Origin of the sequence: Duganella alba, from assembly GCF_009674495.1 — a bacterium.
In the GTDB taxonomy this organism is placed as follows: Bacteria; Pseudomonadota; Gammaproteobacteria; order Burkholderiales; family Burkholderiaceae_D; genus Rugamonas; species Rugamonas alba.
The window spans coordinates 57,672-170,414 of the sequence record NZ_WKJN01000003.1 but is presented as its reverse complement, the minus strand read 5'-3'; the positions used below and the strand labels follow the sequence as shown (position 1 = coordinate 170,414).

Annotated in this window: 103 protein-coding genes, 1 tRNA gene and 1 riboswitch (1 of these 105 cut by a window edge); of the genes, 68 read left to right on the top strand and 36 right to left on the bottom strand. The window is 64.5% G+C overall.

Annotated elements, in window-relative coordinates; genetic code table 11:
- Positions 1-1,080, top strand: the 3' portion of a protein-coding gene (locus GJ695_RS04055; protein WP_154362326.1) for a Zn-dependent hydrolase. It extends 147 nt beyond the left edge of the window; the window shows 1,080 of its 1,227 coding nt (coding positions 148-1,227); the start codon falls outside the window, past its left edge; the stop codon is at positions 1,078-1,080.
- 31 nt (positions 1,081-1,111) lie between these two features.
- Entirely contained in the window at positions 1,112-2,470 is a 1,359-nt protein-coding gene (locus GJ695_RS04050) for a tetratricopeptide repeat protein (RefSeq protein WP_154362325.1), read from the top strand.
- Here the strand turns inward: GJ695_RS04050 and GJ695_RS04045 are convergent.
- Positions 2,460-4,208 carry an allantoate amidohydrolase gene (locus tag GJ695_RS04045; RefSeq protein ID WP_154362456.1) on the bottom strand — a complete coding sequence of 583 codons (1,749 nt, stop codon included), beginning with the start codon at positions 4,206-4,208 and terminating at the stop codon, positions 2,460-2,462. The genes GJ695_RS04050 and GJ695_RS04045 overlap by 11 nt on opposite strands.
- 71 nt (positions 4,209-4,279) lie before the next feature.
- Positions 4,280-5,218: a LysR family transcriptional regulator gene (locus tag GJ695_RS04040; RefSeq protein ID WP_154362324.1), complete on the bottom strand. Its 939-nt coding sequence runs from the start codon at positions 5,216-5,218 to the stop codon at positions 4,280-4,282.
- Positions 5,219-5,345: 127 nt separating this feature from the next.
- Between GJ695_RS04040 and GJ695_RS04035 the strand changes: the two genes are divergently transcribed.
- From GJ695_RS04035 to GJ695_RS04025, 3 genes are read left to right on the top strand one after another with little or no spacing between them, the layout of a single operon-like run.
- Positions 5,346-6,554: a urate hydroxylase PuuD gene (locus GJ695_RS04035; RefSeq protein ID WP_154362323.1), complete on the top strand. Its 1,209-nt coding sequence runs from the start codon at positions 5,346-5,348 to the stop codon at positions 6,552-6,554.
- An 11-nt stretch (positions 6,555-6,565) separates the two neighbouring features.
- Positions 6,566-7,792, top strand: coding sequence for a M20/M25/M40 family metallo-hydrolase (locus GJ695_RS04030; RefSeq protein WP_154362322.1), 1,227 nt, complete (start codon positions 6,566-6,568; stop codon positions 7,790-7,792).
- Position 7,793: 1 nt separating this feature from the next.
- Positions 7,794-8,243, top strand: a complete 450-nt coding sequence (locus GJ695_RS04025) for a thioesterase family protein (protein WP_154356448.1) — start codon at positions 7,794-7,796, stop codon at positions 8,241-8,243.
- A gap of 2 nt (positions 8,244-8,245) precedes the next feature.
- Here GJ695_RS04025 and GJ695_RS04020 read toward each other — a convergent pair whose 3' ends face one another.
- Positions 8,246-8,977 carry a substrate-binding periplasmic protein gene (locus tag GJ695_RS04020; protein ID WP_166455078.1) on the bottom strand — a complete coding sequence of 244 codons (732 nt, stop codon included), beginning with the start codon at positions 8,975-8,977 and terminating at the stop codon, positions 8,246-8,248.
- A gap of 96 nt (positions 8,978-9,073) precedes the next feature.
- Between GJ695_RS04020 and GJ695_RS04015 the strand changes: the two genes are divergently transcribed.
- The 3 genes from GJ695_RS04015 to GJ695_RS04005 are packed head-to-tail and all read left to right on the top strand — an operon-like array spanning position 9,074 to position 12,535.
- Complete coding sequence (locus GJ695_RS04015) at positions 9,074-10,339, top strand: paraquat-inducible protein A (protein ID WP_166455077.1); 1,266 nt, start codon at positions 9,074-9,076, stop codon at positions 10,337-10,339.
- Positions 10,332-11,948: a PqiB family protein gene (locus tag GJ695_RS04010; protein ID WP_154362320.1), complete on the top strand. Its 1,617-nt coding sequence runs from the start codon at positions 10,332-10,334 to the stop codon at positions 11,946-11,948. Before GJ695_RS04015 ends, GJ695_RS04010 begins: the two co-directional genes overlap by 8 nt.
- A complete protein-coding gene (locus tag GJ695_RS04005) occupies positions 11,945-12,535 on the top strand; it encodes a PqiC family protein (RefSeq protein WP_154362319.1) in 591 nt (196 codons plus the stop codon). Before GJ695_RS04010 ends, GJ695_RS04005 begins: the two co-directional genes overlap by 4 nt.
- Here GJ695_RS04005 and GJ695_RS04000 read toward each other — a convergent pair.
- Positions 12,532-13,443 (bottom strand): LysR family transcriptional regulator, encoded by a 912-nt coding sequence (locus tag GJ695_RS04000; protein ID WP_154362318.1) that lies wholly within the window; start codon positions 13,441-13,443, stop codon positions 12,532-12,534. The two genes, GJ695_RS04005 and GJ695_RS04000, sit on opposite strands and share 4 nt — an antisense overlap.
- 94 nt (positions 13,444-13,537) lie before the next feature.
- On the opposite strand from GJ695_RS04000, the gene GJ695_RS03995 reads away from it, so the two are divergent.
- The 3 genes from GJ695_RS03995 to GJ695_RS29960 all read left to right on the top strand — a co-directional run bounded on the left by GJ695_RS03995 (position 13,538) and on the right by GJ695_RS29960 (position 15,457).
- A complete protein-coding gene (locus GJ695_RS03995; RefSeq protein ID WP_154362317.1) occupies positions 13,538-14,677 on the top strand; it encodes an MFS transporter in 1,140 nt (379 codons plus the stop codon).
- Between the two features lie 119 nt (positions 14,678-14,796).
- Positions 14,797-15,057, top strand: coding sequence for an AbrB/MazE/SpoVT family DNA-binding domain-containing protein (locus GJ695_RS03990; protein ID WP_154362316.1), 261 nt, complete (start codon positions 14,797-14,799; stop codon positions 15,055-15,057).
- A 187-nt stretch (positions 15,058-15,244) separates the two neighbouring features.
- Positions 15,245-15,457 (top strand): PIN domain-containing protein, encoded by a 213-nt coding sequence (locus GJ695_RS29960; RefSeq protein WP_229260389.1) that lies wholly within the window; start codon positions 15,245-15,247, stop codon positions 15,455-15,457.
- On the opposite strand, the gene GJ695_RS03980 is transcribed toward GJ695_RS29960, so the two are convergent.
- Positions 15,458-16,369, bottom strand: coding sequence for a LysR family transcriptional regulator (locus GJ695_RS03980; protein ID WP_154362315.1), 912 nt, complete (start codon positions 16,367-16,369; stop codon positions 15,458-15,460). It abuts the gene before it with no gap.
- A gap of 82 nt (positions 16,370-16,451) precedes the next feature.
- Here GJ695_RS03980 and GJ695_RS03975 point away from each other — a divergent pair, with 82 nt between their 5' ends.
- The 4 genes from GJ695_RS03975 to GJ695_RS03960 all read left to right on the top strand — a co-directional run bounded on the left by GJ695_RS03975 (position 16,452) and on the right by GJ695_RS03960 (position 21,625).
- The gene (locus tag GJ695_RS03975; RefSeq protein ID WP_154362314.1) at positions 16,452-17,156 is read left to right on the top strand and encodes a histidine phosphatase family protein; all 705 of its coding nucleotides are present in this window, start codon (positions 16,452-16,454) and stop codon (positions 17,154-17,156) included.
- A gap of 9 nt (positions 17,157-17,165) precedes the next feature.
- On the top strand, positions 17,166-18,380 hold the full coding sequence (locus tag GJ695_RS03970) for an acyl-CoA dehydrogenase family protein (protein ID WP_154362313.1): 1,215 nt from the start codon (positions 17,166-17,168) through the stop codon (positions 18,378-18,380).
- A gap of 152 nt (positions 18,381-18,532) precedes the next feature.
- On the top strand, positions 18,533-21,034 hold the full coding sequence (locus GJ695_RS03965; RefSeq protein ID WP_154362312.1) for a TonB-dependent receptor: 2,502 nt from the start codon (positions 18,533-18,535) through the stop codon (positions 21,032-21,034).
- A gap of 423 nt (positions 21,035-21,457) precedes the next feature.
- Positions 21,458-21,625, top strand: a complete 168-nt coding sequence (locus GJ695_RS03960; RefSeq protein ID WP_154356438.1) for a Flp family type IVb pilin — start codon at positions 21,458-21,460, stop codon at positions 21,623-21,625.
- Between the two features lie 42 nt (positions 21,626-21,667).
- On the opposite strand, the gene GJ695_RS03955 is transcribed toward GJ695_RS03960, so the two are convergent.
- The gene (locus GJ695_RS03955; protein WP_229260375.1) at positions 21,668-23,581 is read right to left on the bottom strand and encodes a sensor histidine kinase; all 1,914 of its coding nucleotides are present in this window, start codon (positions 23,579-23,581) and stop codon (positions 21,668-21,670) included.
- A gap of 20 nt (positions 23,582-23,601) precedes the next feature.
- Entirely contained in the window at positions 23,602-24,288 is a 687-nt protein-coding gene (locus tag GJ695_RS03950; RefSeq protein ID WP_154362310.1) for a response regulator transcription factor, read from the bottom strand.
- A 195-nt stretch (positions 24,289-24,483) separates the two neighbouring features.
- On the opposite strand from GJ695_RS03950, the gene GJ695_RS03945 reads away from it, so the two are divergent.
- The 3 genes from GJ695_RS03945 to GJ695_RS03935 all read left to right on the top strand — a co-directional run bounded on the left by GJ695_RS03945 (position 24,484) and on the right by GJ695_RS03935 (position 28,353).
- Positions 24,484-25,065, top strand: coding sequence for a hypothetical protein (locus GJ695_RS03945; RefSeq protein ID WP_154362309.1), 582 nt, complete (start codon positions 24,484-24,486; stop codon positions 25,063-25,065).
- Positions 25,066-25,184: 119 nt separating this feature from the next.
- Positions 25,185-27,554, top strand: a complete 2,370-nt coding sequence (locus GJ695_RS03940; protein WP_154362308.1) for a DNA polymerase II — start codon at positions 25,185-25,187, stop codon at positions 27,552-27,554.
- A 10-nt stretch (positions 27,555-27,564) separates the two neighbouring features.
- Positions 27,565-28,353 (top strand): isocitrate lyase/PEP mutase family protein, encoded by a 789-nt coding sequence (locus GJ695_RS03935; protein ID WP_154362307.1) that lies wholly within the window; start codon positions 27,565-27,567, stop codon positions 28,351-28,353.
- An 11-nt stretch (positions 28,354-28,364) separates the two neighbouring features.
- On the opposite strand, the gene GJ695_RS03930 is transcribed toward GJ695_RS03935, so the two are convergent.
- Both GJ695_RS03930 and GJ695_RS03925 read right to left on the bottom strand, forming a co-directional pair.
- Positions 28,365-28,733, bottom strand: a complete 369-nt coding sequence (locus tag GJ695_RS03930; protein WP_154362306.1) for a DoxX family protein — start codon at positions 28,731-28,733, stop codon at positions 28,365-28,367.
- Positions 28,734-28,754: 21 nt separating this feature from the next.
- A complete protein-coding gene (locus GJ695_RS03925; RefSeq protein ID WP_154362305.1) occupies positions 28,755-29,570 on the bottom strand; it encodes a pirin family protein in 816 nt (271 codons plus the stop codon).
- Positions 29,571-29,668: 98 nt separating this feature from the next.
- On the opposite strand from GJ695_RS03925, the gene GJ695_RS03920 reads away from it, so the two are divergent.
- The 3 genes from GJ695_RS03920 to GJ695_RS03910 all read left to right on the top strand — a co-directional run bounded on the left by GJ695_RS03920 (position 29,669) and on the right by GJ695_RS03910 (position 31,407).
- Complete coding sequence (locus GJ695_RS03920) at positions 29,669-30,559, top strand: LysR family transcriptional regulator (RefSeq protein WP_154362304.1); 891 nt, start codon at positions 29,669-29,671, stop codon at positions 30,557-30,559.
- 95 nt (positions 30,560-30,654) lie between these two features.
- Complete coding sequence (locus GJ695_RS03915; protein ID WP_154362303.1) at positions 30,655-30,987, top strand: hypothetical protein; 333 nt, start codon at positions 30,655-30,657, stop codon at positions 30,985-30,987.
- 12 nt (positions 30,988-30,999) lie between these two features.
- Positions 31,000-31,407, top strand: a complete 408-nt coding sequence (locus tag GJ695_RS03910) for a BPSL0067 family protein (RefSeq protein ID WP_154362302.1) — start codon at positions 31,000-31,002, stop codon at positions 31,405-31,407.
- Here the strand turns inward: GJ695_RS03910 and GJ695_RS03905 are convergent.
- Genes GJ695_RS03905 through GJ695_RS03895 form a run of 3 tightly spaced genes read right to left on the bottom strand, consistent with a single transcriptional unit; the run spans position 31,397 to position 33,085 of the window.
- On the bottom strand, positions 31,397-31,738 hold the full coding sequence (locus GJ695_RS03905) for a winged helix-turn-helix domain-containing protein (protein WP_154362301.1): 342 nt from the start codon (positions 31,736-31,738) through the stop codon (positions 31,397-31,399). The two genes, GJ695_RS03910 and GJ695_RS03905, sit on opposite strands and share 11 nt — an antisense overlap.
- Positions 31,739-31,774: 36 nt before the next feature.
- Entirely contained in the window at positions 31,775-32,551 is a 777-nt protein-coding gene (locus tag GJ695_RS03900; protein ID WP_154362300.1) for a glutamine amidotransferase, read from the bottom strand.
- Between the two features lie 3 nt (positions 32,552-32,554).
- Entirely contained in the window at positions 32,555-33,085 is a 531-nt protein-coding gene (locus GJ695_RS03895; RefSeq protein ID WP_154362299.1) for a molybdopterin-dependent oxidoreductase, read from the bottom strand.
- A gap of 110 nt (positions 33,086-33,195) precedes the next feature.
- Here GJ695_RS03895 and GJ695_RS03890 point away from each other — a divergent pair, with 110 nt between their 5' ends.
- The 7 genes from GJ695_RS03890 to GJ695_RS03860 all read left to right on the top strand — a co-directional run bounded on the left by GJ695_RS03890 (position 33,196) and on the right by GJ695_RS03860 (position 44,337).
- Positions 33,196-34,494: a DUF2325 domain-containing protein gene (locus GJ695_RS03890; RefSeq protein WP_154362298.1), complete on the top strand. Its 1,299-nt coding sequence runs from the start codon at positions 33,196-33,198 to the stop codon at positions 34,492-34,494.
- An 85-nt stretch (positions 34,495-34,579) separates the two neighbouring features.
- A complete protein-coding gene (locus tag GJ695_RS03885) occupies positions 34,580-34,804 on the top strand; it encodes a hypothetical protein (protein WP_154362297.1) in 225 nt (74 codons plus the stop codon).
- Positions 34,805-35,014: 210 nt separating this feature from the next.
- Entirely contained in the window at positions 35,015-35,719 is a 705-nt protein-coding gene (locus GJ695_RS03880; RefSeq protein WP_154362296.1) for a hypothetical protein, read from the top strand.
- A gap of 26 nt (positions 35,720-35,745) precedes the next feature.
- On the top strand, positions 35,746-37,857 hold the full coding sequence (locus GJ695_RS03875) for a TonB-dependent siderophore receptor (protein WP_154362295.1): 2,112 nt from the start codon (positions 35,746-35,748) through the stop codon (positions 37,855-37,857).
- 114 nt (positions 37,858-37,971) lie between these two features.
- Positions 37,972-39,681, top strand: coding sequence for a glycoside hydrolase family 9 protein (locus GJ695_RS03870; protein WP_371866480.1), 1,710 nt, complete (start codon positions 37,972-37,974; stop codon positions 39,679-39,681).
- 57 nt (positions 39,682-39,738) lie between these two features.
- Complete coding sequence (locus GJ695_RS03865) at positions 39,739-41,271, top strand: class I SAM-dependent methyltransferase (RefSeq protein ID WP_154362294.1); 1,533 nt, start codon at positions 39,739-39,741, stop codon at positions 41,269-41,271.
- A gap of 108 nt (positions 41,272-41,379) precedes the next feature.
- A complete protein-coding gene (locus tag GJ695_RS03860; protein WP_166455076.1) occupies positions 41,380-44,337 on the top strand; it encodes a sensor histidine kinase in 2,958 nt (985 codons plus the stop codon).
- Here the strand turns inward: GJ695_RS03860 and GJ695_RS03855 are convergent.
- A complete protein-coding gene (locus GJ695_RS03855) occupies positions 44,270-45,091 on the bottom strand; it encodes a HoxN/HupN/NixA family nickel/cobalt transporter (protein ID WP_154362292.1) in 822 nt (273 codons plus the stop codon). The genes GJ695_RS03860 and GJ695_RS03855 overlap by 68 nt on opposite strands.
- A gap of 97 nt (positions 45,092-45,188) precedes the next feature.
- Positions 45,189-45,407, top strand: a riboswitch (cobalamin riboswitch).
- A 138-nt stretch (positions 45,408-45,545) separates the two neighbouring features.
- Here GJ695_RS03855 and GJ695_RS03850 point away from each other — a divergent pair.
- From GJ695_RS03850 to GJ695_RS03835, 4 genes are all read left to right on the top strand, one after another.
- Complete coding sequence (locus GJ695_RS03850) at positions 45,546-47,648, top strand: TonB-dependent receptor (RefSeq protein WP_154362291.1); 2,103 nt, start codon at positions 45,546-45,548, stop codon at positions 47,646-47,648.
- Between the two features lie 2 nt (positions 47,649-47,650).
- Entirely contained in the window at positions 47,651-49,084 is a 1,434-nt protein-coding gene (locus GJ695_RS03845; protein WP_154362290.1) for a PepSY domain-containing protein, read from the top strand.
- Between the two features lie 111 nt (positions 49,085-49,195).
- Positions 49,196-50,815 (top strand): methyl-accepting chemotaxis protein, encoded by a 1,620-nt coding sequence (locus GJ695_RS03840; protein WP_154362289.1) that lies wholly within the window; start codon positions 49,196-49,198, stop codon positions 50,813-50,815.
- Positions 50,816-50,848: 33 nt separating this feature from the next.
- Positions 50,849-51,814 carry a LysR family transcriptional regulator gene (locus tag GJ695_RS03835; RefSeq protein WP_166455075.1) on the top strand — a complete coding sequence of 322 codons (966 nt, stop codon included), beginning with the start codon at positions 50,849-50,851 and terminating at the stop codon, positions 51,812-51,814.
- On the opposite strand, the gene GJ695_RS03830 is transcribed toward GJ695_RS03835, so the two are convergent.
- Positions 51,778-52,011 carry a type 2 periplasmic-binding domain-containing protein gene (locus tag GJ695_RS03830; RefSeq protein ID WP_154362287.1) on the bottom strand — a complete coding sequence of 78 codons (234 nt, stop codon included), beginning with the start codon at positions 52,009-52,011 and terminating at the stop codon, positions 51,778-51,780. The genes GJ695_RS03835 and GJ695_RS03830 overlap by 37 nt on opposite strands.
- 166 nt (positions 52,012-52,177) lie before the next feature.
- Between GJ695_RS03830 and GJ695_RS03825 the strand changes: the two genes are divergently transcribed.
- The 6 genes from GJ695_RS03825 (at position 52,178) to GJ695_RS03800 (ending at position 60,985) form a co-directional block, all read left to right on the top strand.
- A complete protein-coding gene (locus GJ695_RS03825) occupies positions 52,178-53,092 on the top strand; it encodes an extracellular solute-binding protein (protein ID WP_154362286.1) in 915 nt (304 codons plus the stop codon).
- Complete coding sequence (locus GJ695_RS03820) at positions 53,092-53,856, top strand: molybdate ABC transporter permease subunit (RefSeq protein ID WP_154362285.1); 765 nt, start codon at positions 53,092-53,094, stop codon at positions 53,854-53,856. Before GJ695_RS03825 ends, GJ695_RS03820 begins: the two co-directional genes overlap by 1 nt.
- 66 nt (positions 53,857-53,922) lie before the next feature.
- Complete coding sequence (locus GJ695_RS03815; RefSeq protein WP_154362284.1) at positions 53,923-55,686, top strand: DUF4214 domain-containing protein; 1,764 nt, start codon at positions 53,923-53,925, stop codon at positions 55,684-55,686.
- 186 nt (positions 55,687-55,872) lie between these two features.
- Positions 55,873-57,021, top strand: coding sequence for an alginate lyase family protein (locus GJ695_RS03810; protein WP_154362283.1), 1,149 nt, complete (start codon positions 55,873-55,875; stop codon positions 57,019-57,021).
- Positions 57,022-57,053: 32 nt separating this feature from the next.
- The gene (locus GJ695_RS03805) at positions 57,054-59,747 is read left to right on the top strand and encodes a TonB-dependent receptor plug domain-containing protein (protein WP_154362282.1); all 2,694 of its coding nucleotides are present in this window, start codon (positions 57,054-57,056) and stop codon (positions 59,745-59,747) included.
- An 8-nt stretch (positions 59,748-59,755) separates the two neighbouring features.
- Positions 59,756-60,985: an alginate lyase family protein gene (locus tag GJ695_RS03800; protein WP_208023378.1), complete on the top strand. Its 1,230-nt coding sequence runs from the start codon at positions 59,756-59,758 to the stop codon at positions 60,983-60,985.
- 61 nt (positions 60,986-61,046) lie between these two features.
- Here the strand turns inward: GJ695_RS03800 and GJ695_RS03795 are convergent, their stop codons facing one another.
- The 3 genes from GJ695_RS03795 to GJ695_RS03785 all read right to left on the bottom strand — a co-directional run bounded on the left by GJ695_RS03795 (position 61,047) and on the right by GJ695_RS03785 (position 62,761).
- Positions 61,047-61,691 (bottom strand): GIY-YIG nuclease family protein, encoded by a 645-nt coding sequence (locus GJ695_RS03795; protein WP_154362281.1) that lies wholly within the window; start codon positions 61,689-61,691, stop codon positions 61,047-61,049.
- A 69-nt stretch (positions 61,692-61,760) separates the two neighbouring features.
- Positions 61,761-61,837: transfer RNA gene (locus GJ695_RS03790), tRNA-Pro, on the bottom strand.
- 75 nt (positions 61,838-61,912) lie between these two features.
- Positions 61,913-62,761 carry a fumarylacetoacetate hydrolase family protein gene (locus GJ695_RS03785; protein ID WP_154362280.1) on the bottom strand — a complete coding sequence of 283 codons (849 nt, stop codon included), beginning with the start codon at positions 62,759-62,761 and terminating at the stop codon, positions 61,913-61,915.
- Positions 62,762-62,979: 218 nt separating this feature from the next.
- Between GJ695_RS03785 and GJ695_RS03780 the strand changes: the two genes are divergently transcribed.
- The 4 genes from GJ695_RS03780 to GJ695_RS03765 are packed head-to-tail and all read left to right on the top strand — an operon-like array spanning position 62,980 to position 68,092.
- Complete coding sequence (locus tag GJ695_RS03780; RefSeq protein WP_154362279.1) at positions 62,980-63,486, top strand: (2Fe-2S)-binding protein; 507 nt, start codon at positions 62,980-62,982, stop codon at positions 63,484-63,486.
- The gene (locus GJ695_RS03775; protein WP_154362278.1) at positions 63,483-65,663 is read left to right on the top strand and encodes a xanthine dehydrogenase family protein molybdopterin-binding subunit; all 2,181 of its coding nucleotides are present in this window, start codon (positions 63,483-63,485) and stop codon (positions 65,661-65,663) included. The genes GJ695_RS03780 and GJ695_RS03775 overlap by 4 nt, the downstream gene beginning before the upstream one ends.
- Positions 65,660-66,967, top strand: coding sequence for a c-type cytochrome (locus GJ695_RS03770; RefSeq protein ID WP_154362277.1), 1,308 nt, complete (start codon positions 65,660-65,662; stop codon positions 66,965-66,967). The genes GJ695_RS03775 and GJ695_RS03770 overlap by 4 nt, the downstream gene beginning before the upstream one ends.
- A 21-nt stretch (positions 66,968-66,988) precedes the next feature.
- Positions 66,989-68,092, top strand: coding sequence for an NADH:flavin oxidoreductase/NADH oxidase (locus GJ695_RS03765; RefSeq protein ID WP_154362276.1), 1,104 nt, complete (start codon positions 66,989-66,991; stop codon positions 68,090-68,092).
- Here the strand turns inward: GJ695_RS03765 and GJ695_RS03760 are convergent.
- A complete protein-coding gene (locus tag GJ695_RS03760; RefSeq protein WP_154362275.1) occupies positions 68,089-68,979 on the bottom strand; it encodes a LysR family transcriptional regulator in 891 nt (296 codons plus the stop codon). The genes GJ695_RS03765 and GJ695_RS03760 overlap by 4 nt on opposite strands.
- An 85-nt stretch (positions 68,980-69,064) precedes the next feature.
- Between GJ695_RS03760 and GJ695_RS03755 the strand changes: the two genes are divergently transcribed.
- The 3 genes from GJ695_RS03755 to GJ695_RS03745 all read left to right on the top strand — a co-directional run bounded on the left by GJ695_RS03755 (position 69,065) and on the right by GJ695_RS03745 (position 72,671).
- Positions 69,065-70,231 (top strand): mandelate racemase/muconate lactonizing enzyme family protein, encoded by a 1,167-nt coding sequence (locus GJ695_RS03755; protein ID WP_154362274.1) that lies wholly within the window; start codon positions 69,065-69,067, stop codon positions 70,229-70,231.
- Positions 70,232-70,386: 155 nt separating this feature from the next.
- On the top strand, positions 70,387-71,709 hold the full coding sequence (dctA, locus tag GJ695_RS03750) for a C4-dicarboxylate transporter DctA (protein ID WP_154362273.1): 1,323 nt from the start codon (positions 70,387-70,389) through the stop codon (positions 71,707-71,709).
- Positions 71,706-72,671, top strand: coding sequence for a 2-hydroxyacid dehydrogenase (locus GJ695_RS03745; RefSeq protein ID WP_154362272.1), 966 nt, complete (start codon positions 71,706-71,708; stop codon positions 72,669-72,671). Before dctA ends, GJ695_RS03745 begins: the two co-directional genes overlap by 4 nt.
- On the opposite strand, the gene GJ695_RS03740 is transcribed toward GJ695_RS03745, so the two are convergent.
- Positions 72,672-72,980 (bottom strand): FlxA-like family protein, encoded by a 309-nt coding sequence (locus GJ695_RS03740; RefSeq protein ID WP_154362271.1) that lies wholly within the window; start codon positions 72,978-72,980, stop codon positions 72,672-72,674.
- A 10-nt stretch (positions 72,981-72,990) separates the two neighbouring features.
- The gene (locus tag GJ695_RS03735) at positions 72,991-73,221 is read right to left on the bottom strand and encodes a pentapeptide MXKDX repeat protein (RefSeq protein ID WP_154362270.1); all 231 of its coding nucleotides are present in this window, start codon (positions 73,219-73,221) and stop codon (positions 72,991-72,993) included.
- A gap of 137 nt (positions 73,222-73,358) precedes the next feature.
- Here GJ695_RS03735 and GJ695_RS03730 point away from each other — a divergent pair, with 137 nt between their 5' ends.
- On the top strand, positions 73,359-73,943 hold the full coding sequence (locus tag GJ695_RS03730; RefSeq protein ID WP_154362269.1) for a sigma-70 family RNA polymerase sigma factor: 585 nt from the start codon (positions 73,359-73,361) through the stop codon (positions 73,941-73,943).
- Positions 73,944-73,963: 20 nt separating this feature from the next.
- A complete protein-coding gene (locus GJ695_RS03725) occupies positions 73,964-74,581 on the top strand; it encodes a DUF1109 domain-containing protein (RefSeq protein ID WP_229260387.1) in 618 nt (205 codons plus the stop codon).
- Between the two features lie 4 nt (positions 74,582-74,585).
- Here the strand turns inward: GJ695_RS03725 and GJ695_RS03720 are convergent, their stop codons facing one another.
- Positions 74,586-75,074, bottom strand: a complete 489-nt coding sequence (locus GJ695_RS03720; RefSeq protein ID WP_154362267.1) for a MarR family winged helix-turn-helix transcriptional regulator — start codon at positions 75,072-75,074, stop codon at positions 74,586-74,588.
- A gap of 73 nt (positions 75,075-75,147) precedes the next feature.
- Between GJ695_RS03720 and GJ695_RS03715 the strand changes: the two genes are divergently transcribed.
- Positions 75,148-76,470, top strand: a complete 1,323-nt coding sequence (locus GJ695_RS03715; RefSeq protein ID WP_154362266.1) for a chloride channel protein — start codon at positions 75,148-75,150, stop codon at positions 76,468-76,470.
- 7 nt (positions 76,471-76,477) lie between these two features.
- Complete coding sequence (locus GJ695_RS03710; RefSeq protein ID WP_166455074.1) at positions 76,478-77,278, top strand: substrate-binding periplasmic protein; 801 nt, start codon at positions 76,478-76,480, stop codon at positions 77,276-77,278.
- Here the strand turns inward: GJ695_RS03710 and GJ695_RS03705 are convergent.
- Positions 77,271-78,026 (bottom strand): FadR/GntR family transcriptional regulator, encoded by a 756-nt coding sequence (locus GJ695_RS03705; protein ID WP_154362264.1) that lies wholly within the window; start codon positions 78,024-78,026, stop codon positions 77,271-77,273. The two genes, GJ695_RS03710 and GJ695_RS03705, sit on opposite strands and share 8 nt — an antisense overlap.
- 185 nt (positions 78,027-78,211) lie before the next feature.
- Here GJ695_RS03705 and GJ695_RS03700 point away from each other — a divergent pair, with 185 nt between their 5' ends.
- The 4 genes from GJ695_RS03700 (at position 78,212) to GJ695_RS03685 (ending at position 83,210) form a co-directional block, all read left to right on the top strand.
- Entirely contained in the window at positions 78,212-78,901 is a 690-nt protein-coding gene (locus GJ695_RS03700) for a gluconate 2-dehydrogenase subunit 3 family protein (RefSeq protein WP_154362263.1), read from the top strand.
- Positions 78,902-78,909: 8 nt separating this feature from the next.
- A complete protein-coding gene (locus GJ695_RS03695; protein ID WP_154362262.1) occupies positions 78,910-80,688 on the top strand; it encodes a GMC family oxidoreductase in 1,779 nt (592 codons plus the stop codon).
- Positions 80,689-80,695: 7 nt separating this feature from the next.
- Positions 80,696-82,081 (top strand): cytochrome c, encoded by a 1,386-nt coding sequence (locus GJ695_RS03690; RefSeq protein ID WP_154362261.1) that lies wholly within the window; start codon positions 80,696-80,698, stop codon positions 82,079-82,081.
- 76 nt (positions 82,082-82,157) lie between these two features.
- Positions 82,158-83,210 carry a DMT family transporter gene (locus GJ695_RS03685; protein ID WP_154362260.1) on the top strand — a complete coding sequence of 351 codons (1,053 nt, stop codon included), beginning with the start codon at positions 82,158-82,160 and terminating at the stop codon, positions 83,208-83,210.
- On the opposite strand, the gene pyk is transcribed toward GJ695_RS03685, so the two are convergent.
- From pyk to GJ695_RS03665, 4 genes are all read right to left on the bottom strand, one after another.
- Positions 83,207-84,628 (bottom strand): pyruvate kinase, encoded by a 1,422-nt coding sequence (pyk, locus tag GJ695_RS03680; RefSeq protein WP_154362259.1) that lies wholly within the window; start codon positions 84,626-84,628, stop codon positions 83,207-83,209. The two genes, GJ695_RS03685 and pyk, sit on opposite strands and share 4 nt — an antisense overlap.
- 2 nt (positions 84,629-84,630) lie before the next feature.
- Positions 84,631-85,917, bottom strand: coding sequence for a glycerate kinase type-2 family protein (locus tag GJ695_RS03675; RefSeq protein WP_154362258.1), 1,287 nt, complete (start codon positions 85,915-85,917; stop codon positions 84,631-84,633).
- Positions 85,914-87,305: a dicarboxylate/amino acid:cation symporter gene (locus GJ695_RS03670; RefSeq protein WP_154362257.1), complete on the bottom strand. Its 1,392-nt coding sequence runs from the start codon at positions 87,303-87,305 to the stop codon at positions 85,914-85,916. The genes GJ695_RS03675 and GJ695_RS03670 overlap by 4 nt, the downstream gene beginning before the upstream one ends.
- 71 nt (positions 87,306-87,376) lie before the next feature.
- A complete protein-coding gene (locus tag GJ695_RS03665) occupies positions 87,377-88,465 on the bottom strand; it encodes a tartrate dehydrogenase (protein ID WP_154362256.1) in 1,089 nt (362 codons plus the stop codon).
- Positions 88,466-88,565: 100 nt separating this feature from the next.
- Between GJ695_RS03665 and GJ695_RS03660 the strand changes: the two genes are divergently transcribed.
- The 3 genes from GJ695_RS03660 to arsC all read left to right on the top strand — a co-directional run bounded on the left by GJ695_RS03660 (position 88,566) and on the right by arsC (position 92,298).
- A complete protein-coding gene (locus GJ695_RS03660) occupies positions 88,566-89,480 on the top strand; it encodes a LysR family transcriptional regulator (protein WP_154362255.1) in 915 nt (304 codons plus the stop codon).
- A gap of 107 nt (positions 89,481-89,587) precedes the next feature.
- Positions 89,588-91,909 carry a TonB-dependent receptor gene (locus tag GJ695_RS03655; protein WP_154362254.1) on the top strand — a complete coding sequence of 774 codons (2,322 nt, stop codon included), beginning with the start codon at positions 89,588-89,590 and terminating at the stop codon, positions 91,907-91,909.
- Between the two features lie 41 nt (positions 91,910-91,950).
- A complete protein-coding gene (arsC, locus tag GJ695_RS03650; RefSeq protein WP_154362253.1) occupies positions 91,951-92,298 on the top strand; it encodes an arsenate reductase (glutaredoxin) in 348 nt (115 codons plus the stop codon).
- 72 nt (positions 92,299-92,370) lie between these two features.
- Here arsC and GJ695_RS03645 read toward each other — a convergent pair whose 3' ends face one another.
- Positions 92,371-93,270, bottom strand: a complete 900-nt coding sequence (locus GJ695_RS03645; protein WP_154362252.1) for a TIGR03571 family LLM class oxidoreductase — start codon at positions 93,268-93,270, stop codon at positions 92,371-92,373.
- 199 nt (positions 93,271-93,469) lie between these two features.
- A complete protein-coding gene (ispB, locus tag GJ695_RS03640) occupies positions 93,470-94,459 on the bottom strand; it encodes an octaprenyl diphosphate synthase (protein WP_154362251.1) in 990 nt (329 codons plus the stop codon).
- A gap of 249 nt (positions 94,460-94,708) precedes the next feature.
- Here ispB and rplU point away from each other — a divergent pair, with 249 nt between their 5' ends.
- The 4 genes from rplU (at position 94,709) to proB (ending at position 97,821) form a co-directional block, all read left to right on the top strand.
- Positions 94,709-95,020: a 50S ribosomal protein L21 gene (gene rplU / locus GJ695_RS03635; protein WP_154362250.1), complete on the top strand. Its 312-nt coding sequence runs from the start codon at positions 94,709-94,711 to the stop codon at positions 95,018-95,020.
- A 39-nt stretch (positions 95,021-95,059) separates the two neighbouring features.
- Complete coding sequence (gene rpmA / locus GJ695_RS03630; protein WP_019921557.1) at positions 95,060-95,320, top strand: 50S ribosomal protein L27; 261 nt, start codon at positions 95,060-95,062, stop codon at positions 95,318-95,320.
- Between the two features lie 112 nt (positions 95,321-95,432).
- Complete coding sequence (gene obgE, locus GJ695_RS03625) at positions 95,433-96,542, top strand: GTPase ObgE (RefSeq protein WP_154362249.1); 1,110 nt, start codon at positions 95,433-95,435, stop codon at positions 96,540-96,542.
- Between the two features lie 160 nt (positions 96,543-96,702).
- Positions 96,703-97,821 (top strand): glutamate 5-kinase, encoded by a 1,119-nt coding sequence (proB, locus tag GJ695_RS03620; protein ID WP_154362248.1) that lies wholly within the window; start codon positions 96,703-96,705, stop codon positions 97,819-97,821.
- Between the two features lie 96 nt (positions 97,822-97,917).
- On the opposite strand, the gene nth is transcribed toward proB, so the two are convergent.
- The 5 genes from nth to fdxA all read right to left on the bottom strand — a co-directional run bounded on the left by nth (position 97,918) and on the right by fdxA (position 102,193).
- Positions 97,918-98,565: an endonuclease III gene (gene nth, locus GJ695_RS03615; RefSeq protein WP_154362247.1), complete on the bottom strand. Its 648-nt coding sequence runs from the start codon at positions 98,563-98,565 to the stop codon at positions 97,918-97,920.
- Positions 98,562-99,236 (bottom strand): electron transport complex subunit RsxB, encoded by a 675-nt coding sequence (rsxB, locus tag GJ695_RS03610; protein ID WP_166455313.1) that lies wholly within the window; start codon positions 99,234-99,236, stop codon positions 98,562-98,564. The genes nth and rsxB overlap by 4 nt, the downstream gene beginning before the upstream one ends.
- A gap of 70 nt (positions 99,237-99,306) precedes the next feature.
- Entirely contained in the window at positions 99,307-100,542 is a 1,236-nt protein-coding gene (locus GJ695_RS03605) for a polyhydroxyalkanoate depolymerase (RefSeq protein ID WP_154362246.1), read from the bottom strand.
- A gap of 223 nt (positions 100,543-100,765) precedes the next feature.
- Positions 100,766-101,833: an NAD(P)/FAD-dependent oxidoreductase gene (locus GJ695_RS03600; RefSeq protein WP_154362245.1), complete on the bottom strand. Its 1,068-nt coding sequence runs from the start codon at positions 101,831-101,833 to the stop codon at positions 100,766-100,768.
- A 36-nt stretch (positions 101,834-101,869) separates the two neighbouring features.
- Positions 101,870-102,193 carry a ferredoxin FdxA gene (fdxA, locus tag GJ695_RS03595; RefSeq protein WP_154361148.1) on the bottom strand — a complete coding sequence of 108 codons (324 nt, stop codon included), beginning with the start codon at positions 102,191-102,193 and terminating at the stop codon, positions 101,870-101,872.
- Positions 102,194-102,434: 241 nt separating this feature from the next.
- Between fdxA and GJ695_RS03590 the strand changes: the two genes are divergently transcribed.
- Complete coding sequence (locus tag GJ695_RS03590) at positions 102,435-102,713, top strand: polyhydroxyalkanoic acid system family protein (protein WP_154362244.1); 279 nt, start codon at positions 102,435-102,437, stop codon at positions 102,711-102,713.
- Positions 102,714-102,744: 31 nt separating this feature from the next.
- On the opposite strand, the gene GJ695_RS03585 is transcribed toward GJ695_RS03590, so the two are convergent.
- Together GJ695_RS03585 and GJ695_RS03580 are read right to left on the bottom strand one after the other, a co-directional pair.
- Positions 102,745-102,996, bottom strand: coding sequence for an acyl-CoA-binding protein (locus GJ695_RS03585; RefSeq protein WP_154362243.1), 252 nt, complete (start codon positions 102,994-102,996; stop codon positions 102,745-102,747).
- Positions 102,997-103,159: 163 nt separating this feature from the next.
- Positions 103,160-103,447: an HU family DNA-binding protein gene (locus GJ695_RS03580; RefSeq protein ID WP_110847097.1), complete on the bottom strand. Its 288-nt coding sequence runs from the start codon at positions 103,445-103,447 to the stop codon at positions 103,160-103,162.
- Positions 103,448-103,662: 215 nt separating this feature from the next.
- Here GJ695_RS03580 and GJ695_RS03575 point away from each other — a divergent pair, with 215 nt between their 5' ends.
- Complete coding sequence (locus GJ695_RS03575; protein WP_154362242.1) at positions 103,663-104,436, top strand: zf-HC2 domain-containing protein; 774 nt, start codon at positions 103,663-103,665, stop codon at positions 104,434-104,436.
- Between the two features lie 7 nt (positions 104,437-104,443).
- On the opposite strand, the gene GJ695_RS03570 is transcribed toward GJ695_RS03575, so the two are convergent.
- On the bottom strand, positions 104,444-104,800 hold the full coding sequence (locus tag GJ695_RS03570) for an FKBP-type peptidyl-prolyl cis-trans isomerase (protein WP_154362241.1): 357 nt from the start codon (positions 104,798-104,800) through the stop codon (positions 104,444-104,446).
- A gap of 144 nt (positions 104,801-104,944) precedes the next feature.
- Here GJ695_RS03570 and GJ695_RS03565 point away from each other — a divergent pair, with 144 nt between their 5' ends.
- From GJ695_RS03565 to GJ695_RS03540, 6 genes are all read left to right on the top strand, one after another.
- On the top strand, positions 104,945-105,907 hold the full coding sequence (locus tag GJ695_RS03565; protein WP_154362240.1) for a YVTN family beta-propeller repeat protein: 963 nt from the start codon (positions 104,945-104,947) through the stop codon (positions 105,905-105,907).
- The gene (locus tag GJ695_RS03560; protein WP_154362239.1) at positions 105,907-106,782 is read left to right on the top strand and encodes a polysaccharide deacetylase family protein; all 876 of its coding nucleotides are present in this window, start codon (positions 105,907-105,909) and stop codon (positions 106,780-106,782) included. Before GJ695_RS03565 ends, GJ695_RS03560 begins: the two co-directional genes overlap by 1 nt.
- On the top strand, positions 106,779-107,720 hold the full coding sequence (locus GJ695_RS03555) for a sterol desaturase family protein (protein ID WP_154362238.1): 942 nt from the start codon (positions 106,779-106,781) through the stop codon (positions 107,718-107,720). The genes GJ695_RS03560 and GJ695_RS03555 overlap by 4 nt, the downstream gene beginning before the upstream one ends.
- Entirely contained in the window at positions 107,720-108,532 is an 813-nt protein-coding gene (locus GJ695_RS03550) for an EI24 domain-containing protein (protein WP_154362237.1), read from the top strand. Before GJ695_RS03555 ends, GJ695_RS03550 begins: the two co-directional genes overlap by 1 nt.
- Before the next feature lie 3 nt (positions 108,533-108,535).
- Positions 108,536-109,321, top strand: a complete 786-nt coding sequence (locus GJ695_RS03545) for a competence/damage-inducible protein A (RefSeq protein WP_154362236.1) — start codon at positions 108,536-108,538, stop codon at positions 109,319-109,321.
- Positions 109,322-109,539: 218 nt separating this feature from the next.
- Positions 109,540-112,656 carry a transglycosylase domain-containing protein gene (locus GJ695_RS03540; protein ID WP_154362235.1) on the top strand — a complete coding sequence of 1,039 codons (3,117 nt, stop codon included), beginning with the start codon at positions 109,540-109,542 and terminating at the stop codon, positions 112,654-112,656.
- The last annotated feature ends 87 nt before the right edge of the window (positions 112,657-112,743 follow it).

Here is a 112,743-nt window from a genome sequence, read left to right as displayed (position 1 = left end):
GGCATGTCGATCACCATCGACCAGATAGGCAATGTCTTCATGCGCCGCGACGGCACCAACAACACGCTGCCGCCGGTGATGACCGGCAGCCATATCGACACGCAGCCGACCGGCGGCAAGTTCGATGGCAATTACGGCGTGCTGGCCGGCCTGGAAGTCGTGCGCACGCTGAACGACTTGAAGATCAAGACCGAGGCGCCGATCGAAGTCGCCTTCTGGACTAACGAAGAAGGCTCGCGCTTCGTGCCGGTGATGATGGGCTCCGGCGTGTTCTGCGGCGCGTTCTCGCTGGAGACGGCATATGCGGCGAAGGACGTCGATGGCAAGACTGTCGGCGACGAGCTGGAACGCATCGGCTACAAAGGTCCGCAAGTGCCGGGCGACCATCCTATCGGCGCCTACTTCGAAACGCATATCGAGCAAGGTCCGGTGCTGGAAGACGCCGACAAGGTGATCGGCGTGGTGCCGGCCGTGATGGGCCTGTCGTGGTACGACTGCGTGGTCACCGGTATGGAGGCTCACGCCGGGCCAACGCCGATGGGACTGCGCAAGGATGCGCTGCAAGTCTCCACCAGGATCATGCAGGAAGTCGTGGCCATCGCCAACCGCTATCCGCCGTATGGCCGTGGCACGGTCGGCATGGTGCAGGTGTTCCCGAACAGCCGCAACGTGATTCCCGGTGAAGTCAAATTCAGCATCGACCTGCGCAACGTGAACGACGAGCTGCTGAACACCATGCACGAGGAGATGCTGGCCTTTATCGACAAGACGCGCAGCGAGAGTGGCTTGAAGATTTCGATCGAGCGCGTGTCCTACTATCCGCCATGCCCGTTCCATCCGGAGTGCGTGGATGCGGTGCGCAGCGCCACCGCCAAATTGGGCTACTCGACCATGGACGTGGTCTCCGGCGCCGGCCACGACGCCATCTACGCCGCGCGCCTGGCGCCGGCCGGCATGATCTTCGTGCCGTGCAAGGACGGCATCAGCCACAACGAAATCGAAGACGCCAAGGCGGAACACCTGGAAGCCGGTTGCAACGTCCTGCTGCACGCCATGCTGGAACGCGCACGCGTGGTTTGACCGGCAACCGGTCGGCGTGCATACTTCTGCGATGCACACCGACCCTCAACAAGCCTATCTCGATGCTAACCATCTCCTGGCCGCCGGCGATTATGCCGGCGCCGAGGATCGCTATCAGCAGGCGCTGGCCTTGCAGCCGTGGCATGTGGCGGCGCGCGCGAATCTCGGGTATCTGAAGGAGCAGCAGGGGGCTGTGGCGGAGGCGGAGTTCCACTATCGGCAGGCGATTGCGCTGATGCCTGATCACCCGCAGCTGCATCAAAATCTTGGCGCGTTACTGTTCAAGGAGAAGCGCCTGGCGGAGTCGGAAGCGACGATGCGGACGGCGGTGGAGCTGGCGCCGGATTCGCCGACCGCGTGGAGCCAGCTTGGCGCGCTGCTGGTGTGTACGCATCGCGAGCCGGAGGGGGAGGCTTGCTATCGGCAGGCGCTGGCCTTGGACCCGGGGCATGCGCGGGCCCAGTTCAATCTCAGTTATCTGCTGCTGCGGCAGGCGCGCTTCGAGGAGGGCTGGCGCATGCTGGATGCGCGCTGGCAGTTCGATCGTTTTCCGCTGTCCTTCGATTGTTCGTTCTGGCAGGGCGAACCACTGGAAGGAAAGTCCATCGCGCTTGGGCTGGAAGCAGGGCACGGCGATATGATTCACTTCTGCCGCTATGCACCGATGCTCAAGGCGCGCGGTGCGCGGCGTGTGGACGTGGTTTGTCATCCGGCGTTGCGGCGCTTGTTCGCCGCGCTGCCGGGCGTGGACCATGTTTATGCATTGGGCGAGGCGTTGCCGGGCGGTTGGGATTACTGGACGCGGCCGATGCGCTTGCCGGGATTGTTCGGCACGGAGATGGCGACCATTCCGGCGGATGTACCGTATCTGCGCGCCGACGCGGCGCTGGTGCAGCAGTGGCGCTGCGAACTGCCGCAGCAAGGGCTGCGCGTTGGCCTGGCGTGGCGCGGTAATGCGAATTTCGAGAACGATGCGGATCGCTCGCTGCCGTCGCTGATGTCCCTGGCGCCGCTCGCTGCTGTCGATGCGCATTTCGTCAGTTTGCAGAAGGGCGCTGGCGAAGCGGAGGCGTTGACGCCGCCGGCGGGAATGTTTGTGCATCCGATTGCGGCGCGGCTGGGCGATTTTGCCGATACCGCCGCCGTCATCGCCAATCTGGATCTGGTGATCAGCGTGGATACGGCGGTGGCGCATCTGGCCGGCGCGCTGGGCAAGCCTTGCTGGCTGCTGCTGCCGGACTATCGCTGCGACTGGCGCTGGATGGCGGATCGCGGCGATACGCCGTGGTATCCGTCCATGCGCCTGTTCCGCCAGCCACGCGATGGCGGCTGGGCGCCGGTGGTCGCCGAGGTGGTGGCAGCGCTGGCTGCCCTTGCGGTCAGACCTTGAAGGCGCGCAGGAAGTCCAGCAGTACGCGGGCGGCGATGTCGGCGTCGTCGGCGGTCATGGTCTCCAGCGGATTGTGACTGATGCCGCCATTGCCGCAGCGTGTGAACAGCATGGCGACGTCGGTGATGGCGGCCATCGCCATGGCGTCGTGGCCGGCGCCGGACAGCAGGTCGAAGCGCGGGACGTCGGCGCGTTCGATGGCGTCGCCGAACTGCTCCATCAGGCGCGGTGCGCATGGCGCTGCGGAGGCGTCGACAATCTGCTGAAGATTGAATTCGATCTGACGGCGCGAGCAGATGGCGGCGATGCCGTCCAATACATCCTTGACGGCTGCCTGGCGCACGGCGTCATCGGCGGCGCGGATGTCCAGCGACAGCTTGCAGGCGCCGGGAATCACGTTGACCGAGCCACCGGGCACTTGCAATTGGCCGACCGTACCGACCAGCGACGCCGTATGCGCGCAGCGCTGCTCGACCAGCAGCACGATTTCGGCGGCGGCGGCGGCGGCATCCTTACGCATGTGCATCGGCGTGGTGCCGGCGTGGCTGGCCAGGCCGGTAAGCTCGACCAGATAGCGTGAGCTGCCGGCGATCGCGGTGACCACCCCCAGCGGCAGGTCGCGTTCCAGCAGCACCGGGCCTTGTTCGATATGGACTTCCACAAAGCCCAACAGGTCGGCAGGATTGCGGGCGATTGCGGGGATGCGGGCGACATCATGGCCGGCCGCCAGCAGCGCGTCGCGCATGCTGATACCGTCGGCGTCGGTCTGGTCCAGCAGCGACAGGTCGAAGTGGCCGGTGATGGCGGTGCTGCCGAGGAAAGTGCTCTTGAAACGCACGCCTTCTTCTTCCGCGAAGCCGACCACCTCCAGATTGAACGGCAGCTGTTCGCCGCGCTGGTGCAGGTGGCGGACGATGGCGATCGGCAGCAGGATGCCGAGGCGGCCGTCGTACTTGCCGCCGTTGCGGACGGTGTCGTAGTGCGAACCGGTCATCAGCGTTTTGGCGTCCGGCGCGGCGGAGCGGTAGACGCCGACCACATTGCCGACGGCGTCGATGTGGGCATCCATGCCGGCTTCGCGCATCCAGTCCAGCAGTTGGGCGGCGGTCTGGCGGTGGGCGGGCGTCATGTAGGCGCAGGTCAGGCCGTCCTCGTCGTCGCTCCATGCGGCCAGCGTTTCAGACCATTGCATGATGGCGGGACCGAATTCCAGCTGTACGGCCAGCAGGTCGTTGAGGCGGATCTCGGCGATGCGCTTGATCTGGCGGATGCATTCGGCGATTTCGTCGGCGCGGCGGTTTTTCAGGCGGCGCGAGAAGGCGGCGATGACGGCCTGGCGCGTCAGTCCCTGGCCGGTCGGGCCTTTGACGGCGAGGATGAAGGGAAAGCCGAATTTGGCGTTGTAGTCGGCATTCAGCTGGTGCAGCGCGGCGAATTCCTCGGCGCTGCACAGGTGCAAGCCGGACTTGGCCTGCTCGCTGGTCGATTCCGCCGTCAGCTGGCCGGCCACGGCGGCCTTGCCGGCCAGTTCCGGGTGGGCGCGGATCAGGCCCAGTTGTTCATCCAGCGTGGCGGCGCTGACCACGGCCTGCAAGGCCAGCTTCAGCGCGGTGACGCTGGCGAACGGGCGCTGGGCGGCGGCGCGTTCCGGTATCCATGGCGAGTGTTCGTAGATGCCGCGCAGGCGTTCGACGAAGGTGGCGCTGTCGCAGCTGTTCAGTTCAGGGAGTGTGGTCATCATGGCTCAATCATAACGCGTCAGCACCGCCGCAATATATGCGGTATGCGGTACGGTTTATATGGCTGCGCTTACTTCTGCGTCAGCGCCTTGGCCGCCGCCGACACCTGTTCGCGCAGCCACTTGTGTTCCGGCGCCTGGTGCACGCGCTCGTGCCACAGCTGGTAGAAGCGCATCGGCGGAAACTTCACCGGCACCGTGTAGCGCTTCAGCGACATCTGCTTTTCGTAGTAGTGCACGAACTGGCTGCCGGTGGTCAGCACCAGGTCGGTCTGCGCCAGCATACTGGGGATCAGGCCGAAGTAGGCCGACTCCACCACCACGTTGCGCTGCAGGCCCTGGCGTTCAAGATAATCGTCGATGACGCCCATGTAGCCGGGCAGGATCTGCGTCGGCGCCACATGCGGCAGCGTGAGGTAGTCGTCCATCGTCATCTGGTCGCTGTCGGTGCGCAGCGCATATGGGCAGTCGGCGCGCATGACGCAGATGATCGGGTCTTCGAACAGCTTGGACATGTGCAGATGCTCGGGCGGCTCGTCCCAGTTGGCGATGACCAGGTCCATGTCGCCGTCCGACAGCAGACGCACGTAGTCGACGCCCGCCCCCAGGCTGTGAATCTTGATGCGGCTGTTGGGTGAACCGCGCCGCAGCAGCGCCACCAGGTTGGGCAGGAACTGGCTGTCCAGATAATCCGGCGCGGCGACGTGGAAGGTGCGCGCTTCTTCCTGTGGCACGAAAGGTGCCTTCTTCAGGAACAGGTTCTCGGTTTCGTCCAGAATGCGCTTTGCTGGTGCAAGCAGGCTCTCGCCGTGCTGGGTCGGCACCATGCCGCGCGCGCCGCGCACCAAAAGCGGATCGCCGGTCAGCTCGCGCAGCTTGCGCAGCGAAGCGGAGATGGAGGGCTGCGGCTGATTCAGTTTCAGGGCGACGCGGGAGACGTTCTTCTCGACCAGCAGCAGGTACAGGATGCGGATCAGGTGAAGGTCCAGGTGTTGCGGCAAGGCGGACATGGGCAGGGTGTTTATGAAGCGGTTTATACGGGATTGGATATGTCTAATATACTCTAATGTTCATGTAGCAGGAATCAAATCCGTTTATCTTCTGTAAATTAGCCACATCTATAACCTGACAAAATACATGGAATATCTGATCCCGTACGGCCTTGAGTGGCTCAATCTCATTGTTCGCTGGCTGCATATCATTACGGGCATCGCCTGGATCGGCGCGTCGTTCTATTTTGTGTGGCTGGACAATTCGATTCGTCCGCCGGCGCCGGGATCGGACCTGGCGAAGAAGGGCGTGTCGGGCGAGCTGTGGGCGGTGCACGGTGGTGGCTTCTACAATCCGCAAAAATACCTGGTGGCGCCGGCCGAGCTGCCGAAGGATTTGCACTGGTTTAAATGGGAAGCGTATTCCACCTGGCTGTCCGGTATCGCGCTGCTGACCATCGCCTACTACTTCAATGCGCAGGCGATGATGATTGATAAGTCGGTGGCGGACATCAGCAGCCTGCAGGCGGTCGGCATCGGCATCGGCACGCTGGTGGTGGGCTGGACGGTGTACGACCTGCTGTGCCGTTCGCCGCTGGGCAAGCATGATTTGTGGTTTGGCGTGGTGGTGTTTGCGCTGATCGTCGGCGCGGCGTATGGGCTGACACATGTGCTGAGCGGCCGCGCGGCCTACATCCACGTCGGTGCGCTGATCGGCACCATCATGGTCGGCAATGTGCTGATGCTGATTATTCCCGGCCAGCGCAAGATGGTCGATGCGATGTCGCAGGGCCGCCTGCCAGATCCGATCCACGGCCAGAAGGCCAAGCAGCGCAGCGTCCACAATAACTACTTCACGCTGCCGGTGCTGTTCATCATGATCAGCAACCACTATGCGATGACCTACCGGAACGACCGCGCGTGGCTGGTGCTGGCGTTTATCATGGCGGCCGGCGTGTTCATTCGCCACTTCTTCAACCTGCGTCACAAGGGCCGCGTGGAGTGGCGCTATCCGGCCATCGGCGTGGCGCTGCTGGCCGGCGTGGCGGTGGCGATTGCGCCGCCCAAGCCGGTGGCGTCGGCGCCGGCGGCCGATCCGGCGGCGGCATTCGCCAAGGTGCAGGGCGTGATCGCGCAACGCTGCGTGTCGTGCCACTCGGCGCATCCGACGCAGCCCGGCTTTGCGACGGCGCCGCTGGGCGTGACGTTCGACAGCGTGGACCAGATCCACCAGAACGCGGAAAAAATCTACAAGCAGGTGGTGCAGACCAAGGCGATGCCGCTGGCTAACCTGACCAATATGACCGACGCGGAACGGACGCAGATCGCGGCCTGGTACGAGTCCGGTGCAAAATGAAGGAACAAGTAATGACCAAGCAAAAACTGGCTGAATGGATCGACGCGCACTTTGACGAGGAAGTCGGCGTGCTGCAACAGCTGCTGCGCGTGCCGACCGATACGCCGCCCGGCAACAACGCGCCGCACGCGGACATGGTGGCCGATCTGGTCAAGGCCTATGGCTGGACCGCCGAGAAGCATGCCGTGCCGCAGCAGGAAGTGCGCGACTACGGCATGGAGAGCATCACCAACCTGATCGTGCGTCGCCCGTATGCGGACGGCGGCCCGACCATTGCGCTGAATGCGCATGGCGACGTGGTGCCGCCGGGTGACAACTGGACCTATCCGCCGTATGGCGGCGTGGTCGACAACGGCTATATCTACGGCCGCGCGGCGGCGGTGTCCAAGTGCGACTTTGCCACCTACATCTTTGCCACGCGCGCGCTGGAGGCGCTGGGCGTGCCGCTGAAGGGCGGACTGGAACTGCACTTTACCTACGACGAGGAATTTGGCGGCCTGCTGGGGCCAGGCTGGTTGCTGGAGCAGAAGCTGACCAAGCCGGATTACGTGATCGCGGCGGGCTTCAGCTACAACATCGTCACCGCGCACAACGCCTGTTTGCAACTGGAGGTGACGGTGCACGGCAAGTCCGGCCACGGCGCGATGCCGGAGACGGGCCACGACGCCTTGCAGGCCGCCACGCGCATCCTGAATGCGATCTACGGCGAGCTGCCGGAACTGAAGAAGATCAAGTCGAAGATCGCCGGCATCGATTCGCCGACCATGCTGGTGGGCCGCATCGATGGCGGCACCAACACCAATGTGGTGCCGGGCAAGGTGACGCTGAAGATGGACCGCCGCATGATTCCGGAAGAAGATCCGGTGGCGGTGGAGGCGCACGTGCGCGCATTGATCGAAGAGGCGGTGCAGGGCGTTCCCGGCATCACGCTGGAGATCAAGCGCCTGCTGCTGTCGCATGCGCTGCGCGAGCGGCCGGGCACGGAGAAGCTGGTGGCCAGCATCCAGCAGAACGCCGAAACCTTCATCGGCGAGAAGATCCCGGCTCAAGGCACGCCGCTGTATGCGGATGCACGCCTGTACGGCGAACACGGCATTCCGGCGGTGCTGTACGGCGCCGGCCCACGTACCGTGCCGGAGTCGAACGCCAAGAAGGCCGACGAACGCCTCAACCTCGAAGACCTGCGCAAGGCGACCAAGGTGGTAGCATCCACCTTATTCGATTTCCTTGGAGCGTAAGATGTTTTCGAAAAAACTGATGGCCGGCTGGGGCGATATGGATTTCAACAGCCATATGCGCAACACGGCCTTCCTCGACAAGTCCGGCGATGTGCGCATGCTGTTCCTGTCGGAGCATGGCTTTCCGATGCGCGAGTTCATGCGGCTGAAGATAGGCCCGGTGGTGATGAAGGACGAAATCGCGTACTTCAAGGAAGTGCTGCTGCTGGAAGAGATCACCGTGACGCTGGAACTGGCGGGACTGGCCGAAGACGGCAGCCGCTGGATACTGCGCTCGGACATCATCCGTCCGGACGGCAAGCTGGCGGCGCGCGTCAACAGCACCGGCGGCTGGCTGGATCTGTCGGCGCGCAAGCTGATCGCGCCGCCGCCGGACTTGATGGCGACCTGGCAGGCGCTGGTCAAGACCGACGACTATCAGGATCTGGCGTCCAGCATCAAGGACAAATAAGCTTATTTGACGCCGAAGTATTTGCGGTGCAGTTCCGCGTTCAGGCCCTGCGCTTGCAGGCGCCTGGCGGCGGGGTTGAGGGCGCCCGCGAGCGCGCTGTGGTCGCGGCCCAGGTAGATGTAGAGGTTCAGGTCTTCCACCGGCTTGCCGGTGCGGCCCTGCGACAGCATGGCCGTGGAGACGGCACTCAAGCTGCCGTCGTCGTAGACGCAGGCGTGATCGCGCCGGTTGATCACCATGTTCAGGCAGGCCGGCACGGTTTGCACGTCGTGCGGCTGCACGCGCGGCTTGAGCGCATCGAGCTTGAGCTGGTAGGTCAGGATGCCGCGCTTGTAGCTGACAGTGCGCGCGCCGGCGGCCAGCGCTTCCCAGCTGTCGAGCACCGGCTGCCCGGCCGGCGTGAAGATATATGTGCGTGTCTGCACAAACGGCTCGTCGAGCCGCAGGTACTGTGGGTGCTTGCGGCCATATTCCTTGACCCGACCTATTTCACCAGCGAGGCTGCCGTCGGCCAGCATCGCTTCGCTGCGCCTGCCCGGCAGGCTTTGCAACTGGCAGCGCTGGCGGATTTCTCCGCACAGGCGTTGCAGATAGTCGCGCGCGTACTGGTAGACGATGGAGTCGGGTTCGTGGGTGGTGCCGAAGATAAGCGTGTCGGGGCCTTGCGCCACGGCGGGCGCGGATGCGATGACGGAAAGGGCGGCGGCCAGCGGCGCGGGCCAACGGCGGGACATGGACGATTTCTCGGTATTGTTATTGGATTGGTACGCTATGATAGCTGATACTGCTTTGTCGTATGATATGGTCATTATTGACCGAACGGCCACCCTGTGCATCGATACGATTTAATCAGTTGCCATGACTGCGGCGTGCTGCACCAGCGCCGCCCGGTACGCCCGCGCGAGAAGGCGCGCTGTGTGCGTTGCCGCTCGGTCCTGTATCGCGGCATCCATTCCAATGCCAACCGCATGGCGGCGATCACCATGGGTGCCGTGTTCACTTTTCTGATCGCGCAGTTTTTCCCGATCGTGCAGCTGGAAGTCGGCGGCTACAGCACCAGCGCCACGCTGCTGGGCGCCATCCACGTGTTGTGGACGGAGCAGATGCAGGCGGTGGCGGTGGTGGTGTTCCTGTTCACGATCCTGCTGCCGGCGGTGGAACTGGCTTCCCTGTTGTACGTGACGCTGTCGCTGCGCGCCGGCCGCCGGCCGCCGGGCTTCGACCACCTGCTGCGCGCGGTGGGCCTGGCGCGGCGCTGGGGCATGACGGAGGTGCTGATGATCGGCATCCTGATCACCATCGTCAAGATGACCAGTCTGGCCGAGGTGATCGTGCAGCCGGGCGTGTTCGCGTTCGGCGTGCTGACCATGATGCTGGCGATCGTGGTGTCGTTCGACCCTAAGATTTTGTGGAATATCGGCGAGCACCTGCCGGGACCGGGCCGCGTGGCGCAGAAGACGTTTTCGTACACGGCGCTGGCCAAGGCGCCGCTGCTGGCGTGCCATAGCTGCGGCCTGGTGGAGTCGGTCAAATACACGCTGCGGCACCAGTACTGCGCGCGCTGCGGCGCGCGGCTGCACCGGCGGCATCCGGACAGCGTGGGCCGCACCTGGGCTTTCCTGCTGGCGGCGGCCATCCTGTACATTCCCGCCAACCTGCTGCCGGTGATGTACACGCATTCGCTGTTCGGCCAGGAGGACGACACCATCATCAGCGGCGTGGTGTATTTCTGGACCAGCGGTTCGCCGGCGCTCGCGGTCATCATTTTCATTGCCAGCATCGTGGTGCCGGTGTTGAAGCTGGTGGCGCTGGCACTGCTGGCGTGGACCGCGCAGCGGCGCTCGCGCTGGCAGCCCTTGCAGCGAACGAAGTTGTACCGCATCGTGGAGTTTGTCGGCCGCTGGTCGATGCTCGATATTTTTGTCATTACGCTGACGGTGGCGCTGGTGCGTTTCCAGTCGCTGGCGGTGATTACGGCCGGTCCCGGCGCGCTGGCGTTTTGCGCGGTGGTGGTGCTGACCATGATCGCGTCCATGCAGTTCGATCCCCGCCTGATCTGGGATCCTATCGATACACACGGAGAGAAGCATGTCTGAAAACGAGAACGGCAATCCGCCGTTGCCAGAGCCGGAAGTGGAGAAGCCCAGCCGCATGCCGTCGCTGGTGTGGCTGATCCCCTTGCTGGCGGCGTTGATCGGCCTGACGCTGGTGGTCAAGATGGTGCTGGACCAGGGGCCGACGGTAACGGTGAGCTTCCGCAGCGCCGATGGCCTGGAGCCGGGCAAGACCAAGGTCAAATACAAGGACGTGGATATCGGCCTGGTGAAGACGATCACGCTGGGCAGCGATCTGTCCAAGGTGCTGGTGACCATCGACATGACCAAGGAGGCCAAGCGCTTCACGGCTACCGACACGCGCTTCTGGGTGGTGCGTCCGCGCATCGGCGCCAGCGGCGTGACGGGCCTGAACACCTTGCTGTCCGGCTCCTACATCGGCGTCGATGCAGGCAAGTCGGAGGAGACCACGCACGAATTCGTCGGGCTGGAGAAGCCGCCGCAGGTCACGCGCGACGAGAAGGGCACGTCCTACATGCTGCATGGCGAGTCGTTAGGCTCCGTTGATGTCGGCTCGCCGATTTTCTACCGCCGCATCCAGGTGGGGCAGGTGACCGGTTTTGATCTGGAGGAGAAGGGACGCGGCGTGAAGATGTCGGTGTTTATCAGTGCGCCTTACGATCAGTATGTCGGCAAGAATTCGCGCTGGTGGCATGCCAGCGGCGTCGATGTGAGGCTCGATTCTTCCGGCTTCAAGGTCAACACGCAGTCGCTGGCGGCGCTGCTGGTGGGCGGTATCGCGTTCGAGTCGGTCAGCGGACAGAAACCTTCGACGGCGGCGCCGGCCGGCAGCGACTTTGCGCTGGCGGCGGATCAGGCCAGCGCGTTGCGCGAACCGGACGGCGTGGCGGTGACCACGGTGCTGTACTTCGACCAGTCGCTGCGCGGCCTGTCGGCCGGCGCGCCGGTGGACTTCCGTGGCATCGTCATGGGCGAGGTGCGTTCGGTGGGCGTGGAGTTCGATCCGGTGAAGAAAACCTTCCGCATGCCGGTGACGGTGGATATGTATCCGGCGCGCCTGGGCCGCAACTTTGCGCAAACGGTGGCGGAGGATCAGCAGCGCAATGCCGGCACGCAGGTGCTGGAACGGCTGGTGGCGCGCGGCTTGCGCGGCCAGCTGCGCACCGGGAATCTGCTGACCGGCCAGCTGTATGTGGCGCTGGACTTCTTCCCGAATGCGCCGGCGGCCAGGATCGACACCACGCAGGAGCTGGTGGAAGTGCCGACCGTGCCTAACAGCCTGGATGAACTGCAGACGCAGATTTCCAGCATCGCGCGCAAGCTCGACAAGGTGCCGTTCGAGGACATCGGCAAGAACCTGCGCGATACGCTGAAGAGCGCCGATGTGCTGATGAAGCGCCTCGATGGCCAGGTGGTGCCGGAGATGAAGGATACGCTGGCGGCGGCACGCAAGACCTTTGCCGAAGCCGACCAGCTGCTGCAAAAGGATTCGCCGGTGCAGTCCGACCTGCGCGAGGCCTTGCAGCAGGTGACGCAGACGCTGCAATCGCTGAATGCGCTGACGGATTATCTGGAGCGGCATCCGGAGTCGCTGATACGCGGTAAGGACAAAAAAGGAGATCCGAAATGATGCGTGCATTTGCCATGGCCGCTGTGATGGTGCTGGCCGGTTGCGCCACGCCGCCACCCGAGCACTTCTACAGTCTGAGTAACGGCATGGGCGTGCCGGCTGCGCCGGCGGTGCGCGCCGCTTATTACATCGAGCTGCCGGCGGTGACGGTGCCGCAGCAGTTGACGCGCGCGCAGATGCTGGTGACCACCGGCGAAGGCCGTATGGATCTGCTGGAGCTGGAACGCTGGTCGTCGCTGCCGGCGGCGGAGATCGGCCAGGCGTTGTCGCTGGCGATTTCCGGCGAGCTGGGAACCATCGACGCGTTCCGCACGCCGGTGCCGGACAAGGCGCCGGTGTACCGCATCAGCACCAGCGTGCAGCGCTTTGAATCGGCGCCCGGCAAGTATGCGCTGATCGATGCGGTGTGGAGCGTGCGGCTGGTTGGCAGCACGCAGGTGCTGACCTGCCGCAGCGTGGCGCAGGAGACGGTGGGCGCCGGTTACGATGAACTGGTGGCCGGCCATCGCCGCGCGGTGGCGCGTGTTGGCGCCGACATTTCAAAAGCGGTGCGCGCGCTGGCTGCCGGCGGCACGCCGACCTGCTAGGGATTGATGCAGAGCGCCGCTTCAAAGTGCGCCAGCAGCGCCTGAACCTTTGGCGCGTGCTGTCGGCTGCGTTGCCACAGCAGGTGCAGCGGCAGTCCCTGCGTCGTCAGCTGCGGCAGGATGTTGACGAGTTTTCCTTCGCGGATTTTCTGGTCCACCAGCCAGGTGGGAAACTGCGCCAGGCCCAGTCCCGCTTCCACGGCGGCCACCTGCGATTCGGCCTGGCCGAACACCATGCGGCCGTTGATGTGCTGGCGCGCCAGGGGCGCCGTGCCGTCCTGGATGCGCCACGGCTGCGTGCTGCCGTCGGCGCGGCCGTACAGGATGGCGTCGTAGTTTGGCAGGTCGGACGCGCGCTCCGGCGCGCCATGCGTGGCGATGAAGGCCGGTGCGGCGCAAAAGATCAGTTCTTCATTTCCCAGATGGCGATAGCCCACGGCGGCCGGCCAGGCTTCGTCGCCGCCGATGCGCACCACCACGTCCATGCCGTCTTCGACCACGTCGACAAACCTGTCGGTGTAGGAGATGTGCGGCGTCACCTGCGGATGCTGTGCGGCGAAGGCCAGTAGTGGCGCCAGCACCTTCATGCGACCGAAGGTGGCCGGCAGGTTGATGCGCAGGCGGCCGGAGGGCGTGGCTTCTTCTGCCGACAGCGCGCGTTCCGCCACTTCCAGTTCGTCGAGGATGCGCGTGCAGACCTGGTAGAACGCCGCGCCGGCATCGGTCATTTCCAGCTTGCGCGTGCTGCGTTCGAACAGCTGTTTTTGCAGGCGTTCTTCCAGGCGCGCGATGGCCTTGCCGACGGCGGAGTTGGTCAGGTTCAGGCGCGCGGCGGCGGCGGTGAAGCTGCCGGCGTCGGCGACAGCGACGAAGGTTTCCAGGCCTTTCAGGCGTTCATTGGCACTCATGGAATTTAATTCTATAAAGAGGTGGAATTTATATCCAACACGGGAATTTAAGTCCTGACTATCATGCGGGCTGTTTTTTACCAGGTCAAGCTGCATGTTTACTTCTATTTTGTTGGCCGTCGCGGCATTTGTGATCGTGACGACCGAGTTTTTGATTGTCGGCCTGCTTCCGGCATTGGCGCGTGACCTGGGCATTGCGGTGGCCACGGCGGGCCAGTTGGTCACGCTGTTCGCGGTGGTGGTGATGGTGTGTGGACCATTCCTGACGGCGTGGCTGGCCAATGTGGAGCGCAAGCGCTTGTTCATCGCGATCCTGCTGCTCTTCGCGGCGGCGAATGCGCTGGCGGCGGTGGCGTCGACTATCTGGGTACTGGCGGTGGCGCGCCTGCTGCCGGCGCTGGCGCTGCCGGTGTTCTGGGGCACGGCCAGCGAAACGGCCGCGCAGATTGCCGGACCGGGGCAGGGCGGCCGCGCGGTATCGCGCGTGTATCTTGGGATTTCGGGCGCGATGCTGTTCGGTATTCCGCTTGGTACGCTGGCGTCGGATGCTGTCGGCTGGCGCGGCGCCTTTGCGCTGCTGGCGGCGCTGTCGCTGCTGATCGCGGTGCTGATCTGGGCGCGCATGCCGACCGTGCGCGCCAGCCATCCGGTGCCGATGAGGGCGCAGGCGCAAATCCTGAAGAGCCGGTTCTTCCTGGCGAACGTGGCTTTGTCGGTGCTGGTGTTTACCGCCATGTTCACCGGCTACACCTATCTGGCGGAGATGCTGGAGAAGTCGGCGCACATCGCCCCGGCGCTGGTGGGCTGGTGGCTGATGGGCTTTGGCGCGGTGGGCCTGGTCGGCAACTGGCTTGGCGGGCGCTGGGTCGACCGCAAACCGCTGGCCACCACGGCGGCGTTCTGTGTGATGCTGGCGCTGGGCATGGCGGCGACCATGGCGTTTGCCGGCGCATCGCTGCCGTTCGTGATCGCGCTGGCGGTGTGGGGCGTGGCGAATACCGCGCTGTATCCGGTGTGCCAGATCCGCGTGATGAAAGCGGCGTCGCAGGCGCAGGCGCTGGCCGGCACCATCAACGTCTCGGCGGCCAATGGTGGCATCGCGCTGGGCGCGGTGATCGGCGGCGTCAGCATCTCGGCCTGGGGCGCCGGTACGATCGGTTACGTGTCGGCCGCCATCGCGCTGCTGGCTGCGCTGGCCGCCGCACTTATCCGGCCGCCTGCATCGCCGCAGTAATCTGCGCGCGCAACTTCTGGCATTTCCCGCCGATTTGGTCCGGATCAGCAAATGCATTGACGATGATTCGTCCACCGACAATACGGCGTATATTAGACGTTCATATTTTCGCTGGAGGCATGATGATGAAGGCCCAACTGTACTTTGATGGCTCATCACAGGTGATCAGACTGCCTGAGGGCATGCGCTTGGAGCAACGCGAATTTTACGTTCGACATGACCAACGTAGCGGGGATTTGATATTGTCGAACCGCCTCATGTCGTGGGAAGAGTTTTTTCAGGAAGATGCGCGGGCGTATGTCCCGGCCGATTTCATGTCGGCTGATGATCGCGCACAAGGTATGCAGGCTCGCGATCCCTTTGCAGATGACGATATATGATCACGTATCTGCTCGATACCAGTACGGCAAGCCATATCATTCGCGGTAATCGACCACGGATTATGCAGCGCGTGCTTGGCGCGCCAGCCAGTAGTCTTGCCGTCTCCGTGCTGACTGAGGCGGAGCTTCGGTACGGCGTCGCCAAGCGAGGTCATCCTGTCAGGTTAATAGTCAAGTAGAGAAGTTTCTGTTACAAGTTGCTGTTCTTCCTTGGGAACGCAACTCTGCCTATGCTTATGCAGCTTTGCGTGTCATGCGCGAGGCGGCGGGTGCCCCGCTGGCGGCCATGGATTTATTGATCGCTGCACATGCAAAATCCATTGGCGCCACGCTGGTTACTTGCGATGGCGCGTTCGGTTTTCATCCTGCAGGCCTGAGCCTGGAAGATTGGAGCCTGTAATCAGCCTGCCGCCTGCATCGCTGCGGTGATCTGCGCGCGCAGCCAGGTGTTGGCGGGATCGTTGTCGACGTTGGCGTGCCAGTAGAGGTAGACGTCGAGCGACGGCATGGCCAGCGGCAGCGGCAGGATCTGGTTGTTGAACTGCTGGTTGACGATGCGCGCCAGGCGGTCCGGCATGGTCAGCGCCAGGTCGGTCTGGCTGACCACGCGGCAGGCGGCAAAGTAGTGCTGGCAGCGCAGGCGGATGCGGCGTTGCAGGCCTTGCCGGCTCAGTTCCACATCTTCCAGGCCGGGGCCGCGCCGGCGTGAGCTGGTCTGGATGTGTTCCAGCGCCAGGTAGGTCTCCAGGCTTAGCGCCTTTTTCTTCACCAGCGGATGGCCGCGCCGCACCAGCACCACAGTCTTGTCGCCGGCCAGTTGCGCGCGGCGGATGTCGTTTGGCAGCGGCAGCAGCACGTCGATGGCGGCGTCCAGGGTGCCGGCCGCCAGTTCGCTTTCCAGTTCGCGCCGGCTCACCTGCAAGGTGTTCAGCGTGGCCGATGGCGCTTCCCGCGCGATGCCGGCCATCAGCGGCGGCAGCACGCTCGCTTCCAGTACGTCGCGCACGGCCAGCGAGAAACTGCGTTCGCTGCTGGCGGCGTCGAAACGCGCGGCGCCGGTCAGCGTCACTTCAAAGCCGCGCAGCGCGCGCCGTACCGGGTCGATGATGGAGCGGGCCAGCGGCGTCGGCGTCATCACGTGGCCCTGGCGTTCGAACAGCGGGTCGTCGAACAGCTGGCGCAGGCGGTTCAGCGCATGGCTGATGGCCGGCTGCGTCAGGTTCATCTTCAGGCTGGCGCGCGTGATGCTGCCTTCCGTATAGATCGCTTCCAGCACGATGAACAGGTTCAGATCGACTTTTGATATATGCATGAGATTAATCCGATTCAATTAATTCTATTCATTTGATGAATTATAGGCCGCCCGGTAAGCTACAGGTCTCGGAGGAGGCGATATGGGACAAATTTTTCTGGTGCGGCACGGGCAGGCATCGTTCGGCAAGGCCAATTACGATCAGCTGTCGGAGCTGGGCTACGAGCAGGCGCGCCTGCTGGGGCAGTGGTACGCCAACACGCATCAGTCCTTCAACAAGGTGATCACCGGCGGCATGGCGCGCCACCGGCAGACGGCCGACACCTGCCTGGCGGAGCTGCCGAAAAAGCAGCTGCTCGATGCCGAGTGGATCACCGACGAGGATTTCGCCGAGTTCAATCATCACGAGGTGTTGCTGCGCCATTGCCCGGAGGTGGCCGACGCCGTCGCCTTCAAGGCGCTGCTGGCCAGCCACGTCGATCCGCCGCGCGCGCTGGAGCATCTGTTCCGCGCCGCCATGCAGCGCTGGATGAGTGGCTGGCATGACGGCGACTACGGAGAAACCTGGCCGGACTTCCGCCGCCGCTGCGTGCGCGCGCTGGAACGGCTGGATACCGACAGCAGCAAGCAGACCACCATCGTGTTCACTTCCGGCGGCGTGATCTCGGCGCTGATGCAGCACCTGCTGGGCTTGCAGGATTTCCAGGTGATGGAGCTGAACTGGACGCTGGCGAATGGCGCCGTCACCAAGCTGCTGCAGCGGCCCGGCCAGTTCACCTTGAGCTACCTGAATAACTACGCGCATCTGGAATGGCTCGGCCAGCCAGGCGCGATCACCTACCGCTAGGAGACAAACATGGATTTCGATTACAGCCCGAAAGTAAAGCAACTCCAGGCCAAACTGACGGCCTTCATGGACGAGCATATCTACCCGAACGAAGCGGCCTTCCACGCCGAGATCGACGCCAACCGCGCCGCCGGCAACGCCTGGGTACCGACGCAGCTCATGGAGCAGCTGAAGCTGAAAGCGCGCGCCGCCGGGCTGTGGAATCTGTTCCTGCCGGACTCGGACCAGGGCGCCGGCCTGACCAACCTGGAATACGCGCCGCTGTGCGAAATCATGGGGCGCGTGCACTGGGCACCGGAAGTGTTCAACTGCTCGGCGCCGGACACCGGCAACATGGAAGTGCTGGCGCGCTACGGCACGCCGGAGCAGCAGAAGCAGTGGCTGGAGCCGCTGCTCGACGGCCGTATCCGCTCGTGCTTCGGCATGACCGAGCCGGCGGTGGCGTCGTCGGACGCGACCAATATCGAAAGCTCCATCGTGCGCGACGGCGACGAGTATGTGATCAACGGCCGCAAGTGGTGGTCGTCCGGCGCCAACGATCCGCGCTGCGCGGTGTTCATCTTCATGGGCAAGAGCGATCCGGACAACGCCAGCCGCCACAAGCAGCAGTCCATGATACTGGTGCCGCGCGATACGCCGGGCGTCAACATCCTGCGCCACCTGCCGGTGTTCGGCTTTGACGACGCGCCGCACGGTCACGCCGAAATCGTGTTCGACAATGTGCGTGTGCCGGCCACCAACTTGCTGCTGGGCGAGGGACGCGGTTTCGAAATCGCCCAGGGCCGGCTGGGACCGGGCCGCATCCACCACTGCATGCGCCTGATCGGCCTGGCCGAACGGGCGTTGGCGCAGATGTGCAAGCGCAGCCTGTCGCGCGTGGCATTTGGCAAGCCGGTGGCGGAGCAGGGCGTGACGCTGGAACGCATCGCCGAGTCGCGCATTCTGATCGACCAGGCGCGCCTGCTGGTGCTCAACGCCGCGCACATGATGGACACGGTGGGCAACAAGGTGGCGGCCAAGGAAATCGCCATGATCAAGGTGGCGGCGCCGAACATGGCCTGCCAGGTGATCGACTGGGCGATCCAGATCCAGGGCGGCGGCGGCATGGCCGATCCCTTCCTGGCCCATGCCTACGCCAGCGCCCGCTCGCTGCGGCTGGCCGACGGGCCGGACGAGGTACACCGTTCGCAGATCGGCAAGATGGAACTGGGGCGCTATAAATAGTTATCTCCAAAGCAAGGTAATCGTTTTCCGTTGAACTGTTGCGTAGCAGGCTCATAGGTGTCGACTTGTCGTTGACATCTTGAGAAGCCTGCTTTAATCTTTGACACCACGCAAGTTAAACGATTAACTAAAACAAAAAGCTGGAGACGACGATGAAAAAACCTATCCTTCTGACGCCAATGGCGTCGGCCCTGGCGCTGGCCTTGCTGTCCATGAACGCCCACGCGCAACAAGAAGAATCGAGCAGCAAACCTGGCACGCTGGAGACTGTAGTGGTGACCGCAAATAAACGCGTCGAAAAATTGGAAAGCGTTCCAATGGCGATTTCGGTGATGAGCGAACAGGAAATCCAGCGCACCAATATCCGCGAAATCGAGGACGTGGTGGCGATGATGCCATCGCTGACGCTGAACTCGGGCACCACCGCCGCCAACAACGCCATCTTCATGCGCGGCATCGGCACCGTTTCGGTCGGCATCGGCGTCGAGTCGGACGTGGCGGTGATCATCGATGACATCCCGATCGCCACCCAGTTCCAGGCCTTCAAGGATCTGGCCGACGTGTCGCGCATCGAGGTGCTGAAAGGCCCGCAGAGCACGCTGTTCGGTAAATCCGCCGTGGCCGGCGCCGTCAACATCGTCACCAAGCCGATCTCCGGCCCGATGGTGTACCGCGCCAGCACCTACCTGACCAACGACCACGAATGGCGCGTCAACGCCTCGGCCGGCGGCCAGCTGGACGAACACTTCGGCCTGCGCATCTACGCCGGCAAGAGCCGCCTGCCGGGCACCTTCCACAACCTGACCGACGGCAAGGACGTCAACGGTTCGGGCGGCAAGACCTTCATGGCCAAGCTGCAATGGAATCCGATCGACACGGTGCAGGTGGACCTGACGCCACGCTATAACTTCCAGGACAACTCGCGCGGCGTCACCGCCGTCAACGGCTTCAACCTGCGCACCGGTTCGGCTGCGGCCGGCAATGTGGTGTCGACGCCGATCGGCCTGAACGGCGTGTACCTGAACGGCAATCCGCTGCTGCCGGCCACCTCGGTGCTGGCCGGCATCAACGTCAACGACCCGAACAACCGCAATGTGCGCCGCGATTTCCCGACCGGGCTGATTTCCAGCGACCGTGGCGTCGGCCTGAAGGTGTCGTGGACGCTGCCGAATGATGCGCAGCTGATGTCGATCACCTCGTGGAGCAAATACCTGGCCAACGATTTCCGCGACCAGGACTTCACCGACGTGCCGACCATCGCCGTCGCCGGCTCGACCATCCCGACCGTGGGCAACAACCAGTTCGGCACCTACGACATCCGCTCGAAGACACAGGAGTTCCGCTATGTGTCGCCGGACACCGGCAACTTCAAGTACGTGGCAGGCCTGTGGCTGGCGCACAACGAGATCTACCGCCACTTCATCCGCGGCTACTGCGTGGCGCCGACGGTGTGCAACGCCAATTCGCCGTCGAGCCCGACCAACTACTACACCGACATCTACAACACCAACAAGGCGGTGTTCGGCCAGGCGTCGTGGGAATTCATGCCGACCTGGACGCTGACCGGCGGCCTGCGCGTCAACGAAGAGATTTCGGGCTACCACTACAAGCGCAACTACTTCACCAACCAGCTGGATGAGGCGTCGTTCACGCCGGGCCCGGTGGGCGTCGACCAGTTCCAGAGCACCGGCAACACCGACCACGCCACCACCGGCAAGATCAGCCTGCAGAAGCAGATCACGCCGGAGTGGATGGTGTATTCGCAGGTGTCGACCGGCTACAAGGGCGAGGCGTATGACGTGACCTCGGGCCTGAAGGCGTCGGCGGCGTTCCCGGTACGTCCGGAAACCAGCCAGAGCTTCGAGCTGGGCACCAAGGCCAACCTGTTCAACAGCCGCCTGTCGATCGCGGCCACGTACTTCAAGTCGGACTTCTTCAATTACCAGCAGAACGTGACCTACGTGCTGCCGAACGATCCGACCATCTACAGCCAGCTCAATTCGATTCCGAACATCGCCACCCACGGCTTTGAACTGGATGTGAACGCGCTGGCGGCCAAGGATCTGACGATCAATGGGGCGCTGGCCTTCACGCTGCCGACCATCGAGAAGTGGGCCAACGGTCCGTGCTTCGCCGATTCGACCAACGTGGCGGTGGGCGGCACCAAGCTGGCGGCCAACGGTTCGATCGCCGGCCAGAACACCGCCTGCTTCCCGATTTCGCCGGGGTCGACCACCGGTGTGCAGAATCTGAACAACACCGTCTTCCCGGGTACGTCGAAGATCAGGCTGAACATCGGCGCCAACTACGAGTTCGGTATTCCAAAGATGCCGCTCAAGGGCTTTGTGAACGTGAACGTGCGTTATCAGAGCAAATACAACACCAACATCAACAACGATCCGAACTCGGTCAACGATCCGTACAGCATTACCGACCTGGGCTTCGGCGTGCGCGATCCGCAGGACAAGTACAAGGTGAGCTTCCGCGTCAACAATCTGTTCGATCGCTTCTATATTCCGAATGCGAACGCCAGTGGTCCGTCGTCGTTCCGCGCCGGTCCGACCGCGACGTCGCCGCAGGTTTCGGCCAGCAGCTGGGTGCCGCCGCGTGATGTGTTCCGCTACTTCAGCGTGAAGCTGGATGTGAAATTCTAAGCATTATGCGTCTGGTGAATCTCTGGCATCAGAAAGATAAATTGGATAAACAGGCCGCCGACCGGCATGATTGCACCTGTCTCCTCTATTCTCCTCCAAGGAAATAGATTTAGCCCGCTCTCGTAGCGGGCTTTTTTTTTGCCTGGTCAAACGCGACGTCTTCAAGGCGGAAGCGGTACCTGCGCCGGGCCTGGCGTCGCGCGGCCGGGGCCACGGGGAGCTGGAGCGGCTACCTGTGTCTATGCGTGACAAATGTCACGGCAGAAAGTGACGTTTGTCTGCTGTGCGGCGGCGGCGAGGTGCGTAGAATGACTTACATCAGCAGAACACATGCAACAAGCAACAACGCAGTACCTAAAACCTGAACCCCGTTTTAGTTGACGTAGTTTTTACTTTCCAATCAACTTTAACGAGGATTCAATCATGAACGCAATCACCAACTTCATCCGCAACGAAGACGGCATCACCGCTATCGAATACGCTCTGATGGCTGCCGCCATCGCCGCCGCGATCACCGCCGGCCTGACCATCCTGGGCCCGAAAATCACCGCTTCGCTGACCTACATCTCCGGCCTGATCAAATCGTCGTAATCTGATTCAGCCGAAAAAAACCGGACCTCGCGTCCGGTTTTTTTATGCCTTGCGCTCCAGCGGCAGCCACAGCGTGAACAGCGTGCCGGCCGGATTGGACTGCCAGTTGACCGTCCCTTCCACCGACGCCGCCCGCCGCCGCTGGTTCTGCAGCCCGCGTCCGCCAGCCTGATACAGGGTCTGGGCGACATCGAAGCCGCCGCCGTTGTCGGCGATGTGCACCTGCACGCCATCGGCGCCGGAGGTGGTGCCGACGCGGATCTCGGTGGCCCGCGTGTGGCGCAGGATGTTGGCAATGCTTTCCTGCACGATGCGCAGAATGTGCAGCGCGCTGGACGGGTTCAGCCACGGCAGGGCCGGCAGCTCGCGCACTTCCCACAGCAGCTTGACGCCGGTGCCCTCCAGGCGCGGCTCCAGGCGGAAGCGCAGCGTGGCCAGCAACAGCAGCAGGTCAGCTTCAACCGGCTCCATCGAATCGATGGTCAGCTTGAGGTCATCCAGACAATCTTTCAGGATCTGCGACACGCGCTCGTCGCTGATATTGCCGCGCTCCACCGAGCGGATCGCGCTGATCAGCGAAGAACCGAGGCCGTCGTGCATGTCCTGCATCAGCCGCTGGCGCTCGTCGCTGATGGTCTGGCGCAGTTCGATTTCGCGCAGGCGCTGGTGGCTGGCCTCCAGCTCCGCCTCGCGTTTTTTCAGCCGCTCGGCCAGGCTGGCGTTGACCAGCTCCACTTCGGCAATCGCATCGACATAGCGGCGGTACATCAGCGCGCCGAAGGTGATGAAGCACACGGCCGGCGCATAGGCGCCCAGATACCAGCCTTCCGCGCTGATGACGTTATTCTGCAACAGCCAGTCCGACATACCCATCAAGGTACAGGCCAGCAGGCCGTACACCACCATCCTGCCCTCCAGCGAATGGCGCCAGGCGCAGTAGCCGCCGACCACGCAGGCGACCAGGCTCATCACCGGCGCCACCAGGTAGATGATCGGCGTCACGGTCGGCATGTTCGGCAGCACCGCCAGCAGCGGCCATGTCAGCACGCCGATCAGCAGCGTGACGGCGACCAGGCCGCGCGTCAGCCACGCCAGCGGACGCTGATGCAACTGGCACAGGAAGAAATGCACCGCCAGCACCAGCCAGAACAGCGAATTGACCGTCAGCCAGGCAAACCAGTCGTTGGCGACCGGCAGGTCGACATAGAAGTGCAGGCCGCGCAGGAACGCCGTGGCCGCCAGGTTGAAGAACAGCAGATAGGCGATTTCACGCGGCCGGCGCAGCCAGACGAACACGGCGAACACACCCACCGCCATGAAGGCCGCGCTGAGCATGGCCGGCAACTGCTGTTGCAGCCACAGCCGCACCTGATACGACGGCCGCAGCACATCGGCCGGTCCCAGCCGCAGCGACGACAGCGCCGTCTGCGAGGCCGGGCTGTGTTCCAGCCGCAGCAGGATCTCGCGCACCGGCGGGCTGCCGGGCCCGTTGTCCAGCGTGAACCACAGCGGCGTGCGGGTGCTGTTCCACGACGGCCCGTTCTGCTGCGCCTGGTGCGCCAGCTTGCCGTTGATGTAGACGGCGATGGTGCCGTCGGTCTTGACGCGCACGCCGTACAGGGCCAGCCGCGACGTCACCGGCAGGCCGTCCACCGCCACCTTCAGCCAGCTGACGTGCACCGCGTGCGGCGGCGTGCCGCTGGCGCCGGACTCGGCCTGGCGCAGCAGCGCGATCGACGGGCTGAACGGCAGCGCCACCAGTTGCCAGGACGGCGGCAGGGTGGCGCTGTCGATCGTGGCGGGCGGCGCCGAGTAGCCGGGCGCGACGGTTTCCTGCCAGCTGGCCTGGGTCAGGCGCAGGGTGGCGGCCGGGCCGTGGTGGCCGTCGTTGTCGAGGTAGAGCGAGGCGGCCGCGATCAATACCGCCACCGAGAACAGCAGCAGGAGCGGCGCCATCAGGCGCGATGCCCGCACCATCAGGATAGCAATCCCTGGGTGCGCGCCTCGTAGATGGCCTCGGCCTTGGAAGAGACCTTGAGCTTGCTGTAGATGCGCCGCACAAAGGTGCGCACGGTGAAGTGCGACAGCTGCATCAGCCCGGCGATCTCGTGCACGGTGAAGCCCTTGGTGATGTAGTCCAGCACTTCCTTCTCGCGCTGCGACAGCAGCGACGTCTCGTCGGCGGCTTGGCTGGGGCTGGCCGGGGCGGTGGGCGTGTTGCGGAAGCGCGCCAGCACCTGGCGCGCGATGATCGGGCTGATTGGACTGCCGCCGTTGGCCAGGCTGCGGATTTCGTCGCACATCTTGGACGGCGAGCTGTCCTTCAGCAGGTAGCCGGCGGCGCCGGCCTCGATCGAGCGCATGACATGGGTCTCGTCGCCGAAATTGGTGCTGACCATGATGCTGCAGCTGGGCCATTGCAAGGCCGCCGCGCGGATCACGGCGATGCCCGAGCCGTCCGGCAGGCCGAGATCGACCAGCAGCACGTCGGCCGGCGGCCCGGACAGCAGGGCCAGGCCCTCGGCCTGGGTGGCGGCGCGGCCAACCAGTTGCATGTCGGCGCACTCCTGCACCACCACGCTGAGCGCGTTGCTGAAATCGGGATCGTCCTCGACGATGGCGACGTGGATCAGGCGGGTATCGTGTGGGTCAGCTTGGTTCATGCGGTCATTTTACGCTGGAAGAGGCCGGTCGAAAGGGCTGGCGCAGCCCTTGTAGCACTTTCGTGCTACATACAGGCCGCAGGTGGCAACCTACAATGAAGCTGGTTTTATCAGCACCGCACATTCATGCATGTTCAAGACAATTTGCCGCCGTCCGGCGTCCGTCCTCTACGCCGCCCGCTACTGGAACTCTCCTTGACCGGCCAGCCGCGCTCGTGGCAGGTGCGCGAGCACCGCTACCGCTGCACCGGCTACGGCCGCGCGCGCTGGGGCATGGAGCTGGCCGACGTGATGGCCGCCATCGCCGCCGAGCATCCGAAGGCGCAAGCCTCGCTGCAACACAATATCGACCGCCTCAGCGGCGAGCAGTGGCTGGAGCTGACGGTGCCGTCGCTGCGGCCCGGTCCGCCCGGCCCGGCGCGGCTGCGCTACCTGTTCGACGCCGACACCGTGCGCCTGTGCGAAGTGCACCTGCACTGGATCAGCAGCGGCGACCCGTCGCAGGAACAGCGGCTGCCGCTGGTGCAGGCGGCCAGCCGCCTGGCCGGCGAGCTGATGAGTTATCGCTGGTCGGGCCTGAGCACCCTGCGCGGCGCCGTGCGCGGTCCCGGCGCCTTGCTGCTGTTCTCCGGCCGCGACGAGCAGGGCGCCACCGTCGAAATCAGCCTCGACGGCGTCGCCTTCGACGTCGAACGCCCCGGCGCGCCGGGCCAGCCCGAACACCGCCCGGCCCCCCGCGGCCCGGCGGCCCTGCGCGTCTCCTATATCGCCGGCTAACTCCGGGGTCAGGTCCCCCATTTCTACACGAGCTGTGCCGTAGCGCTGCTACGGCACAGCTCGTGTAGAAATGGGGGACCTGACCCCGGATCTGTATGCGCATACAGTATAATTCCGGCATGACGCACTCCGCACAAACCGGCTTCATCCTGACCCGCCACTGGCGCGACACGCCCAGCGGCACGGAGATCGATTTCTGGCTGGCGACCGACGCCGGCCCCAGGAAAGTCCGCCTCACCGCCCAGACCTCGGTGGCTTTCGCCGAGGCGTCGCTGCGCGAGGCGATCGCGGCGCAGATCGCGCCCGACGCCGGCATCGAATTGCGCGACCTGCAACTGAAGACTTTCCAGCAGCAGCCGGTGATCGGCATCTACGCCTCGCGCTACAAGCAGCTGACGGCGCTGGAACGCGCGCTGCGCGACCACGGCATCAAACTGTTCGAGGCCGACATCCGCCCGCCCGAACGCTATCTGATGGAGCGCTTCATCACCGCCACCGTGCACACCGAGGGCGGTCACGCCACCGGCCACGTCCTCCACAACTGCAAGCTCAAGCCCGCGCCGGATTACCGGCCGACACTGAAGATGGTGTCGCTCGACATCGAAACCAGCGCCTTCGGCGACCTGTACTCGATCGCGCTGGAAGGCTGCGGCCAGCGCCAGGTCTATATGCTGGGCGAGACGCCGGCCGAGGCGCCCGCCGTCGACTTCGACCTCGAATACTGCGCCACGCCGCGCCAGCTGATCGAGCGCCTGAACGCCTGGATGGCGCGACACGATCCCGACGTGCTGATCGGCTGGAACGTGGTGCAGTTCGACCTGCACGTGCTGCAAAAGAACGCCGACAAGCACAAGGTGCCGCTGGCGCTGGGCCGCGAAGGCAAGGGCATCGAATGGCGCGAGCATCCGGGCAAGCAGGGCTATCTGTTCGCGCCGCTGCCGGGCCGCATCATCCTCGACGGCATCGACGCGCTGAAAGCCGCCTCCTGGATGTTCCCCTCGTTCAGCCTGGAAAACGTGGCCCAGTCCATGCTTGGCGAAGGCAAGGAAATCGGCACCGACTACGACAAGATGGCCGAAATCGAACGCCGCTTCCACCACGACAAGCCGGCGCTGGCCACCTACAACCTGAAGGACTGCGAACTGGTCACGCGCATCTTCGACAAGGCCAATCTGCTGGCCTTCATGATCGAACGCGCCACCGTGACCGGCCTGCAGGCCGACCACCTGGGCGGTTCCATCGCCGCCTTCTCGCATCACTACCTGCCGCGCATGCACCGCGAAGGCTATGTGGCGCCGAACGTGGGCGACGTCAGCGGCGGCGCCTCGCCGGGCGGCTTCGTCATGGATTCCAAGCCGGGCCTGTACGATTCGGTGGTGGTGCTCGACTACAAGAGCCTGTACCCGTCGATCATCCGCACCTTCCTGGTCGATCCGGTCGGGCTGGTCGAAGGCGAGGCGGCCACCGATCCGGCCACGGTGGTGGAGGGCGTCAACGGCACCGTGTTCTCGCGCGACAAGCACTGCCTGCCGGCCATCACCACCGACATCTGGAAGCAGCGCGACGCCGCCAAGCGCGCCAGGAACGAGCCGCTGTCGCAGGCGCTCAAGCTGCTGATGAATTCCTTCTGCGGCGTGCTGGGCGCGACCGAATGCCGCTTCTTCAATCCGCGCCTGGTGTCGTCGGTCACGCTGCGCGGCCACCAGATGATGAAGCAGACGCGTTCGCTGGTGGAGGCAGAGGGCTACGACGTCATCTACGGCGACACCGACTCCATCTTCATCTGGCTGAAAAAGGAATACCCGAACGCCGAAGCGCTGGCCATCGGCCAGGGCCTGGCCGACCAGATCAACCAGTGGTGGCGCACCATGCTGAAGACCAGGCACGGCCTCGACTGCCACCTCGAAATCGAATTCGACACGCACTACCGCAAGTTCTTCATGCCGACCATCCGCGGCACCGACATGGGCAGCAAGAAGCGCTACGCCGGCCTGACCTTCAACAGCAAGGGCGAGGACGAAGTCATCTATCGCGGCCTGGAAGTGGCGCGCAGCGACTGGACGCCGCTGGCGCAGCAGTTCCAGCAAGGCCTGTTCCTGCGCATCTTCAAGGACCAGCCCTACCAGGACTTCGTGCGCGAGTACGCCGAGAAAACCCTGTCCGGCGACTACGACGACCTGCTGGTCTACCGCAAGCGCCTGCGCCAGCCGCTGGACGAATACAAGGTCAACGTGCCGCCGCAAGTGCGCGCCGCGCGCATCGCGGATGAGTACAATCAGGCGCAACGCCGTCCGCTGCGCTACCAGAACGGAGGCTGGATCAGCTACGTGATGACCACCGGCGGCCCGGAGCCGCTCGAAGCGCTGCGCTCGAATATCGATTACGAGCACTACCTGACCAAGCAGCTGCAGCCGATCGCCGATTCGATCCTGCTGCCGATGCACGACAGTTTCACCAGCCTGACGACGGCGCAAGCCAGCCTTTTCTAACGGAGACTTTATGCACGAGTTCAAGAAGCTGCACGATGGCAGCCAGTTGCTGCACCTGCCCAACGCCTGGGACGCCGGCAGCGCGCGCCTGTTCGAAAGCCTGGGCGCCACCGCCATCGCCACCACCAGCGCCGGCGTGGCCTGGGCCCAGGGCTATGCCGACAACGACCACCTGCCGGTCGACAGCGCGGTGGCGGTGGCCGCCAACATCGCCCGCGTGCTGAAGGTGCCGCTGTCGGTGGATTTTGAAAACGGTTACTCGGCCGATCCCGACCAGGTTGCGCGCAACGTGCTGCGCCTGATCCAGGTCGGCGTGGCCGGCATCAACCTGGAAGACGGCAACGACGCGCCGTCGCTGCTGGCCGCCAAGATCGGCGCCATCAAGCAACTGGCCGCGCAGTCGGGCCGCGACATCTTCATCAACACCCGCACCGACGTCTACCTGCGCGGCCTGGCGCCGGAAGGCGAGCACGTGGCCGAGGTACTGAAGCGCGCCGTCATCTACAAGGCGGCCGGCGCCGATGGTCTGTTCGTGCCCGGCCTGTGCAAGGTCGACGAGATCAAGGCCGTGGTGGCCGGCGCCGGTCTGCCGGTGAACGTGATGGACTGGCCCGACCTGCCGCCGGCCGACCAGTTGCACCAGCTGGGCGTGGCGCGCCTGAGCGCCGGCAGCGGCATTCCGCAGGCCTTGTGGTCGGTCGCCGCCGGCATGGCCAAAAGCTTCCTCGACACCGGCAACGCCGGCCCGCTGATCGCCAGGGCCATGCCCTACGGCGACCTGCAGGCGCTGTTCCCGTAAGGCGCCGTGGTTTACGCCTTGGCTTTCGCGGTGCTGAACGCCACCAGTTGCAGCAGGCCGCCGGCCATGGCGAAGTTCTTCAGCAGGTTGATCAGCTGATTCTGGTCGGCGATGTTGTTGTGGAAGGCCAGCGCGGTCACGATCGAGAACGCGGCCAGGACGGCGGCCACGATGCGGGTCTTGAAGCCGAACGCCAGCGCCAGGCCGCCGCCCAGTTCCACCGCCAGCGCGATGGCAAAGCCCAGCGGCGCCAACGGCAGGCCGGACGAGGCGATGTAGCCGATGGTGGCGGCCGGCGCCATGATCTTGCCGATGCCGCTGAAGACGAAGATGGTGGCCATCAGCACGCGGCCGATGGTGGAAATGAGGTTGCTGTTCATGATGGTTTTCCCTGTTAAGTTTTAGATTAAATTTGCCGCGCGCAGCTGTTTGCCGATACGCTGGATTTCGTTTTCGCCCTGTGTCAGCGCCGCTGCGCTGGTGTGCACGGAGTAGTAGCCGGTGACCAGCTCGTGTGGATGCTTGACGGCCGAGCCGAGCACGAACTCGGTGTCGCCTTCCGCCACGAACTCGATCGCCGCATTGCCTTCCTCGAACACCGCCACTTCACGGCCGATGGTGGTGCGGCCGCTGCGCAGCGCGCCATGGGCCGGCGCGACCCAGGCCACGTCGTGGCCGGCGGGCGGCGTGTAGGTCCAGTGTTCGCCATCGGCCAGCTTCACGTGCAGATAGCTGATCGACGCGCGCGGTTGCACCGGGCTGGCGACATCGCCATAGCGGCCAAGGATTATGCGTGCTGGGCCGACATTCGGCACCTGATCCGAAGACAGGTAGCGGCTTTCGCAGGGACCGTTTTCATCTTCGGGCGGCAATGCCAGCCACAGCTGGAAACCGAGCGCGCTTTCGCCGTCGACCGGTCCGCCGTCATGCCAGACGCCGTTGCCGGCGCTCATCCACTCGACGCCGCCGGTGCGCAGCACGCCTTCGCTGCCGGTGGTTTCGCTGTAGGCGATGGCGCCGTCCAGCAGCACCGTCACGGTGGCGATGCCGGAATGCGGGTGCATGCCCATCTTGCCGCCGCCACCGGCGAGCAGGTGGAAACGGTCGAGGAAGACGAAAGGCTTGATCAGTTCGCCCGCATCGCCGGGGCTGACCAGGCGGGTGATGGCGCCGCGCGTATGGCCGGCGGTGCGGAAAGCGACTTTGCGTTGATTCATGACTTGCTCCTTGATTGCGTTGATGCGCCATCTTATGGCCGGGCAATCCATCTGAATAGCCTATATAATTGGATGGTTACCATTCAAGGAGTAGATGGATGCTGGATGCCATGTCGCTGGACCAGTTGCGCACCTTCATTGCCGCCGCCGATGAAGGCAGCTTTTCCGCCGCCGGCCGCAAGTTGCGGCGCGCGCAGTCGGTGGTCAGCACCACGCTGGCCAATCTGGAGCAGCAGGTCGGCTTTGCGCTGTTCGAGCGCACCGGCCGCTATCCGCGCCTGACCGAGGCCGGCGCGGCGCTGCTGGAACAGGCGCGCGCCGCGGTCGACGGCATGAACGCCTTCAAGGCCAAGGCGCGCACGCTGGCTGAAGGGCTGGAACCGGAACTGGCGGTGGCGGTGGACGTGATGTTCCCGATCGCCAAGTTGACGGCGGCGGTGCAGGCGTTCCAGCAGCAGTTTCCGGCCACGCCGATCCGGCTGTACGTGGAAGCGCTGGGCGCCGTGGTGCAGCCGCTGTTGGATGGCAACTGCCGGGTGGCCATCATCGGCTCGCTGCCGGAGATTCCGGCCGGCTGCGCCTCAGAATTCCTGCTCAGCGTGGCGGCTGTCGCGGTGGTGGCGCCATGCCATCCGCTGGCCGCGCTGACCGGACCGATTCCGCACCAGCAGGCGGGCCAGCACGTGCAACTGGTGCTGAGCGACCGTTCGACGCTGACGGCGGGCCGCAACTTCGGCGTGATGTCGACGCAGACCTGGCGCCTGGCCGACCTCGGCGCCAAGCACGCCTTCCTCAAGGCCGGCCTTGGCTGGGGCTACATGCCGCTGCACATGGTGGAGGACGACCTGGGCAGCGGCAAGCTGGTGCGCATCGACGTGGAGCTGCACGCGCGCCTCGGCCCCGGCTTCTCGATGCACGCAATCCACATGAAAGACCATCCGCCCGGCCCGGCGGGCCGCTGGTTCGTCAACCACCTGAAACAAGACTAAAGCCGCCCACGTTTGATATAGCTCTACCGTCCTGCCGCCCAAGCCGCTACGCTTCCAGCTTGCTTGACATCCGATTGGATCAGCCGGAGGATCACATGATGGCGACGAACAGCGACAACACGGCACTCGAAGACCTCACGCTGACGGTGAAGATCATCGAATCCAACTACGCGACGAAGGAAGATCTTGCCGTGCTGAACGGCAAGATCGATGCGTTGACAACGCGCATCGACGGAATGCCAGCACAGTTCGAGCTGGCCATGAGACTGGCGATGGACGAGGCGTTCCAGCGCCACACGGAAATGTTGTACAAAGTCTTTACCACCAAGGAAGAATTGGCCAACGCCATCTATCAGCAGACCTGGCGCATGGCGGCGTTTGGCGGCCTGCTGCTCAGTGCCGGATTCGCCTTCGCACGCTATCTCTGAAGCGCGTCAGCGATGGAATACCGCTACAAGGGCAGCCTGGCGGCGCTGGAGAATGCTGATCCGGTTGGGGACGGTGGCAGTGTCGCGCTGGTCTGTCACTATGCCGGCGCGCCGGCGACCGCTGTCTGGCGGCCCGGTCCGCGTGTGCTGGATGCCTTGCGCGTCTGGCCGGGTACGGCGATCGCCACCTTCGCCGCGCCCAGCGCCGGCTATACCTCCATGCAGGGGCAGTGCGCAGCGCTGTTCCTGGCCGCCGGCCCGCCGGACGCCGAAGGCCGGCCCAGCTATATCGTGATCCTGGAACAGGCGCCGCAACAGCGCATCCTGCCGCGCATCGTGCGCCGCTATACGCCGCAGCAGGCGAAGGGCTTGCGGCTGGCCGACTGCGACAACGCCGAAGCCTACTACCTCATTCGTTGAGCATGGCCGCGAACGCCGCCATATGCGGCTGCGCAGCCTGCAACGCGGCCGCTTCCATCAGGCGGAATTGCGCCAGCACGGCGGCGCCGGTATCGGTCAGCTGGGCGCCGCCGCCATGCGAGCCGCCCGCGGCGCTGTGCACCAGCGGTTCGCGGAAGCAGCGGTTCATCACATCGACCAGCAGCCACGCGCGCCGGTACGACATGCCCATGTTGCGCGCCGCCGCGCTGATCGAGCCGGCAGCGGCAATCGCCTCCAGCAGGTCGGCCTTGCCGGGACCAAAGGCGACATCATCATCGTGCAACAGGCGAAGTTTGAGATTGAGTTCCATGCAGTCGGAAGCACAACGGAAAGGCGCCAGTATGCCTTAAAAGTGACGCAGACAGTGAGGCGCGGTCTGCACCGGCGGTGGCGCGCTGCTGCGCTTGCATCGGCATGACGACAGCGTCGCCAGCCAGCTGTCGAAGAAGCGCGCGCCGGCCGCCTGGGCCTGCGGCGCATGCAGCGCCGTGGCGGTGCGCAGGCCGGCCAGCGTAACGCCCGGCGCGGCGGCGATTTCCAGGCAATGGCCGATCAGCCACTGCTCCAGCCGCTGCGCTTCAAACTCCGGATGGAACTGCAACGCCAGGCAGTGCGCGCCCCAGGCAAAGGCCTGGTTCTGGTACACCGCGCTGGACGCCAGGTGGCGCGCGCCGGACGGCAAGTCGAACGTATCGCCATGCCAGTGCAGCACCGCGCCAGCCTCGGCCAGATAATCGAGCAATCCCGGAAAATCATCGCCCTCGCGCCCGAGCGCCAGCGGCGCCCAGCCGATTTCCTTGACGCCGCCCGGATACACCTTGGCGTTCAACGCCGCCGCCATCAGTTGCGCGCCGAGGCAGATGCCCAGGGTAGGGCGGTCCGCCTGCAGACGCGGCCGCAGCCAGTTGATTTCCTCCGCCAGCCACGGATAGTCGGCGCTGTCATACACCGACACCGGCCCGCCCAGCACCACCAGCAGATCCGCCTCCAGCGGCGGATAATCGCCCAGCGCATCGACACCCGCCTCGATGTAGCGGATGCGATAGCCGGCCTGTTCCAGCAGCGGCCGCAGCAGGCCGAGATCTTCAAACGCCAGGTGGCGCAGCACCAGTGCCTGTTTCATCGCCTAGTCCACAATCTGTCGCACATCGACCGATTGCAGCCACTTGACGTGGCGCGGCCCGGTGCGCAAGTCCTTGCCGGAAATCAGCGCCAGTGGCCCCTCGGCCGGCGCCAGCGGCTTGCCATCGCGCTCGAACAGCACCAGCACCGAGTCGCCCAGTTCAGCGTTGAACAGCTCGCTCCACGAGAAAATCACCTTGTAGCCGTCGCTGGCGCTGGCGATCACCGCCAGTTTCTTCACCGTGTTGTGGTCGGCCGTCTTGATCTGCGCCCGCTCCAGCAGCGCGCGCAGGCGCACGCCTTTCAGCACGCTGGGCGGCGCCCCGGCATCGCGCCCCGGCAATTGCAGGGTGACGATCTGCTCCGCCGGGAAACGCCGCAACTCGTCGGCGCTGAACGATAAGGGCTGCTGCACCGCGCCGCTGACGGTCAATTGCGCAGCCGGCGCGGCCGGCGGCGCCGTCTCATGCGCCGCGGCGGACAAGCCCCAGGCCAGCGTGGCAATCAGCGCGGAGCGCAGCAACGTAGAAATCATGCGGAATTCCATTCAGGTGAGCGTTATATACTAAATTATACTGCGCTTGTGGCGTGCGCAGCCTTGATGCGCTATATTTCAGGGAATATAGCGAATTCCACGGTCCCGCCATGCCCTATCTTTCCAATGAACCTGCCGCGCCGGCCTTCCTGCACCGCATGCTGAACGCCCATCCCGACGGTTGCTGCACCCCGGCGCCCGCCATCAAGCCGGCCCCGGCCCCGGCGCCGCGCCGCGCCCGGCTGGCCGACCTGGACGCCTACCTGCACTGCTCCATCATCGGCACCTGCCTGACCACCGGCGAACTGCGCAAGCTGGTGCCGCGCTACGCCCCGCAACTGGACCGCAAGTCGGCCACCGACCTGGAAATCCATCACACGGCGGTGGAACTGTCGACCCAGGGCGAGGGCCCCGCCAAGGATTTGCACAAGGCGCTCGACACGCGCCATGCGCTGACCATCAAGCGCTTCAAGCCGGCCGCCGACGAGGCCGCGCTGGAAACCCTGTGGCGCGAGGCGCTGGCGCACGGCGACGTCCCCGGCGCCTACTGGGCGCTGCTGACCCATCCGCTGTGCAGCCATGACCTGATCCGGCTGGCCTTTGGCGACGTGCACATGCTGTCGCACCTGGTGGGCGCCTCCAACCGCGCCGATCTGCGCCGGTTGAGCGGCCTGGAAGACGAGTGCGCGCGGCTGCGCACGCAGAACGCCGCGCAACAGGCGCGCCTGCAACAGCTCGGCGCGCAGCACCATCAGGACATGGCAACGGCCGAACAGCAGGCCACGCAGCTGGCATTGCTGCGCGACCAGCATGCGGACCTGGCGTCGTCGGCGCTGGTGGACGAACTGGCGCAACTGCGCGCCGAACTGGACGCGCGCAACACCCAGCTGGCGCTGCAAAGCGGCCGCCGCGCCGAAGCCGAAGCGCTGCTGGAATCCAGCCAGCAACGCGTCGTCGCCCAGGAGCGTGAACTGCACCACCTGCGCACCGAAGCCGATTGCAGCCGCAACGAAGCGCAGGCGCTGGAACAGGCCCTGGAGCAGGCGCTGGCGCCGCAGACGGAAGCGCCGCTGCTGCCGCAACTGCATGGCCGCAGCGTGCTGTACGTCGGCGGCCGGCCGCAATCGACCACCGCGCTGACGCAACTGGTGGCCGCCGCCGGCGGCGAGCTGCTGTCGCACGACGGCGGCATCGAAGACCGCAAGGGCATGCTGTCGACGCTGCTGCCGCGCGCGCAACTGGTGGTGTTCCCGGTCGATTGCATCAGCCACAACGCCATGCATGTGACGCGCCAGCTGGCCGAGCGCGCCGGCATTCCGTGCCATCCGCTGCGCACCGCCAGCGTCGGCAGCTTCGTCGAACTGATGCGGCGCCTGGAGCGCGACCAGCGCTGGCAGCCTGCGGCGTAATCGGAGATTGCGTTAGGACGCTAACTTACCAAAGCGCGGCGCCGGCGCATCATTTTTCCATGCCCCTTATCTGCACGGAGGAATCATGCCACGCGGTGCCAGTCCCAAGCGGGAGCGCGAATACAAGAAGCTCGAACGCGAATTCAAACAGCAAGGCCGGTATGCGGGCCGGGAAGAAGAAGTAGCCGCCCGCATCGTCAACAAGCAGCGCGCCGAGAGCGGCGAGGCTGAACACACCCATCGTCCGACGCACCGCACGGCGTCGCGCCGCAAGAGCAGCAAGCGCCACAGCACGCGGCGCAGCCGCTGACCCCTACGCGCACCGATTACCGCCCCGGCCCCCATGGGCCGGCTGGCGGCGTGCGCGCATTCGTCCTGCTCAAAAACCGGCGCCGACTGCGTCCAGGTTCCCTTTTTTGATTCTGACGTGTCAAAGGACATATCGACGCACGCGGGAGCAACGCACAAATTCCAAACATGATATTACGTCAACTATTTAATGCAAATCATTCTAATTCTCATGAAACCATTCAAATTCCTCGTTTCTCTGCTGCTCATTCCCCTGTTACTGCTGACCAGTGCGTTTGCCGCTGACAGCCAGGCCGTCCCCAAGAAAGTGTTGCTGGTGGTGCGCATGGAAGGCAAGAGCCTGCCGATCGATCAGAAGATCCAGCAGCACCTCGCATCACGTGGCTATGTCGTCACCTTGCACAGCCAGTACGCCCCGGTCGATGCCGCACAGGACACCGACCTGGTCATCCTCTCGTCCACGGTGCGGTCGCGCGATCTGCTGGGCGCGTACCGCAACGTGACTGCGCCCATGCTCACCTGGGAGAGCGACCTGCTCGACGACATGGGGATGACCGCCAAGCGTGCCGATACCGATTTCGGCAAGGTGGAAAAAGAACGCTATGTATGGCTGGTCAATGCGCCGCATCCGCTGGCCGCCGGGCTGCCAGCCGGCGCGCTGAACGTCTACGAAAAGCCTGCCGCCATGAACTGGGGCAAGCCTGGCCTGGGCGCCGCCACCATCGCCACGGTGTATGGCCAGCCGGATAAAGCCGTCATTTTCGGCTACGAGAAAGGCGCCACGATGGACTACGAGTCGCTGGCGCCCGCGCGCCGTGTCATGTTCTTCCTCGATAACGAAACCTTCACCAATCTTTCCCCATCCGGACTCAAGCTGTTTGACGCCGCCGTCGACTGGGCGATGGGATCGCACTAACTCCACCACTTCAGATGAACTTCGCAATGACTACTAAATTATTCCAACGCAAGCAGCGAGTGCTGCTTGGCATCTCCTTGATTTCGACTGCGTTCCCGATGGCGGCCCGGGCGCAAGCCAGCGATCCGGCGGAACCGGTACTGCCGCGCATCCAGGTGGTGGGAGAGAAGCAACAGGACAACGAGCACAACTACACGGCGCGCAACGCCCCGAGCGTGCTGCGCTCGGCGGCATCCTTGTTCGAGACCGCGCAGTCGGTCACCGTGGTTACCGGACAGCAGATCGAGGAGCGACAGGCCAAGTCGGTCGCCGAGGCGCTGGATGGCGTGGCCGGCGTCACCAGCGGCGCCTATGGCCGGCGCGGCTGGGATGACTTCATGATCCGCGGACAGATTTCCTCGGCCCAGACCTATGTCGACGGGCTGCGCACGCAAAACTCCACCAACGTCCTGCGCGCCGAGGACATCTTTGGCGTCAGCTCCATCGAGGTCGTCAAGGGCCCGACCTCGGTCGGCTTCGGCATGGCGCTGCCGGGCGGCCTGGTCAACCTGACCACCAAACGTCCTCAGGCGGAGACGTCCTTCAACGCCGGCCTGAGCTACGGCAGCTATGCGCAGAAAGACGCCACCGTCGATCTGAACGTTGCGCCCAAGGGCAGCAGCCAGGGCGCGTTCCGCCTTGTGGCGCATGTGTCCGACCAGGACGACCCGACCGACCACGTGTACTTCAAGAGCCAGTACGTGGCCGGCTCCTACAACTTCGATCTGAACGCCCGCAATGAGCTGTCGGTCATCGCCAGCTACCAGCACCGCGAGTACATTCGCAACCAGGGCGTGCCCCTGAACTGGTCGGAGAAATACGGGCGCAGCATCTTTGTCGGCGAGCCGGACCGTCCTTACAAGGTCGACGTCTACCGCCTGGGCAGCAATTACACCCACTACTTCGGCGATGGCTGGACCTTCAAGCAGAACCTGACCGTCACCAGCGGCAGCAGCTGGACCAACTCGGTGTTTGCTGCCGGCGCGGCCAAGTTCCCCCTGGTCGCGCGTCAGATCAACAACCAGGACAAGCAGGATCTGAATGTCGCGATGGACAACTACTTCCAGCGCAGCTTCGATTTCGGCCGGATCAAGTACGACATCGTCACCGGTCTCGACACGATGCGCGAACGCAGCGACTACTACCAGCGCGTCGACAATGTGAATGCGCTCAACGCCGACACGCTGGTCTACGGCATCACCTCGACCAAGCTGGGAACGCCATCGCGCGACGTCACCTACACGCAGGATATCGGCCTGTACCTGCGCAATACGATCAAGATCGACGACCGCTGGATCGTCGGCTTGTCCGGCCGTCAGGACTGGGCGCGGGTGAAGGTGCAGCATCTGCTGGGCGGCGCCGATGCGACCAACTCGAATACGGCCTTCACCGGCAATGCCTCGCTGATGTACCGCATCAACGACGCGTTCGCGCCGTATGCCAGCTATGCGACGTCGTTCATGCCGGGAACCGACCTGGGCGCCAACGGCAGCTTGTTGAAACCTGAAACCGGCAAACAGACCGAAGCCGGCGTGAAGTTCCAGGGATATGACCAGCGCCTGCAGGGCTATGTCGCCGTCTATGACCTGGTGCGCCAGAACGTGACGGAAGCCGACGCCACGCTCGGCTACTCGGTCCAGACCGGCGAACAGGAGACCAAGGGTTTCGAGGCGGAAGTTGCGGCCGCGCTGACGCGGCAGTGGAATGTGTCCGCATCCTATAGCTACATTCCGTTCGCCAAGACCACCGAGAGCTTGACCACTACCGATATCGGCAAGCGTATCAATCTTGTTCCCAAGAGCGCGGTGGGACTGTTCACCCGCTATTATTTCAGCCCCAACAAAATGGGCTGGAACGCGGGCGCGAATGCGCGCTTCCAGAGTGCCCGCACGGCGCAACGCGGTGTCAACTATGTCGCGCTGGCGGAACACACGGTGTTTGACGTGAATGCCGGCTACGAGGCAGCTTCCTGGAGTGTGAACCTGAGCGTCAAGAACCTATTCGACAAGGAGTACATCCAGGGCACGACGCCGGCCGCGACCCTGATCACCTTCGGCAGCCCACGGACGGCGCTGCTGACGGCGAAGTTCAAGTTTTAATCTGGCCGGTGGCCCGCGTTGCGCAGTCGCGGGCCACCAACGAATCGATTGCTCTTCCGCACAAACTGCGCCATGATTGTGAAAACGATTTCAAAATAATTCACAGGGGACAATGTGCGGACAATTTCCACGATGGCGCTGCTGCTCGCCTGCGGCGGCGCGTCGGCCGCGCCTGCGGCTGATATCAAACTCAACCAGCTTGGCTTTCTGCCCGGCGCGGCCAAGGTGGCCGTTGTGCCCGATGGCGGCGCGCGCGCGTTCACGGTGGTCAAGGCCGGCAGCGATGCGGTGGTGCGGAGCGGCACGCTGGGCGCGGCCGCCGCTGCGCAGGATTCGGGCGAGACGGTGCGGCTGGCCGACTTCTCCGCGCTGACGGTGCCGGGGCGCTACCAGTTGCGCGTGGCCGGCCTGCCGGATTCGCTGCCGTTCGAGATTGGCGCTGCGGCCTATCAGGCGGTCAACGCCGCCGCCATCAAGGCTTACTACTTCAACCGCGCCGGCATCGCCCTCGATGCCAGGCAGGCCGGCGTCTACGCCCGCGCCGCCGGGCATCCGGACACGCAGGTGCTGATCCATGAATCGGCGGCCTCGCCATCGCGTCCGGCCGGCGCCGTCATCTCCAGCCCGAAAGGTTGGTACGACGCCGGCGACTACAACAAATACATCGTCAATTCCGGCATTGCCACCTACACCTTGCTGGCCGCCTACGAAGACTTCCCGGCCTTCTTCCGCGCGCAGAACCTGAACATTCCGGAAAGCGGCAACGGCGTGCCGGACCTCCTCAACGAAGCGCGCTGGAACCTGGACTGGATGCTGACCATGCAGGACCCGGCCGACGGCGGCGTCTACCACAAGCTGACCAACAAGAGCTTCGACGGCATGGTGATGCCGGCACAGGCCACGCAGCCGCGCTACGTGGTGCAGAAGTCGACCGCCGCCGCGCTCGACTTCGCCGCCGTCATGGCGACCGCCAGCCGCGTCTACGCGCCGCACGACAAGGCGCTGGCCGCGCGCATGCTGACGGCGGCGCAGGCGGCCTGGCGCTGGGCCCAGGCCCATCCGCGCGCGTATTACCGCCAGCCGCAGGACGTCAGCACCGGCGATTACGGCGACCACGACGTATCCGACGAATTCGCCTGGGCCGCCGCCGAACTGTTCATCACCACCGGCGACGCCGCCTATTACCGCGCCATGAACGCGCCGGCGTTGCAAGCTACCGTGCCGACCTGGAGCGACGTGCGCACGCTGGCCTGGCTGTCGCTGGCGCGTCATCGCAAAACGTTGAACGCCGCGGCCGACCAGGCGCTGATCGCCGCCAGGGTGGATGGGCTGGCGCAGCGCCTGGCCGCCGCCTGGCAGCAGTCGCCCTACGGCATCACGCTGCAAACCCGCGACTACGTCTGGGGCAGCAACGCGGTGGTGCTGAACCAGGCCATGGTGCTGCTGCACGCCTACCGCCTGAACGGTCGGCGCGCCTACCTCGACGCGGCGCAATCGGGCCTCGACTATGTGCTGGGCCGCAATGCCGTCGATATCTCCTTCGTTACCGGCTACGGCGCCCGTTCCACCATGCATCCGCACCACCGGCCGTCGGAAGCCGACGGCATCGCCGCGCCGGTGCCGGGCTTCCTGGCCGGCGGGCCGCAGCCGGGGCAGCAGGACAGGCAGGGCTGCGCCGCGCCATATCCGTCCGCGCTGCCGGCCACGTCCTACCTGGACAACGTCTGTTCCTACGCCAGCAACGAGATCGCCATCAACTGGAACGCGCCGCTGGTCTACGTTTCCGCCGCACTGGAGGCATTGACGCCGGCCGCCGCCAATTAATTGGTTATCATATACGCAGTCATTCTATGAGTAGTTTAACTATCGAAAGGATGCTGCATGGATTGGACCGCTGGCTATGTCTCCGACATTGAATACACCTCGGGCTTTTACCGCGAACAAAGTCCGGCCTGGCTGAACTTCGTGTGCCTGCTCAACGGCGTCGAGCCGGTGGCGCTGGATCAACCGTTCACGTATTTCGAGCTGGGCTTCGGGCGCGGCCTGACCGCGCAGCTGCTGGCCGGCGCCAATCCCATGGGGCAGTTCTATGCGGCCGACTTCAATCCCGCCCACGTGGCCGGCGCCCGCGCGCTGGCCAGGGAAGCGCAGCTGCCGAATCTGACGCTGCTGGAAAACAGTTTCGCGGAACTGGCCGAAGGGCAGGTGACGCTGCCGCAGTTCGATTACATCACCTTGCACGGCATCTACAGCTGGGTCACCGCCGAGAACCGCCGGCACATCGTCAACTTCATCGGCCGCTACCTGAAGCCGGGCGGCGTGGTCTACATCAGCTACAACGCCATGCCGGGCTGGGCGCCGGCCTTGCCGTTGCAGCGCCTGCTGGTCGAATATGCCGATGCCTTCCCCAACCGCAGCGATGTGCAGCTCAAGGGTGCGACCGAATTCATCGGCCAGCTGGAAGCGGCGCAGGCCGCCTACATGGCCGGCAATCCATCGCTGAAAATACGGCTCGACAGCTTGCGCACCGCCAATCCGCACTACCTGGTGCACGAGTATCTGCACAAGCACTGGCAACCCTTGTTCCACGCCGACGTGGCGCGCGACCTGGCGGCGGCGAAAATGAGCTTTGCCGGCTCGGCCGACCTGCCGTTCGCCTTTCCGACCCTGTACCTGAGCGAGGAGCGTCGCCAGCTGGTGGACAAGCTGCCGCATCCCGAGATGCGCGAAACGCTCAAGGATTACCTGCTCAATACCGCCTTCCGCAAGGACGTGTTTGTGCGCGGCGCGCAGCGCATCGGCACCCAGCGCCAGTCCGACCTGCTGGGGCAGGTGGGCCTGACGCTCACCGTGCCGCGCGCCGACGTGTCGCTCAAGCTGAAACTGCCGATGGGCGAGGCCGACGCCCGTCCCGACATCTACAACGTCGTACTCGACGCGCTGGCGCAGCGTCCGCATACGCTGGCCGAACTGGCCAGGCTGCCGGGGCAGGGCGTGTCCTCGGTCATCCAGATCGCCGCGCTGATGAGCGCATCGAGCCAGACCGCGTTCTACTTCCCGGCCAACGCGCGCGCGGCGGGCGACGCGGCGGCGCGGCTCAACGCCACGCTGTCGGCGCAGACGCGCTACAGCGACGAGCATCAGGCGCTGTGTTCGCCGCTGCTGGGCTGCGGCGTCTCTGCCAATTATGTGGAACGGCTGTTCTTCGCGGCGATGCGGCAGCAGCCGGCCGATCTGACGCCAGGACAACTGGCCCGCGTCGCCTGGGACATCATGGCGCCCAGTGGCCGGCGCCTGCAACGCGAGGGCGTCACGCTGGAAGCGGCGGAAGACAACCTGGCGCTGCTGACGCAGAACGCGCAGACCTTCCTGACCATCACGCTGCCGCTGTGGCAATCGTTGCGCGTGGCGTGACGCGCCATGCCAGGGTTCATGTTATTTCCTCATACAGCTCTGCCATAGCCTATATACTGCCTGCTTGTGTCCTGTACAAATGAGGAAAGTATGCGGTGGAGCCGGTTTGTGTGGGCGCTGGTATGGGGACTGTTCAGCCTGGCCGCACTGGCGGCCGCCCCGGCCGACGACCTGTCCTTCGAGCGCCGGCGCTGGACGCTGGTGGATGGCGCGCCGGGCCAGGCGTTCGGCATCCAGCAGACCATCGACGGCCTGATCTGGTTTGCGTCGCCGTCCGGCCTGTATAGTTTTGACGGCGTCAAGTTCAAAAAGGAAAACCAGGTCTACGGCCACAAGCTGCTGTCGATCAATACCACGACCATGAACGTCCACCGCAACGGCGAGGTCGCGGTGGGCTACAATTTTGGCGGCATCAGCATCATCTCGCCGCGCGGCGCGCGGCACTATGTCGCCGGCGTCGATTTTCCGCTCGGTTCGACCCGGACCCTCAGTGTCGATGCCGACGGCACCTGGTATGCCGGCACCACCAACAGCCTGGTGCGTCTGAAAGACGACAAGTGGATCGCCGTGGCGCACACCCCGCTGCCGGGGATGCTGGAAAGCATCTGGTTCGATCTGGATGGCGCCTTGTGGGCCCTCAACGGCGATGAGATTTATGTCTTGCCCAAAGGCGCCGAGGAGTTCAGGTTCGTCATGAAATACGGCGGCCGCGGCACCGCCAATCTGTTCAGGCGGCGGCTGCAAGTCAAGCTGGCCGACGGCAGTTTTGCCAGCCTGAGCGCCGACGGCAAGTCCACGCCGTTCAAGCTCGACAATGCGAAGGTGTACCAGACCATTGTGGCCGGCCCCAACGGCACGGTGGTGGCGACACGCGGCGAAGGCTTCTCCCGGCTGGTCCAGCGCGCCGACGGCACCTGGTACGAATCGGAATTCTATCCGCCGGTGTCCGGTTACGGCGCCGGCGCCGGCAGCGGCAGCGTCGGCGTCAGCATGTACCGTGACCGGGAGGATAATTTCTGGCAGACCACGCTGGAGGGCGTGGAGAAGTTCCGCCTGCAGCGCTTTCATCGCATCAAGAAAAACGACATCATCTGGCTGGTGCAGCCTGGCCTGGGCGATGAAATGTGGATGGGCGGTTACAACGATCCGATGCTGCGCGTGAGTCCTGACGGCAGCAGCCGGCCCACCAGCATGAAGGCGGCGACCGCCATGCTGCGCGCGGCGGCCGACCACATGTGGGTCGCTGTCCAGGGCGGCGTCTGGGAATTCCATGCCGGTGACGAGCACTTCTGGGAATTCCCCGCGCAGGTGGACAAGGCGTTCGATGTCCAGGCGCTGGCGCTGGACACGGACGGCAAGCTGCTGGTGTCGATCGCGCGCCACGGCCTGTGGACATTTGAACAGGGCGTGTGGCGCCAGGACCAGCGGCTGCAGGGCCTGAAGGACCCGACGCCGATCAGCATGCTGCGCGACAGCCGTGGCCAGGTATGGCTGGGCTTGACCAACAACCGCCTTGGCGCCTTGACGCCGCAGGCGCTGACGCTGCTGCCGGCCGGTCAGCTCCAGGTGGGCAATGTGCTGGCGATGGCCGACATCGGCGGCCATCTGCTGGTCGGCGGCGAGAATGGCGTGGCGTGGATCGACGGCGGCCGCGCGCTGGCCATGCGCTTTGAGCGGGACGGCCTGGTACAGCAGGTCAGCGGGATGGTGCGCGACCATCTCGGCCAGTTATGGATGCACAGTAACAGTGGCCTGGTGGTGGTCGCGTCCAAGGCGTTGCAGGCATTCTGGCGTTCGCCGGATGTGCCACTGGCCACCGAGTTATTTAACTTTGAGGATGGCGTCAGCGGCACCGCCGCCGCTGTGCGGCCGCTGCCGACGCTGAGCGTGGATAGCCGGGGTCGGGTCTATTACGCCACGACATCGCAGGCTGGCTGGATCGATCCGGCCGACATCCGCCGCAATCCGCGTCCGCCTGACGTCCTGATTCGGAACCTGCGCGCGGGGCAGGACGACTTCCATCCGGCCAACGGCATGCAGTTGCCGGAACATACCACCGCCATCGACCTGAGCTTCACCGCGACAGCGCTGTCGGTGCCGGAGCGGGTGCGCCTGAAGTACCGGCTGCAAGGCGTGGACGCCGACTGGCAGGAGGCCACGCGCGAGCGCAGCGCGCACTACACCAATCTGCGCCCCGGCCCGTACCATTTCCAGGTCGTCGCCGCCAATGAGGACGGCGTGTGGAATATGCAGGGCGCCGAGCTGCGCTTCGTCATCCAGCCGGCGTTCTGGCAGACCACCTGGTTCCAGCTGTTGTGCACGCTGCTGGTGATGCTCGGCGTGGCCTTGCTTTATCGCTGGCGGATCGCCGTCGTCAAGCAGCGCACCTTGGCACTGGCGGAAGCGCGCGCCGGCGCCAGGCTGGAAGCCACGCTGCAGGAGCGCGGCCGCATCGCCCGTTCCTTGCACGACAACCTGCTGCAGGCGGCGCAGACGCTGATTCTGCGCTTCCATACGCTGAACGACCGCATGCCGCAGGAACCGGACCTGCGAGCCAAGCTCGACAAAGTGCTGGACTATGCCGAACAGCTGGTCGAGAGCACCCGCGACGAAGTGGTGGCCTTGCGCCGCATGCCCACCTGCGACGAACTGTATGCCGAGCTGAAAGCGTCGGTGGCCGCCACCGCGGCCGGCGCCGAGGTGGCGATGAGCTTTGCCACCACGGGAGAAGTGCAGCAGCTGCAGGACGATACCGCCAGCGAAATCGCCTATGTGCTGCGCGAAGCCGTCTGCAACAGCGCCAGGCATGCGCACGCCAGCCGCATCGAGGTCACGCTGCACTTCGGCGCGCTGGCGCTGGAAGGCGCGGTCATCGATGACGGCGTCGGCCTGGGCAGGCAGCCGGCTGCCGCTGGCCACTGGGGCATCATCGGCATGCGCGAGCGCATCCAGCGGCTTGGCGGCGCCATCGACATCGGACCCGGCGTCCGGGGCGGCGTCAGCGTGCGCTTTTCGATTCCGGCCGTGCTGGCCTATCGGCCGGCCGCCAGCCTCGCCACCAGCTGAACGCATACAGCGCCAGCGTGGCCATCGCCATGCCCAGGCCCAGCCGGTTCATCCAGTCTTCCTCCGGCGCGCAGCTGGCGCACAGTTTCGATGTCAGCAGCTGCACGCCGCTGACGGCGCACAGGATAATGATCGGCCAGCCGATGCGGCGGCGGAAGCGCTGGATCGCCTGCGCCCCGGCGCTGGCGGCGATGCGCGCCGTGGCGTAGCCGTCCAGCGTGTCGGTCAGCGCCATGCCCAGCACGAACACACCGGCCGCCTGCAAGGCGCTCCCGGCGCCGCCCGCCAGACTGGTGGCGGCATAGCCCCAGGCGAAGGCCTGCAACATGCTTTCCACGCCCAGCGCGAACAGCATGCCGACACCCAGCGCGGCCAGCGGCCCCACCGCCGCCAGCGGCGCCAGCAGGCGAGCGGCAAGCGCGCTGCGGCCGCGACCCTGCTGCGGCCACATCAGGCTGCGCGCATTCAGCACGGCCAGCGTCAACAGCAGGATGCCGGGCAGCCACTCCAGCGCATCCAGCGCGCCGAGCAGGGCCGGGGCTGGTTGCAGCCAGGTTGACGCCATGCTGGTCAGCGCCACCATCAGCAGCACGACCACGCCGTGGCCCAGCGCGAACAGGGCGCCCATCCACGGCGCCACCGCCGGCCGCGCGCGCATGGTGAGGCCGTCGATGGCGGCCAGGTGATCGGGCGCCAGCCCATGCCGCAGCCCCAGCAGCAGGGCCAGTTCGAGAGTCGGAAGCGCTTCGCTCATAAAACATCCTTAATGCAAGTCAATTGCGTTATTATAGCGATAAACCGGCGGCGTGCACGCGCTGGCAGTGACAAGTTCGCTTTCTTGCCTGTAGAATTCGGCTTCATACGTGAATGGTGCCCCGCATGCTTGTCAGCTGCGGGGTGAAACGGGAAGCCGGTGACGCGCGCGATTTTCATTGCGCGCCAGTCCGGCGCAGCCCCCGCTGCTGTAAGCCTGACGACGTTGACCGAACGCCACTGTGCATCGCACGGGAAGGCAAGGTCAGCCAAGGATGAAGGCGAGCCAGAAGACCGGCCAGTCACGATTAATGCGCCAAGCCCGGGGTGTGGTTTGGCCTGTTAATTGTTCGTTGTCGTTTTCCGATCAGTCACTGTCATCGCGCGCTTTGCCGTGCGTGTGTCCGTTCGTCTGCGCGCCGAATTTCCCAACCCTTCACTGAAGAGAAGTCGTCATGAGCCATTCCCCGACCAGCAGTTCCACGTCCCTGCGTCCCATCGTTGCCGCCATCGCCCTGCTGGGCGCCGCCGGCGCCTGGGCCGAACAACCCGATGTCATGCCCACCGTGACCGTGCAGGGCGCCGCCGGCAACGATGGCCTGGGTCTGACGCGCCAGAACGCCACCGCCAGCCGCCTGAATCTGACCGCGCAGGAACTGCCGGCCAGCGTGGAATCGCTCAGTGCCGACACCATGCAGGCGCGCGGCGACCTGCTGGTGAAGGATGCGGTCACCCGCACCACCGGCCTGACCGACATCAGCTCGCCCGGCAACGGCGTGGCCTATTCGGCGCGCGGCTTCACCGGCAACGGCTCGATCGCCATGCTGGAAAACGGCCAGCGCCCGCAGGTGGGGTCGGGCACGGCGACCTATCCGTCCGATCCGTGGGGCTATGAATATATCGAAGTGCTGCGCGGCCCCGGTTCCGTGGTGTATGGCAGCGGCACCACCGGCGCCACCATCAACGCGGTGCGCAAGGCGCCAAGCCGCATCAGTTCGATGGAGGCAATGGCCGGCATCGGCGGCGGCGAAGCCTTGCGCGCCGGCGTCGGCGCCACCGGCGCGTTGGGCGAGCACGGCGCGTTCCGTGTCGACGCCTATGCCGACCACAGCGACGGCTTCATCGACCGCGGCGACGCGCGCCACGGTAAAGTGCTCACCAGCATGACCTACGCGCTGACGCCGGACCTGGACCTGGATCTGCAACTCGACCATCTGGAGCAGAAACCGCAGCGCTACTTCGGCACGCCGCTGGTCAACGGCGGCCTGTCGCGCGCGCTGCGCGACCAGAACTACGACGTCGGCGACGCCGACATCTCCTTCGCCGACGACAAGGCGGTGGCGCGCCTGACCTGGCGCTGGTCGCCGTCGCTCACCATCAGCAACGAGCTGGCCTACATGAAGGCGCGCCGCAACTGGCGCAACGCCGAGTACTACCACTACGACGCCGCCACCAATCTGGTCGAGCGCAGCGACTACATCGCCATCCACCACGACCAGGAGCAGACCGGCAACCGCCTGGAAGCGCGCTGGAACGCCGGCGCCAACCGTGTGGCGGCAGGCTGGGAAGCGTCCACGATCAACTTCCTGCACACCAATAACTCGCCATACGGCGGTTCGTCCACCGTGACGCCGACCGGCTTCGATCCGGGCGTGTTCGACAGCCCGGACCCGCTGCTGCCGAACTTCAAAACGCACACCATCACCAATGCCTTCTACGTTGAAGACGCCTACAGCCTCAACGAACAGCTGCTGTTGCTGGGCGGCCTGCGCCACGACCGCTACAAGGTCGACCGCGTCAGCCTGCTGGGCGCGGCCGGTTTCAACGCCACGCTGCAATCGAACACCGCGCGCCTTGGCCTGACGTGGAAGCTGGACCGCAACACTGCGCTGTACGGCCAGTTGAGCAGCGGCAGCGATCCGGTCACCAGCCTGCTGTCGCTGAACCTGGCCAACAGCAACTTCAAGCTGACCTCGTCGCGCCAGGAGGAGGTGGGCGTCAAGCAGTCGCTGGCCAACGGCAAGGTTGAGTGGACGGCGGCGCTGTACCGCATCACCAAGGACGACATTGTCATGCGCGATCCGGCCAATCCGGCGCTGTCGATCCAGGGCGGTTCGCAATCGTCGCGCGGCGCCGAGCTGACCGGCAGCGTGGCGCTGGCGCAGGCCTGGCGCCTGGAAGCGAACGCGGCCTACACCGACGCCAGGTTCGACCAGCTGATCGAAAGCGGCAGTCTGTCGCGCGCCGGCAACCGTCCGTCCGACGTGCCGAAGGTGTCGGCCAACCTGTGGCTCAACTACCGCGACAACGGCTGGCGCGCCGCCGCCGGCGCCCGTTATGTCGGCGAACGCTTCATCGACAACGCCAACAGCCAGTCGGTGCCGGCCTACACCACCTTCGACGCATCGCTGGGCTGGAATATCAGCCGCAACGTGCAGGTGCAGCTCAACCTGCGCAACCTGACCGACAAGCTGTACGCCGTCACCTCCTACAGCGACAGCCAGTACCTGCTGGGCGATCGCCGCCACGCCGAGCTGACCGTGCAGTGGCGTTACTGATCATGAGTTCCTGGAAGCGTCAGGCGCATTTGTGGCACCGCTGGCTGGGCATCGTGCTTGGCTTGCTGGTGCTGCTGTGGTTCGGCTCCGGCATCGTCATGATGTATGTGCCGTATCCGGCGCTGACCGAGCAGGAACGCATGGTCTGGCTGACGCCGCTGGAAGCGCGGCAGGTCCGCTTCAGCGCCTGGGATGCCTGGCAGGCCGCAGCCAGGCCCGGCGTGCCGGACGAGGTGCGGCTGACAGCGGTGGCCGGCCGCGCGGCCTACCACTTCAAGGCGGATGGCCATTGGCTGTCCGTGTGGGCCGACGACGGCGAAGCGGTGCAGGTGACGCCGGCGCTGGCCTCCGCCAGTGCCGTGAGCGCGGCGTCCGGCGCGACGGCGCTTGCCGCCGAGTTGATCGACATCGACCAGTGGAGTTTCGGCAGCCTGCAAGACCACCGGCCGCTGTACCGCGTCAGCGCCAACGATGCGGCCGGCAGCGTGCTGTATGTGTCGAGCCGCACCGGCGAACTGGTGCGCGACACCACGTGCAGCGAGCGCGCCTGGAACTGGGCCGGCTCGGTGATCCACTGGATCTACTTCACGCCGCTGCGCACGCATGGCCAGCCGTGGCGGCAGGTGGTGATGTGGATCTCCGGCGCGGCGCTGTTGCTGGTGATGCTGGGCATGGTGCTGGGCATCCAGCGGCTGCGGCTGCGGCGCCGCTATGCCGGCGGCCGGCGTTCGCCGTATCGCGACTGGCAGGCGTGGCATCACTGGCTGGGACTGGGCATGGGCACGCTGATGCTCACCTGGCTGTTCAGCGGCTGGCTGTCGGTGACGCCGTTCGACTGGCTGGCGTCGCCGGGCGTGACCGCGCGGGACCGGCTGGCGTTCGCCGGCGGCCCGCTGGACCACGCCGACCTGTCGCTGCCGGCCGCGCAGATCATCCGGCATCATCCCGGCACGCTGGAACTGACATGGCGGCGCGTGGACGGCCAGCTGTACCTGAGCGCCCTTGACCGCGCGCAGCGCCGGTTGCTGAACGCATCAGGCAATGTTGTGCCGTCGATCCCGGCCGCGCGCCTGCTGCACGCCATCCAGGCCACGCGGCCCGGCACGCCGTTGCAGACGGCGGACCTGCTCACCAGCGAAGACAATTATTACTACAGCCACCACCGCCAGGCGAGCTTGCCGGTGCTGCGCGTGCAATTCCGGCTGGCCGATGAAACCACCTTCTACATCGACGCCGCGCAAGGCTGCATCGCCGACTACGCCGACCGCAACAGCAAGTGGAACCGCTGGCTGTTCAACGGCCTGCACCAGCTGGACTTCGCCGCCGTGGTGCGCGCGCGGCCGCTGTGGGATGTGCTGGTGATCGTGCTGTGCGTGACCGGCACGCTGTCGGCGCTGACCGGCGCGGTGCTGGGCTGGCGCCGTCTGCGGAGGTAAACCAGAGGGCAGCAGTATTTCTTATCGATACGCGCGTGTGGAACTAATTGGCCGATATTGCCGTAAGTCCACATACTGGTCTGGTCGCTCATTCGCCAACCAAGGATAGATATGAAAACCCTCTCGTTCTCCCAAAAATTATGGATACCCTCGGTGCTTGCGCTGCTGTGCATGGCCGGCTTGTCGGCGTATGGCGCCTGGGAGCAACGCGCGCTGCGCATCGATGAACGGCGCGCCGACTTGAGCAATATTGTCGATGCGGCCATGAGCATCGTGGAAGACTATAGCGACATGGCCAGCAAGGGCCAGCTGACGCCGGAGCAGGCGCGCACCCAGGCCCTGCAGCGGCTGAAGAATTTCCGCTACGGCAAGGACGGCTACATGACCGTCACCGATTCCCGCGCCGTGGTGGTCATGCATCCCTTCCTGCAGCAGATGACCGGCAAGAACCTGAGCGACTACAAGGATGGCAACGGCGTGCACGTGTTCCAGGAAGTGGCCGACATCGGCCAGCACGGCGGCGCCGGTTACGTGCGCTATTCCTATCCGCGTCCGGGCAGCACCGCCGAGGAACCGAAGCTGATGCGCGTGCGCCATTTCGGTCCGTGGGACTGGAATTTGAGTTCGGGCGTGTACGTCGACGATATCGAGCATGCCTTTACCGGCGCACTGCTGCGCGCCCTGGTGCTGCTCGGCGCCTTGAGCGCGGCCCTGGCCACGCTGGTCATCATCATCAACCGCAATCTGCTCAAGGAACTGGGCGGCGAACCGGCCTACGCCGCGCAGATCGCCAACCGCATCGCCGCCGGCGACCTCAGCGCCGCCGTGACGACGCGTGACGGTGATAGCACCAGCATGCTGTTCGCCATGAAGCGCATGCAGACCATGCTGGCCCGCACCGTCGGCGCGATCCGTGGCGGTTCCGACACCATTGCCAGCGCCACCGGCGAGATCGCCAGCGGCAACCTGGACCTGTCGGCGCGCACCGAGGAACAAGCCAGTTCGCTGGAACAGACCGCCGCGTCGATGGAACAGCTGACCGCCACCGTGCGCCAGACCAGCGACAACGCGAGCCAGGCCAACCAGTACGCGGCGGCTGCGGCCGAAGTGGCGCGCAAGGGCGGCGACGTGGTGGCCAAGGTGATCGACACCATGGCCGCCATCGACGTTTCGGCCGGCAAGATCGCCGAGATCATCGGCGTCATCGACGGCATCGCGTTCCAGACCAACATCCTGGCCTTGAACGCGGCGGTCGAGGCGGCGCGGGCCGGCGAACAGGGGCGTGGCTTTGCCGTGGTGGCCACCGAGGTGCGCACGCTGGCGCATCGTTCCGCAGCGGCGGCCAAGCAGGTCAAGGAATTGATCGGCAATTCCAGCGCGCAGGTGCAGGCCGGCTCGGTGCTGGTGCGCGACGCCGGCAGCACCATGGGCGAAATCGTGGAGAGCATCGCCAGCGTGCGGCGCAAGATGCAGGAAATCGCCGACGCCAGCGCCGAGCAGACCGTCGGCATCGAACAGGTCAACCAGGCGGTCGGGCAGATGGACCAGGTGACCCAGCAGAATGCCGCGCTGGTGGAGGAGGCGGCAGCGGCGGCGGCGTCGTTGCAGGAGCAGGCGGCGCAGCTGACCGCCGCCGTGGCCGTGTTCCAGGTGGCGCCTGCCGCCGGCGGCGCGGCGCCGGTGCGCAACAGGCGCCCTGCCTTAAGTATGAGTCTTGTCTCTGCACATTGATTTCATATGCAACATGTGCAACGATCGCTTCCAATGGCCGCCGCTCCGGCGGTCATCCTGGACGAGGAAACGATGCGAGGTATCGAACTGCGCCAATTGCGGTATTTCGCCATCCTGGCGCAGGAGCTGCATTTCCGTAAGGCCGCCGAGCTGGCCTTCATCACGCAGCCCGCGCTCAGCCAGCAGATCAGCAAGCTGGAGGAAATCGTCGGCGTCACCCTGTTCCAGCGTGACGGCCGCACCGTGGCGCTGACGCCGGCCGGCGTCATGCTGCAACAGGAAACCGCCAAGATGTTCGACCAGCTGCAGCGCGCGCTGCGGCTGACGCGCGAGGCCGCCAGCGAGCGCGAGTTCCGGCTCTCGCTCGGCATGGTCGAATACACCAATCTGCCGTTCATCCCGCCGGCGCTGGTGCGCATGCAGGCGGCCTATCCCGGCCTGAAGGTACAGCGCCACGAAATGCATGCGGGACTGCAGTTCGACGCGCTGGCCAGGGATGTGATCGACGTCGGCATCGGCGTCCCCGTCAGCATGCCGGCCGGCGACAGCGGCATCGAAGCGCGGCCGGTGTTGAGCGGACCGTGGGTGGCGGTGATGCGCAGCGATCATCCGCTGGCGTCGCGGCAGAGCATCAAGGTGGCCGACCTGATGGACGAGCGCCTGATCTTCTTCGATCGTCCGCTGGTGCCGCACCTGTACGACATCCTGGTCAACGCCTGCAAGCGCGCCGGCTTCACGCCGCATTTCGTGTACGAGACGCAGCAGGCGCAGGTGGGCGTGTCGATGGCCAGCGAAGGCGCCGGCCTGATGCTGGGCGCCGCCTATATCTTCATGGCCTTGCCGGCCGGGATGACCATGCGGCCGATCGCCGATATCGAGCCGTTCAGGCTGCACCTGTTCACGCGCACCGGTGAACAGGACGCCTTGCTGCACGAGTTCGTCGAGATGGTGGCCGAGGAAGCCTACCGCACCCAGGTGCTGCTGGATGCCAAGTACTGAGTGAACGGCAGCAGAAGCGGATGCGCCGCATCGGGCGGGTGGGCAATGCCGATGATGGCGGCGTCGAGCCGCCCCTGCTGAAGCTCGCGCACGGATTGCACCGAAGTTTGCCGCTTGAAGTCGATGTCCCACTGCGGCAGCCGGGTGAATTTTTCCGTCTCCACCACGGTGGTGAGGCCGATGCGCAGGCGCTGCATGGGCTGGTCCGCAAATTGAGGGATGCAGTCAGTGTAGGTTCGCTTGCGGCGGCAGAGCCAATACCATTTCGGCGATACCTTTTTGGTATGACCTATACCTTGGTATGACAGATTTCCCGATTTCTCCGTCATATACTCGGGAATATAACGAACCCAAGGAGTCCGCATGAACCTGCATTTGAAACGCCGCGCCGTAGCTTGCGCGCTGCTGGCCATGGCCGCCGCCCAGTCTTACGCCGAAACGCCGGTGCGCATCACCTACGCCGGATCGATGGGCGTGGTGATGGACAAGTTCATCGGCCCGGCCTTCGCCGAACGCGAACATGTCGAGTATCAAGGGCAAGGGCAGGGCGCCTATGGCATGGCGCGGCTGCTGGCGTCGAAGAAAATCGTTGCCGACGTGTTTGTCTCCGTCAATCCGGGGCCGATGGATATTCTCAAGCAGGCCGGCCTGGTGGACGAGGCGGTGCCGGTGGCCAGCACGCGCATGGTGATTGCCTACAATCCCAAAAGTCCCTACGCCGCGCAGCTGAAGGCCGGCGAGGCCGATTGGTGGAAAATATTGCAGACGCCCGGCTTGCGCTTCGGACGCACCGATCCGGCGGTCGATCCGCAGGGCCAGAACATCATCTTCACCTTGCTGCTGGCCGAAAAATACTACAAGCAGCCGGGCATGGCCGCCGCCGTGCTGGGACCGATCGAGAACCCGCAACAGGTGTTTGGCGAAGGCAGCCTGCTGACCCGGCTCCAGGCCGGCCAGTTGGACGCCGCTTCCGGCTACGAGAGCGCCACCATCTCCGCCAGGCTGCCGTATGTGGCGCTGCCGGACCAGATCAACCTGAGCAATCCACAATATGCGAAGGATTGGTACGACACCGTCAGCTTCCCGATCCAGCACCGCGACGGCAAGAGCGAGACGGTGCGGCCGCAGGCGCTGGTGTTCTACGCCGCCGTGCTGAAGAACGCGACCTCGCCGGAAGCGGCAAAGCATTTCATCACCTTCCTGCAAAGCCCGGACGGCCAGGCGCTGTTCCATCAGAACGGCTACGGCCAGCCCAAGGGCGACGCCTTGTACCGCTGATGAAGCACCACGCCCGCTGGCTCGGCGCGCCTGCCTGCCTGCTGCTGGCGCTGCCTTTCGTCACGCTGGTACAGGAGACGCCGTGGCGCAGCTTCGCCATCGCGCCTGCCGACCTGGCGTCGGCCCGCGTCTCGCTCGGCCTCGGCCTGGTGGCGCTGGGCCTGATCGCCGTGCTGGGAACGCCGCTGGCGTTCTGGCTGGCGCGCACCAAAAGCCGGACGCGCGGCGTGGTGGACGTGCTGGTGCTGGCGTCGCTGCTGACACCGCCGCTGGCGATGGGCATTCTGCTGGTGTCCGCCTATGGACCCTATAGCGCGCTCGGCAAGCCGCTGGCCGCCGCCGGCTACCTCATCTCGAACAACATCGGCGCCTTCATCCTGGCGCAGCTTTACGGCGGCCTGGCCTATTACGTGATGTCGGCCCGCACCGCGTTTGAAGCGGTTTCGCGCAGCGTTGAAGAAGCGGCCGAAACGCTGGGCGCGACGCCGTGGCATGTGTTCTGGCTGGTGACGCTGCCCTTGTCCGCGCGCGGCTTGCTGGCCGGGCTGGCGCTGGCCTGGGTGCGGGTGATCGGCGAATTCGGCATCGTGATGATCTTCGCCTACTTCCCGCAGGGCATGCCGGTGCAGCTCTACATCAACCTGCAGAACGATGGCCTGGACAGCGTGTATGCGCTGGTATGGGTGTTGCTGCTGGCCGCGCTGCCGTTCCCGCTATGGATGCTGTCCCGGCGCACCATCACCTTCCGAGGAAGTTGCACGTAGGATATTTTTACGTTAAATTGTTCTAATATTTTTATCAATATGCAATTTAGAACAATTGAGTGAGAAATGAAATTCAATCCGCTGATGATGTGCGCCCTGTTTGCTGTCGCCCTGGCCGGTTGCGGCGGTGATTCCCGGAATCTGGATACCAGCACGGCGCCGCCGGTGGTGCAACGCATGGTTGCCGGCGGTGCGCCGCATACTGCGCAGGGCGATTCACCAGCTGCCACGGTATTCAGCATCGCGGGATATCGGGACAACTACACCGTCGTCAAGAACCAGGAGACGAACGTGGTGACCGTTACCAGCAGCATCGATCATTCGGTGACGACGTACCGGAACCCGGGCTTGATCAAATTCGCCGACAAGTGGACCTCCTTTGATATTGATGGCGCGACCGGGCAGGTGTACCGGCTGTATCAGGCCGCCTTCAACCGTCAGCCCGACTTGGCGGGCCTTGGCTTCTGGATTGCGGTCAATCAGGCGGGGCGCGACCTCAACGGCATCGCGACCGACTTTGTGGCGTCGGCGGAATTCAAGACCTTATATGGCGACAACCCCGCCAACGCAAAGCTGGTCAATGCGTTTTACAACAACGTGCTGCACCGCGACGGCGAGAAGGCCGGCGTGGATTGGTGGGTAGACCAGATGAACCATGGCGCGGCCGCCTTTGCCGTGCTGTACAGCTTCTCGGATTCGGGGGAAAACAAAACCAACCTGGCAGCCGCTGTGCAAAACGGCCTGGACTTTGTGCCGTATAACCAGGGTGGACCGATTGTGCCCAAGCGTAGCTCTTACGAGAACAAGGTTGCGGCAGCCAGCGTGTTGGGCGCCCAGCCGTTGCCGCCCGAGGTAGCGGCGGGCAATGCGGTGGCGTTTGCCGATTTCTTCCAGGACGGCTCGTACTCCATGGTCACCCATACGCTTGAATATATTCCTGACTGGTCGATGACCGAGTTTGGCCACATCCGCTTTTATCAGCGCGATAAAAGCGGACTCTGGATCGACCGTACCGCCGTGCTGCTCAAGGATACCCAGGGTTGCCTCCATCCGCGCAAGGCGGTGGTGGCGGATTTCAATGGCGACGGCAAGCCGGACGTGTTCTTTGCATGCCATGGTTTCGATCGCTCGCCGTTCCCCGGCGAGCAGCCGCATATTTTGTTGAGCCAGGCGGATGGCACGTATCAGAACAAGACGCTGCCAGTGACCTGCTTCTGCCATGCGGCGACTGCCATGGATGCCAGGGGAGACGGTTTCGCCGACATCGTGGTGACCGATAATATGGTGCACGCCACCCCGTTTTTCCTTGTGAATAACCGCGATGGCAGCTTTAGTGTTGATACGGCGCGGCTGCCGCCGGAGCTCAAGTACAAAGCCATTTTCTCCATTGAAGCGATCGATTTCGATCAGCGCGGCGCTTACGACATCTGGATCGGCGGCAATGAGCCGGGAGCAACGGCCGGCGAGACCACCACGGATTACGATACCGTGCCTCGCATCCTGAAGAATGACGGGAAAGGGAACTATCCAGTTGAACTGGCGCGCGACCTGACCCCCATCCCGGATTACGGACTGCCGCTGGATATCGTTTTTGCGTCTGGAAAAATCTATCTGCTCCGCACCAATATCGGCGGCGGCCCGAACAACTACGGCCTGTCGTTTTACACGACCACCGCGGTGCAGGTCATCGACTATCAGACGGGCGCTTCCACCATGCCTTACACGCACAAGGGTGCTTATGGCAACGGCATGTTCTGGGTGAACTGGCTGGTCCCGACCAACGGGAAAGTGGTGAGCATGGAGTCTGCCTACGGCATCACCTTGCCGTAATCGTCAGCCGCACGCAGTGCGGCTGAACGCCAACCATCGCATGTAGCCGTCGCGCATCAGAGTTGTTGACGCCGCATGGGTATCATCTATATACTAAGTTAAACGTTTTACTAAAAAAAGCAAAAATACTAAGAAATACCTGTAAATTGATGACATAAGAAGTGTTAAACGATTTCACGGTGAGACATGCTTCAAAAAATGCTTTGCACGCTGTTATTGCTGTTCTGTCTGCCGGTGGCCGGACAGCCGCTCGACGTCGCCAGCGTCGACCGCCAGCGCATTCTGCGCGAGGCCGCATCCAGCCTGGCGCAGGCGCCGCTGACCATCACCGCTTTCCCCAGCCCGCGCAGCAGCGGCGGCGTGCACGATTTTTACTCGGAAGGCGACTACTGGTGGCCCGATCCGGCGCAGCCGGGCGGTCCCTACATCCAGCGTGACGGCCTGACCAATCCCGACAACTTCGTCGCCCACCGCCGCGTGCTGGTGCGGTTTTCGGTGCAGGTGCCGGCGCTGGTCGCGGCCTGGAAGGTTTCCGGCGAGCGCCGCTATGCCGAGCATGCCGCCGCCCACTTGCGCGCCTGGTTCATCGATCCCGCCACGCGGCTCAATCCCAACCTGCAATATGCGCAGGCGATCTTCGGCCGCTGCAGCGGACGCGGCATCGGCATCATCGACACCGTGCATCTGGTCGAAGTGGCGCGCGCCATCGAAGTGCTGGAGGAGGGCGACGTGCTGTCCGCCGATGAGCGCCGCCAGATCCACCAATGGTTCACCGATTACCTGCAATGGCTGACCACCAGCAGGAACGGCCAGGACGAGCGCGACGCCAAAAACAACCACGGTTCCTGCTGGCTGTTGCAGGTTGCCGCCTTCGCCCACCTGACCGGCGACCAGCAGCTGCTGGCCTACGCCCGCGACCGCTTCAAGACCGTCCTGCTGCCGACCCAGCTCGCCGCCGATGGCAGCCTGCCGCTGGAACTGAAACGCACCAAGCCCTACGGCTACGCGCTGTTCGACCTGGAAGCGCTGGCCGCGCTGTGCCGGATTCTGTCGACGCCGTCGGATAATCTGTGGACCTACGCCACACCCGACGGCCGCGGCATGGCCCGGGCCATGGCCTGGATGGCGCCCTACATCCGCGACAAGCGCACATGGCCCTTGCCGCCGGACGTGATGTACGACAAGGAATGGCCGATGCGCCAGACCAGCTTGTTGTTTGCCGGGCGCGCGCTCGGCAAACCGGACTACCTGGCCCTGTGGGCCAGCCTGCCCGCAGACTCATCGGTTGAAGAAGTCATCCGCAATTTCTTCATCCGGCAACCCGCGCTTTGGTAACACCACACAATACGATAAACAAGGAGACACACTTGAAGCACAACAAACCTTCCCGCCTGTCGGCGGCGGTCACGCTGGCCTTGCTGGGCATGGGCAGCGCGGCACAGGCGCAGCAGGATAGCAGCATGCAAAAGGTCGAGATCACCGGTTCCAGCATCAAGCGCGCGGTCGCCGACCAGGCGCTTCCGGTCACCGTGGTCAAGGCGGAAGACTGGCTGGCGCAGGGCATGCAGACCATCGACGATATCCTGATGTCGATGTCGACCGCCTCCGACTTCGTGCCGAACACCACCTCCGGCAACGGCAACAGCGCCAATATGCGCGGCATCGGCACCTCGCGCACGCTGGTGCTGTTGGACGGCAAACGCCTGAACGATGTGGCGATCAATCCGAACAGCATCCCGGTCAGCGCGCTGGACCGCACCGAAGTGCTGCGCGACGGCGCCTCCTCCATCTACGGCAGTGACGCCATCGGCGGCGTGATCAACTTCGTCACCAAGAAATCGTACACCGGCGCCTCGCTGACGCTGAAAGGCAACGCGCCGAGCAAGAGCGGTGGCGGCGAATCGCGGGGCTTGAGCTTCACCGCCGGCAAGGGCAACCTGGGCAGCGACGGCTGGAACGTCTACATCACCGGCGACATCAACCAGCAGGACGCGCTGCCGCAATCGGCGCGCCCGAACATCACCTCGGACGAACGCCTGGCCAGCGCCGGCTTCCCGCCGCCCAAGCTGACCAAGGGCAGCAATTCCATCCCGGCCAACGTCACGCTGGCGAACGGCTCGACCAAGGTCGGCAACATCACCATCGGCGGCAACCCGTACTACGCCAGCGGCTGCCTGGCGCCGTACTCGACGCCGGGCCTGAACAACACCTGTACCGCCAGCTACACCGCCAACAGCCTGACGCTGACCAAGGAAAGCCAGGAAGCGTCGCTGTTTACCAAGGGCACGCTGATGCTGGGCGAGGACCACAAGCTGTCGGCCTCGCTGCTGTACTCGTCGATCTACAACCGTCCGGTGAAGAACCCGACCTTCGGCATCAACGCCTCGATCGCCAACTTCCCGGCGCTGACCATCGGCCCGAACAGCAAATACTATCCAGGCAAGGGCATCGTGCCGGCCATGCCGGGCATCACCAACCAGACGCTGACACTGGCCTGGTCGTTGTACGGCGACCTCGGCCCGACCGTGCTCGACTACAAGACCGACACCACCCGCCTGACGCTGGACGACGAAGGCCACCTGGGCGCCTGGGATTACAAGGCCAGCTTCTGGTCCGCGCTGTACAGCACCCGCACCAGCTTCCGCTCCGGCTTCGTCAACAGCTATGACCTGCTGGCCGGCGTCGCCAATGGTCAGCTGAATCCGTTCGGCCTGCAGGACCAGGTGGGCAAGGATTACCTGAGCAGCATCTCGACCAACGGCCAGACCGCCAACGCCGGCCTGACGCGCATGAATGGCGTCGACCTGAACGCCAGCCGCGAGCTGATGACGCTGCCGGGCGGCGCGGTCACGCTGGCGGTCGGCGCCAGCGCTTACCACGACTTCTCCTACAACTCGATTCCCGCCACGGTGGCGCTGTCCGGCGGCCAGACCGGCGCCACGGCCGCGACCAACCAGAGCGCTTCGCGCAACGTGACGGCCGCCTACGCCGAGATCGACTTCCCGATCACCAAGGCGCTGGACGTCGACCTCGCCGTGCGTACCGACCACTACAGCGACTTCGGTTCGACCACCAACCCGAAGGCCAGCTTCCGCTTCAAGCCGGCCGAATGGGTCATGCTGCGCGGTTCGGCCGGCACCGGCTTCCGCGCGCCGACGCTGGCCGAGCGCTACTTTGGCGCCACCAACGGCCCGACCGGCATCACCAGCACCAGCTACAACGACCCGGTACTGTGCCCTGGCGGCCTGCCTGGCGCGACCACCGGCGGCACCGCCTTGCCCGGCTATAACCCGAGCACCGTGTGTAACGCGCGTCAGCCGATCAACACCGGCGCCAATCCGCAGGTGGGACCGGAACGTTCCAAGACCTTCAACCTGGGCGTGGTGTTCACGCCGACCCGTTCGCTGCTGGTATCGGTCGACTACTTCAAGGTCCAGCTGCGTGACTCGATCGGCCAGCTGGCGCAGCCGTCGCTGTTCCAGAACCCGGCCTACGCCAACCTGTTCGTGCGCGACGCGAAGGGCAACCTGCTGTACATCGACGACCGCCTGACCAATATGGGCGGCGTGCGCACCGACGGCATCGACCTGACCACCACCTACAACTTCCCGAAAACCAAATGGGGCCAGGTGGGCGTGCAGCTGGACGGCACCTATATCCATGAGTTTGAAACGCAGGTCGACCGCAACGGCGCGTGGATTTCCAGCGTCAACAAATTCGGCCCGCTGGATGCCAACGTGATGAACTTCCGCTGGAAGTACGGCGCCTCGGCCAAGTGGATCAGTGCCAATGGCGACTGGACCTCGACCGTCAACCAGCAGTACAAGCAGAGCTTCGAGGACCGCAACAGCGGCACCGCCTACCACGTGATCGACCAGTACACGGTGTACAACTGGTCGATGCAGTACAACGGCTTCAAGCAATGGAGCCTGATGGTCGGCGTGAACAACGTGTTCGACCGCGATCCACCTGCGGCCAACTATCGCGGTGAAGGTTATTCGAGCGGCGAGGCCAGCCCGCTGGGCCGCGTCTACCGCGCGCGCGCCACCTACACCTTCTGATGCGAAGCATGATGATCAAACGCACTTTACTTTGCGCGGCCTTGCTGGCGGCGGGCCTGTCCGGGCCCGCCCAGGCGGCATCGCCGTCGCAGTTCTACACCTACGACCCGGCGGAGCTGGCGCTGGCCAAACAGAAGCTGGCGGCGCGCGACCCGCTCTACCAGCCATCCTACGACAAGCTGATCAAGGAAGCCGATACGGCGCTGACCCACAAGCGCTACAGCGTGGTCGACAAGACGCTGGCGCCGGCCAGCGGCAACAAGCACGACTTCTTCAGCTTCGGGCCGTACTGGTGGCCGGACCCGGCGAAGAAGGACGGCTTGCCCTACATCCGCAAGGATGGCCTGCACAACCCGGCGTCCTCCACCGACGCCACCGACAGCGTGCGCATGGGGAAGTTTTCGCATGACGTGACCGTGCTGGCGCTGGCCTGGTACTTCACCGGCGAGACGAAATATGCGGCCAAGGCCGGCGAACTGGCGCGCGCCTGGTTCCTCGCGCCCGAGACCCGCATGAATCCCAACCTGGACTACGGCCAGGCGCTTCCCGGCCGCGTGAACGGGCGCGGCATCGGCATCATCAGCAGCCGTTCGCTGATCGACGTGATGGACAGCCTGGCGCTGATCCAGCCGACCGACGCCCTGAGCGACGCCGAGAACGACGGCGTGCGCGCCTGGTATCGCGACTACCTGAACTGGCTGCTCACCAGCCGCAACGGCTTCGAGGAAAGCAACGCGCACAACAACCACGGCACCTTCTACTCGGCGCAGGTGACCGCGTATGCGTTGTACACGGGACAGCAGGACATCGCCAGGCGCGAGCTGGAAATCACGCAGATCCGCCGCATCGCCGGGCAGATCGACCGCGAGGGCAAGCTGATCGCGGAACTGGAGCGCACGCGGCCGTCCGGCTACGTCAACTTCGCGCTGGAGGCGTTCGGCTATCTCGGGCGCTATGGCGAGCTGACCGGGCAGAAAGTATGGGAGCACGGGGAGGATGCGCACAGCATCGCCCAGGGCTACCGTTTCGTCGCGCGCTATGTGAACGGCGAGAAGTGGCCGTATCCGGAAATCGATCCGAAGGAAGGCTCGCCGGATGGCGTCAACAAGCATGCGATGCACAACATGCTGGCGGCGGCGCGGGCGTATCCGAACGAACCGGTGTTTGCGGAAAAGGCGCGCTGGCTGCTCGAACATTATCCGGGGCAGGTGGATGCGCTGTTACTGCCGTTGAAGTAGCGGCAGCCTGCGCGACGCAAGGTCGCGCAGGCCGGTGCCGAACGCTGCGGTTTCAATCGATTCAGTGGGCGCTGGCACCCTCTGAATGAATGTCGTTGTGAATCGCAACAACCCTATCAACGAAAGGAAGGCATTTTTCAGTGAAGAACTCGCGCGACTTGTTGATGCGGTACGGGTCAAGCAGCTTGTGCAAGGACTGCTCCAGCTCGTAGTAGTTCTTGGTCTCTATATCCTTCATGACGCGGAAACGGAACGGTACGCCAGTCGTGTAAAGCTGACCAATACGGTTTTCCACAGTACCAGTCGTGATCCCTATCTTCACGATTTCCTCACCGGCTTTGGTGTAGAGCGAGGTGCCCAGGACGTACAGCCGTCCAATACCGGCTTCCAGCTTTTCCAGGCTTTCCGCTTCAATCTCTTCATCGGGAAGATTGACGTCCTGGGCCACGCCGGGAGCGAGCGACATGACAAACGGCCTGAATGACCTGTCCACATGGAACTGACCGCCACTGCGTGCGGTCACATAGATTTGAGCCAGCAAGGCATAGTCCAGGTCCTTGTAGTACCCTCTTTCTACATTGCGTTGGTGCGATTCGGTCCCGTAGTAGGTCGGGTGGTCCTGCTTGATGATGTCGCGGATCTGCTGAGGAGTCAGTCCTTGAGGATGCTTTTGTAAGATACCTTTGATCAGTTCGGAAAATGTCATGTCGGTCCTATAAGGAAAAATGCCTTACAGATACTTTAACCGATCCGGATGTTGATTGCGAAGTTTTCCTGGTCGGGGCGAGAGGATTCGAACCTCCGGTCTCTACGTCCCGAACGTAGCGCTTTACCGGACTAAGCTACACCCCGACAGTGATGTGAATTACATCATATTTTCGCGGCGTTTTCAATTCTCGCTCCGGTGGAATATCGCGACACGAACGGTCAAGTCCTGGCGACCAGCCGCTGGCGTTGCTCGCCCAGCCCGTCGATGCCCAGTGTCATCACGTCGCCGGTCTTCAGGTAACGCGGCGGCTTCATGCCCATGCCGACGCCGGGTGGCGTGCCGGTGATGATCAGGTCGCCCGGTTCGAGCGTCATCATCCTGCTGCAATAGCTGACCAGATGCGCGCAGCTGAAGATCATGTTCGCGGTGTCGCCGGTTTGCATGCGCTCGCCGTTGACGTCCAGCCACAAGGACAGCGCTTGCGGATCGGCGACTTCATCGCTGGTCACCAGATACGGGCCCACCGGGCCGAAGGTGTCGAACCCCTTGCCCTTGCTCCATTGGCCGCCGCTGCGCTCCATCTGGAACGCGCGGTCGGTGACGTCGTTGGCCAGGCAATAGCCGGCCACATACTCCAGCGCCTGCTGCTCGGTGACGTTGACGGCCCTGGCGCCGATCACAATCCCGAGTTCGACCTCCCAGTCCAGCTTGGAAGCTTCCAGCGGCGCGATCACATCGTCATGCGGTCCGTTCAGGCAACTGAGCCATTTGGTGAACATGACGGGTTCCTCGGGAATCGGCAGGTTCGCTTCCAGCGCATGGTCATGATAGTTCAGGCCGATGGCGACAATCTTGCTGATGCCGTTCCACGGCACGCCGAAGCGGGGATTGCCTTCCACCAGCGGCAGGCGGGAGACGTCTATCGCCTGCAGCACCTGGCGCGCGGCGGCGCCGAGCGTGCGGCCGGTGATGTCGTCGAGCAGGCCGGACAGGTCGCGCAGCTTGCCCTCGGCGTCCAGCATGCCTGGTTTTTCCTGGCCTTTGGGGCCGTAGCGAAGTAATTTCATGGGATGGCGGGAAGAGAAGGTAGGAACTTGAGACTAGCAGTTCATGGGCCGCGCTCGCCATGGGCTATTGGATGGAGGACGGGCGCAAAAAAACAGGGAGTTTTGCTTAACCCTAAAGGGTAATGACGAGCAGTCTCTCAAGACGCGTAGGCGGCGCATCCGGGCGCGGCTACTATCTTGCGATATACGTGCTGATAGCCTGAGAGGAAAACCGTACCATGTCTTACACCATCAACGTGAACGGCCGCCAGCAAGTGGCGGACGTGGAGGGCGACACGCCGCTGCTGTGGGTGCTGCGCGAAACCCTCGGCATGACGGGGACCAAGTTCGGCTGCGGCATCGCGCAGTGCGGCGCGTGCACCGTGCATCTCGACGGCAATCCGGTGCGCTCCTGCGTGCTGCCCATCGCCGCGGTCGGCGCGCGGCAGGTGACGACGATCGAAGCGGTCAACGCCACCGACAGCGGCAGGCGCATCCAGGCCGCCTGGCTGGGGGTGGACGTGGTGCAGTGCGGCTACTGCCAGTCCGGCCAGATCATGTCGGCGGCGGCACTGCTGGCGCGCAATCCGGCGCCGAGCGATGCCGACATCGATGCCGCGATGTCGGGCAATCTGTGCCGCTGTGCGACCTATATCCGCATCCGCGCCGCGATCAAGCAGGCCGCCACCGGCAAGATCGAGGTGACGCAGGCGCTACCGCATGACGCCGCCGGAGGTGGCCAATGATGCCCGCGCGCCGCCAGGTGCTGAAGGCCGGCGGGCTGGCGGTGGGCTTTGTCTGGCTGGGCCTGCCAAAGATGGCGCAGGCGCTGGTCAATCCGCATCGCCAGCCGGGCGACGCGGCGGCCGCCGCCGCCGATGGCGCGCCGCCGTTCGCCCCCAACGCCTTTGTCCGCATCGACGCCGATGGCGCGATCCGCCTGGTGATGCCGATGGTGGAGATGGGGCAGGCGATTTACACCGGCTCGTGCATGCTGCTGGCCGAAGAGCTGGATGTGGACCTGGACCAGATCCAGGTCGAGCACGCGCCGGTCAACGAGGCGCTGTACGGCATGCGGCTGCTGGCCGGCCAGATCACCGGCGGCTCCACCAGCACGCGCAGCACCTTCACGGAATTGCGCCAGGCCGGCGCGGTGGCGCGGACGCTGCTGGTGAGCGTCGCAGCGGCGCGCTGGAAAGTCGCGCCTGACGCCTGCACGGTCGAACGCGGCGTGATTCGCCACCGCGCCTCCGGCCGCAGCCTGAAGTATGCGGAGGTGGCGGCGGCGGCCGGCAAGCTGCCCGATCCCGGCGCCGTCAAGCTCAAGGACGCCAAAGATTTCCGCCTGATCGGCAAGCCGATGGCGCGCCTGGACGCCCGCGACAAGGTGTTCGGCCTGACCAAATTCGGCATCGATGTGAGCGTGCCCGGCATGCGCGTGGCGACGGTCAGGGCCTGCCCGACCTTTGGCGGCACGCTGGCGCGGTTCAACGACGCGGCGACGCGCAAGGTGCCCGGCGTGATCGAGGTCCTGCGCATCGGCAACGCGGTGGCCGTGGTGGCGACGCATTTCTGGGCCGCCAAGCGCGGCATGGAGCGGCTGGAGGTGGCGTGGAACCGCGGCGCGAACGCCACGCTGACGTCGAAACAGCTGCGCGACGAGCTGGCCGCCAGCCAGGCGCAGGGCAAGGCGGTTGTCGGCCGCGAGGTGGGACAGCGTCCCGCCGGCGAGCTGATACAGGCCACCTACAAGATGCCGATGCTGGCGCACGCCACCATGGAGCCGCTGAACGCCACCGTGCACGTCACGCCGGAGCGCTGCGAAATCTGGGCCGGCACCCAGGTGCCGATGCACGTGGTGGAAAACGCGGCAAAAATCACCGGCCTGCCGCAGGAAAAAATCCTGCTGCACACGCAGTACATCGGCGGCGGCTTCGGCCGTCGCCTGGAAACCGACTATGTCGACCAGGCGGTGGCGTTCGCCAGGCAGGTGTCCTATCCGCTCAAGATCATCTGGACGCGCGAGGAGGACATCGGCCACGACATCGTGCGGCCGATGTACCACGACGTCATTTCCGCCGTGATGGACAGCCAGGGCTATCCGGCGTGGTTTGGCGACCGCATCTGCAGCGGCACGGTGCTGGGGCGCTGGCGTCCCGGCGCCATGCGCGCCGACGGCATGGACAAGGATGCGATCGAATCGGCGGCGGACCTGCCGTATGCGGTGCCCAACCTGAAGGTGGAGTGGGTGCGCCACGACATGCCGCCGGGCTTGCTGGTCGGCTGGTGGCGCGGCGTCGGCGCGCTGCACAATCTGTTCGTGGTGGAGAGTTTCTTCGACGAGCTGGCGCACAAGGCCAAGGCCGATCCGGTCGCCTGGCGCAAGCCGATGCTGAAGCACCATCCGCGCCTGCTGGGCGTGCTGGAACTGGCCGCCAGCAAGATCGGCTGGGGCACGGCGCTGCCGCCGCGCGTGGGCCGCGGCGTGGCGCTGGGCGATCCGTTTGGCAGCAATGTGTGCGCCATCATCGAGGTCGAGGTGTCGCCGCAGGGCGACGTGCGCCTGCGGCGCGCCGTGGTGGCGGTCGATGTCGGCATCCCGGTCAACACCGGGTCGATCGAATCGCAGATCCAGGGCGGGCTGCTGTTCGGCATCAGCGCCGCGATGTTCAACGAGATCACCATCGAGCAGGGCGCCATCCAGCAAAGCAACTTCAACGACTACCGCATGATACGCATGAATGAAACCGCACCCATCGATGTGCAGATTGTGCACAGCATGGAAGGCCCGGGCGGCGTCGGCGAGCTCGGCACCGCGATTGCGGCGCCGGCCCTGTGCAACGCGATCTTCGCCGCCACCGGCGTGCGCATACGGGAATTGCCGATACGCCGCGAGCTGCTGGCGCAGGGAGCACGCGCATGAAGCCGCTCCGTATCCTGATGCCGGTGCTGCTGTGCGCCGTGGCCGGCGTGGCCGCCTATGCTTATCTGACGCGTTCCGATCCCGCCACCGGGACCGCGCCCGCCATCGCCGGCGCGCCGGCGACGGCGTCGCGGGTGGTGCGCGGCGAATACCTGGCGCGCGCGGCGGACTGCGTGGCTTGCCACACCACGCCGGGCGGCAAGCCGTTTGCCGGCGGCCTGGCGTTCAAGCTGCCGTTCGGCACGCTGTACTCGTCCAACATCACGGCGGACAAGACCACCGGCCTTGGCGACTGGAGCGACGACGACTTCGTGCGCGCGCTGCACGACGGCGTGCGCCACGACGGCCAGCGCCTGTATCCGGCGTTCCCCTACACCTCGTACTCGCTGTTGAGCCGTGAGGATGTGCTGGCGATCAAGGCTTATCTGTTCAGCCTGCCGCCGGTGGCGCAGGCCACGCCGCGGCCGGACCTGTCGTTCCCGTTCAACCAGCGCTGGGCGATGGGCTTCTGGAACGCGGCGTTCTTCCAGAGCGGCCGCTTTGCGCCGGACGCCGGCAAGTCGGCCGAATGGAACAGCGGCGCCTACCTGGCGATTGCGCTGGCCCACTGCGCCGCATGCCACACGCCGCGCAATATCGGCTTTGCGCTCGACCATCGCAACGAACTGGCCGGCACGGTGGTCAATGGCTGGCGCGCGCCGAACCTCACCGCCGACACGCGCGATGGCATCGGCGCATGGAGCGACGCCGACCTGTACCAGTATCTGCGCTTCGGTCACGCGGCGCAGCACGGCGCCGCCGGCGGGCCGATGGGCGAGGCGGTGGAAAACAGCCTGCAATACCTGGACCCGCAGGACACCCGCGCCCTGATCGCCTGGCTACGCAGCATGCCGGCGCGCACCGGCGATCATCCGGTCGCGGTGAACGCCAGGCCGGAGACGGTGCAGGCCTCGACCGCCTACACACCGTCGCCCGCCACGCCGGCCGATCTGCAGGGCGGCCTGCGCCTGTTCGCGGGCAGCTGCGCCAGCTGTCACCAGTGGAGCGGGCAGGGCGCGCAGTCGGACTACGCGGCGCTGATCGGCGCGCGCTCGGTGAACGACCCGTCCGGCCAGAATGTCACGCAGGTGATCCTGCATGGCGCCAGGATGCGCATCGGCGCCGAGGAGGTGTTGATGCCCGCCTTCCACGCCGCCTTCACCGATGCGGAAATCGCGCAACTGAGCAATTATGTACTATTCCAGTTCGGCGGCAAGCGCGGCAATGTCACGGCGCAGATGGTCGCCGACCAACGCAAGAATTGACGATATGATTGGAAATGACCGATGACGCATCAACCTAAGCTGTTCACGCCGATACAAGTCCGCAATTTATCCCTCGCCAACCGGATTGTGATTGCGCCGATGTGCCAGTATTCGGCCGTCGATGGCTGCATGAACGACTGGCACCAGATGCACCTGGGGCAGCTGGCGCAATCCGGCGCCGCGCTGCTGACCATCGAGTCGACCGCCGTCGTCGCCGACGGGCGCATCAGCTTTGCCGATGTCGGCCTGTACGACGACGCCAGCGCCGCCGCGATGGGCAAGACGCTGGAGTCGGTGCGCCGCTGGTCCGCCACGCCCATCGCGGTGCAGCTGAATCACGCCGGCCGCAAGGCCTCGGTGCAGCGGCCATGGCAGGGCGGGCGGCAGATCGCGCCGGACGCAGCCCATGGCTGGCAAACCGTCGGGCCGTCGGCCATCGCGGTGCGTGACGACTACGTGGCGCCGTCGGCGCTCGATAAGGCCGGGCTGCGGCAGATACGCGACGGCTTCGCCGCCGCTGCGCGCCGCGCCGCCAGCATCGGCATCGACGCGGTCCAGATCCATGCCGCCCACGGCTATCTGCTGCATCAGTTCCTCTCGCCGCTGTCGAATCAGCGCGGCGACGAGTACGGCGGTTCGATGGCGAACCGCGCGCGCTTTCCGCTGGAGATTTTCGACGTGGTGCGCGAGGCGTTCCCATCCGAGCGCGCCGTCAGCGTGCGCATCTCCGGCACGGACTGGCTTGAGGGCGGCTTCACCATCGACCAGGCGCAGGCTTTCTCGCAGATGCTGGAAGCGCGCGGCGTCGATGTGATCCACGTCTCCAGCGGCGGCCTGCGTCCCGATCAGAAGATCCCGGTCGGCCCCGGTTACCAGGTGCCGCTGGCGCGCGCCGTCAAGGACGTGGTCAAGGTGCCGGTGGTGGCCGTGGGCCTGATCACCGAGCCGGCCCATGCCGAGGCGATCATCGCCAATGGCGACGCCGACCTCATCGCGCTGGCGCGCACGGTGCTGTATGACCCGCGCTGGCCGTGGCACGCGGCGGCCGCCCTCGGCGGACAGGTGCACGCGGCCAGCCAGTATCTCCGTTGCCAGCCGGCGCAGTATCCGGAGCTGTTCCGCTAGCGGAATTCCTCGGCCAGGAAATCGATGAAGGCGCGCACCTTGGCCGGCAGGTTGCTGCGGGTCAGGTAGTACAGGTAGAGGTCGGCGTCCGGCAGCGTGTAGTCCTGCATGATTTCCTTGAGCCGGCCGCTGGCCAGGTATTTGGCCACGTCCCACTCGGAGCGCTGGACGATGCCTTGTCCGTCCAGCGCCCAGTTCATGACGATGTCGCCGTCGTTGCTGGAGACGGCGCCGCGCACTTTCACCAGCTCCTCGGTCTTGCCCTTCTTCAGGCGCCAGGTGCCGTAGACGTCGTCGTTCTGGCGGTGCAGGATGCAGCGGTGGTGGTGCAGGTCGGCCGGCGTCCGCGGTTCGCCGTGCTTCTTCAGGTACGCCGGCGAGGCGCACAGGAAACGCTTGTTGGCCATCAGGCGGCGCGCGGTCAGGCGCGTGTCCGGCAGCTCGCCGAAGCGGATCGCCAGGTCGTAGGCTTCCTCCACCAGGCTGATCGGCCGGTCGGTCAGGTGCAGTTCCACCTCCACTTCCGGATACGCATGGGCGAAGCGCGAGACGATGGGCGCGATGCGCGTGCGGCCGAAGCCCGGCGTGCCATTGATGCGCAGCAAGCCTTTCGGCGCGGCGCGGCTGCTCGACACCGATTCCTCCATCTCGCGGATCTGGTGCAGGATCTGCGTCGCCTGCGCCAGGTAGGCTTCCCCTTCGTTGGTCAGGCTGATGCGGCGCGTGGTGCGGTTGACCAGGCGCACGCCCAGCCGCTGCTCCATCAGGCTGAGGCGCTTGGTGACGGCCGGCGGCGTGATGCCCAGTTCGCGGGCGGTTGCCGTCATGCTGCTCAACTTGGCCAGCAGCACGAAAAACGTCAGGTCGGGCGCGGTATCATTTTTCATTTAAAGTGAATAAAGGTTTCAATCTAAGTTAATTTTAACAGTTAAATTCAAGAGTAAGCTAACGGCTTCACAACTGGAGACTGCAATGAGAATCGTTGAAATCCGCGAAAAAACCGTACCGATCAGCTCACCTATCCGTAACGCCTACATCGACTTCAGCAAAATGACGCTGAGCCTGGTGGCGGTGGTGACCGACGTGATTCGCGACGGCAAACCGGTGATCGGCTACGGCTTCAACTCGAACGGCCGCTACGGCCAGGGCACGCTGATGCGCGAGCGTTTCATCCCGCGCATCCTGGAAGCCGATCCGGCCTCGCTGGTCGACGACGCCGGCACCAACCTCGATCCGCACAAGATCTGGAACTGCATGTTCACCAACGAAAAACCGGGCGGCCACGGCGAGCGCTCGGTGGCCATCGGCACCATCGACATGGCGATCTGGGACGCGGTCGCCAAGATCGAAGGCAAGCCGCTGTTCCAGCTGCTGGCCGACCGCTACGGCAACGGCCAGGCCGACAAGAAAATCTTCGTCTACGCCGCCGGCGGCTACTACTATCCAGGCCAGGACCACGGCAAGCTGAAGGACGAGATGCGCAGCTACATCGACCGCGGCTACACGGTGGTGAAAAAGAAAATCGGCGGCGCCTCGCTGGATGAAGACCTGCGCCGCATCGACTCGATCCTGAGCGTGCTGGGCGACGGCCAGAAACTGGCGGTGGACGCCAACGGCCGCTTCGACCTCGACACCGCGATCCAGTACGCCAAGGCGCTGTCGCAGTACGACCTGTTCTGGTACGAGGAACCGGGCGATCCGCTGGACTTCGAGCTGCAGGCCACGCTGCGCAACTACTACAAGAACCCGATGGCCACCGGCGAGGACTTGTTCTCGATGCAGGACGCGCGCAACCTGATCCGCTACGGCGGCATGCGTTCCGACCGCGACTGGCTGCAATTCGACTGCGCGCTGAGCTACGGCCTGGTCGAATACCTGCGCACGCTGGACATGCTGCGCGAACACGGCTGGTCGCCGAAGCGCTGCATCCCGCACGGCGGCCACCAGATGTCGCTCAACATCGCGGCCGGCCTGGGCCTGGGCGGCAACGAATCGTACCCGGACCTGTTCCAGCCCTACGGCGGTTTCCCGGACGGCGTCAAGGTCGACAACGGCTACATCACCATGCCGGACCTGCCGGGCATCGGCTTCGAAGGCAAGGCCGACCTGTATCGGGAGATGGTGAAACTGGCTGAATAACACGCCATACCGCCATCAAGCCGGCCGTCGAAGCCGGCGCATGGCCACATTCGGTGAAAGACTCAGAGCACAGCGTAGGGCGCGAGCGGATTGTCCGCTTGCCGGCTCTACGCTGGCGTTCGTCCATCATTTTTGTTTTCGCGGGAGGAGACCCCATGAATGCGCAACGTTTCAAAAAGCTGGCTTCCACACTCTACATACAAGTCATTGTCGGCCTGACCGCCGGCGTCCTGGTCGGACATTTCTATCCCAATATCGGCGTCGAGCTCAAGCCGCTCGGCGACCTGTTCATCAAACTCATCAAGATGCTGCTGGCGCCGATCATCTTCGCCTCGGTGGTGGTCGGCATTTCGCGCATGGGCAGCGTCAAGGAGACCGGGCGGGTCGGCGCCAAGGCCATGCTGTATTTTGAAATCTGCTCGACGCTGGCACTGGTGTTCGGCCTGATCGTGGTCAACGTCATGAAGCCGGGCGTCGGCATGAATATCGATGCGGCGCAGATCGACACCGCCTCCATCAAGAGCTATGCGGCGGCGGCGCAGCACCACACCACGCTGGAATTCCTGATGAATATCGTGCCGGACAGCGTGGTCGGCTCTTTCGCGCAGGGCAATATGCTGCAGATCATTCTGTTCTCGCTGCTGTTCTCGTTTGCCTTGAACCGCCTCGGCAGCAAGGTCGCGCCGCTGGTCGATGGCCTGGATATGTTCTTGCACGGCATGTTCGGCGTGGTGCGCATCGTCATGCACCTGGCGCCGATCGGCGCCTTCGGCGGCATCGCCTTCACCATCGCCAAGTACGGCATCGGCACGCTGAACTCGTTTGCCGAGCTGATGATCGCGGTCTACCTGACCTGCTTCCTGTTCGTGGTGCTGGTGCTGGGCACGGTGATGCGCTACTGCGGCGTGCCGCTGTGGGGCTTCCTGAAATACATCAAGGATGAAATCCTGATCGTGATGGGCACCGCGTCCACCGAGGCGGTGCTGCCGCAGATGATGCTGAAGATGGAAGCCATGGGCTGCCAGAAGAAAGTGGTGGGTCTGGTGCTGCCGACCGGCTACACCTTCAATGCCGACGGCACCGCCATCTACCTGACCATGGCGGCCATCTTCATCGCGCAGGCGACCAATGTCGACATCACCATCTGGGACCAGCTCGGCATTCTGGGCGTGATGCTGCTGACCTCGAAAGGCTCGGCCGGCGTGGCCGGCGCGGGCTTCGTGGCGCTGGCCGCGAGCCTGGCGTCGATGCACAAGATTCCGCTGTCCGGCCTGGTGCTGCTGGTCGGTATCGACCGCTTCCTGAACGAGGCGCGCGCCGTGACCAATCTGATCGGCAATGGCATTGCCACCATCGCGGTGTCAAAATGGGAAGGCGCGCTGGACATCGAACAGATGAAGCGCGCGTTTGCCGGCGAGGCCGTCATCGCGCCTGTCGCCGCGCCAACCGTGGTTGCCGCCAGGAGACAGAACGTATGACCGCACGCCTGCTGTGCGCCACCCCGTTGATTCAGCCGCTGATCGACCGCGCGCAGGCCGAGTTCGGCGTGATCGCGTCGCAGGATGGCCAGCTCACGGTGGCGCAAACCATCGACACGCTGAAGAACACGCCGTCGCTGAAGGCGGTGCTGATTTCCAGCCGCATCCGCTTCGACGCTGCCGCCATCGAGCAGTTGCCGGCAAACGTCAGGCTGATCGCGACGTGCAGCGTGGGTTACGAGCACATCGACCTGGCCGCAGCCGCGGCGCGCGGAATTTTCGTCACCAACACGCCGGACGTGGTGACTGAGGCCACGGCCGACCTCGCGCTGTTCCTGATGCTGGGCGCGTTGCGGCGCGGCCGCGAGTACGCCGCCATCATGGAGCGCGGCTGGCGCGAACGTTTCGGCCTCAGCGACATGCTGGGCCTGGACTTTCATGGCAAGACGCTGGGCATCATCGGCATGGGCCGCATCGGCCGGGCGGTGGCGAAGCGGGCGGCCGCGTTCGGCGTCAAGGTGCTGTACCACAACCGGCGCCGCCTGGCGCCGGCGCTGGAGCAGGGCGCCGTTTATTACAGCGACGTGCGCGCCATGCTGCCGCAGTGCCAGATCCTGTCGCTGCACGCGCCGGGCGATGCCGCTTCCAACGGTTCCATCGACGCCGGCGTGCTGGCGCTGCTGCCGCGCGGCGCGGTGCTGGTCAACACCTCGCGCGGTTCGCTGGTCAACGAGGACGACCTGGTCGCGGCGCTGGAGAGCGGTCAGCTGGCCGCCGCCGGGCTGGACGTGTTCCGCGCCGAGCCGGAATACGACCTGCGCTTCCAGCAGCTGCCGAATGTCTTCATGACGCCGCACATGGGCACGGCCACCGTCGAAACGCGCGCGGCCATGGGCCACCGCGCGCTGGACAATGTGGCCGATGTCCTCGCCGGCCAAACGCCGCGCGATGCGCTGGTGTAATCAGGCATAGACGTCGATCAAATTGCCCGAAGCCGGGGCCGGCGTCGATGCGGCCTGCGGCGCATCCGGCGCCGCCCTGGCGCCGGACCCGTCGGCCTGCGCAATCCGCTGCTCGATCTGGCTGATGCGCGCCGAAATGGCCTGAATATCCTGCTTGCCCTTCGGCGTCTTGGCCGACGCGCAATTCACGCAATCCGACAACTGCTGCTGATAACGCTGCAATTGCGCCTGCAGGCTGGCAGCGGACGGTCCGCCGCCATACGCGGCGGAGGCTGCCGACGATGCACCAGTGGTAATGGCGAGCGACATGGCGGTGCGCTTATTTTTTCATCGCATCCTTGGCCATTTCGTCCTTTTTCATCTCGTCTTTTTTCATTTCCTCCTTGGCCATCTTGTCCTTCTTCATCTCGTCCTTCGCCATTTTTTCCTTGTGCATGGGCTTTTTCATGGCATCCTTGGGCATGTCTTCCTTCTTCATGGCATCCTGGGCGTAGACCGCGCCGGACAGGGTCAGGCAGGCGGCGATCAAGGCGGCGGTGATTTTTTTCATGATGGTTCCTCAGTGAAGTTAAACAGCAGAAGTCGTGCGACGGCGCCGCAGTAACAGTGAGTTCGCAGCAGACAGGAAATTGGTTACACGGCGCCCGGATAAAATTTATTTTGCAACCGCTGTAACCATGGGCCGCGATGCAACGAATACCTGAGGTGGATCCTTTACGCAGCACCGAACTACGCCTGCATGCCTTGTTCCTGCAAGGCCTGGAGGGCGACGCCCTGGCCTATCGCCGCTTCCTGCAGGCGACGGCGACGCATTTGCGCGCCTTCCTGCGGCGCCGCCTGAACCGCTGGCCGGACGAGGTGGAAGACCTGGTGCAGGAATCGCTGCTGGCGATTCACAACCAGCGCCTCAGCTATGACACCGGCGTGCCGCTGACGGCCTGGGTCTACGCCATCGCCCGCTACAAGCTGATCGACTGGCTGCGCCGCCACGCCCGGCGCGACAGCCTGCACGATCCATTGGACGAGGTAAGCGAGGGCGAGAGCGCGCTGTTTTCCAGCGCCGACGAGGCGGCCGGCGATGCGCGCCGCGACCTGGCCACCTTGCTGGCCAAACTGCCGGACAAGCAGCGCGACGCCATCATTCACACCAAACTGGACGGACTGTCGGTACGCGAGGCGGCGGGCCTGTTGCGCATGTCGGAGGCCGACATCAAAGTATCGGTACATCGCGGCTTGAAAGCCCTGGCCGCGATCTTGAGAGATGCACTATGAAGACAGATGACTTGATCACAATGTTGTCCAGCGGGCCAGACGTCGGCGTCGCCGCGCGGCCGACGCGCGCCACCCTATTGCCGCTGCTGGCCGGCCTGCTGGCGTGCGTCGTATTGATGCTGGCGTTGCTCGGCGTGCGGCCCGACCTGGCGCAGGCGGCGGCATTGCCGGCCTTCTGGCTGAAGGTTGTGTTTGCGGCCGCGCTGGCCGCTGCCGGCTGGACGGCGGTCAAACGCCTGGCCGTGCCCGGCGTGAGGACGGCCAGGCTGCCGCTGTATCTGGCCGCGCCGGTGCTGGCGGTCTGGCTGGCGGCGGCGGCCCTGCTGTGGCAGACGTCGCCGGAATTCCGCGCGGCGCTGTTCTGGGGCCGTACCTGGCGCTACTGCCCGTTCCTTATCGCGCTGTTGTCGCTGCCGATGCTGGCCGCCGCGCTGCACATCATGCGCGGACTCGCCCCGACACGCCTGCGCCTGGCCGGCGCGGCGGCGGGATTCGCCGCCGGTGCCTCGGCCGCACTGGTGTACTGCCTGCATTGTCCCGAGATGAGCGCCGTGTTCGTCGGATCGTGGTATTTGCTGGGTATTCTGATTGCCAGCGCCATCGGCGCGCTGGCGGGGCCGCGCGCGCTGGCCTGGTAAGGCATTACAGGTCGGACAACGGTGTATCGGCGCCGGCGTTGCCGGCTGCGAGCGCCAGGATCAGCGTGTTCAGATCCTGCTCCATGCGCGCCAGGGTGGCCGCATCCATCGACGCCAGCGCGTCCGGCAGGACGCCGGCAAACGGCATCGGCGCCTTGCGCAGGCTGGCTTCGCCGGCCGGCGAGAGCGTCATGGCGACCGCGCGCCGGTCAGCGCCGTCCTTGGACTGTTCGATCAATCCTTGCGCCACCAGCGCCTTGACCAGATTGCTGGCGGTGGTCTGGTGAATATCCAGCGCGCGCGCCAGGCCGTTGACGCCGATGCCGGGCTGCTGCTGGATCACGCTAAGTGCCCACAGCTGCGAACCGCCGATGCCGGCCGTTTTTTCAACGTTGCGGAAATGGGTCTTGACCGCGTTGAAGACCACGCGGAACTGGCGCAGCACCCGGGTGGCCGGCGCTGCCTCGGGTGAGGGAGGTTGATTCGCTTGCATGGGCGGGATGATAGCGCAATTGTCAGCCCGGAATAGCGTAAAATATATTTGTACAAATATATTTGACGCGCACATGAAAACCCGGCACGACATCACCTCGTCCTTTAACCGCGAGTTCCGCGATTGGCGCATCTGGGCCACGCGCGGCATCGTTGTGGCCGCCGCCTGTGTCGCCGGCCTGACCATCGTCGCCTTCACCTGGCTGGGCGAGCAGGCGCTGGAACTGTTCATGCAGGCGTTCCGCTCCCATCCGTGGATCGCGCTGCTGTGGACGCCGCTGTGCACGGCGGCCATCGTCTGGGTCACGCCGCGCTACTTTGCGGCGGCGGCCGGCTCGGGCATTCCGCAGGTGATGGCGGCGCTCGACCCGCTGGCGTCGGCGCCGGTGCAAAACCGGCTGGTGTCGCTGAAACTCAGCCTGGCCAAGGTCGGCTTGACGACCTGGGGCCTGCTGGCCGGCCTGTCGCTGGGCCGCGAAGGGCCGTCGGTGCAGGTGGCGGCCGGCATCATGCTGACCGCGCGCCGCTGGCTGCCGGAGCGCTCGGCCGTCAGCACGCACGGCCTGCTGGTGGCCGGCGGCGCGGCCGGTATCGCCGCCGCCTTCAACACGCCGCTGGCCGGCATCATGTTCGCCATCGAAGAATTGTCGCGCACGCCGGAACAGCGCAGCAGCGGGCTGCTGATGTCGGCCATCGTGCTGGCCGGGCTGATGGCGGTGTCGGTCTACGGCAACGCCACCTATTTCGGCATCATCCACGCCAGCGGCATCGACCTGTCGCTGCTGCTGCCGGGGCTGCTGGTCGCCGTGGCCAGCGGGGTGCTGGGCGGCGTGTTTTCGCGGCTGCTGCAAGCTTCGCTGGGCGGCAAGGGACGCGACCTGATGTCGCGCCTGCGCGGCGCCCGGCCGGTGCTGTTCGCCGCCGTGTGTGGCCTGCTGGTGGCGCTGATCGGCTACGTGTCGGCCGGCGCCACCTTCGGCAGCGGCTACGGCCACACGCGCCACATGGTGGCGGGGCAGGAGACCTTGCCGGCGCTGTTCCTGCTGCTGAAGTTTGTCGCCACCTGGCTGACCACCTGGTCCGGCGTGCCGGCCGGGATCTTCGCGCCGTCGCTGGCCATCGGCGCGGCGATCGGCAACGACATCGCGCTGCTGTTGCATGCGCCGAACGCGACCGCGCTGATCGCCCTGGGCATGGTCGGCTTCCTGGCCGCCGCCACCCAGGCGCCGCTGACTTCGTTTATCATCGTGATGGAGATGGTGGATGGCCATTCGATGGTGTTGAGCCTGATGGCCTGCGCGATGGTGGCGCGCACCGTCTCGCGCGTCATCAGCGCGCCGCTGTACAGCGTGCTGGCGCAGCAACAATTGACGAATGCGACCGCCGCCGAAAAATAGGGGAACCATGTCTGCCAGCCGTCTGACGTTTTCCATTGTAACGCTGAGTTTTGCACTGACCACCTGCGCTGCGCGTGCCGCCGTGCCTTGTCCGGCCGCCCCGGTGCGGGTGGCGTTTTATGAAACCGGCTATCTGTCTTTTGGCGACAGGGGCGTCGACCGCGAGCTGGTGGCGGAGCTGGCCCGGCGTTCGGGGTGCCGCGTCGAAGCCCTCACGCCGCCCCGCGCGCGCGCCTATGCCATGTTGCAGGCCGGGCAGGTCGATATCGTCACCGCCGCCCTGGTCAACCATCAGCGCGACAGCTACGCGTTTTTCGTCCCCTACATGCAGCAGCGCTTCGCCATCGTGCTGCGGCGCGACACGGCCGCCGGCGTCAAGACCAGCGATGCCTTCGCGGCGCGCCCGGCGCTGCGCTTCGGCGCCGTGCGCGGCGTGAACTATGGCGGTGAACGGGACCAGTGGTTGGCGCGCATGGAGCGCGAGCGCCGGCTGGAGCAGGGCGCTTCGCCGACCACCGCCTTCCGCATGCTGGGTTCCGGCCGCTTCGATGCGATGTTCGCGATTCCGCTTCAGTATGAAAAAGAACTGGCCGACCTGGGCATGCAGAATCGCGTCGAGATCGTCGACTGGTTCCCCGACGAGACCACGCCGCTGCGCACGCTGGCGTTCTCGCGCAAGAACTTCTCCGCCGAGCAGTTGCAGGCGTGGGAGGGCGTGTTGAAGTCGATGCAGAAAGACGGCTTCGTCAAGCGCGTGCTGGAAAAATACCTGACGCCGAAAGAGGTCGCCAAAGCCGTCATTAAATGATCTGACGCGCCAGCGCGCCGCCGTCGCCTTGCCAGAACTCGCGGTCGGCCTGGCGCACGCGGTTGGCGGCTTGCTGCATGTGTTCGATCGCCGCCGCGCGCGCCTGTTCCGGTGAGCCGGCGCTGATGGCGGCCAGGATCTGGCGGTGCTCGTTCAATACCTGTTCCGCCAGTTCCGCGCGGCGCGCCTCGTTGGCGCGCGTCACCTGCACCGCCGAGCGGATCGGCGCGGCGAACATTTCCACCAGCGTGGACCAGGCGCTGTTGCCGGTCGCCTGCGCGATCAGCAGGTGGAAGCGGAAATCCTCCTCCACGCCATCCTGGCCATTCGCCACCGCTACCTCGATGCTTTGCAGGGCGCGTTCCAGTTCCAGCAATTGACCGGGCGTGCGGCGCAATGCCGCCAGCGCCGCCGTTTCGCCTTCCAGCCCGCGCCGTACTTCAATCAGGTTCAGCAGCGATTCGATGGAGCGCGCCGTCAGTGCATCCGATTCCGCTTCCGGCAAGCGGTGCACGAACGCGCCGCTGCCCTTGCGGGTATCGAGGATGCCTTCCTTCTTTAGCAATGCGATGGCCTCGCGCACGATGTTGCGGCTGACCTGGAAATGGCTCGCCATCGCCTGTTCCGACGGCAAACGGGTGCCGACGGCCAGCGCGTCGTCGCGGATTTTCCTGCGCAGTGCGGCGGCGACCCGCTCGCCCAGCGTGCCGGCGGCGAAGGAACCCTGGGTGGTGTGCGATGTATCCATGATGTAAATGTTGGCTCCTGGTTGCGGCGCTATTGTAGCCACCGCACAGTGGTTAAGCACGCCTTTCGGCAGAATCTGCTCGGTACACATTATTTCATCAATGTACAAAAATACTGAATTACGAGTATCATTGCACGAATTAAGAACAACTAAGAACAGATTTAATACAATTCGAAAGGCTAATCATGAAAGTTATTGGCATCTCTCCGCATCGGCGGAACTTCCTGCGCAAGGCTGTGACCGCAGCGCCGGCGGTGGCGTTGATCGCCGGCGCGGGCGTCGGCGTGGCGGCCAGCGTGTCGCCGGCGGAGGCGTATCGTCCCGCCTATTTCACCGAGGCGGAATGGCAAACGCTGATGGCGCTGGTGCAGCGCCTGATCCCGCCCAACAGCGACGGCCCCAGCGCGCTGGAGGCGGGCGTGCATGAATTCATCGACCTGCAAATGAACACGCCGTATGCCTACGGCAAGCTGTGGTTCATGCAGGCGCCGTTTGTGGCCTCGCCGCCGGAGTTCGGCTACCAGTTCCACATGGCGCCGCGCGACCTGTACCGCAGCGCGCTGGCCGGCCTGAACACGGTCACCCAGCAAAAGCTGGGCAAGGGCTTCGCCGCGCTGGATGCTGCGCAGCAGGACGCCGTCATCGGCGAACTGGAGAAGGGCACGCTGGCCATCGGCGAAGTACCGCCAGCGGTCTTTTTCGGCCAGCTGTTGCAAAACACCCGCGAAGGCTATTTCAGCGACCCTGTCCACGGCGGTAACAAGGACATGGCGGCGTGGCGCATGATCAATTTCCCCGGCGCGCGCGGCGACTATATGGACTGGGTCGAGCAATACGGCAAGCACTATCCGCTGCCGCCTGCCTCGATCGCTTAAGGAATCACATGGCAGATATCACACTGAAAAAAGTCGAGGTTGTCATTGTCGGCTTCGGCTGGACCGGCGCCATCATGGCCAAGGAACTGACCGAGGCCGGCATGGAAGTGCTGGCGCTGGAGCGCGGCGAGTACCGCGACACCTATCCGGACGGCGCCTATCCGAAAACGCTGGACGAGCTGACCTACATCCAGCGCTCCAAGCTGTTCCAGGACATGTCCAAGAGTTCCTTCACCTTCCGTCACGACGTGGGCGGCTTGGCCGTGCCGTATCGTCAGATCGGCGCGTTTAAGCCGGGCACCGGCGTTGGCGGCGCCGGCCTGCACTGGTCGGGCCAGCACTGGCGCGTGCTGCCGGAAGAGCTGCAACTGAAGACGCACTACGAAAAACGCTACGGCAAGAAATTCATCCCGGAAGGCATGACCATCCAGGACTTTGGCGTTACGTATGAAGAGCTGGAGCCGCATTTCGATTTCGTCGAGAAAGTGTTCGGCACCTCGGGCGTGGCTTACCGCGTCAATGGCAAGGTGGTCGGCGAAGGCAATTTCTTCGAGCCGAACCGCTCGGACCATTACGCGCTGCCGCCGCAGAAAGTGCCGTACACCGCGCACCTGTTTCAGAAGGCGGCTGCCGAGGTGGGCCTGCATCCCTTCGTGGCGCCGTCGTCGAACGCGTCCGGCCCGTACACCAATCCGTATGGCTGCCAGATGGGGCCGTGTAATTTCTGCGGCTACTGCTCGGGCTTCGCGTGCTACAACTATTCCAAGGCGTCGCCGCAGGTGAACATCATGCCGGCGCTGCGCCAGGTGAGCAATTTTGAGTTGCGCGCCAACTGCAATGTACTGCGCATCAATCTGGACGCCAGCAAGAAGAAGGCCACCGGCGTTACCTACGTCAACGCCGACGGCAAGACCGTCGAGCAGCCGGCCGACCTGGTGATCGCCAGCACCTTCGCCTACAACAACGCGCATCTGTTCCTGGTGTCCGGCGTCGGCAAGCCGTATGACCCGGTCAGCGGCGAGGGCGTGGTTGGCCGCAATATCGCCTACCAGACCATGTCGACCGTGCAGATGTTCTTCGATCCGGACAAGAACACCAATCCTTTCATCGGCTCCGGCGGCAACGGCGTGGCGGTGGACGACTACAACGGCGACAACTTCGATCACGGCCCGCTGGGCTTCGTCGGCGGTTCGCCGGCGTGGTGTAATCCGGCCGGCGTCAAGCCGATCGCCGGCATTCCGGTGCCGAACGGCACGCCGGCCTGGGGCGCGGCGTGGAAACGCGCGGTGAAGGACAACTATGCCAACACGGTGTCGTTCGACGTCCATGGCGCCAACATGGTGTACCGCGACTGCTATGTCGATCTCGATCCGACTTACACCGACCAGTTTGGCCAGAAGCTGCTGCGCTTCACCTTCGACTGGAAGGACAACGATATCAAGATGAGCCGCTACGTTACCGACAAGATGCTGGCGGTAGCCAAGGCGATGAATCCGAAATCGATCCACGTCGCGGTCAAGAACTTCGGCGATCACCTGGACCTGCGCAGCTACCAGACCACCCACTGGGCCGGCGGCACGGCGATGGGCACCGATCCGAAGACCAGTGTGCTCAATCGCTATCTGCAAAGCTGGGACGTGTCCAACGTCTTCGCTGTCGGTTCGAGCGTGTTCCCGGTCGGTATCGGCTACAACCCGACCGGCCTGGCCGCCGCGCTGACCTACTGGTGCGCCAAGGCGATCCGCGAGCAGTACCTGAAAGATCCCCGTCCACTAGTTGCCGCGTGAGTCGTCCATGAACAAAAAATTTAACGTAACGAACCTCATTGCCGGCCTGGCGCTGGCGCTGGCCGGCTCCGGCAGTTGGGCCGCAGGCGTGGACCAGCAACTGATCAAGCAGGGCGAGTATCTGGCGCGCGCGGGTGACTGCTTTGCGTGTCACAGCGTGGCGGGCGGCAAGCCGTTTGCCGGTGGACTGGGCATGGCTACGCCGATCGGCAAGGTCTATTCGTCCAACATCACGCCGGACAGGAAGGAGGGCATCGGCGACTGGAGCTTTGCCGACTTCGACAAGTTGATGCGCACCGGCGTCACCAAGGCCGGCTACACGGTCTATCCGGCGATGCCGTATCCCTCGTATTCACGGTTGAGCACCGCCGACATGCAGGCGCTGTATGCCTACTTCATGAACGGCGTGCAGCCGGCGGCGACGCCGAACCGCAAGTCGGACATCGTCTGGCCGCTGTCGATGCGTTTTCCGCTGACGATCTGGCGCTGGGTGTTTGCGCCGAAGCCGCAGCCGTATGAGGCGCCGGCTGCCTCGGACGCCAATGCCCAATTGCTGCGTGGCGCGTATCTGGTGGAAGGCCTGGGCCATTGCGGCGCATGCCACACCGCGCGCGGCGTCGGCATGCAGGAGAAGGCGCTGAACGGCCTGGATAACACGGTGTATCTGGCCGGCGGCCAGGTCATCGACGGCTGGGGCGTGCCATCGCTGCGTAACGAACATGGCGGTGGGCTGGCGCGCTGGACCAATGCGGACATCGTGGCGTTCCTGAAGTCCGGCCGCAACGACCACACCGCGTCGTTCGGCGCGATGAACGATGTGGTGGCGCATTCGACGCAGTACCTGAACGAGGGCGATCTGGCCGCCATCGCCGGCTATCTGAAGTCGCTTCCTGCTGCGAATAACGCCAAGCCGTTTGTCAGCGATCAGACGACGGCGCAGGCGCTTTACAACGGCAAGCCTGCTACCGCCGGCGCACTGACTTACCTGAACAAGTGCGCGGGCTGTCACCGTTCCGACGGCATGGGCTACGGCAAGGCCTTCCCGGCGCTGGCCGGCAATGCGGTGTTGCAGACGGCGGACGCCACGTCGGCCATCAACATCATCCTGTCCGGCGGCGCGGTGCCGGGTACGCATACCGCGCCGTCCACGCTGACCATGGCGCCGTATGCCAAGGAGCTGAATGACCAGCAGGTGGCCGAGGTGGTCAACTTCATCCAGACCAGCTGGGGCAACCAGGGCGGCACCACGACCGCCAAGGATGTGGCCAAGGTGCGCAAGGTGTCGATACCGGTGCAGCCGGTGACGGAGGCCGCCTATGCCGCCGGTCGCGCGGGTACGCTGCCGAAGGCGATTGTGCGTCCAAGCCGCGTCGGTGAGCTGGATACGAAGTAAGCGGCGAAGTAAGCAAATGATATCGCTGTAGAATATGGCCTTCTTCGGAAGGCCATTTCTTTTATCGGACACCATCATGCATACAGGCGTTATCTACGCATTGGCTGCCGCCATCCTGTTCGGCGCCAGCACTCCGTTTGCCAAGGTGCTGGTGGGGCAGATGCCCCCGGTGGCGCTGGCGGGCTTGCTGTATCTCGGCAGCGGGATCGGCCTGGCGATCTGGTATGCGGTGCGCGCGGTGTCGCGTCGCGATGCACAGGACAAGCCATCGACGCTGACGGCGCGCGATCTGCCATGGTTCGCCGCGGCCGTCGCCGCAGGCGGCGTGGCGGGGCCGGTGCTGCTGATGCTGGGATTGCACAGCGTCTCCGCTTCCAGCGCTTCGCTGCTGCTGAACATCGAGGGCGTGCTGACCGCGCTGCTGGCGTGGTTCGTCTTCAAGGAAAATTTCGACCGCCGCATCTTCGTCGGCATGCTGCTGATTATCGCGGCGGGCGTGCTGCTGTCGTGGGATCACACGGCGACTGACGGCGGACCTTGGGGCGTGGTCGCCATCATCGGCGCCTGCCTGTGCTGGGGCATCGACAACAACCTGACGCGCAAGGTGTCGGCCAGCGATCCCTTGCAGATCGCCTGCATCAAAGGTCTGGCCGCAGGTTCCGTCAATCTGGCGATCGGACTGGCGCTGGGCGGCGAGCTGCCGGAAGCGCGCACCGTGCTGCTGGCCGGCGTGGTGGGCTTTTGCGGCTATGGTTTGAGCCTGGTGCTGTTCGTGCTGGCGCTGCGCCATCTGGGCACGGCGCGCACCGGCGCCTACTTTTCGATGGCGCCTTTCGCCGGCGCCGCGTTGTCGCTGCTGATGCTGGGCGAGGCGCCGGACCTGGTGTTCTGGATCGCCGCCGCACTGATGGCGGGAGGCATCTGGCTGCACCTGACCGAGTCGCACGCCCACGAGCATGAACACGAGCCGATGGCGCACGCGCACATGCATGCCCATGACGCGCACCACCAGCACACGCATGATTTCGACTGGGACGGCACCGAGCCGCATGCGCATCCGCACCAGCATGCGCGGCTGCGGCACAGCCACGCGCACTATCCGGACATTCATCACCGCCACGAACACTAGGCGATCTGCATAATCCGCAGCAGGTTGGTGGTGCCCGGCGTGCCGAAAGGGATGCCAGCCGAGATGACGATGGTGTCGCCCACGCGCGCCACGGCCTCGCGCTGCACGGTGCTACAGGCCCATTCGCTCATCTCCATCACGTCCACCACTTCGTTGCACAGCACCGGATACACGCCCCAGCACAGCGCCAGCCTGCGCGCGATGGCTGCATGCGGCGTCATGCCAACGATGGACGCGCCGGGCCGTTCGCGCGCCATGCGCAGCGCGGAGTAGCCGGAGCTGGTGTAGGCCACCACGGCGGCCACCGGCATTGCCGCCGCCACGCTGCGCACAGCCACTCCGATGCCGTCCGACGCCAGCGCCGCACCTTCGTTGCTGACGCCCGCCGCCACCGTTTCGCGATAGTGCGGATCGGCTTCCGTTTGCACGATGATGGAATCCATGATGCGCACCGCATCCAGCGGATACTGGCCGGAGGCCGATTCGGCCGACAGCATCACCGCATCGGCGCCGTCATAGATGGCGGTGGCGACGTCGGACGCCTCGGCGCGCGTGGGCACCGGCGCGCCGACCATCGATTCCAGCATCTGCGTGGCGACGATGACCGGCTTGCCGGCCTTGCGGCAGGCGCGCACGATGCGCTTCTGGATCGCCGGCACCTGCTCCGGCGGCATTTCGACACCCAGGTCGCCGCGCGCCACCATCACCGCGTCGCTGGCGGCGACGATGGCTTCCAGGCTGTGGATGGCGGCCGGCTTTTCCAGCTTGGCGACGATGCCCGCGCGGCCGTTGACGATGCGCTTGATTTCCTCGATATCCTCGGCGCGCTGCACGAAGGACAGCGCGATCCAGTCCACGCCCAGGTTCAAGCCGTAGTCCAGATCGGCGTGGTCCTTCTGGGTCATGGCGGACATGGGCAGCACCACGCCCGGCACGTTGACGCCTTTGCGGTCCGAGACACGGCCGCCGATGATGACGCGCGTTTCGGCATGTTCCGGGCCGAAGGACTCCACCCGCAGGCGCACGCGCCCGTCATCGATCAGCAGGTCGGTGCCGACCTCCAGCGCGGCGTAGATTTCCGGATGCGGCAGCGGCGCGCGGCGCTGGTCGCCCAGCAGTTCGTGGTCCATGTCGACGCGGAAGGCGTCGCCGGCTTGCAGCGTGACCGGGCCGTCGGCAAACGCGCCGAGGCGCAGCTTGGGACCTTGCAGGTCGAGCAGCACGCCGATGGGGCGGCCGCTGTCACGCTCGATAGATCGGATGATGTCGAGCCGCTGTTTGTGGTCGGCGTGGCTGCCGTGGCTGAAGTTGAGGCGGAAGACGTCGGCGCCGGCCTTGAACAGGGCTTCGATGGTGGCGCGGTCGCTGCTGGCCGGGCCGAGCGTGGCGACGATTTTGGCGTGGCGGTTGCGGTGCATGGTTAATCCTCGCTGCGCGCGATTAGCAGCGCGCGGAAGTCGTTGACATTGGTGAGCGTGGGGCCGGTGACGATGCTGTCGCCCAGCGCCTGGAAGAAGCCGTGGCCGTCGTTGTTATCCAGGCTGTCGGCTGGACGCAGGCCGGCGGCGAAGGCGCGCGCCAGCGTGTCCGGCGTGATGCAGGCGCCGGCGATTTCTTCCAGGCCGTCCACGCCGTCGGTGTCGCCGGCCAGCCCGTAGACGTTGGCTTCGCCGCGCAGGGCGATGGCGCAAGACAGCAGGAATTCGACATTGCGTCCGCCGCGTCCCGTGCCGCGCACGGTGACGGTGGTTTCGCCGCCGGAAAGCAGCACGCACGGCGCGCGGAACGGCTGGCCGCGCCGCGCCGCTTGCAGCGCGATGCCGGCCATGACTTTGCCGACGTCGCGCGCTTCGCCTTCGATGCTGTCGCCGAGGATGTGGGCGGTGAGGCCGTGTTCCGCAGCGACGCGGGCGGCGGCTTCCAGCGCCATCTGCGGCGTAGCGATGATGCGGATTTCATTGCCGGCCAGTTGCGGATCACCGGGCTTGATCGACTCGCCACGGCCGCTGCGCAGGACTTCGAGCACGCGCTCCGGCAGGTCGATGGCGTAGCGCCGGATGATGGCGAGGGCGTCTTCGCAGGTGCTGGCGTCGGCTACCGTCGGGCCGGAGGCGATGTCGCGCGGGTCGTCGCCGGGGACGTCGGAGATCAGCAGCGTGACGACTTTGGCCGGATGGCAGGCCGCTGCCAACCGGCCGCCCTTGATGGCTGACAGGTGGCGGCGCACGCAGTTCATTTCGCTGATGCTGGCGCCGGACTGCAGCAGCGCGTGGTTGACCTGTTGCTTGTCTTCCAGCGTGATGCCTTCCAGCGGCAATGGCAGCAGCGAGGAGCCGCCGCCCGAGATCAGGCACAGCACCGTGTCGTCGGCAGTGAGGCCTTGGACGCGGTCGAGGATGCGGCGGGCGGCCTGCAGGCCTGCCGCGTCGGGGACCGGATGCGCTGCTTCGACGATTTCGATGCGCTCGCACGGGACCGCGTAGCCGTAGCGCGTGACCACCAGGCCAGTGAGCGGGCCTTGCCAGCTGCGCTCCACGGCGCGCGCCATTTCAGCGGACGCCTTGCCGGCGCCGATGACGACCAGGCGGCCTTTCGGTGCGGCCGGCAGGGCGGGCGGTACGCACAACGCCGGCTGCGCGGCGGCGATGGCGGCGTCGAACATCCGGCGCAGCAGCAGGCGCGCCGCGTTGTCGTTCAGCGTGTTCATGCTGTGACCTTGTGAACTTCAGCGGGGCCGGCGGCAATCGAGGCGATGACCGGCGCGTTGGCCGCAGGCGCTGCGACTGGCCGCTCCGGCGCATCCTCAACCTCGTACAGCGAACGCAATTCCTCTTCCGTCGATTCGCCATTCAGCACGCGGTGCATGCGCTCCTGATCCACTGCGCCGACCCACTTGGCAATCGCCATGGTGGCCACCGCGTTGCCGATGGTGTTGGTGATGGCGCGCGCCTCCGACATGAAGCGGTCCACGCCAAGCAGCAGCACCATGCCCGCCACCGGGATCTTGCCCATCGACGCCAGCGTGGCCGCCAGCGTGATGAAGCCGGAGCCGGTGACGCCGGCCGAACCCTTGGACGTCACCATCAGCACACCCAGCACCACGAATTGATCCATCATCGTCAGCGGTGTGTTGGTGGCCTGCGCGATGAAGATCGCCGCCATGGTGTAGTAGATGCACTGCCCATCCGGATTGAAGGTCACGCCGGCCGGAATCACCAGGCCGACGACCGGCTTGGACACGCCCAGGTGTTCCAGCTTGCGCATCATCTGCGGCACCACGGATTCCGATGAACTGGTGCCCAGTACCGTGAAGATCTCGTCCTTGATATAGCGAAGGAACTTCCACAGGCTGAAGCCCGATACCTTGGCCACGACGCCCAGCACGCCGAACACAAAGGCGATGCAGGTGATGTACATGCTGCCCATCAGCTGGCCCAGCGACAGCAGCGAGCCGAGGCCGTATTTTCCGACCGTGAAAGCGATCGCGCCAAACGCCGCCAACGGTGCCACGCGCATGATCATGCCGACCACCATGAACATGCTGTTGCTGAACGCTTCCAGAAAATCCACCACCGGCTTGGCGCGCCGGCCCATGTGCGACAGGGCGATGCCGAACAAGGTGGCGAACACCAGGATCTGCAGGATGTCATTCTTGGCTAGCGCGTCGATCACGCTGGTGGGTATCATGTGCAGCAGGAAGTCGATGAAGCCGTCCGTGTGTGCAGCGGCTGCGGTGTAGCTGGCGATGCTGTGCGTATCGAGCGTGGCGGCATCGACGTTCATGCCGGCGCCGGGCTTGACCACGTTCACCACCAGCAGGCCAAGCGCCAGGGCAAAGGTGGACATCACTTCAAAGTAGATCAGTGCGCGCACGCCGACGCGGCCCAGTTCCTTCATGCTTTCCATCTTGGCGATGCCCAGCACCACCATGGCGAAGATCACCGGTGCGAACACCATCTTGATCAGTTTAATGAACGCGTCGCCCAACGGCTTGAAGTCCGCGCCGAGCGAGGGATAGAAATAGCCGAGCAGGCCGCCGGCGATGACGCCGACCAGCACCTGCACGTATAGCTTGCCAAAGAATCGCTTATACATGATGTCTCCTTTATGTGTTCCCCAAGGCGTGCCTCCCCGGCTCTTGATGGCCGGTGGAGGCGGGCGTTTGATCAAGCGGCTTTACGCTCCTTGTCGGCGGCCAGGTAGGCGCAGACGGCGTTGGTGACTTCGACGGTGGTGGCCTTGCCGCCCAGATCACCGGTGTGCAGCGACGGCGTGGCGGTGACGGATTCGATGGCCTGCATCACGCGCTGCGCCGCTTCGTGCTCGCCCAGGTGCTCCAGCAGCATCACCACGGACCAGAAGGTGCCGACCGGATTGGCCAGACCCTTGCCCATGATGTCGAAGGCGGAACCGTGGATCGGTTCGAACATCGACGGATAGCGGCGCTCCGGATCGATGTTGCCGGTCGGCGCGATGCCCAGGCTGCCCGCCAACGCGGCGGCGAGGTCGCTCAGGATGTCGGCGTGCAGGTTGGTGGCGACGATGGTGTCCAGCGTGGCCGGCTTGTTGACCATGCGCGCGGTGGCGGCGTCCACCAGTTCCTTGTCCCACTTCACGTCCGGGAAATCGCGCGAGACTTCCAGCGCGATCTCGTCCCACATCACCATCGCGTGGCGCTGGGCGTTGGACTTGGTGATCACGGTCAGCAGCTTGCGTGGACGCGATTGCGCCAGCTTGAAGGCGTAGCGCAGGATACGCTCGACGCCGACGCGGGTCATCATCGAGACATCGGTGGCGGCTTCGATCGGGTGGCCCTGGTGCACGCGGCCGCCGACGCCGGAGTATTCGCCTTCCGAGTTTTCGCGGACGATGACCCAGTTCAGGTCTTCCGGCTTGCAGCGTTTCAGCGGGCCGTCGATGCCGGGCAGGATGCGGGTCGGGCGCACGTTGGCGTACTGGTCGAAGCCCTGGCAGATCTTCAGGCGCAGGCCCCACAGCGTGATGTGGTCCGCGATATCCGGATCGCCGGCGGAGCCGAACAGGATGGCGTCCTTGTTGCGCAGCGCGTCCAGGCCGTTCTTCGGCATCATTTCGCCGTGCTTGCGGTAGTAGTCGCCGCCCCAGTCGAAGTCTTCGAAGGTGAACTGGAAGGTGCTGCTGGCGGCGGCCAGGGCGGCCAGCACCTGCTGGCCGGCGGGCACGACTTCCTTGCCGATGCCGTCGCCTGGAATGGTTGCGATGTGGTAGGTCTTCATTGCTGTCTCCTTAAAAGTGAATGGATGCACTTTAAGGAATGGACGGCGCGCGTTAAGGTGGCTAAACTCAATCCATTATCAACCCTGGACTCCACAATCGATGAGCAGCGGTTTTCAACCAGCGGAGCTGAGTTTTATCGTCGCGCTGTCCAATGCGGGCAGCTTGAGCGGGGCGGCGCGCGAATTGGGCATCACCACGTCGGCGGTCAGCAAGCGGCTGGCGTTCATCGAGTCGCGTGTCGGCGTGCCGCTGGTGAACCGCACCACGCGCCGCATGAGCCTCACGCCGGAGGGCGAGGTGCTGCTGGAGCACGCACGCCGCATCCTCGGCGAGATCGCCGATCTCGATCAACTGCTGACCACTTCCAAGGGCGTGCCGAAAGGACAGTTGCGCGTGAACGCCACGCTGGGTTTCGGCCGGCTGCACATCGCGCCGGCGATCTCGCAGTACGTGCTGCAGTATCCGCAGGTGGATGTGCAGTTGCAGCTCTCGGTCGATCCGCCGCCGCTGACGGACGACCAGTTCGACGTCTGCATCCGCTTCGGCGCGCCGGCCGACACGCGCGTGATTGCGCGGCGGCTGGCGGCCAACCGGCGCTTGCTGTGCGCCTCGCCCAAGTATCTGGAAAAGCATGGCGAGCCGAAATCGCCGTCCGAGCTGGCGCGGCACAACTGCATCTGCATCCGCCAGGGCGACGAGGCGTATGGTGTGTGGCGGTTGTTTACGGGACGCGAAGGGGACCGCACCGGCGATGCGGTGCGCGTGCGCGGCAACCTGACCACCAACGATGGCGAGATCGCCGTCAACTGGGCGCTGGATGGCCACGGCATCCTGATGCGGGCCGAGTGGGATATCGAGCGTTATCTGCAAAGCGGGCGGCTGGCGCCGGTGCTGGCCAACTACCGGACGCCGGACGCGGATATCTATGCGGTGTATCCGCAGCGGCACCAGCTTTCCGCGCGCATCCGTACTTTTGTCGATTTTCTGTCCGAAAGCTTCAAACGCTTCAAATAAGCGTTTCAAATAAAACACACCTTGGCAAGTTTTTTGCTTTGTAAAAATACCAATGTGGTAAATATAAGCATATGCCCAATTTTGGGGCGCCAAGGAGAAGATCGGACATGGATATTCGACGCAAACTCATCGCATCCGCCGTACTGGCGGCTTTCAGTGCCCCGGTTTGGGCGCAGCAGCAGTCGGACGAAATCGAAGTCGTGAAAGTGACCGCGCAAAAGCGCAAGGAAGATCCGGCCAAGGTGGCGATGAGTATCACCGCCGTCACCGGTGCCCAGCTGCAGGCGGAGCATGTGCGCGACATCACCGACCTGACGCGCGTGGTGCCGAATATCTCCTTCACCGCCGCCAGCGGCAATGGCGGCGCTGGGCCGGGCACCTCCAACGTCGAAATCCGCGGCATCAGCTCGACGGCGGGGGCGGCCACGGTGGGCATCTACCTTGGCGACACGCCGGTCACCGTGGGCAACGTCTACACCATGGGGAATATCGAGCCGCGCTTCTTCGACATCGACCGGGTGGAAGTGCTGCGCGGTCCGCAGGCCACCTTGTACGGCGCCAGTTCGATGGGCGGCACCATCAAGTTCGTGCCGAACGAGCCGGATCTGAAGGAGCGCGAATTCACCACCTACACCGAGGCGTCCAACACCAAGGGCGGCAGCGCGAACTATGCGGCCAACGTGGTCGCCAACCTGCCGCTGATTCCCGACGAACTGGCGCTGCGCATCGGCGTGCAGGCGCAGCACACGGGCGGCTTTATCAATCAGGTGGATGGTGACGGCGGCGTCATCGCCAACAACATCAACAAGATCAACGACCAGGAAGTGCGCGCCTCGCTCAAGTGGCGGCCAACGCGCGCGCTGACGGTGACGCCGTCGGTCTACTACCAGCGTATCGACGCCAAGGATATCGCGGCATTCAATCTGGATCTGCCCTTGTACCAGGCGCAGAAGCAGGTGCGCGAACCGTCAATCGACAAGCTGCTGGCGCCCAGCGTGACCGTCAACTGGGACCTGGGCGCGTTTGATCTGACCTCGGCCACCAGCTACTTCGAGCGCAAGTTCGACCGCACGCAGAACGGTTCGGCCTACAACAGCTATTCGCTGTCGACCTTCCTGACGTCGACGGCGGATGGCGGCAAGGCGCCGCCGGAGCTGATCGAGGCGATCGCCGGCTTGCCGTCGGCGGTGTACCTGAATAACCAGGTGCGGCAGGTATCGCAGGAGTTCCGCCTGGCTTCGCGTCCGTATGACGAGAAGGTGTCGCCGTGGACCTGGCTGGCGGGGACGTACTTCTCGCGCCAGCACACCAACATCATCGAGAACGATCCCATCTTCGGCGTCACCGACACCTTCAAGCAGTTCGGCTTCGATATCGCCGATCCGGATCTGCTGCCGGATGCGCGTCCCGGCCAGTTCCCGAACGATAACTCGTTTGCCGGCGCCTTCCACTACCGCGAGAAACAGGCGTCGATCTTCGGCGAGCTGAATTACTACTTCACGCCGACCGTGCACGCCACTGTCGGCGCGCGCTACCTGAAGGCAAATACCACGCTGGAACAGCGCAACGGCAACTACCTGGCCGGCGCCGGCAACAACAGCGGCGCCGAGACGGATTCGAAAGCCTTCACGCCGAAGTATGCGCTGACGTGGGAAGTCAATCCGACCAACACCGTCTACACCAGCGTGGCCAAGGGCTTCCGCCTGGGCGGCGCCAACATCTACGTGCCGCCGACCACCTGCGGTCCGGACCTGGAAGCGAACGGCATCACGGCGGGGCCGCCGTCGTATTCGCCGGACAGCTTGTGGAGCTATGAGGTGGGCAGCAAATCGCGCTTCCTCAACAACCGCGTGACGTTGAACGCGGACGTGTTCTACGTGAAGTGGAAGAACATCCAGCAGGGCGTGTATCTGCCGACCTGCGCCTACACCTACAACGCCAACGCGGGCGACGCTACCACCAAGGGCTTCGAGTTCGACATCAAGGCCAAGCCGCTGCCTGGTTTGACGCTGAGCGCATCGGGCGGTTACGTGAAGGCGGAACTGTCGAACGATGTGGGCAGCCAGAATGGCGTGGTGGGCGCGGTGGCCGGCGCGCAGATTCAGGGTGTGCCGAAATATAACGCGGCGATCAACGCCACCTACAACTTCTCGGCGTGGGAGCGGCCGGCGTTTGTGATGGCGGGCATGCAGTGGGTCGGCTCTAGCACCGGATCGCTGGACCCGGAACAGACCGACCATGAGCGTCCGGCGTATCACAGCACGGACTTCAGTGGCGGCATGACCTTCGGCAGCTATGCGTTCACCGTGTTTGTGAAGAACGCGTTCGACACCGACACCATCATCCAGCACCCGCAGGTGGCGTCGATTGTGCAGGGCTACCGGCTGGCGCCGCGCAGCATCGGCGTGAGTCTGGCGACGAAGTTTTAAGCGATAATGCTGCCTTTGATATTCAGCACAAAGGCAGCATCATGAGCGTCACCATCTACCACAACAACGCCTGCGGGACGTCGCGCAAAACGCTGGAAGCGATCCGCGCGAGCGGCGTGGAGCCGGAGATCATCGACTACATCAAGAACCCGCCAACCCGCGCGGCGCTGCAGAAGATGATCGCCAAGGCCGGCCTGACCGTGCGTCAGGCCATGCGTAACAAGGGTGACCTGTACGTGGAACTGGGCCTGGCCGACACCGCGCTGTCGGACGACGCCTTGCTGGACGCGATGATGGCCCATCCCATCCTGATCGAACGCCCGTTCGTGGTGACGGCCAAAGGCGTGCGCCTGTGCCGTCCGTCCGAGCTGGTGCAGGAAATTCTGTAATCCGGGGGGGGGGGGGCAGTTCTGCCATTGGTACATGAGCTCGTGTGCGATTGGCAGAACTGACTCTGGTTTCTACAGGATGTAGGCGGCGATTTCTTCGATTGTCTCGGCCAGCGGGCGCTGGTTGCGGCGCAGGTGGAGGCCGATGTGGTCGACACCGGCTGCCTGCATCGCTTGCAGTTCGGCGATCAGGCCGTTGCGGCCGGTCGAGGCGCCGAAGCGGTGGCGGCGCAGCGGGGCGTCGGGATCGGCCAGCAGGTCGAGGTGGATGAAGCTGACGTAGGGCTTGTCGCCGGCCACTTCGCGCCACAGGGCCACGCGGCGCGCGTGGTCTTCCGGCGTGCCGGGATAGGCCAGCCAGCCGTCCATATTGGCGCCGGCCCATTGCGGCGTCTGCTGCGCCAGGCCGGCGACCAGCAGCGGGATAGGCTGCTGCACGCGTGGCAGCAGCTGGATGCCGGGCGGCCAGGCGGGATCGTGGCCGGCGCGCAGTTTGGCGACCTGGTCGCGGAATGCGGCGCCGCGCGTGTCGAAGTCGCGGCCGAAGATCGGGTATTCGACGGGACGGTCGCCGCTGGCGGTGCCGAGCAGCAGGCGGCCGTTGCTCAGTTGCTGGACGGTGGCGGCGGACTTCATGGTCAGCACCGGTTCGCGCAACGGCAGCACCACGGCGGCGGTGCCGAGCAGGATGTTTTTGGTGACGCCGGCCAGGTAGCCGAGGTAGCTGAAGGTTTCGAAGACCTGGGCGGCGTCGCCGAACGATGGATCGTACAGCGGCACATCGCGCACCCACAGCGCGCGGAAGCCGAGCTGGTCGGCCAGCACCGCCAGTTCGGCGTGGTGCTGCAGGTCCGGTTCGCCGGGCAGGCGGCCGGCTTCGCGGCGGGCGCGGTCGCCGGCAGGGGACCAGTCGTTATCCAGCGGCAGTTCGAGGCCGATCGAGAAGCCGCCTTGCGTCAGTTTGTCCAGCATGATTGTTCCTTGCGATATCAGAAGGCCTCAGTCTAGGCTTCTGATGGGCAAAGAAAAATCGGTGCGGGAACAAATGATTGTTGCGGTGGCCGCAATGACAAATCCGGGGTCAGGTCCCCCATTTCTACACGAGCTCAACCCTATGCGCGCATAGGGTTGAGCTCGTGTAGAAATGGGGGACCTGACCCCGGATTTACGGTTAGTGGTTGCGGTGGACCGAGAAGTGCGCCAGTTGCAGCAGCGATTCCTTGTAGACGCTGTCCGGCAGGCCGGCGATCGCTTCGGAGGCGCGCTTGGCGGCGATGACCGCCTGCTCGCGCGTGAAGTCCAGCGCGCCGCTGGTGGTGATGGCGGCCAGGATGGTGTCGAAGTGCTGCTCGTCGCCCTGTTCGATGCACGAACGTACCAGCTCGCGCTGCTCCGGCGTGCCGTTTTCCATCAGGTAGATCAGCGGCAGCGTCGGCTTGCCTTCGCGCAGGTCGTCGCCGACGTTCTTGCCGATTTCGGCGGCGTCGCCGGCGTAATCCAGCACGTCGTCGATCAGCTGGAAGGCGGTGCCCAGCGAGCGGCCGTATTCGCCGGCGGCGGCGATCTGCTCGTCATTGGCGCCAGCCACCAGCGCGCCCAGCTCGGCGGCCGCTTCAAACAGCTTGGCGGTCTTGGAGCGGATCACTTGCAGGTAGCGTTCCTGGGTCACGTCCGGATCGTGCATGTTCAGCAGTTGCTGTACTTCGCCTTCGGCGATGACGTTGGTGGCATCCGACAGGATCTGCATCACGCGCATATTGTTCAGGCCGACCATCATCTGGAACGAGCGCGAATACAGGAAGTCGCCCACCAGCACCGAGGCGGCGTTGCCGAACAGGGCGTTGGCGGTGGCGCGGCCGCGGCGCAGCGACGATTCGTCGACCACGTCGTCGTGCAGCAGCGTGGCGGTGTGGATGAACTCCACCACCGCCGCCAGCTCGTGGTGCGCCGTGCCCTGGTAGGACCAGGCGTTGGCCACCAGCAGCACCAGGACCGGGCGGATGCGTTTCCCACCGGCGCTGATGATGTATTCAGCAATCTGATTGACGAGGGAGACCTCGGAATGCAGGCTTTTACGGATCACCAGGTTGACCGCGTCCATATCGGCGGCAATGGTTTGGGTGATGGTGTTTTGGGTGGCGTTTTGGGTAGCGGCAGACAAGGCGAACCTGTGCAGTTAGACTAATGGTGGCGAGATTATACGTCATGCCCCCGTCCACAGGGGCGTCAGCCCTGCGTTTGGCGCAATTACATTGCTGTAATGTTAAGCGGCGCCCCGGTAAAATTGTTTGACATACCACGCCATCCACCATTTGTGAATAGTTTTTGACGCAAATTTGGTTCCTGTGTATAATCTGCGGTTCTCCGGTTTCCCCGGGGATTTTTCTAAACATTTGAGAGGTTTCAAATCATGTACGCGGTCATAAAAACCGGTGGCAAACAGTATAAAGTTGTCGCTGGCGAAAAACTTAAAGTAGAACAGATACCGGCAGACATTGGTTCCGAAATCACCATTGACCAAGTCCTCGCCGTTGGCGCGGGCGACAGCATCAAGTTCGGTGCTCCGCTGGTTGAAGGTGCGAAGGTTCTGGTTACTGTTGTTTCCCACGGCCGTCACGAAAAAGTGACGATCTTCAAGATGCGTCGTCGTAAGCACTACCAGAAGCATCAGGGTCACCGTCAGAACTACACCGAAATCCAAGTTGTTTCGATCAACGCCTAATCGCGTATCGACACTTTTTAGTATCCAAGGAGCTTTAGCATGGCACACAAAAAAGGCGGCGGCACAACGCGAAATGGTCGTGACTCAGAATCAAAACGTCTGGGCGTTAAAGTCTACGGCGGCCAAACCATCAATGCAGGCGGCATCATCATTCGTCAACGCGGCACCCCAGTGCGCGCCGGCGAAGGTGTAGGCACCGGCAAAGATCACACCCTGTTCGCCCTGGTGGACGGCGTGGTGAAGTTTGTTGTTAAGGGCGCAGGCTCGAAACAGTACGTCACCGTAGTAGCAGCAGCGTAAATTACGCTCACGGCCCGCGCGCATGTCGTGACGGGCTGTTTTGTAAGGCGCAAGCCTTCAATCGAAAGGCTCTGCCCCCCGGTAGAGCCTTTTAGTTTTATGGCGGTACATCATGAAGTTTATCGACGAAGCAAAAATTGAAGTAATCGGTGGTGACGGCGGCAATGGCTGCTCGTCGTTTTGCCGTGAAAAATTCCGCCCGTTTGGCGGCCCTGACGGCGGCGACGGCGGCAAGGGTGGCTCGATCTGGGCCGTAGCGGACCGTAACATCAATACCTTGGTCGATTTCCGCTTCTCCAAAGTGCACCGCGCCGGCAACGGCGAACCGGGCCGTGGCGCCGACTGCTATGGCCGTGGCGCCGATGACATGTTCCTGCGCATGCCGCTGGGCACCCTGATCATCGATGACGTCAGTGGCGAGATCCTGGCCGACCTGAGCGAGCACGGTCAGCAGGAGCTGCTGGCCAAAGGCGGCGAGGGCGGCTGGGGCAACATCCACTTCAAGACCTCGACCAACCGCGCGCCGCGTCAAAAGACGCCGGGCAAGGAAGGCGAAATCCGCACGCTGCGCCTGGAACTGAAGGTGCTGGCGGACGTCGGTCTGCTGGGCATGCCGAACGCCGGCAAGTCGACCTTCATCACCGCCGTGTCGAACGCGCGGCCGAAGATCGCCGACTATCCGTTCACCACCTTGCACCCGAACCTGGGCGTGGTCCGCGTGTCGCACGAGAAGAGCTTTGTGATCGCCGACATTCCCGGCCTGATCGAAGGCGCCGCCGAAGGTGCGGGCCTGGGTCACCAGTTCCTGCGTCACCTGTCGCGTACCGGCCTGCTGCTGCACATCGTCGACCTGGCGCCGTTCGAGGCGAGCGTCGATCCGGTCAAGGAAGCCAAGGCGCTGGTCAACGAGCTGAAGAAGTACGACGAAGAACTGGTCGACAAGCCGCGCTGGCTGGTGCTGAACAAGCTGGACATGGTGCCGGAAGAAGAGCGCGCCAAGAAGGTCAAGGACTTCATCAAGAAGTTCGGCTTCAAGGGGCCGGTGTTCGAGATCTCCGCGCTGAGCCACGACGGCACGCAGGAGCTGGTCAACGCCATCCAGAAGCACCTGGAAGAAACGCGCCACACCGAGCAGCGCTCGGAGGAAACGCAGATGACCGAAGAGGCGCGCGGCATTTCGTCGATCGATCCGGACGATCCGCGCTTCAAAATCCTCGACTAATCGCCCGCATCACCGGCATAATCAGTTATCAGCTGGTTATGCCTTTCCCATTCGGCGCCGCCTCCGCATCCCGGAGCCGGCGACTGTCGCGGCAAAGCAGGGCAATCCGCCCGCCAAAATACAGCATATTTTCTTCCGCTTGTTTTGAGATTGTCGCCTTATGAATTCCGTCATACAAAAAGCTACCCGCATCATCATCAAGGTTGGATCGTCGCTGGTCACCAATGATGGGCGTGGACTCGATCATGCCGCCATCGCGCGCTGGGCCTCGCAAATCGCCGGCCTGCGCGCCTTGGGTAAGCAGGTGGTGCTGGTGTCGTCCGGCGCCATCGCCGAAGGCATGCTGCGCCTGGGCTTCGAGCAGCGCCCCACCGACATCCACGAACTGCAGGCCTGCGCCGCCGTCGGCCAGATGGGCCTGGCGCAGATCTACGAAACCAGCTTCCGCGCGCACCAGCTGGGCACCGCGCAGGTGCTGCTGACGCACGCCGACCTGGCCGACCGCGAACGCTACCTGAATGCGCGCTCGACGCTGACCACCTTGCTGCGCCTGGGCGTGGTCCCCATCATCAACGAGAACGACACGGTGGTCACCGACGAAATCAAGTTCGGCGACAACGATACGCTCGGTGCGCTGGTGGCCAACCTGATCGAAGCCGACGCGCTGATCATCCTCACCGACCAGCAAGGCCTGTACAGCGCCGATCCGCGCAAGGACCCGTCGGCAACGCTGATCCAGCACGGCCGCGCGGGCGATCCGACGCTGGAGGCGATGGCCGGCGGCGCCGGCAGCAGCCTGGGGCGCGGCGGCATGCTGACCAAGATCCTGGCCGCCAAGCGCGCCGCCAAATCGGGCGCACACACCGTCATCGCCTATGGCCGCGAGAACGAAGTGCTGGCGCGCCTGGCCAACGGTGAAGTCATCGGCACCGAACTGGCGGCGCAGACCGGCCACCTGACGGCGCGCAAGCAGTGGATGGCCGATCACCTGCACACCGCGGGCCAGGTGGTGCTGGACGCCGGCGCGGTGCAGAAGCTGACCGGCGAAGGCAAGTCGCTGCTGCCGATCGGCGTGGTGGAAGTGAAGGGCGAGTTCGGGCGCGGCGCGGTCATCACCTGCGTCAGCGCAGACGGCGTGCCGGTGGCGCGTGGGCTGTCGAACTACACCAGCGCCGAAACGCGCCGCATCATGCGCAAGCCGTCGAGCGAAATCGAAGCGATCCTTGGCTTCGTCGAAGGCCAGGAACTGATCCACCGCGACAATCTGGTGCTGGTCTAGAACCCCGCAGGGCCACACAGGGGTCTGACCCCGTACGGGGTCAGACCCCGCGTCTGTGCACGCTTTGGGGTGCACGCTGACGTGTTTGTCGGGGCGCTAGGCGGTGGTTGGGGCGGGGGTTTTGGCGCGGTAGTCGCACAGGTCGATCTGCATGCAGTTCCAGCATTCGGGCTTGCGCGCCTTGCAGGTGTAGCGGCCGTGCAGGATCAGCCAGTGGTGGGCGTCGTGCAGGAACTCCTTCGGCACGAATTTCAGCAGCTTCTGTTCGACGATGTCGACGTTCTTGCCCGGCGCCAGGCCGGTGCGGTTGGAGACGCGGAAGATGTGCGTGTCCACCGCCATCGTCGGCTGGCCGAAGGCGGTGTTCAGCACCACGTTGGCGGTCTTGCGGCCCACGCCCGGCAGTTCTTCCAGCGATTCACGGTCCTGCGGCACCACGCCGCCGTGCTTCTCCACCAAAATCCTGCAAGTGGCGATGACGTTCTTGGCCTTGGTCTTGTACAGGCCGATGGTGCGGATGTAGGTCGTCAGTTCTTCCTCGCCCATGTCGAGGATGGCCTGCGGCGTGTTGGCCACCGGGTATAGCAGCCGCGTGGCCTTGTTGACGCCGACGTCGGTCGCCTGCGCCGACAGCAGCACAGCGATCAGCAGTTCGAAGGGTGTCGTGTATTCCAGTTCGGTGACGGGCTTGGGATTGGCGGCGCGGAAGCGCACAAACATTTCGTAGCGTTTGGCTGCGTTCATTTGTTCTCGGATTCTTTTTTCAGGCGGGCACGCTCCATCGCGGCGGCGATGATGGCGCGTTTGCGTTCCAGCGCGGCGGCCGATTCGGCGTCGGCGGGATCGATGGCGTTCACTTTCTCCATCTTGGCTTCGGCCTTGGCGGCCAGGCGGGCGTCGTTTTCTTCCTTGTCGCGCTTGAGGCGGAAGGCGCGGAAGTCGTGGCGTTCGCGCGCGGCGTTGGCGTCGGCCGGCGTCCACGCGGCCCAGCCGGTGGTTTCCGTCACCGGGTACATGACGATGCAATCGACCGGGCAGGGCGCCACGCACAGGTCGCAGCCGGTGCACAGGTCCGGCACCACGGTGTGCATCAATTTGCCGGCGCCGACGATGGCGTCCACCGGGCAGGCCTGAATGCACAGCGTGCAGCCGATGCACAGCACTTCATCGATGTAGGCGACCGCGCGCGGCCGTTCCAGGCCATTCACGGGATTCAGTGGAATGACCTTGCGGCCGGTGACCGACGACAGCCGTGCGATACCCTCGGCGCCGCCGGGCGGGCACTGGTTGATGTCGGCCGTGCCGGACGCGATCGCTTCCGCGTACGGACGGCAGCCGTCATAGCCGCACTTGGTGCATTGCGTCTGCGGCAGGACGTCTTCGATGCGGTCGGCGAGTGAGGGAGGGCTGGACACGGAGGGTAGCTGGGCGATAAAACGCCATTATAGTAAAACGCCCCGTCAGACGGGGCGTTTTACCATGCGATCAACCGTGTTTCTTGATGAACTCGGTAATTTTCGGGCACACCATTTCGCGCCAGCGGCGGCCGGAGAAGATGCCGTAGTGGCCGGCGCCCGGCGCCACGAAGTCCTGCTGCATGGCGGCCGGGATACCGGTGCACAGGTCGTGCGCGGCCTGGGTCTGGCCGGCGCCGGAGATGTCGTCCAGCTCGCCTTCAACGGTGAACAGGGCGACGGTCTTGATGTCGGCCGGGCGCACCAGCTTGCCGCCAACCAGCCAGTCGCCTTTCGGCAGCGCGAAGTCCTGGAACACGGTCTTGATGGTGTCCAGGTAGTATTCGGCCGGCATGTCCAGCACGGCGTTGTATTCGTCGTAGAACTTGCGGTGCGACTCGGCGGTTTCCTCGTCGCCCTTGACCAGGTGGTTGTAGAAGTCGCGGTGGCTTTCGGCGTGGCGGCCCGGATTCATGGCGATGAAGCCGGCGTGCTGCAGGAAGCCCGGATAGACCTTGCGGCCAAAGCCCGGATAGTTCGGCGGCACCGGGTAGATCACGGTGTTTTCGAACCACGAGAATTTCTTCTCGGTGGCCAGGTTGTTGACGGCGGTCGGCGATTTGCGCGGGTCGATCGGGCCGCCCATCATGGTCATGGTTTTCGGCAGCTTCGGATCGTTTTCCGAGGCCATCAGCGAGATCGCGGCCAGCACCGGCACGGTCGGCTGGCACACGGAGATCACGTGCACGTTCGGGCCCAGCAGGCGGATGAAGTCCTGCACGTAGTAGATGTAGTCGTCCAGGTGGAACGGGCCTTCCGACAGCGGCACCATGCGGGCGTCGGTCCAGTCGGTGATGTAGACGTCGTGGTCGACGATCAGGCCGCGCACGGTGTCGCGCAGCAGCGTCGAGTGGTGGCCGGACAGCGGCGCCACCAGCAGCACGGTCGGCTGCTTCAGGGCCTTGAATTTCTTGTCGTCCAGGTCCTTCTTGAAGTGGATCAGGCGGCAGAACGGCTTGTTGACCGCCACGTGCTCGATGATGCCGACGGTGGCGCCCTGGATCACGGTGCTGTCGATTTCGAATGCCGGCTTTTCGTAGTCCTTGCCCAATCGGTACATCAGTTCGTAACCGGCGGCGATGCGCTGGGAGAACGGCGTATGCGCCAGTGGCGACACCGGATTGGTAAACAGCTTGGCCGACGCGTCCGCCCATTGCATCAGGGGCGTCAGGAAGGAGCGCTGCATTTCATGGAGTTGGTAGAGCATAGGACATCCCGGTTTTTATAGGTTTGGTGCGGTGCACCAATGCCGACATCATAAGCCATATTATAGGCGCTGTGTTTTTGACGTAAAGCACTCTCATGTGCTGCCCAGCAAGGGCTACGTACTATCCACAGGCAATCTTGCTATTAAGAATAATACTGCTGCGGCCATAAAAAAAGCAGCGTTTCCGCTGCTTTTGTGTAGGACATTTGCCCGTCGTCAGTGCTTAATCGAACACAGGCGTTTCCACGCCCAGCACCTTGTGCAGCTTCGGCGAGGTGGTGGTGTACTGCATGTGGATCTTCTTGTCCGGGAAGATGTACGGCGCGGCGCCGAAGGCGGCCAGCGCGGCTTCGTGGAAGCCCGACAGGATCAGCTTTTTCTTGCCCGGGTAGGTGTTGATGTCGCCCACGGCGAAGATGCCCGGCACGTTGGTTTCGAACTTCTCGGTGTTCTGCACCTTCAGCTGGCGGCGCTCGATGTCCAGGCCCCATTCGGCGATCGGACCCAGCTTCGGCGACAGGCCGAAGAACACCAGCAGCATGTCCAGCGGCACGCGGCGGGTGACGCCGTCGGCGCCGGTCACCTTCAGGTGGTTCAGCTTGCCGTCTTCCGAGGCTTCGTAGCCGGTGGCCTGGCCGATGATCAGCTGCATTTCGTAGTCGTCGCACAGCGCTTTCATCTTGGCCACCGAAGCCGGCGCGGCGCGGAAGTCCTCGCGACGGTGCAGCAGCACCACCGATTCGGCCTTGCCGACGAAGTTCAGGGCCCAGTCCAGCGCGGAGTCGCCGCCGCCGCAGATGACCAGGTTCTTGCCTTCGAACTGCGCCGGATCCTTGACCTTGTAGTGCAGCTGCGAGCCTTCGAACACTTCGATGCCGTCCACTTTCAGCGTGCGGGCCTGGAACGAACCGACGCCGGCGGCGATGAAGATGGTCTTGGTGATGAACTGGGTGCCGAGCGTGGTTTCAACGTCGAAACGGCCGTCGTCGCGGCGCTCGACCTTGGTCACTTCCTGACCCAGGTGGAAGGTCGGCTCGAACGGTTCGATCTGCTTGAGCAGGTTGTCGGTCAGTTCCTGGCCGGTGCACGACGGCACGGCCGGGATGTCGTAGATCGGCTTGTCCGGATACAGTTCCACGCACTGGCCACCCACGGCGCCCAGCGAATCGATGACGTGGGCCTTGATTTCCAGCAGGCCGAGCTCGAAGACCTGGAACAAGCCGACCGGGCCGGCGCCAATGATGACGGCATCGGCTTCGATGACGCCAGGTGGTGTAACGGTGCTATTCATACGTGGTTTTCCTGTGATTTCAATGATGGCCGCTGCTTAGCGTACCAACAGCTGCAATTTTTCTTTGACGTCCTTGAACTGTTCCGCATCCGGCAGCGCAGGAATAGTCTTGGTGATCGAAGGCCAGTTACGCGCCAGATCGACGTTGATCTTGATGAATTGCTGCTGGTCGCCTGGGACATCTTCCTCGGCGTAGATGGCGTTGACCGGGCATTCGGCCACGCAGACGGCGCAGTCGATGCACTCGTCCGGGTCGATGGCGAGGAAGTTCGGGCCTTGGCGGAAACAATCTACCGGGCAAACATCGACGCAGTCCGTATAACGGCAAGCGATGCAAGATTCGGTGACAACGTGGGTCATAACAGTCCTATCAATGTTGGTGTGCAGTAGCGTCGGCGGCGGGGCAGTTGCCTGGCTAACCTTGGCAAAGCACTGTATTTTAAGGTAATTCGCTATTTCTCACAAATTGGGCTTATATACAATACATATAAGCAAATACATTGGAGAGCGGCGAAACACTTCGCCCCTGCCGTTGTGGACTGGCGCGGGCGGGGCGCAACTGGCATCATGGCGGCTTTGTCATTCAGAGCAGGAGAGCCGCATGGCGGACATCAACATCGTCCAGGAACACCACCTGGCGCCGGAGCAGGCACGCGCGGCCGCCCAACAAGTGGCCGACAAACTGGCCGAACAATTTGAACTGGCCTGCCGCTGGGAGGGGGATGTGCTGCGCTTCGAACGCAGCGGCGTCAGCGGTTCGCTGAGTCTGCTGCCGCATCAGGCGCAGCTGCAACTGGAGCTGGGCTTCCCGATCAGCATGATGGCGGCGCAGATCGAGGCCAAGGTGGCCGAGAAGATGCGGAAAGTGTTTGTTGTCTAAAAAATAAAAAGGCCCGTCCGGGCCTTTTTTATTATTTCAGTTCTTCGATCAGGTCGATGTACAGCTGTTTGGCTTCGTCCTGGGTTTTGCCTTTCAACTCGGCCCATGCGTCGAACTTGGCGCGGCCGACGAAGTCGGTCATGCCGGGACGCTCGCCGGTGGCGTCGCCGCTCGATGCCTGCTTGAACAGCGCATAGATTTTCAGCAGCGTGATATTGTCCGGACGCTCGGACAGATTCTTCGAGTCCGCCTGCGCTTGTTCAAACTGTTCTTGCAAACTCATACCTAACTCCTGGCTGTGAATGGGATGCACCATCATAACCGCAGCCATGGCAAAAGCCGCTAGAGTGCGCGCTCCAAAACAGAACGGCGGCCATGCCCGGCATCTGCCGGCATGAACCGCCGTCTCCGGTGCCCTTCCGGGCACGCGTAAAACTCCGGAAGAATTACTTCTTCTTCGTCGGGTTGACAGCCGATTTCAGCGTGGCGCCAGCCGAGAATTTCGGGGTTTTCGACGCAGCGATCTTGATCGCTTCGCCGGTTGCGGGATTGCGGCCTTTGCGTGCAGCGCGTTTGGCTACGGAGAAGGTGCCGAAGCCGGTGATGCCTACCGTGTCGCCTTTTTTCAGACGCTCGGTGATGATGGCGATCAGGGTGTTCACTGCGCCGTTGGCGGCAGCAGCGGACAGCTCGGTGCGTTTCGCAAATTCTGCAATCAGTTCGCCTTTTTTCATTACTACCTCCTTGGTTATTGGAGCGCGCAGATTAGCATAAATATTGTTAAAAGTAATGGTTTCTGTACGAACTGCGCACGAAGTAAGCCTTGTGTCCGTTGCCTCGCTGCGCTGCAACGCGAACAAGGCCTTGTATTTAAAGGGTTTCTCAGTTTCGACAAAACCGCATGACCGGCAAAAAAGGTTTATGATGGAATGCGTAAAAGGACGGGAATATGAGCTTTTCAGACGAGACACTGATCGCGTATGCCGACGGCGAACTGGACGAGGAAACCCGCCAGCAGGTCGAGGCCGCCATGCGCCATGACAGCAGCCTGGTGCGCCGGGTGGCGCGGTTGCGCGCGGCGCGCGACGATGTCTACGCCGATCAGCACCGTCCATCCGCCGCGCGTGCGCGCCACGGCGCCAACGTGGTGCAGCTGGCGGCGGTGCGGGCGCAGCGCCTGGCCACGCAGCAGGCCGCGCGCAAGGCCACGCGCCGGCACTGGGGCTGGCTGGAATGGAGCGCGCTGGCGCTGGTGATGGTGGTGGGGCTGGCGGCCGGCAAGTTCGGCCTGGCGAAATGGCAGCCCGACTGGTTCAGCGGCGAACGCGCGCAGCCGCAGACCGAGGTCAGCAGCCGCAGTGGTTTGCTGGTGGCGCAGGGTAAGCTGGCGGCGGCCTTGAGCCAGCAGCTGGGCGGCGCGGCGCAGACCGAAGGCGATGTGCGCGTCGGCCTGAGTTTTCTGTCGAACGAGGGGACGTACTGCCGCAGCTTTACGCTGGTGGGCGTGTCGCAGGATCTGGTGGGGATTGCCTGTCGCGCCAACGAGGAGTGGCGGATACCGGTGGTGGTGCAGAACACGCGGCCGGTGGCGGCGGCGGGCGGCTACCGCATGGGCGCCGAGATGCCGACGGCGCTGCTGGAAGCGATTGACCAGCGCATCGTCGGCGGCATGCTGGATACGCGGGCCGAACTGGAAGCGCTGCGCAGGAACTGGCAGCGCTAACGGAGGCTTAAACGCCCAGCAGTTCGACGTCGAAAATCAGCGTGGCGTTGGGCGGGATGACGCCGCCGGCGCCGCGCGAGCCGTAGCCCAGATCGGCTGGAATGATCAGCTGGCGGGTGCCGCCAATCTTCATGCCTTGCACGCCTTCGTCCCAACCGCGGATGACCATGCCGGCGCCCAGGGCGAATTCGAATGGATCGTTGCGGTCTTTGCTCGAATCAAATTTCGGGCCCTTGGTGCCGTCGTCGTTGCGCAGCCAGCCGGTGTAGTGCACGGTGACGTTCTGGCCGGCTTTGGCTTCGTCGCCTTCGCCCACGGTCAGTTCGATGTATTGCAGGCCGGAGTCGGTAGTGATAGTGGACATGATCTTCCTTTCATTAGAAACAGGCCCGAATTGTAGCAGGGCTGTCGCCGGGCGGCTGCGGGCATGAAGTTTTGTCCGTTTTCGTCTCGCCTGTGTCCGGTTTGCACGTAAAATAAGGCTTTGTTCCTCATAGTGAAGTCCTTCATGTTTCGTCGTCTGCGCCGTGTCCTCCTTTCCTGCCTTCTCGCCGCCGTCGGCAGCGCCCAGGCCAACGTTGTCGTGGTGCTCAACTCGCGCGACGCCACCGTGCAGCTGCTGGACCAGGCCAGCTACAAGGATCTGTCGACCTTCCCGGTCGGCAAAGAGCCGCACCATTTGATGGCCACGCCGGACAACAAGTCGCTGATCGTCGCCAGCTCGGTCGGCAATGAGCTGATTTTCCTGGACCCGAAATCCGGCCAGGTCCAGCGCACCATCAAGGACATTCTCGACCCATACCAGATCGGTTTTTCGCCGGACCAGAAATGGTTCGTCTCGAACTCGCTGCGGCTGGACCGCGTGGACCTGTACAAATACGACGGCGCCGGCATGACGCTGGCCAAGCGCATCCCGCTGGCCAAGCTGCCGAGCCATATGGCCTTCAACGCCGCCAGCAATATGGTGTTCATCACGCAGCAGGGCAGCGACCAGGTCAGCGCCATCGACCTGGCCACGCAGACCGTCAAGTGGACGCTCCCGGTCGGCAAGCTGCCGGCCGGTATCGCCATGACGCCCGACGACAAGTATCTGCTGGTCGGCATCATGGGCAGCGACTACGTCGAGGTGATCGACTGGAAGGCGCAGAAAACCGTCAAGCGCATCAAGACCGGCATGGGCGCGCACAACTTCCGTTCGGCCGGCGACGGCCGCTACACCTACGTGTCGAACCGTGTTTCCAATTCGATCAACATCATTGATCAGAAGACATTGGAAAACGTCGGCCAGATCAACGTGCCCGGCGGCCCGGACTGCATGGAAGTGACCGACGACGGCAAGACCATGTGGGTCACGCTGCGCTGGATTAAGAAGGTGGCGGTGATCGACCTGGCCAGCCGCAAGGTCATCAAGGTCATCCCGGTCGGCCGTTCGCCGCACGGCGTGTTCTTCTTCAACTCCGCGCAACGCTGATGATGCGCGCCGCCGCCCTGACCATGCTGGCGCTGGCGGTCGCGCCGGCCGTGCGCGCGGATGACAGCGCCAGGTCGGTCAACAACAGCGCGCGCGACGTCAACGCCGCGGCCCGCGCCGCCAACGCCGAGGCGCGCCAGCTGAAAACGCTGGCCGGCCATGCCGCCGCGCCGCGCGCCGCCTGCAAGGGCACGATTTATCTGACCTTCGACACCGGCAGCCAGTCGCAGGCCGAGCTGATCGCCGATACCTTGAACCGCCACCAGATCAAGGCCACCTTCTTCCTCGCCAACGAGAAAACCGTGCGCGGCGATTATTCGCTTGATCCGTCCTGGTCGGCGTACTGGAAGGCGCGCGTGGCGGAAGGCCATGCGGTCGGCACGCACACCTGGGACCACGCGGTGTTCCTGCGCGATGGCGCCGACGGCAAGGTGGTGCTCAAGCCCGGCTTCGGTCCGCAGGCCGGCAAGCAGGTCAACTGGACGCCACAGCAGTATTGCGAACAGATGCAGCGCGTCGACCAGCGCTTTGTCGAACTGACCGGCAAGCATCTCGATCCGTTCTGGCGCGCGCCGGCCGGCCATACCTCGCCGCGCCTGCTGGAGATCGGCAAAAGCTGCGGCTATGCGCACGTGGGCTGGTCGCCGGCCGGCTTCTCGGGCGACGAACTGCCGAGCGAAAAGTATCCGAATACGGTACTTCTGCAAAAGTCGTTGCGCGACCTGCGCGGCGGCGATATCGTGCTGATCCACATGGGCATCTGGTCGCGCAAGGATGCCTGGGCGCCGGCCAATCTGGAACCGCTGATCAGCGGGCTGGAACAGAAGGGCATGTGCTTTGCCACGCTGCGCGCGCATCCGGACTACAAGAAATGACAGAAACCCTCTCCGACTGGCTGGGCGTGGCCCAGGGCTGGTTGTTCGAAACCGTGATCCAGCCGCTGGTGTTCCAGCTCGGCTTCGGCGCCTTTGTCGAGGACGCGTTCGAAGGCACGGAATGGCTGCTGATCGGCATGCTGGAACTGGCGCTGCTGTTCCTGGTGCTGCGGCCGCTGGAAGCGCTGATCCCGGCGCAGCAGATCACCGATCCGCGCGCGCGCTGGAACGACTTCCTCTACACGGTGCTGCACCGCATCGGCGTGTTCTCGCTGCTGATCTTCTTCACGCTCGATCCGCTGATGGACAGCATCGCCGGCTGGCTGCGCTTTGACGGTTTCCATCCGTTCAACCTGGAAACGCTGTGGCCCGGCATCGGCCCGCTGGGCGCGTTCGCGGTGTATTTCGTGGTGCTGGATTTCTGCGATTACTGGTATCACCGCGCCTCGCACAAGTTCAACTGGTGGTGGGCGCTGCACGGCCTGCACCACAGCCAGCAGAACATGAATCTGTGGAGCGACGACCGCAACCACGTCCTCGACGACCTGCTGCGCGATGTCTACATGGGCGTGATCGCGCTGTGCATCGGCGTCGAGCCGGCGCAGTACGTGCTGCTGGTGTCGGTGTCGCGCATCCTGCAAAGCCTGCAACATGCGAATGTGCGGATTCATTTCGGCTGGCTCGGCGAGCGGCTGCTGGTGTCGCCGCGCTACCACCGCATGCACCACGCGATCGGCGCCGGCCAGGGCGGCTGCAATTTTGCGGTGCTGCTGCCGGTGTGGGATATCCTGTTCCGCACCGCCGACTTTACGCCGCGGTTCGTCGCCACCGGCATCCGCGACCAGCTGAGCGGGCGCGAGTACGGACGCGGGTTCTGGTCGCAGCAATGGCTGGGCCTCAAACGCATGATTGAATACGCAAGAAAGGATGTGGTCTGATGGGGGCAGTGTTCCGCACATGGGGACGGGCGTTTTTGTCCCAGTGGCATGGCAAGATGCTGTTGATGAGTATCGCGCCGTTTCTGCTGGCGCTGGCGGTGTGGGCGGCCGCGCTGTATTTCGGCCTGCAACCGCTGATCGATTATCTGCATGCGCTGTTCACCGAGCATAATCTGTTCTCGACCAGCACCAGCTGGCTGCGCAGCCTGGGCCTGGGCACGCTGACGGCGGTGGTGGTGCCGCTGATCGCCATGCTGGCGCTGCTGCCGCTGATGATACTGACCGCGCTGGTCTTCATCGGCGTGGTGGCGATGCCGCTGATCGGCCGCCACGTCGGCCTGCGCCATTATCCGCAGCTGGAGCAGCGCCATGGCGGCTCGATCATCGGCAGCATCGGCGTGGCGCTGGGCGGCATGGCGATCTTCATCGGCCTGTGGATACTGACGCTGCCGCTGTACGCCTTCCCGCCGCTGGCGGTGGTGGTGCAGGCGCTGCTGTGGGGCTGGCTGACCTGCCGCGTGATGGTCTACGACACGCTGGCCGACTACGCCAGCGCCGAAGAGCGGCGCCAGATCTTGAGCGAGCACCGCTGGCGGCTGCTGATCATCGGCGTGGTGTCGGGCGCCGCCGGCGCGCTGCCGGGCGCGATCTGGTTGAGCGGCGTGATGGCGGTGGTCATGTTCCCGTTCCTGGCGGCGGTGTCGATCTGGCTGTATGTGCTGATTTTTATCTTCACCGGCCTGTGGTTTGCGTATTATTGCCTGGATGCGCTGGCGCGTTTGCGGGCTCAGGAAGTCATCGAAAAGGAGTAGGCAATGGCAATCGGACTCATCATCATTGGCGACGAAATCCTGTCCGGCAGGCGCGTCGACCAGCATTTCCCCAAAGTTGTGCAGATGCTGGCGGCACGCGGCCTGCAGCTGACGTGGGCCGAGGTGCTGCCGGACGATCCGGCGCGCATCACCGCCACGCTCAAGCGCACCTTCGCCACCGACGACATCGTGCTGTGCTGCGGCGGCATCGGCGCCACGCCGGACGACCACACGCGCCAGGCCGCCGCCGATGCGCTGGGCCTGCCGCTGGTGCTGCACGAGCAGGGCAAGCTCAACATCCAGCAGCGCATCGTGCAGATGGCGCAGGAAGCCGGCCAGGTCGCCGACCTGAATTCGGCCGAGAACCTGCACCGCCTCAAAATGGCCGAGTTCGCCGAGGGCGCGGCGCTGATCCCCAATCCGTACAACAACATCGCCGGCTTCGCGCTGCACAAGCATTATTTTGTGCCGGGCTTCCCGGTGATGGCGTGGCCGATGCTGGAGTGGGTGCTGGACAACCACTACGCCGACCTGTTCAACCGCGAGCCGCGCCTGGAACAGTCGGTGCTGGTGTACGAGGCGGCCGAATCGGCATTGACGCCGCTGATGGTGGCGCTGGAGAACCAGTATCCGCGCGTCAAAGTGTTCAGCCTGCCGAGCGTGGGCGACGCCAACACGCGGCGCCATATCGAGCTTGGCGTCAAAGGCGAGCCGGTGCAGACGGCCACGGCCTTCATTCAATTGTGCGACGAGTTGCGCAAGCTCGACGTAGAGTTCAAACCGACCTGATCCGCATTGTGACGGCAGGATGACGCGGCGCTCTCCCACACAGGAGAGCGCCGTTGTTTTTTTGCGAAAATAAACGGCGCTTTTGATTTATTGTGCGTTCGCTCCCGTCAGCGGCGCTCTGATGTGGTGCAATGGTAACTAGTAAGTTTTACTGAAACATCGCGATGCTGCCTCCTAATACACCTGAATCAACCGAAGCCCATCTGGCGCAAGCACAAATGGACCCGCCGCCACCGCCGGAGTCCGGTGCGCCAAAGAAGAGCAAGCGTCCGCGCAATGCCTTCCTGCTGGTGCTGCTGGTTGGCGTGTCGTTTGCCGTCTACTGGGGTTATCGCGAAACGCTGACCTCGTCGATGCAGGCGCGCGTGTTCACCGACCTCGCCAGCAAGATGACCTACAAGGTCGAGAAGGGAGCGAGCAAGTCGATCCGCTTCCCGCACGACAGCCCGTATGACGAACGCCTGGGCTATGCCGGCCTGCCGGACTACATCGGCAAGCTGAGCCAGCGCGACTACCAGGTCGCGGCGCAGGCGCGCATCTCGCCGAAAATGGCCGAGCTGGCCGACATGGGCGTGTTCGCCACCTACCGCGAAAAGACCAAGACCGGCCTGCGCATCGTCGACTGCCGCGCGCAGGAGCTGTTTGCCGCCAGTTATCCGGAACGCATCTACAACAAGTTCGAGCAGGCGCCGCCGGTGCTGATCAGCAGCCTGCTGTTCATCGAAAACCGCGAGCTGCTCGACAACACCTATCCGAAGCGCAATCCGGCGGTGGAGTGGGACCGGCTGGGCAAGGCGGTGCTGGAGAAGAGCGTCAGCGCCGTGGCCGGCGGTCACCGCGCGGCCGGCGGCAGCACGCTGGCGACGCAGATCGAAAAGTATCGCCACTCGCCGGAAGGCCGCACCGGTTCGATGAAGGACAAGCTGCAGCAGATGGTGTCGGCCAGCCTGCGCTCGTATCAGGACGGCCCGGAAACGCTGAAGGCGCGCCGCCGCATCGTCATCGAATACCTGAACACCGTGCCGCTGTCGGCCAAGCCGGGCTATGGCGAGGTGAACGGTATCGGCGACGGCATGTGGGTGTGGTACGGCCGTTCGTTTGACGACGTCAACAAGCGCCTCAGCGGCAAGCTGGACAAGCCGGATGCGGAAACCGCGCTGGTGTTCAAGGAAGCGCTGAGCCTGATGATCGCGCAGCGCCGTCCAAGCTATTACCTGGGCGACGGCGCGGCCGATCTGGAAGTGCTGGCCAACAGCCACCTGCGCATCCTGGCCAACGACGGCGCCATCACGCCGGCCATGCGCGACGTGGCTTTGCAGCAGCACCTGCATCCGGCCACGGGCAACGGCCTGCAATCGGCGCCGGCGCAGACCTTCGTCAGCCGCAAGGCCTCGAACGCGATCCGCAACCACCTGGCCAATCTGCTGGGCGACAACCGCATGTACAACCTGGACCGCCTCGACCTGAGCGTGGTCAGCACGCTGGACGCGCAGGCGCAGACCGCCGTCACGCAGGTGCTGCGCGATCTGCGCGATCCGGAAAAAGCCAAGGCCGCCGGCCTGACCGGCAAAGGCATGCTGGGCAACGGCGATCCGGCCAACGTGGTGTACAGCTTCACCTTGCTGGAAAAGGGCAAGGACAACAACCTGCTGCGCCTGCAAACGGATAACTTCGACCAGCCGCTGGACATCAACGAGGGCGCCAAGCTGGACCTTGGTTCGACCGCCAAGCTGCGCACGCTGATCACTTATCTGGACATCGTCGACCAGCTGCACAAGAAGTACGGCGGCATGGATGCGGCGGCGCTGGGCCAGGTCAAGGTCGATCCGCAGGACAAGATTTCGCAGTGGGCGCTGGACTACCTGAAGCCGCTGGCGATCGACAAGCGCGAGTTGACGCCGATGCTGAACGCGGCCATGGAACGCAAGTATTCGGGCAATCCGGGCGAAGGCTTCTTCACCGGCGGCGGGCTGCACCACTTCGGCAACTTCTCGAAAGAGGACAACTCGAAGATCCTGACCGTGACCGAGGCACTGCGCCATTCGACCAACCTGGTGTTCGTGCGCCTGATGCGCGACGTGGCCAAGTTCTACATGTTCTCCAATCCGGGTTCGTCGGCGTCGCTGCTGGCGGATGCGGATGATCCGCGCCGCGCCGGCTACCTGGCGCGCTTTGCCGACAAGGAGGGCAAGGAATTCCTGGGCCGCTTCTACGCCAAGTACAAGGGCAAGCCGCCGGAGGAAATCGACAAGATCCTGCTGGCGAACATCCGCAGCACGCCGGTGCGGCTGGCGGTGATCCACCGCACCGTGTATCCGTTGGCGACGCAGGAGCAGTTTGCGGCCTTCCTGAAAGAGAACCTGCCGTCGCAGAATGAGGTGCCGGACGAGCGCGTGGCCAAGCTGTACGACCAGTACGCGATCGGCAACTGGTCGCTGGCGGACCGCGGCTACCTGGCCAGCGTGCATCCGCTGGAACTGTGGATGGCGGCGTATCTGCGCCTGCATCCGGGCGCGACCTTGAGCGAGATGACCAAGGCCAGCGAGCAGGAACGTCAGGACGTGTACCAGTGGCTGTTCAAGACGCACCGCAAGCACGCCCAGGACAAGCGCATCGCCGGGCTGATCGAGGTGGAAGGCTTCATGGAAATCCACAAGCAGTGGAAGAAGATGGGCTATCCGTTCGAATCGCTGGTGCCGTCGTATGCGACCACGCTGGGTGCGTCGGCCGACCGGCCGGCCGCGCTGGCGGAGCTGATGGGGATTGTGGTGAATGGCGGCGTGCGCAAGAGTTCGCAGCGCATCACGTCGCTGCATTTCGCGCAGGGCACGCCGTATGAAACGCTGATCACCAAGGCGCCGCCGACCACCAACGAGCAGGTACTGGCGCCGGAAGTGGCGCGCGTGGTGGCCGATGCGATCCGTGGCGTGGTGTCGGATGGTACGGCCAAGCGCGCCAAGGCAGCGTTTGTGGCGGCGGATGGTTCGATTATTCCGGTGGGCGGCAAGACGGGGACTGGCGACCAGCGCTTTGATGTGTATGCGGCGGGCGGGCGCTTGATCGAGTCGCGGTATGTGAACCGGTCGGCGACGTTTGTGTTCAATATCGGCGAGCGCTTCTTTGGTTCGATGACGGCGTATGTGCATGGGCCGGAGTCGAAGAATTATGACTTTACCAGTGCGCTGCCGGTGCAGTTGCTGGTGGTGCTGGCGCCTAATCTGATGCCGCTGATTGAGCCGCATGCCGCGCCGAAACCCGGCACGGCGGCTGTGGTTAAAGTCGGGGGAGTTGCACCCGAAGTCACTAAGCTGCCATTGCAGGCCTGCGGCGGCTGACTTTTACCCCGCACGGCGCTCCGCCAGGGGCCGGCCCATGGGCCGGCGGGGCGAAGCCCCTCTCCGGACCCTCGGTCAGACCCTTTG

Excerpts from the sequence above, each read along its gene's own strand:
- GJ695_RS04050 (WP_154362325.1), top strand. The coding sequence starts at position 1,112 with ATGCACACCGACCCTCAACAAGCCTATCTCGATGCTAACCATCTCCTG.
- GJ695_RS04045 (WP_154362456.1), bottom strand. The coding sequence starts at position 4,208 with ATGACCACACTCCCTGAACTGAACAGCTGCGACAGCGCCACCTTCGTC.
- GJ695_RS04040 (WP_154362324.1), bottom strand. The coding sequence starts at position 5,218 with ATGTCCGCCTTGCCGCAACACCTGGACCTTCACCTGATCCGCATCCTG.
- GJ695_RS04035 (WP_154362323.1), top strand. The coding sequence starts at position 5,346 with ATGGAATATCTGATCCCGTACGGCCTTGAGTGGCTCAATCTCATTGTT.
- GJ695_RS04030 (WP_154362322.1), top strand. The coding sequence starts at position 6,566 with ATGACCAAGCAAAAACTGGCTGAATGGATCGACGCGCACTTTGACGAG.
- GJ695_RS04025 (WP_154356448.1), top strand. The coding sequence starts at position 7,794 with ATGTTTTCGAAAAAACTGATGGCCGGCTGGGGCGATATGGATTTCAAC.
- GJ695_RS04020 (WP_166455078.1), bottom strand. The coding sequence starts at position 8,977 with ATGTCCCGCCGTTGGCCCGCGCCGCTGGCCGCCGCCCTTTCCGTCATC.
- GJ695_RS04010 (WP_154362320.1), top strand. The coding sequence starts at position 10,332 with ATGTCTGAAAACGAGAACGGCAATCCGCCGTTGCCAGAGCCGGAAGTG.
- GJ695_RS04005 (WP_154362319.1), top strand. The coding sequence starts at position 11,945 with ATGATGCGTGCATTTGCCATGGCCGCTGTGATGGTGCTGGCCGGTTGC.
- GJ695_RS04000 (WP_154362318.1), bottom strand. The coding sequence starts at position 13,443 with ATGAGTGCCAATGAACGCCTGAAAGGCCTGGAAACCTTCGTCGCTGTC.
- GJ695_RS03995 (WP_154362317.1), top strand. The coding sequence starts at position 13,538 with ATGTTTACTTCTATTTTGTTGGCCGTCGCGGCATTTGTGATCGTGACG.
- GJ695_RS03990 (WP_154362316.1), top strand. The coding sequence starts at position 14,797 with ATGATGATGAAGGCCCAACTGTACTTTGATGGCTCATCACAGGTGATC.
- GJ695_RS03980 (WP_154362315.1), bottom strand. The coding sequence starts at position 16,369 with ATGCATATATCAAAAGTCGATCTGAACCTGTTCATCGTGCTGGAAGCG.
- GJ695_RS03975 (WP_154362314.1), top strand. The coding sequence starts at position 16,452 with ATGGGACAAATTTTTCTGGTGCGGCACGGGCAGGCATCGTTCGGCAAG.
- GJ695_RS03970 (WP_154362313.1), top strand. The coding sequence starts at position 17,166 with ATGGATTTCGATTACAGCCCGAAAGTAAAGCAACTCCAGGCCAAACTG.
- GJ695_RS03965 (WP_154362312.1), top strand. The coding sequence starts at position 18,533 with ATGAAAAAACCTATCCTTCTGACGCCAATGGCGTCGGCCCTGGCGCTG.
- GJ695_RS03960 (WP_154356438.1), top strand. The coding sequence starts at position 21,458 with ATGAACGCAATCACCAACTTCATCCGCAACGAAGACGGCATCACCGCT.
- GJ695_RS03955 (WP_229260375.1), bottom strand. The coding sequence starts at position 23,581 with ATGGCGCCGCTCCTGCTGCTGTTCTCGGTGGCGGTATTGATCGCGGCC.
- GJ695_RS03950 (WP_154362310.1), bottom strand. The coding sequence starts at position 24,288 with ATGAACCAAGCTGACCCACACGATACCCGCCTGATCCACGTCGCCATC.
- GJ695_RS03940 (WP_154362308.1), top strand. The coding sequence starts at position 25,185 with ATGACGCACTCCGCACAAACCGGCTTCATCCTGACCCGCCACTGGCGC.
- GJ695_RS03935 (WP_154362307.1), top strand. The coding sequence starts at position 27,565 with ATGCACGAGTTCAAGAAGCTGCACGATGGCAGCCAGTTGCTGCACCTG.
- GJ695_RS03930 (WP_154362306.1), bottom strand. The coding sequence starts at position 28,733 with ATGAACAGCAACCTCATTTCCACCATCGGCCGCGTGCTGATGGCCACC.
- GJ695_RS03925 (WP_154362305.1), bottom strand. The coding sequence starts at position 29,570 with ATGAATCAACGCAAAGTCGCTTTCCGCACCGCCGGCCATACGCGCGGC.
- GJ695_RS03920 (WP_154362304.1), top strand. The coding sequence starts at position 29,669 with ATGCTGGATGCCATGTCGCTGGACCAGTTGCGCACCTTCATTGCCGCC.
- GJ695_RS03915 (WP_154362303.1), top strand. The coding sequence starts at position 30,655 with ATGATGGCGACGAACAGCGACAACACGGCACTCGAAGACCTCACGCTG.
- GJ695_RS03910 (WP_154362302.1), top strand. The coding sequence starts at position 31,000 with ATGGAATACCGCTACAAGGGCAGCCTGGCGGCGCTGGAGAATGCTGAT.
- GJ695_RS03905 (WP_154362301.1), bottom strand. The coding sequence starts at position 31,738 with ATGGAACTCAATCTCAAACTTCGCCTGTTGCACGATGATGATGTCGCC.
- GJ695_RS03900 (WP_154362300.1), bottom strand. The coding sequence starts at position 32,551 with ATGAAACAGGCACTGGTGCTGCGCCACCTGGCGTTTGAAGATCTCGGC.
- GJ695_RS03895 (WP_154362299.1), bottom strand. The coding sequence starts at position 33,085 with ATGATTTCTACGTTGCTGCGCTCCGCGCTGATTGCCACGCTGGCCTGG.
- GJ695_RS03890 (WP_154362298.1), top strand. The coding sequence starts at position 33,196 with ATGCCCTATCTTTCCAATGAACCTGCCGCGCCGGCCTTCCTGCACCGC.
- GJ695_RS03885 (WP_154362297.1), top strand. The coding sequence starts at position 34,580 with ATGCCACGCGGTGCCAGTCCCAAGCGGGAGCGCGAATACAAGAAGCTC.
- GJ695_RS03880 (WP_154362296.1), top strand. The coding sequence starts at position 35,015 with ATGAAACCATTCAAATTCCTCGTTTCTCTGCTGCTCATTCCCCTGTTA.
- GJ695_RS03875 (WP_154362295.1), top strand. The coding sequence starts at position 35,746 with ATGACTACTAAATTATTCCAACGCAAGCAGCGAGTGCTGCTTGGCATC.
- GJ695_RS03865 (WP_154362294.1), top strand. The coding sequence starts at position 39,739 with ATGGATTGGACCGCTGGCTATGTCTCCGACATTGAATACACCTCGGGC.
- GJ695_RS03855 (WP_154362292.1), bottom strand. The coding sequence starts at position 45,091 with ATGAGCGAAGCGCTTCCGACTCTCGAACTGGCCCTGCTGCTGGGGCTG.
- GJ695_RS03850 (WP_154362291.1), top strand. The coding sequence starts at position 45,546 with ATGAGCCATTCCCCGACCAGCAGTTCCACGTCCCTGCGTCCCATCGTT.
- GJ695_RS03845 (WP_154362290.1), top strand. The coding sequence starts at position 47,651 with ATGAGTTCCTGGAAGCGTCAGGCGCATTTGTGGCACCGCTGGCTGGGC.
- GJ695_RS03840 (WP_154362289.1), top strand. The coding sequence starts at position 49,196 with ATGAAAACCCTCTCGTTCTCCCAAAAATTATGGATACCCTCGGTGCTT.
- GJ695_RS03835 (WP_166455075.1), top strand. The coding sequence starts at position 50,849 with ATGGCCGCCGCTCCGGCGGTCATCCTGGACGAGGAAACGATGCGAGGT.
- GJ695_RS03830 (WP_154362287.1), bottom strand. The coding sequence starts at position 52,011 with ATGCAGCGCCTGCGCATCGGCCTCACCACCGTGGTGGAGACGGAAAAA.
- GJ695_RS03825 (WP_154362286.1), top strand. The coding sequence starts at position 52,178 with ATGAACCTGCATTTGAAACGCCGCGCCGTAGCTTGCGCGCTGCTGGCC.
- GJ695_RS03820 (WP_154362285.1), top strand. The coding sequence starts at position 53,092 with ATGAAGCACCACGCCCGCTGGCTCGGCGCGCCTGCCTGCCTGCTGCTG.
- GJ695_RS03815 (WP_154362284.1), top strand. The coding sequence starts at position 53,923 with ATGAAATTCAATCCGCTGATGATGTGCGCCCTGTTTGCTGTCGCCCTG.
- GJ695_RS03810 (WP_154362283.1), top strand. The coding sequence starts at position 55,873 with ATGCTTCAAAAAATGCTTTGCACGCTGTTATTGCTGTTCTGTCTGCCG.
- GJ695_RS03800 (WP_208023378.1), top strand. The coding sequence starts at position 59,756 with ATGATGATCAAACGCACTTTACTTTGCGCGGCCTTGCTGGCGGCGGGC.
- GJ695_RS03795 (WP_154362281.1), bottom strand. The coding sequence starts at position 61,691 with ATGACATTTTCCGAACTGATCAAAGGTATCTTACAAAAGCATCCTCAA.
- GJ695_RS03785 (WP_154362280.1), bottom strand. The coding sequence starts at position 62,761 with ATGAAATTACTTCGCTACGGCCCCAAAGGCCAGGAAAAACCAGGCATG.
- GJ695_RS03780 (WP_154362279.1), top strand. The coding sequence starts at position 62,980 with ATGTCTTACACCATCAACGTGAACGGCCGCCAGCAAGTGGCGGACGTG.
- GJ695_RS03775 (WP_154362278.1), top strand. The coding sequence starts at position 63,483 with ATGATGCCCGCGCGCCGCCAGGTGCTGAAGGCCGGCGGGCTGGCGGTG.
- GJ695_RS03770 (WP_154362277.1), top strand. The coding sequence starts at position 65,660 with ATGAAGCCGCTCCGTATCCTGATGCCGGTGCTGCTGTGCGCCGTGGCC.
- GJ695_RS03765 (WP_154362276.1), top strand. The coding sequence starts at position 66,989 with ATGACGCATCAACCTAAGCTGTTCACGCCGATACAAGTCCGCAATTTA.
- GJ695_RS03760 (WP_154362275.1), bottom strand. The coding sequence starts at position 68,979 with ATGAAAAATGATACCGCGCCCGACCTGACGTTTTTCGTGCTGCTGGCC.
- GJ695_RS03755 (WP_154362274.1), top strand. The coding sequence starts at position 69,065 with ATGAGAATCGTTGAAATCCGCGAAAAAACCGTACCGATCAGCTCACCT.
- dctA (WP_154362273.1), top strand. The coding sequence starts at position 70,387 with ATGAATGCGCAACGTTTCAAAAAGCTGGCTTCCACACTCTACATACAA.
- GJ695_RS03745 (WP_154362272.1), top strand. The coding sequence starts at position 71,706 with ATGACCGCACGCCTGCTGTGCGCCACCCCGTTGATTCAGCCGCTGATC.
- GJ695_RS03740 (WP_154362271.1), bottom strand. The coding sequence starts at position 72,980 with ATGTCGCTCGCCATTACCACTGGTGCATCGTCGGCAGCCTCCGCCGCG.
- GJ695_RS03735 (WP_154362270.1), bottom strand. The coding sequence starts at position 73,221 with ATGAAAAAAATCACCGCCGCCTTGATCGCCGCCTGCCTGACCCTGTCC.
- GJ695_RS03730 (WP_154362269.1), top strand. The coding sequence starts at position 73,359 with ATGCAACGAATACCTGAGGTGGATCCTTTACGCAGCACCGAACTACGC.
- GJ695_RS03725 (WP_229260387.1), top strand. The coding sequence starts at position 73,964 with ATGTTGTCCAGCGGGCCAGACGTCGGCGTCGCCGCGCGGCCGACGCGC.
- GJ695_RS03720 (WP_154362267.1), bottom strand. The coding sequence starts at position 75,074 with ATGCAAGCGAATCAACCTCCCTCACCCGAGGCAGCGCCGGCCACCCGG.
- GJ695_RS03715 (WP_154362266.1), top strand. The coding sequence starts at position 75,148 with ATGAAAACCCGGCACGACATCACCTCGTCCTTTAACCGCGAGTTCCGC.
- GJ695_RS03710 (WP_166455074.1), top strand. The coding sequence starts at position 76,478 with ATGTCTGCCAGCCGTCTGACGTTTTCCATTGTAACGCTGAGTTTTGCA.
- GJ695_RS03705 (WP_154362264.1), bottom strand. The coding sequence starts at position 78,026 with ATGGATACATCGCACACCACCCAGGGTTCCTTCGCCGCCGGCACGCTG.
- GJ695_RS03700 (WP_154362263.1), top strand. The coding sequence starts at position 78,212 with ATGAAAGTTATTGGCATCTCTCCGCATCGGCGGAACTTCCTGCGCAAG.
- GJ695_RS03695 (WP_154362262.1), top strand. The coding sequence starts at position 78,910 with ATGGCAGATATCACACTGAAAAAAGTCGAGGTTGTCATTGTCGGCTTC.
- GJ695_RS03690 (WP_154362261.1), top strand. The coding sequence starts at position 80,696 with ATGAACAAAAAATTTAACGTAACGAACCTCATTGCCGGCCTGGCGCTG.
- GJ695_RS03685 (WP_154362260.1), top strand. The coding sequence starts at position 82,158 with ATGCATACAGGCGTTATCTACGCATTGGCTGCCGCCATCCTGTTCGGC.
- pyk (WP_154362259.1), bottom strand. The coding sequence starts at position 84,628 with ATGCACCGCAACCGCCACGCCAAAATCGTCGCCACGCTCGGCCCGGCC.
- GJ695_RS03675 (WP_154362258.1), bottom strand. The coding sequence starts at position 85,917 with ATGAACACGCTGAACGACAACGCGGCGCGCCTGCTGCTGCGCCGGATG.
- GJ695_RS03670 (WP_154362257.1), bottom strand. The coding sequence starts at position 87,305 with ATGTATAAGCGATTCTTTGGCAAGCTATACGTGCAGGTGCTGGTCGGC.
- GJ695_RS03665 (WP_154362256.1), bottom strand. The coding sequence starts at position 88,465 with ATGAAGACCTACCACATCGCAACCATTCCAGGCGACGGCATCGGCAAG.
- GJ695_RS03660 (WP_154362255.1), top strand. The coding sequence starts at position 88,566 with ATGAGCAGCGGTTTTCAACCAGCGGAGCTGAGTTTTATCGTCGCGCTG.
- GJ695_RS03655 (WP_154362254.1), top strand. The coding sequence starts at position 89,588 with ATGGATATTCGACGCAAACTCATCGCATCCGCCGTACTGGCGGCTTTC.
- arsC (WP_154362253.1), top strand. The coding sequence starts at position 91,951 with ATGAGCGTCACCATCTACCACAACAACGCCTGCGGGACGTCGCGCAAA.
- GJ695_RS03645 (WP_154362252.1), bottom strand. The coding sequence starts at position 93,270 with ATGCTGGACAAACTGACGCAAGGCGGCTTCTCGATCGGCCTCGAACTG.
- rplU (WP_154362250.1), top strand. The coding sequence starts at position 94,709 with ATGTACGCGGTCATAAAAACCGGTGGCAAACAGTATAAAGTTGTCGCT.
- rpmA (WP_019921557.1), top strand. The coding sequence starts at position 95,060 with ATGGCACACAAAAAAGGCGGCGGCACAACGCGAAATGGTCGTGACTCA.
- obgE (WP_154362249.1), top strand. The coding sequence starts at position 95,433 with ATGAAGTTTATCGACGAAGCAAAAATTGAAGTAATCGGTGGTGACGGC.
- proB (WP_154362248.1), top strand. The coding sequence starts at position 96,703 with ATGAATTCCGTCATACAAAAAGCTACCCGCATCATCATCAAGGTTGGA.
- nth (WP_154362247.1), bottom strand. The coding sequence starts at position 98,565 with ATGAACGCAGCCAAACGCTACGAAATGTTTGTGCGCTTCCGCGCCGCC.
- GJ695_RS03605 (WP_154362246.1), bottom strand. The coding sequence starts at position 100,542 with ATGCTCTACCAACTCCATGAAATGCAGCGCTCCTTCCTGACGCCCCTG.
- GJ695_RS03600 (WP_154362245.1), bottom strand. The coding sequence starts at position 101,833 with ATGAATAGCACCGTTACACCACCTGGCGTCATCGAAGCCGATGCCGTC.
- fdxA (WP_154361148.1), bottom strand. The coding sequence starts at position 102,193 with ATGACCCACGTTGTCACCGAATCTTGCATCGCTTGCCGTTATACGGAC.
- GJ695_RS03590 (WP_154362244.1), top strand. The coding sequence starts at position 102,435 with ATGGCGGACATCAACATCGTCCAGGAACACCACCTGGCGCCGGAGCAG.
- GJ695_RS03585 (WP_154362243.1), bottom strand. The coding sequence starts at position 102,996 with ATGAGTTTGCAAGAACAGTTTGAACAAGCGCAGGCGGACTCGAAGAAT.
- GJ695_RS03580 (WP_110847097.1), bottom strand. The coding sequence starts at position 103,447 with ATGAAAAAAGGCGAACTGATTGCAGAATTTGCGAAACGCACCGAGCTG.
- GJ695_RS03575 (WP_154362242.1), top strand. The coding sequence starts at position 103,663 with ATGAGCTTTTCAGACGAGACACTGATCGCGTATGCCGACGGCGAACTG.
- GJ695_RS03570 (WP_154362241.1), bottom strand. The coding sequence starts at position 104,800 with ATGTCCACTATCACTACCGACTCCGGCCTGCAATACATCGAACTGACC.
- GJ695_RS03565 (WP_154362240.1), top strand. The coding sequence starts at position 104,945 with ATGTTTCGTCGTCTGCGCCGTGTCCTCCTTTCCTGCCTTCTCGCCGCC.
- GJ695_RS03560 (WP_154362239.1), top strand. The coding sequence starts at position 105,907 with ATGATGCGCGCCGCCGCCCTGACCATGCTGGCGCTGGCGGTCGCGCCG.
- GJ695_RS03555 (WP_154362238.1), top strand. The coding sequence starts at position 106,779 with ATGACAGAAACCCTCTCCGACTGGCTGGGCGTGGCCCAGGGCTGGTTG.
- GJ695_RS03550 (WP_154362237.1), top strand. The coding sequence starts at position 107,720 with ATGGGGGCAGTGTTCCGCACATGGGGACGGGCGTTTTTGTCCCAGTGG.
- GJ695_RS03545 (WP_154362236.1), top strand. The coding sequence starts at position 108,536 with ATGGCAATCGGACTCATCATCATTGGCGACGAAATCCTGTCCGGCAGG.
- GJ695_RS03540 (WP_154362235.1), top strand. The coding sequence starts at position 109,540 with ATGGACCCGCCGCCACCGCCGGAGTCCGGTGCGCCAAAGAAGAGCAAG.